The sequence below is a fragment of the Candidatus Pelagibacter sp. FZCC0015 genome (assembly GCF_007833635.1).
GTDB lineage: Bacteria > Pseudomonadota > Alphaproteobacteria > Pelagibacterales > Pelagibacteraceae > Pelagibacter.
Window position 1 is genome coordinate 1,035,114 of the sequence record NZ_CP031125.1, and the last position, 115,343, is coordinate 1,150,456.

Annotated in this window: 120 protein-coding genes and 6 tRNA genes (2 of these 126 cut by a window edge); 94 read left to right on the forward strand and 32 right to left on the reverse strand. The window is 29.0% G+C overall.

The features are described from left to right. The 4 genes from rseP to DT059_RS05465 all read left to right on the forward strand — a co-directional run. Positions 1-490, forward strand: partial view of an RIP metalloprotease RseP gene (gene rseP / locus DT059_RS05450; RefSeq protein ID WP_145597433.1) — the 3' portion only. It extends 623 nt beyond the left edge of the window; only the last 490 of its 1,113 coding nucleotides appear in the window; the start codon falls outside the window, past its left edge; its stop codon occupies positions 488-490. A 157-nt stretch (positions 491-647) separates the two neighbouring features. Beyond that, positions 648-923 (forward strand): HU family DNA-binding protein, encoded by a 276-nt coding sequence (locus tag DT059_RS05455; protein ID WP_023853992.1) that lies wholly within the window; start codon positions 648-650, stop codon positions 921-923. 145 nt (positions 924-1,068) lie between these two features. Further along, positions 1,069-2,370: an ammonium transporter gene (locus DT059_RS05460; protein ID WP_145597435.1), complete on the forward strand. Its 1,302-nt coding sequence runs from the start codon at positions 1,069-1,071 to the stop codon at positions 2,368-2,370. Between the two features lie 224 nt (positions 2,371-2,594). Continuing rightward, positions 2,595-3,887 (forward strand): ammonium transporter, encoded by a 1,293-nt coding sequence (locus tag DT059_RS05465; protein ID WP_145597437.1) that lies wholly within the window; start codon positions 2,595-2,597, stop codon positions 3,885-3,887. 49 nt (positions 3,888-3,936) lie between these two features. On the opposite strand, the gene bcp is transcribed toward DT059_RS05465, so the two are convergent. Beyond that, positions 3,937-4,407, reverse strand: a complete 471-nt coding sequence (gene bcp / locus DT059_RS05470) for a thioredoxin-dependent thiol peroxidase (RefSeq protein WP_145597438.1) — start codon at positions 4,405-4,407, stop codon at positions 3,937-3,939. Then, positions 4,400-5,377 carry a glycosyltransferase family 2 protein gene (locus DT059_RS05475; protein WP_145597440.1) on the reverse strand — a complete coding sequence of 326 codons (978 nt, stop codon included), beginning with the start codon at positions 5,375-5,377 and terminating at the stop codon, positions 4,400-4,402. Before DT059_RS05475 ends, bcp begins: the two co-directional genes overlap by 8 nt. Positions 5,378-5,402: 25 nt before the next feature. Here DT059_RS05475 and DT059_RS05480 point away from each other — a divergent pair, with 25 nt between their 5' ends. Next, complete coding sequence (locus DT059_RS05480) at positions 5,403-5,786, forward strand: rhodanese-like domain-containing protein (protein WP_145597441.1); 384 nt, start codon at positions 5,403-5,405, stop codon at positions 5,784-5,786. Here the strand turns inward: DT059_RS05480 and DT059_RS05485 are convergent. After that, complete coding sequence (locus DT059_RS05485) at positions 5,783-6,361, reverse strand: 2-hydroxychromene-2-carboxylate isomerase (RefSeq protein ID WP_145597444.1); 579 nt, start codon at positions 6,359-6,361, stop codon at positions 5,783-5,785. The genes DT059_RS05480 and DT059_RS05485 overlap by 4 nt on opposite strands. Then, positions 6,354-6,827: an ABA4-like family protein gene (locus DT059_RS05490; protein WP_075484617.1), complete on the reverse strand. Its 474-nt coding sequence runs from the start codon at positions 6,825-6,827 to the stop codon at positions 6,354-6,356. Before DT059_RS05490 ends, DT059_RS05485 begins: the two co-directional genes overlap by 8 nt. Before the next feature lie 26 nt (positions 6,828-6,853). Here DT059_RS05490 and DT059_RS05495 point away from each other — a divergent pair, with 26 nt between their 5' ends. Beyond that, entirely contained in the window at positions 6,854-7,417 is a 564-nt protein-coding gene (locus DT059_RS05495) for a regulatory protein RecX (RefSeq protein ID WP_075504786.1), read from the forward strand. On the opposite strand, the gene DT059_RS07310 is transcribed toward DT059_RS05495, so the two are convergent. From DT059_RS07310 to DT059_RS05505, 3 genes are read right to left on the reverse strand one after another with little or no spacing between them, the layout of a single operon-like run. Then, positions 7,409-7,552 (reverse strand): hypothetical protein, encoded by a 144-nt coding sequence (locus DT059_RS07310; RefSeq protein ID WP_168189261.1) that lies wholly within the window; start codon positions 7,550-7,552, stop codon positions 7,409-7,411. The genes DT059_RS05495 and DT059_RS07310 overlap by 9 nt on opposite strands. After that, on the reverse strand, positions 7,552-8,322 hold the full coding sequence (locus DT059_RS05500; RefSeq protein ID WP_145597446.1) for a 3'(2'),5'-bisphosphate nucleotidase CysQ family protein: 771 nt from the start codon (positions 8,320-8,322) through the stop codon (positions 7,552-7,554). The genes DT059_RS07310 and DT059_RS05500 overlap by 1 nt, the downstream gene beginning before the upstream one ends. Beyond that, the gene (locus DT059_RS05505; protein ID WP_075484623.1) at positions 8,319-8,489 is read right to left on the reverse strand and encodes a DUF3553 domain-containing protein; all 171 of its coding nucleotides are present in this window, start codon (positions 8,487-8,489) and stop codon (positions 8,319-8,321) included. The genes DT059_RS05500 and DT059_RS05505 overlap by 4 nt, the downstream gene beginning before the upstream one ends. Positions 8,490-8,530: 41 nt before the next feature. Here DT059_RS05505 and mnmA point away from each other — a divergent pair, with 41 nt between their 5' ends. The 13 genes from mnmA (at position 8,531) to DT059_RS05565 (ending at position 20,008) form a co-directional block, all read left to right on the forward strand. After that, positions 8,531-9,649: a tRNA 2-thiouridine(34) synthase MnmA gene (gene mnmA / locus DT059_RS05510; RefSeq protein WP_145597448.1), complete on the forward strand. Its 1,119-nt coding sequence runs from the start codon at positions 8,531-8,533 to the stop codon at positions 9,647-9,649. A gap of 164 nt (positions 9,650-9,813) precedes the next feature. Next, a complete protein-coding gene (locus DT059_RS05515; RefSeq protein ID WP_075504790.1) occupies positions 9,814-10,989 on the forward strand; it encodes a trans-sulfuration enzyme family protein in 1,176 nt (391 codons plus the stop codon). Then, complete coding sequence (locus tag DT059_RS05520) at positions 10,986-12,206, forward strand: MFS transporter (RefSeq protein ID WP_145597450.1); 1,221 nt, start codon at positions 10,986-10,988, stop codon at positions 12,204-12,206. Before DT059_RS05515 ends, DT059_RS05520 begins: the two co-directional genes overlap by 4 nt. After that, positions 12,184-13,398, forward strand: coding sequence for a chorismate-binding protein (locus tag DT059_RS05525; RefSeq protein ID WP_145597452.1), 1,215 nt, complete (start codon positions 12,184-12,186; stop codon positions 13,396-13,398). The genes DT059_RS05520 and DT059_RS05525 overlap by 23 nt, the downstream gene beginning before the upstream one ends. Then, entirely contained in the window at positions 13,395-13,952 is a 558-nt protein-coding gene (locus DT059_RS05530) for an aminodeoxychorismate/anthranilate synthase component II (protein WP_075504793.1), read from the forward strand. The genes DT059_RS05525 and DT059_RS05530 overlap by 4 nt, the downstream gene beginning before the upstream one ends. After that, positions 13,915-14,658: an aminotransferase class IV gene (locus DT059_RS05535; RefSeq protein ID WP_145597454.1), complete on the forward strand. Its 744-nt coding sequence runs from the start codon at positions 13,915-13,917 to the stop codon at positions 14,656-14,658. The genes DT059_RS05530 and DT059_RS05535 overlap by 38 nt, the downstream gene beginning before the upstream one ends. 2 nt (positions 14,659-14,660) lie before the next feature. Then, complete coding sequence (locus DT059_RS05540; protein ID WP_075504795.1) at positions 14,661-15,059, forward strand: HIT family protein; 399 nt, start codon at positions 14,661-14,663, stop codon at positions 15,057-15,059. Positions 15,060-15,164: 105 nt separating this feature from the next. After that, positions 15,165-15,965, forward strand: coding sequence for an adenylyl-sulfate reductase (locus tag DT059_RS05545; protein WP_075536161.1), 801 nt, complete (start codon positions 15,165-15,167; stop codon positions 15,963-15,965). Between the two features lie 33 nt (positions 15,966-15,998). Continuing rightward, a complete protein-coding gene (gene aprB, locus DT059_RS05550) occupies positions 15,999-16,469 on the forward strand; it encodes an adenylyl-sulfate reductase subunit beta (protein ID WP_023853969.1) in 471 nt (156 codons plus the stop codon). After that, positions 16,469-18,328, forward strand: a complete 1,860-nt coding sequence (gene aprA, locus DT059_RS05555; protein ID WP_075504797.1) for an adenylyl-sulfate reductase subunit alpha — start codon at positions 16,469-16,471, stop codon at positions 18,326-18,328. Before aprB ends, aprA begins: the two co-directional genes overlap by 1 nt. A 21-nt stretch (positions 18,329-18,349) precedes the next feature. Next, entirely contained in the window at positions 18,350-18,700 is a 351-nt protein-coding gene (locus DT059_RS05560; RefSeq protein WP_145597456.1) for a hypothetical protein, read from the forward strand. Positions 18,701-18,728: 28 nt separating this feature from the next. Then, on the forward strand, positions 18,729-18,899 hold the full coding sequence (locus DT059_RS07315; protein ID WP_168189246.1) for a hypothetical protein: 171 nt from the start codon (positions 18,729-18,731) through the stop codon (positions 18,897-18,899). Between the two features lie 29 nt (positions 18,900-18,928). Next, positions 18,929-20,008 carry a sulfite exporter TauE/SafE family protein gene (locus tag DT059_RS05565; RefSeq protein ID WP_145597458.1) on the forward strand — a complete coding sequence of 360 codons (1,080 nt, stop codon included), beginning with the start codon at positions 18,929-18,931 and terminating at the stop codon, positions 20,006-20,008. Here the strand turns inward: DT059_RS05565 and DT059_RS05570 are convergent. Genes DT059_RS05570 through DT059_RS05580 form a run of 3 tightly spaced genes read right to left on the reverse strand, consistent with a single transcriptional unit; the run spans position 20,005 to position 22,544 of the window. Then, complete coding sequence (locus tag DT059_RS05570) at positions 20,005-21,072, reverse strand: YeiH family protein (protein ID WP_145597460.1); 1,068 nt, start codon at positions 21,070-21,072, stop codon at positions 20,005-20,007. The genes DT059_RS05565 and DT059_RS05570 overlap by 4 nt on opposite strands. Before the next feature lie 16 nt (positions 21,073-21,088). After that, positions 21,089-22,255 carry a UxaA family hydrolase gene (locus DT059_RS05575; RefSeq protein ID WP_075485535.1) on the reverse strand — a complete coding sequence of 389 codons (1,167 nt, stop codon included), beginning with the start codon at positions 22,253-22,255 and terminating at the stop codon, positions 21,089-21,091. A gap of 4 nt (positions 22,256-22,259) precedes the next feature. Further along, on the reverse strand, positions 22,260-22,544 hold the full coding sequence (locus DT059_RS05580; RefSeq protein WP_075504801.1) for a UxaA family hydrolase: 285 nt from the start codon (positions 22,542-22,544) through the stop codon (positions 22,260-22,262). Between the two features lie 110 nt (positions 22,545-22,654). On the opposite strand from DT059_RS05580, the gene xsc reads away from it, so the two are divergent. The 3 genes from xsc to DT059_RS05595 all read left to right on the forward strand — a co-directional run bounded on the left by xsc (position 22,655) and on the right by DT059_RS05595 (position 27,435). Then, positions 22,655-24,436, forward strand: a complete 1,782-nt coding sequence (gene xsc, locus DT059_RS05585; protein WP_145597462.1) for a sulfoacetaldehyde acetyltransferase — start codon at positions 22,655-22,657, stop codon at positions 24,434-24,436. 612 nt (positions 24,437-25,048) lie between these two features. Beyond that, complete coding sequence (locus DT059_RS05590; protein ID WP_145597464.1) at positions 25,049-26,041, forward strand: hypothetical protein; 993 nt, start codon at positions 25,049-25,051, stop codon at positions 26,039-26,041. An 89-nt stretch (positions 26,042-26,130) separates the two neighbouring features. Further along, a complete protein-coding gene (locus tag DT059_RS05595; RefSeq protein ID WP_145597466.1) occupies positions 26,131-27,435 on the forward strand; it encodes an NAD(P)/FAD-dependent oxidoreductase in 1,305 nt (434 codons plus the stop codon). Between the two features lie 66 nt (positions 27,436-27,501). On the opposite strand, the gene DT059_RS05600 is transcribed toward DT059_RS05595, so the two are convergent. From DT059_RS05600 to DT059_RS05615, 4 genes are read right to left on the reverse strand one after another with little or no spacing between them, the layout of a single operon-like run. After that, positions 27,502-28,302 carry a M23 family metallopeptidase gene (locus DT059_RS05600; protein WP_145597468.1) on the reverse strand — a complete coding sequence of 267 codons (801 nt, stop codon included), beginning with the start codon at positions 28,300-28,302 and terminating at the stop codon, positions 27,502-27,504. Then, on the reverse strand, positions 28,287-29,045 hold the full coding sequence (locus DT059_RS05605) for an SDR family NAD(P)-dependent oxidoreductase (RefSeq protein WP_145597470.1): 759 nt from the start codon (positions 29,043-29,045) through the stop codon (positions 28,287-28,289). Before DT059_RS05605 ends, DT059_RS05600 begins: the two co-directional genes overlap by 16 nt. After that, positions 29,045-29,638: a TerC family protein gene (locus DT059_RS05610; protein WP_023853949.1), complete on the reverse strand. Its 594-nt coding sequence runs from the start codon at positions 29,636-29,638 to the stop codon at positions 29,045-29,047. Before DT059_RS05610 ends, DT059_RS05605 begins: the two co-directional genes overlap by 1 nt. Then, positions 29,638-31,233 (reverse strand): GMC family oxidoreductase, encoded by a 1,596-nt coding sequence (locus DT059_RS05615; RefSeq protein ID WP_145597472.1) that lies wholly within the window; start codon positions 31,231-31,233, stop codon positions 29,638-29,640. The genes DT059_RS05610 and DT059_RS05615 overlap by 1 nt, the downstream gene beginning before the upstream one ends. Before the next feature lie 139 nt (positions 31,234-31,372). Between DT059_RS05615 and DT059_RS05620 the strand changes: the two genes are divergently transcribed. From DT059_RS05620 to DT059_RS05640, 5 genes are all read left to right on the forward strand, one after another. Beyond that, the gene (locus DT059_RS05620; protein ID WP_075536171.1) at positions 31,373-32,467 is read left to right on the forward strand and encodes a TRAP transporter substrate-binding protein; all 1,095 of its coding nucleotides are present in this window, start codon (positions 31,373-31,375) and stop codon (positions 32,465-32,467) included. Between the two features lie 65 nt (positions 32,468-32,532). Further along, a complete protein-coding gene (locus DT059_RS05625; RefSeq protein ID WP_145597474.1) occupies positions 32,533-33,147 on the forward strand; it encodes a TRAP transporter small permease subunit in 615 nt (204 codons plus the stop codon). Beyond that, positions 33,144-34,478 carry a TRAP transporter large permease gene (locus DT059_RS05630; RefSeq protein WP_145597476.1) on the forward strand — a complete coding sequence of 445 codons (1,335 nt, stop codon included), beginning with the start codon at positions 33,144-33,146 and terminating at the stop codon, positions 34,476-34,478. The genes DT059_RS05625 and DT059_RS05630 overlap by 4 nt, the downstream gene beginning before the upstream one ends. A 25-nt stretch (positions 34,479-34,503) precedes the next feature. Continuing rightward, complete coding sequence (locus DT059_RS05635; protein WP_145597478.1) at positions 34,504-35,961, forward strand: cytosine permease; 1,458 nt, start codon at positions 34,504-34,506, stop codon at positions 35,959-35,961. A 1-nt stretch (position 35,962) separates the two neighbouring features. Further along, positions 35,963-36,967 carry an alcohol dehydrogenase catalytic domain-containing protein gene (locus tag DT059_RS05640; protein ID WP_145597480.1) on the forward strand — a complete coding sequence of 335 codons (1,005 nt, stop codon included), beginning with the start codon at positions 35,963-35,965 and terminating at the stop codon, positions 36,965-36,967. Here the strand turns inward: DT059_RS05640 and DT059_RS07320 are convergent. Beyond that, positions 36,951-37,091 carry a hypothetical protein gene (locus DT059_RS07320; RefSeq protein WP_168189262.1) on the reverse strand — a complete coding sequence of 47 codons (141 nt, stop codon included), beginning with the start codon at positions 37,089-37,091 and terminating at the stop codon, positions 36,951-36,953. The genes DT059_RS05640 and DT059_RS07320 overlap by 17 nt on opposite strands. An 89-nt stretch (positions 37,092-37,180) precedes the next feature. On the opposite strand from DT059_RS07320, the gene DT059_RS05645 reads away from it, so the two are divergent. Next, a complete protein-coding gene (locus DT059_RS05645; RefSeq protein ID WP_145597482.1) occupies positions 37,181-37,831 on the forward strand; it encodes a DUF3047 domain-containing protein in 651 nt (216 codons plus the stop codon). On the opposite strand, the gene DT059_RS07325 is transcribed toward DT059_RS05645, so the two are convergent. Then, entirely contained in the window at positions 37,832-37,972 is a 141-nt protein-coding gene (locus DT059_RS07325) for a hypothetical protein (RefSeq protein ID WP_168189263.1), read from the reverse strand. It abuts the gene before it with no gap. Positions 37,973-38,029: 57 nt separating this feature from the next. On the opposite strand from DT059_RS07325, the gene DT059_RS05650 reads away from it, so the two are divergent. Beyond that, positions 38,030-38,440, forward strand: coding sequence for a YbgC/FadM family acyl-CoA thioesterase (locus tag DT059_RS05650; protein ID WP_145597484.1), 411 nt, complete (start codon positions 38,030-38,032; stop codon positions 38,438-38,440). Here the strand turns inward: DT059_RS05650 and DT059_RS05655 are convergent. Continuing rightward, positions 38,433-39,113 (reverse strand): uracil-DNA glycosylase, encoded by a 681-nt coding sequence (locus DT059_RS05655; RefSeq protein WP_145597486.1) that lies wholly within the window; start codon positions 39,111-39,113, stop codon positions 38,433-38,435. The two genes, DT059_RS05650 and DT059_RS05655, sit on opposite strands and share 8 nt — an antisense overlap. Before the next feature lie 2 nt (positions 39,114-39,115). On the opposite strand from DT059_RS05655, the gene DT059_RS05660 reads away from it, so the two are divergent. Beyond that, a complete protein-coding gene (locus DT059_RS05660) occupies positions 39,116-39,673 on the forward strand; it encodes a histidine phosphatase family protein (RefSeq protein WP_145597488.1) in 558 nt (185 codons plus the stop codon). Between the two features lie 11 nt (positions 39,674-39,684). Continuing rightward, a complete protein-coding gene (locus DT059_RS07330; protein WP_023853936.1) occupies positions 39,685-39,822 on the forward strand; it encodes a hypothetical protein in 138 nt (45 codons plus the stop codon). On the opposite strand, the gene DT059_RS05665 is transcribed toward DT059_RS07330, so the two are convergent. Genes DT059_RS05665 through DT059_RS05670 form a run of 3 tightly spaced genes read right to left on the reverse strand, consistent with a single transcriptional unit; the run spans position 39,819 to position 40,651 of the window. After that, a complete protein-coding gene (locus DT059_RS05665) occupies positions 39,819-40,250 on the reverse strand; it encodes a hypothetical protein (RefSeq protein WP_145597490.1) in 432 nt (143 codons plus the stop codon). The genes DT059_RS07330 and DT059_RS05665 overlap by 4 nt on opposite strands. Further along, positions 40,237-40,407 (reverse strand): hypothetical protein, encoded by a 171-nt coding sequence (locus DT059_RS07335; protein ID WP_168189264.1) that lies wholly within the window; start codon positions 40,405-40,407, stop codon positions 40,237-40,239. Before DT059_RS07335 ends, DT059_RS05665 begins: the two co-directional genes overlap by 14 nt. Beyond that, positions 40,400-40,651 (reverse strand): DUF1289 domain-containing protein, encoded by a 252-nt coding sequence (locus DT059_RS05670; protein ID WP_145597492.1) that lies wholly within the window; start codon positions 40,649-40,651, stop codon positions 40,400-40,402. Before DT059_RS05670 ends, DT059_RS07335 begins: the two co-directional genes overlap by 8 nt. A gap of 101 nt (positions 40,652-40,752) precedes the next feature. Between DT059_RS05670 and DT059_RS05675 the strand changes: the two genes are divergently transcribed. From DT059_RS05675 to lpxB, 42 genes are all read left to right on the forward strand, one after another. Continuing rightward, positions 40,753-40,837: transfer RNA gene (locus tag DT059_RS05675), tRNA-Leu, on the forward strand. Positions 40,838-40,847: 10 nt separating this feature from the next. Then, the gene (tig, locus tag DT059_RS05680) at positions 40,848-42,290 is read left to right on the forward strand and encodes a trigger factor (RefSeq protein ID WP_145597494.1); all 1,443 of its coding nucleotides are present in this window, start codon (positions 40,848-40,850) and stop codon (positions 42,288-42,290) included. A 32-nt stretch (positions 42,291-42,322) separates the two neighbouring features. After that, positions 42,323-42,934 (forward strand): ATP-dependent Clp endopeptidase proteolytic subunit ClpP, encoded by a 612-nt coding sequence (clpP, locus tag DT059_RS05685; RefSeq protein ID WP_145597496.1) that lies wholly within the window; start codon positions 42,323-42,325, stop codon positions 42,932-42,934. Positions 42,935-43,026: 92 nt separating this feature from the next. Continuing rightward, entirely contained in the window at positions 43,027-44,295 is a 1,269-nt protein-coding gene (clpX, locus tag DT059_RS05690; RefSeq protein ID WP_075504097.1) for an ATP-dependent Clp protease ATP-binding subunit ClpX, read from the forward strand. A 60-nt stretch (positions 44,296-44,355) separates the two neighbouring features. Continuing rightward, the gene (gene lon / locus DT059_RS05695; protein ID WP_145597497.1) at positions 44,356-46,734 is read left to right on the forward strand and encodes an endopeptidase La; all 2,379 of its coding nucleotides are present in this window, start codon (positions 44,356-44,358) and stop codon (positions 46,732-46,734) included. Positions 46,735-46,783: 49 nt separating this feature from the next. After that, a tRNA-Val gene (locus tag DT059_RS05700) sits at positions 46,784-46,859 on the forward strand. Between the two features lie 12 nt (positions 46,860-46,871). Beyond that, positions 46,872-46,948 (forward strand) — tRNA-Asp (locus DT059_RS05705). A gap of 87 nt (positions 46,949-47,035) precedes the next feature. Continuing rightward, positions 47,036-47,404, forward strand: a complete 369-nt coding sequence (locus DT059_RS05710; protein ID WP_023853928.1) for an NADH-quinone oxidoreductase subunit A — start codon at positions 47,036-47,038, stop codon at positions 47,402-47,404. A gap of 15 nt (positions 47,405-47,419) precedes the next feature. Further along, a complete protein-coding gene (locus DT059_RS05715) occupies positions 47,420-47,935 on the forward strand; it encodes a NuoB/complex I 20 kDa subunit family protein (protein ID WP_023853927.1) in 516 nt (171 codons plus the stop codon). A 2-nt stretch (positions 47,936-47,937) separates the two neighbouring features. Continuing rightward, positions 47,938-48,543 (forward strand): NADH-quinone oxidoreductase subunit C, encoded by a 606-nt coding sequence (locus DT059_RS05720; RefSeq protein WP_145597499.1) that lies wholly within the window; start codon positions 47,938-47,940, stop codon positions 48,541-48,543. Further along, positions 48,527-49,702: an NADH-quinone oxidoreductase subunit D gene (locus DT059_RS05725; RefSeq protein ID WP_205713267.1), complete on the forward strand. Its 1,176-nt coding sequence runs from the start codon at positions 48,527-48,529 to the stop codon at positions 49,700-49,702. The genes DT059_RS05720 and DT059_RS05725 overlap by 17 nt, the downstream gene beginning before the upstream one ends. Beyond that, a complete protein-coding gene (gene nuoE / locus DT059_RS05730; protein ID WP_145597501.1) occupies positions 49,699-50,307 on the forward strand; it encodes an NADH-quinone oxidoreductase subunit NuoE in 609 nt (202 codons plus the stop codon). Before DT059_RS05725 ends, nuoE begins: the two co-directional genes overlap by 4 nt. Further along, entirely contained in the window at positions 50,300-51,631 is a 1,332-nt protein-coding gene (gene nuoF / locus DT059_RS05735) for an NADH-quinone oxidoreductase subunit NuoF (RefSeq protein ID WP_145597503.1), read from the forward strand. Before nuoE ends, nuoF begins: the two co-directional genes overlap by 8 nt. Beyond that, positions 51,624-53,651, forward strand: a complete 2,028-nt coding sequence (nuoG, locus tag DT059_RS05740; protein ID WP_145597505.1) for an NADH-quinone oxidoreductase subunit NuoG — start codon at positions 51,624-51,626, stop codon at positions 53,649-53,651. The genes nuoF and nuoG overlap by 8 nt, the downstream gene beginning before the upstream one ends. Position 53,652: 1 nt before the next feature. After that, positions 53,653-54,651 (forward strand): NADH-quinone oxidoreductase subunit NuoH, encoded by a 999-nt coding sequence (nuoH, locus tag DT059_RS05745; protein WP_145597507.1) that lies wholly within the window; start codon positions 53,653-53,655, stop codon positions 54,649-54,651. 2 nt (positions 54,652-54,653) lie between these two features. Next, positions 54,654-55,139, forward strand: coding sequence for an NADH-quinone oxidoreductase subunit NuoI (gene nuoI, locus DT059_RS05750; RefSeq protein WP_034390080.1), 486 nt, complete (start codon positions 54,654-54,656; stop codon positions 55,137-55,139). 2 nt (positions 55,140-55,141) lie between these two features. Then, on the forward strand, positions 55,142-55,774 hold the full coding sequence (locus DT059_RS05755; protein ID WP_072090497.1) for an NADH-quinone oxidoreductase subunit J: 633 nt from the start codon (positions 55,142-55,144) through the stop codon (positions 55,772-55,774). Beyond that, complete coding sequence (gene nuoK / locus DT059_RS05760; RefSeq protein ID WP_034390394.1) at positions 55,770-56,078, forward strand: NADH-quinone oxidoreductase subunit NuoK; 309 nt, start codon at positions 55,770-55,772, stop codon at positions 56,076-56,078. The genes DT059_RS05755 and nuoK overlap by 5 nt, the downstream gene beginning before the upstream one ends. A gap of 2 nt (positions 56,079-56,080) precedes the next feature. Further along, positions 56,081-57,991 (forward strand): NADH-quinone oxidoreductase subunit L, encoded by a 1,911-nt coding sequence (gene nuoL / locus DT059_RS05765; RefSeq protein WP_145597509.1) that lies wholly within the window; start codon positions 56,081-56,083, stop codon positions 57,989-57,991. Beyond that, on the forward strand, positions 57,991-59,472 hold the full coding sequence (locus tag DT059_RS05770) for an NADH-quinone oxidoreductase subunit M (protein WP_145597511.1): 1,482 nt from the start codon (positions 57,991-57,993) through the stop codon (positions 59,470-59,472). The genes nuoL and DT059_RS05770 overlap by 1 nt, the downstream gene beginning before the upstream one ends. A 1-nt stretch (position 59,473) precedes the next feature. Then, positions 59,474-60,892 carry an NADH-quinone oxidoreductase subunit NuoN gene (gene nuoN / locus DT059_RS05775; protein WP_145597514.1) on the forward strand — a complete coding sequence of 473 codons (1,419 nt, stop codon included), beginning with the start codon at positions 59,474-59,476 and terminating at the stop codon, positions 60,890-60,892. After that, a complete protein-coding gene (locus DT059_RS05780) occupies positions 60,892-61,425 on the forward strand; it encodes a biotin--[acetyl-CoA-carboxylase] ligase (protein WP_145597516.1) in 534 nt (177 codons plus the stop codon). Before nuoN ends, DT059_RS05780 begins: the two co-directional genes overlap by 1 nt. Before the next feature lie 2 nt (positions 61,426-61,427). Then, positions 61,428-62,171, forward strand: a complete 744-nt coding sequence (locus tag DT059_RS05785) for a type III pantothenate kinase (RefSeq protein ID WP_145597518.1) — start codon at positions 61,428-61,430, stop codon at positions 62,169-62,171. A 4-nt stretch (positions 62,172-62,175) separates the two neighbouring features. Continuing rightward, complete coding sequence (locus DT059_RS05790) at positions 62,176-63,834, forward strand: ribonuclease J (protein WP_145597520.1); 1,659 nt, start codon at positions 62,176-62,178, stop codon at positions 63,832-63,834. Further along, positions 63,834-64,079, forward strand: coding sequence for a DUF1467 family protein (locus DT059_RS05795; RefSeq protein ID WP_145597522.1), 246 nt, complete (start codon positions 63,834-63,836; stop codon positions 64,077-64,079). The genes DT059_RS05790 and DT059_RS05795 overlap by 1 nt, the downstream gene beginning before the upstream one ends. A 1-nt stretch (position 64,080) precedes the next feature. Beyond that, positions 64,081-65,415, forward strand: coding sequence for a proline--tRNA ligase (gene proS / locus DT059_RS05800; protein ID WP_145597525.1), 1,335 nt, complete (start codon positions 64,081-64,083; stop codon positions 65,413-65,415). Next, positions 65,412-66,623: an FtsX-like permease family protein gene (locus DT059_RS05805; protein ID WP_145597527.1), complete on the forward strand. Its 1,212-nt coding sequence runs from the start codon at positions 65,412-65,414 to the stop codon at positions 66,621-66,623. Before proS ends, DT059_RS05805 begins: the two co-directional genes overlap by 4 nt. Then, positions 66,616-67,293, forward strand: a complete 678-nt coding sequence (locus tag DT059_RS05810; protein ID WP_145597529.1) for an ABC transporter ATP-binding protein — start codon at positions 66,616-66,618, stop codon at positions 67,291-67,293. Before DT059_RS05805 ends, DT059_RS05810 begins: the two co-directional genes overlap by 8 nt. Then, positions 67,286-70,702, forward strand: a complete 3,417-nt coding sequence (gene dnaE / locus DT059_RS05815) for a DNA polymerase III subunit alpha (protein ID WP_145597531.1) — start codon at positions 67,286-67,288, stop codon at positions 70,700-70,702. The genes DT059_RS05810 and dnaE overlap by 8 nt, the downstream gene beginning before the upstream one ends. A 130-nt stretch (positions 70,703-70,832) precedes the next feature. Then, positions 70,833-71,651 carry a 30S ribosomal protein S2 gene (rpsB, locus tag DT059_RS05820; protein WP_145597533.1) on the forward strand — a complete coding sequence of 273 codons (819 nt, stop codon included), beginning with the start codon at positions 70,833-70,835 and terminating at the stop codon, positions 71,649-71,651. Next, positions 71,651-72,502 (forward strand): translation elongation factor Ts, encoded by an 852-nt coding sequence (tsf, locus tag DT059_RS05825; RefSeq protein WP_145597534.1) that lies wholly within the window; start codon positions 71,651-71,653, stop codon positions 72,500-72,502. The genes rpsB and tsf overlap by 1 nt, the downstream gene beginning before the upstream one ends. Then, entirely contained in the window at positions 72,503-73,054 is a 552-nt protein-coding gene (gene frr / locus DT059_RS05830; RefSeq protein WP_145597536.1) for a ribosome recycling factor, read from the forward strand. Continuing rightward, complete coding sequence (gene uppS / locus DT059_RS05835) at positions 73,051-73,725, forward strand: polyprenyl diphosphate synthase (RefSeq protein ID WP_145597538.1); 675 nt, start codon at positions 73,051-73,053, stop codon at positions 73,723-73,725. The genes frr and uppS overlap by 4 nt, the downstream gene beginning before the upstream one ends. 140 nt (positions 73,726-73,865) lie before the next feature. After that, entirely contained in the window at positions 73,866-74,390 is a 525-nt protein-coding gene (locus tag DT059_RS05840) for a phosphatidate cytidylyltransferase (protein WP_168189265.1), read from the forward strand. After that, on the forward strand, positions 74,390-75,553 hold the full coding sequence (locus tag DT059_RS05845) for a 1-deoxy-D-xylulose-5-phosphate reductoisomerase (protein ID WP_145597542.1): 1,164 nt from the start codon (positions 74,390-74,392) through the stop codon (positions 75,551-75,553). The genes DT059_RS05840 and DT059_RS05845 overlap by 1 nt, the downstream gene beginning before the upstream one ends. A gap of 16 nt (positions 75,554-75,569) precedes the next feature. Then, on the forward strand, positions 75,570-77,810 hold the full coding sequence (gene bamA / locus DT059_RS05850) for an outer membrane protein assembly factor BamA (RefSeq protein ID WP_205713268.1): 2,241 nt from the start codon (positions 75,570-75,572) through the stop codon (positions 77,808-77,810). Further along, positions 77,810-78,319 (forward strand): OmpH family outer membrane protein, encoded by a 510-nt coding sequence (locus tag DT059_RS05855; RefSeq protein ID WP_145597544.1) that lies wholly within the window; start codon positions 77,810-77,812, stop codon positions 78,317-78,319. Before bamA ends, DT059_RS05855 begins: the two co-directional genes overlap by 1 nt. Then, positions 78,319-78,768, forward strand: coding sequence for a 3-hydroxyacyl-ACP dehydratase FabZ (gene fabZ, locus DT059_RS05860; RefSeq protein ID WP_145597546.1), 450 nt, complete (start codon positions 78,319-78,321; stop codon positions 78,766-78,768). The genes DT059_RS05855 and fabZ overlap by 1 nt, the downstream gene beginning before the upstream one ends. Before the next feature lie 51 nt (positions 78,769-78,819). After that, the gene (gene lpxD / locus DT059_RS05865) at positions 78,820-79,800 is read left to right on the forward strand and encodes a UDP-3-O-(3-hydroxymyristoyl)glucosamine N-acyltransferase (protein ID WP_145597548.1); all 981 of its coding nucleotides are present in this window, start codon (positions 78,820-78,822) and stop codon (positions 79,798-79,800) included. Next, complete coding sequence (gene lpxA / locus DT059_RS05870; protein ID WP_145597550.1) at positions 79,797-80,579, forward strand: acyl-ACP--UDP-N-acetylglucosamine O-acyltransferase; 783 nt, start codon at positions 79,797-79,799, stop codon at positions 80,577-80,579. Before lpxD ends, lpxA begins: the two co-directional genes overlap by 4 nt. Position 80,580: 1 nt before the next feature. Continuing rightward, a complete protein-coding gene (gene lpxI, locus DT059_RS05875) occupies positions 80,581-81,366 on the forward strand; it encodes a UDP-2,3-diacylglucosamine diphosphatase LpxI domain-containing protein (protein ID WP_145597552.1) in 786 nt (261 codons plus the stop codon). Then, a complete protein-coding gene (lpxB, locus tag DT059_RS05880) occupies positions 81,363-82,496 on the forward strand; it encodes a lipid-A-disaccharide synthase (protein WP_145597554.1) in 1,134 nt (377 codons plus the stop codon). Before lpxI ends, lpxB begins: the two co-directional genes overlap by 4 nt. Here lpxB and gltX read toward each other — a convergent pair. The 7 genes from gltX to DT059_RS05915 form a co-directional block, all read right to left on the reverse strand. Then, on the reverse strand, positions 82,476-83,873 hold the full coding sequence (gltX, locus tag DT059_RS05885; RefSeq protein ID WP_145597556.1) for a glutamate--tRNA ligase: 1,398 nt from the start codon (positions 83,871-83,873) through the stop codon (positions 82,476-82,478). The two genes, lpxB and gltX, sit on opposite strands and share 21 nt — an antisense overlap. 22 nt (positions 83,874-83,895) lie before the next feature. Further along, entirely contained in the window at positions 83,896-84,573 is a 678-nt protein-coding gene (lexA, locus tag DT059_RS05890; RefSeq protein WP_145597559.1) for a transcriptional repressor LexA, read from the reverse strand. 89 nt (positions 84,574-84,662) lie between these two features. Then, entirely contained in the window at positions 84,663-85,454 is a 792-nt protein-coding gene (locus DT059_RS05895; protein WP_145597561.1) for an indole-3-glycerol phosphate synthase TrpC, read from the reverse strand. Next, the gene (trpD, locus tag DT059_RS05900) at positions 85,447-86,439 is read right to left on the reverse strand and encodes an anthranilate phosphoribosyltransferase (protein ID WP_145597563.1); all 993 of its coding nucleotides are present in this window, start codon (positions 86,437-86,439) and stop codon (positions 85,447-85,449) included. Before trpD ends, DT059_RS05895 begins: the two co-directional genes overlap by 8 nt. 4 nt (positions 86,440-86,443) lie before the next feature. Continuing rightward, positions 86,444-87,010: an anthranilate synthase component II gene (locus DT059_RS05905; RefSeq protein ID WP_145597565.1), complete on the reverse strand. Its 567-nt coding sequence runs from the start codon at positions 87,008-87,010 to the stop codon at positions 86,444-86,446. Continuing rightward, positions 87,010-88,467, reverse strand: a complete 1,458-nt coding sequence (trpE, locus tag DT059_RS05910) for an anthranilate synthase component I (RefSeq protein ID WP_145598058.1) — start codon at positions 88,465-88,467, stop codon at positions 87,010-87,012. The genes DT059_RS05905 and trpE overlap by 1 nt, the downstream gene beginning before the upstream one ends. Beyond that, entirely contained in the window at positions 88,467-89,885 is a 1,419-nt protein-coding gene (locus DT059_RS05915; RefSeq protein WP_145597567.1) for a SurA N-terminal domain-containing protein, read from the reverse strand. Before DT059_RS05915 ends, trpE begins: the two co-directional genes overlap by 1 nt. Before the next feature lie 56 nt (positions 89,886-89,941). On the opposite strand from DT059_RS05915, the gene tpiA reads away from it, so the two are divergent. Genes tpiA through DT059_RS05955 form a run of 8 tightly spaced genes read left to right on the forward strand, consistent with a single transcriptional unit; the run spans position 89,942 to position 96,393 of the window. Beyond that, on the forward strand, positions 89,942-90,682 hold the full coding sequence (gene tpiA / locus DT059_RS05920; protein WP_145597569.1) for a triose-phosphate isomerase: 741 nt from the start codon (positions 89,942-89,944) through the stop codon (positions 90,680-90,682). 6 nt (positions 90,683-90,688) lie between these two features. Next, positions 90,689-90,988 (forward strand): preprotein translocase subunit SecG, encoded by a 300-nt coding sequence (gene secG, locus DT059_RS05925; RefSeq protein WP_023853885.1) that lies wholly within the window; start codon positions 90,689-90,691, stop codon positions 90,986-90,988. Between the two features lie 44 nt (positions 90,989-91,032). Continuing rightward, positions 91,033-92,649, forward strand: a complete 1,617-nt coding sequence (locus DT059_RS05930) for a CTP synthase (protein ID WP_145597571.1) — start codon at positions 91,033-91,035, stop codon at positions 92,647-92,649. Beyond that, positions 92,646-93,470 (forward strand): 3-deoxy-8-phosphooctulonate synthase, encoded by an 825-nt coding sequence (kdsA, locus tag DT059_RS05935; RefSeq protein WP_145597573.1) that lies wholly within the window; start codon positions 92,646-92,648, stop codon positions 93,468-93,470. Before DT059_RS05930 ends, kdsA begins: the two co-directional genes overlap by 4 nt. Beyond that, the gene (gene eno / locus DT059_RS05940; RefSeq protein WP_145597575.1) at positions 93,470-94,726 is read left to right on the forward strand and encodes a phosphopyruvate hydratase; all 1,257 of its coding nucleotides are present in this window, start codon (positions 93,470-93,472) and stop codon (positions 94,724-94,726) included. The genes kdsA and eno overlap by 1 nt, the downstream gene beginning before the upstream one ends. After that, positions 94,726-95,028: an FtsB family cell division protein gene (locus DT059_RS05945; RefSeq protein WP_145597578.1), complete on the forward strand. Its 303-nt coding sequence runs from the start codon at positions 94,726-94,728 to the stop codon at positions 95,026-95,028. The genes eno and DT059_RS05945 overlap by 1 nt, the downstream gene beginning before the upstream one ends. After that, the gene (gene lipA / locus DT059_RS05950; protein WP_145597580.1) at positions 95,018-95,938 is read left to right on the forward strand and encodes a lipoyl synthase; all 921 of its coding nucleotides are present in this window, start codon (positions 95,018-95,020) and stop codon (positions 95,936-95,938) included. Before DT059_RS05945 ends, lipA begins: the two co-directional genes overlap by 11 nt. Beyond that, positions 95,938-96,393: a type II toxin-antitoxin system RatA family toxin gene (locus DT059_RS05955; protein WP_145597582.1), complete on the forward strand. Its 456-nt coding sequence runs from the start codon at positions 95,938-95,940 to the stop codon at positions 96,391-96,393. The genes lipA and DT059_RS05955 overlap by 1 nt, the downstream gene beginning before the upstream one ends. Here the strand turns inward: DT059_RS05955 and DT059_RS05960 are convergent. The 3 genes from DT059_RS05960 to ispF are packed head-to-tail and all read right to left on the reverse strand — an operon-like array spanning position 96,386 to position 98,438. Then, the gene (locus DT059_RS05960; protein ID WP_240704593.1) at positions 96,386-96,850 is read right to left on the reverse strand and encodes a CinA family protein; all 465 of its coding nucleotides are present in this window, start codon (positions 96,848-96,850) and stop codon (positions 96,386-96,388) included. The two genes, DT059_RS05955 and DT059_RS05960, sit on opposite strands and share 8 nt — an antisense overlap. Further along, positions 96,850-97,341 (reverse strand): phosphatidylglycerophosphatase A family protein, encoded by a 492-nt coding sequence (locus DT059_RS05965; protein ID WP_145597586.1) that lies wholly within the window; start codon positions 97,339-97,341, stop codon positions 96,850-96,852. The genes DT059_RS05960 and DT059_RS05965 overlap by 1 nt, the downstream gene beginning before the upstream one ends. Further along, complete coding sequence (gene ispF, locus DT059_RS05970; protein ID WP_145597588.1) at positions 97,338-98,438, reverse strand: 2-C-methyl-D-erythritol 2,4-cyclodiphosphate synthase; 1,101 nt, start codon at positions 98,436-98,438, stop codon at positions 97,338-97,340. Before ispF ends, DT059_RS05965 begins: the two co-directional genes overlap by 4 nt. A gap of 24 nt (positions 98,439-98,462) precedes the next feature. On the opposite strand from ispF, the gene DT059_RS05975 reads away from it, so the two are divergent. The 10 genes from DT059_RS05975 to DT059_RS06020 all read left to right on the forward strand — a co-directional run bounded on the left by DT059_RS05975 (position 98,463) and on the right by DT059_RS06020 (position 109,686). Further along, positions 98,463-100,244: a sensor histidine kinase NtrY-like gene (locus tag DT059_RS05975; RefSeq protein WP_145597590.1), complete on the forward strand. Its 1,782-nt coding sequence runs from the start codon at positions 98,463-98,465 to the stop codon at positions 100,242-100,244. Between the two features lie 2 nt (positions 100,245-100,246). Next, on the forward strand, positions 100,247-101,602 hold the full coding sequence (locus DT059_RS05980) for a sigma-54-dependent transcriptional regulator (RefSeq protein WP_145597592.1): 1,356 nt from the start codon (positions 100,247-100,249) through the stop codon (positions 101,600-101,602). Further along, a complete protein-coding gene (gene trkA / locus DT059_RS05985) occupies positions 101,603-102,994 on the forward strand; it encodes a Trk system potassium transporter TrkA (protein ID WP_145597593.1) in 1,392 nt (463 codons plus the stop codon). Between the two features lie 97 nt (positions 102,995-103,091). Then, entirely contained in the window at positions 103,092-104,405 is a 1,314-nt protein-coding gene (locus DT059_RS05990) for a TrkH family potassium uptake protein (protein ID WP_240704594.1), read from the forward strand. 28 nt (positions 104,406-104,433) lie between these two features. Beyond that, positions 104,434-104,510, forward strand: a tRNA-Arg gene (locus tag DT059_RS05995). Between the two features lie 177 nt (positions 104,511-104,687). Then, complete coding sequence (locus tag DT059_RS06000; protein WP_023853870.1) at positions 104,688-105,728, forward strand: amino acid ABC transporter substrate-binding protein; 1,041 nt, start codon at positions 104,688-104,690, stop codon at positions 105,726-105,728. A gap of 69 nt (positions 105,729-105,797) precedes the next feature. Further along, a complete protein-coding gene (locus tag DT059_RS06005; protein WP_145598060.1) occupies positions 105,798-106,943 on the forward strand; it encodes an ABC transporter permease subunit in 1,146 nt (381 codons plus the stop codon). Continuing rightward, on the forward strand, positions 106,944-108,386 hold the full coding sequence (locus DT059_RS06010) for an amino acid ABC transporter permease (RefSeq protein WP_145597596.1): 1,443 nt from the start codon (positions 106,944-106,946) through the stop codon (positions 108,384-108,386). 3 nt (positions 108,387-108,389) lie between these two features. Continuing rightward, a complete protein-coding gene (locus DT059_RS06015) occupies positions 108,390-109,124 on the forward strand; it encodes an amino acid ABC transporter ATP-binding protein (RefSeq protein ID WP_145597597.1) in 735 nt (244 codons plus the stop codon). Between the two features lie 190 nt (positions 109,125-109,314). Continuing rightward, positions 109,315-109,686, forward strand: coding sequence for a helix-turn-helix domain-containing protein (locus DT059_RS06020; RefSeq protein WP_075504160.1), 372 nt, complete (start codon positions 109,315-109,317; stop codon positions 109,684-109,686). Between the two features lie 66 nt (positions 109,687-109,752). Here DT059_RS06020 and DT059_RS06025 read toward each other — a convergent pair. Together DT059_RS06025 and DT059_RS06030 are read right to left on the reverse strand one after the other, a co-directional pair. Beyond that, a tRNA-Asn gene (locus DT059_RS06025) sits at positions 109,753-109,828 on the reverse strand. A gap of 50 nt (positions 109,829-109,878) precedes the next feature. Next, positions 109,879-109,952: transfer RNA gene (locus DT059_RS06030), tRNA-Cys, on the reverse strand. A 124-nt stretch (positions 109,953-110,076) separates the two neighbouring features. Between DT059_RS06030 and DT059_RS06035 the strand changes: the two genes are divergently transcribed. The 3 genes in view from DT059_RS06035 to DT059_RS06045 are tightly spaced (each overlapping or abutting the next) and all read left to right on the forward strand, a layout consistent with a single transcriptional unit that may run on beyond the window. Beyond that, positions 110,077-112,704, forward strand: a complete 2,628-nt coding sequence (locus tag DT059_RS06035) for a valine--tRNA ligase (RefSeq protein ID WP_145597598.1) — start codon at positions 110,077-110,079, stop codon at positions 112,702-112,704. Next, positions 112,704-114,422, forward strand: a complete 1,719-nt coding sequence (gene ilvD, locus DT059_RS06040; protein ID WP_145597600.1) for a dihydroxy-acid dehydratase — start codon at positions 112,704-112,706, stop codon at positions 114,420-114,422. The genes DT059_RS06035 and ilvD overlap by 1 nt, the downstream gene beginning before the upstream one ends. Beyond that, positions 114,422-115,343, forward strand: the 5' portion of a protein-coding gene (locus tag DT059_RS06045; RefSeq protein WP_145597601.1) for a sugar phosphate nucleotidyltransferase. Its footprint extends 284 nt past the window's final position; only the first 922 of its 1,206 coding nucleotides appear in the window; it begins with the start codon at positions 114,422-114,424; its stop codon lies beyond the right edge, outside the window. The genes ilvD and DT059_RS06045 overlap by 1 nt, the downstream gene beginning before the upstream one ends.

Genomic DNA, 115,343 nt, shown 5'->3' on the forward strand with positions numbered 1-115,343 from the left:
TGATGATGGATTGGGTAATAAAATAAACAAAAGAATGGTTGGCATTAAGCTTGGTGCTTATAATAATAAAGTTAACCATGTTAAATTAGGACCTGCTCAAGCTTTATATCATGCAGGTTATGAAGTTTATTTTGTAAGCGTTTCCTCATTAAAATACATCGGAGGAATGATTTTAGGTAAAGCAGATACTTCTCAATTAGGAGGCCCAATTAGAATTGCTAAAATTTCTGGACAAGTTGCAACCTTTGGAGTGTTGGCTTTCATTAGTATGATGGCTTATATTTCAATAAGTTTAGGACTTATTAATCTATTTCCAATACCAATGTTAGATGGAGGACACTTAATGTTTTATGCATTTGAGAAAGTTTTAGGCCGACCTTTATCTCAAAAAACTCAAGAGGGTTTTTTTCGAATCGGATTGTTTTTGTTGCTATCATTAATGTTTTTCACCACATTTAATGATCTAAAAGACCTAGGTTTATTTAGATAATTCACATTCTAAAACGTTTAAAAAAGTCAATAAACTCAACATTTATTTAAGTTTTTACAAGATATTGTGTGTTTTAAAAAATTTAACACTAAAAAAAAGCTTGATTTATCAACGTTTATGACAAGTATAAATATTAACCAACAAAACCGGAGCTAAAATGAACAAAAAACAACTAATTGCTAAGCTTTCTGGCTCATTAAATTTGAGCAAAGCAGATGCTGAGCGAACTTTTGATACAATTACCAACACTATTTTAGATGCTCTAAAAGGTGATGATTCAGTAAAAATTGCTGGATTTGGTACGTACAAAGTTGCTAAGAGAAAAGCAAGAGTTGGAAGAAACCCTAGAACGGGTGAGCAGATTCAAATTGCTGCTTCTCAAAAGGTAAAATTCTTACCAGCTAAAGCTTTAAAAGAAGTATTCAACAGATAATATTTTTTTTTAACAGCCCTAACGTTTTCAAAACACGTTCAGGGCTGTTACTATATGCAAAAACTGCATACCCAATTTTCCTAATCAGCGTTAGTTTAAAAAATTAATAAAACTATAAGACACCACTTAAACAAGTGGAGGTCTAATGACTAAAATAATAAAAAAAATATCAGCACCGCTTCTTAGTTTAATATTTTTATTAAACATGAGTAGTGCAGGTATGGCAGAGACAACTGTCTCTGGAGAAGTTCAAGCGATATTTAACTCGCTTCTATTTTTAATTTGCGGTTTCCTTGTCATGTTCATGGCAGCGGGTTTTGCGATGCTAGAATCTGGTATGGTAACTTCAAAAAGTGTATCAGTAATTTGTGCTAAAAATATAGGTCTATATTCAATTGCCGGAATTATGTTTTGGCTTTTTGGTTATAATTTAGCTTATGGAATTCCTGAAGGAGGATACATTGGAACATTTACACCTTGGTCAGATGCAAGTGCAGTTGACACAGGTTATGCTGATGGATCAGACTGGTTCTTCCAAATGGTATTCTGTGCAACAACAGTTTCAATTTGTTCAGGTGCTATGGCTGAAAGAATTAAGTTATGGCCGTTTTTCTTATTTGCAGCTATTTTAGCTGGAGTAATTTATCCAATCGTTATGGGTTGGCAATGGGGTGGAGGCTGGTTAGCAGAACTAGGCTTCTCTGATTTTGCTGGTTCGACACTAGTACACTCAACAGGTGGTGCAGCTGCTTTGGCAGGTATCATGTTGTTAGGTGCTAGATATGGAAGATTTGATAGCAAAGGTGAGGCGAAAGCAATTAAACCTTTTGCTGCTTCTTCAATTCCATTAGTAACTGTTGGAGTATTTATATTATGGTTAGGTTGGTTTGGATTCAATGGTGGATCTCAACTAGCTATTGGAACATTTGATGATGCAGTTGCTGTATCAAGTATATTTATCAATACTAATCTTGCTGCTTGTGGTGGTGTTATGGCTGCTGCAATAATCACAAGATTAATGTTTGGTAAAACAGATGTAATTCAAATGTTAAACGGAGCAATTGGTGGTCTTGTAGCTGTTACAGCTGAACCATTAGCGCCAACACCTTTAGCAGCAATTTTCATTGGAGCTGTAGGTGGATTGATCGTAGTATTTGGAACTAAATTATTATTCAGTTTCAAACTTGACGATGTTGTAGGTGCAATTCCAGCTCACATGTTTGCTGGTATTTGGGGAACATTAGCAGTGCCATTAACAAACGCTGATGCAACGTTTAGTGCACAATTAATAGGTGTACTTTCAATTAACATTTTTGTGTTTGCTGTGTCTTACGTAATCTGGTCAATAATGAAAGCTACGTTTGGAATTAGACTAAGTAAAGAAGCTGAAACCAAAGGTACTGACGTTACAGAAACAGGAGTAATAGCATACGCAATACGTGACTAATTGCATGCAATATAGAGGCTCTTCGATCTCCATGTCGTTATCTCATTGAAGAGCCTCTAATAAAAAGAATTAACTAAAATCTCTCTCTCTAGTTAGTTAAGCAAAGGCCCCAGAAATGGGGCCTTTTATTTTACACATGCTTAAATAGCATAACTCTTTTGTCCTATGAGCAATTCATTATTTAAAAAACTTTTATAAAAGACCCTACTTAACAAGGAGAGATAATGACTAAATATTTAAAAACATTTATTATAGGTTTAATATCATTATTAAGCTTTTCTAACTTTGCTTCAGCAGAAACAACAATGTCAGCTGAAGGACAATATATTTTTAATTCACTTGGATTTTATTTAGGTGGTGTATTAGTGGCTTTTATGGCCGCAGGTTTCTGTATGCTTGAAAGCGGATTAGTAACAACAAAAAGTGTATCAACGATTGCAGCTAAAAATATTGGTAAATTTGCAATTTGTTCATTAATATTTTTTCTATGTGGCTATAATTTAGCTTACGGTATTCCAGAAGGTGGTTTTATAGGATCTTTCTCTATGTGGAGCGATTCTTCTGAACTAGCTACGGGTTATTCAGATTACTCAGATTGGTTCTTTCAAACTATGTTTGTTTGTGCAACTGCTTCTATTGTTTCTGGAGCTGTAGCTGAAAGGATTAAAATTTGGCCATTCTTTATTTTTGCAGCAATCATGGCTGGAATTATTTATCCAATTTCAATGGGTTGGCAGTGGGGTGGAGGATGGTTAGCAACTTCAGGCTTTTCTGACTTTGCCGGTTCAACTTTAGTTCATGCTTGTGGTGGTGCTGCTGCTTTAGCAGGAGTTATTGTATTAGGTGCAAGAGAAGGAAGATTTACTAAATCAGGAGAAACTAAATCTCTAGTACCATTTGCTGCATCATCAATTCCACTAGTAACGCTAGGAACATTTTTACTTTGGTTTGGCTGGTTTGGTTTTAATGGTTTCAGTCAATTAGCTATGGGAACTTTTGATGATGTTAATGCAATTAGTAAAATTGCAGTTAACACTCATTTAGCAGGTGCAGCTGGAACAGTTGCTGCTGCCGTGGTTACAAGATTACTTGGCGGAAAAACTGATATCGTTATGATGTTAAATGGTGCATTAGCTGGATTAGTAGCAATTACAGCTGAACCTTTAACTCCAAGTCCTGTATTAGCAATTGTAATTGGAGCTATTGGATCATTGATTATGTACTTTGGTACAAAATTTTTAGAAAGTAAAAAAATTGATGATGTAGTAGGTGCAATCCCTGTTCATATGTTTGCAGGAATATTTGGAACTTTAGTTGTTCCAATAAGCAATCCAGATACAAATTTTGGAACTCAGTTAACAGGTGTAATTGCAGTATGTTTGTTTAGCTTCATACTTTCTTACATTACTTTTAGAGCTCTTAAACAAACTATTGGTCTTAGAATTAGTGCTCAAGCTGAAAAACTTGGTACTGATGTTGCTGAAGTAGGTGTGAAAGCTTATGCAATAAGAGACTAAAATATCTCTCTATATATATTAAAGGCTCCTTAGAAATAAGGGGCCTTTTTTATTTTTTAACAATATTTTGAAGAGTTTCTAATACTTCTTTAGCGTGGTCTTTTACTTTAACATTGTTCCAAATTTTGATTATTCTACCTTTTTTATCGATTAAAAAAGTAGTTCTAACTATTCCCATAAACTCTCGTCCCATGAATTTTTTTTTAGCCCAAACTTTGTATTTTTTTAAAACTTTTATTTCTTCATCAGCCAATAAATCAAACTTGATTTTGTATTTATCTCTGAATTTATCATGACTTTTTAAATTATCTTTAGAAATACCCAAAATTTCACAATTTAATTTTTTAAATTTTGGAAGTAACTTATTAAAATCATTGGTTTCAATTGTACACCCTGGAGTATCATCTTTAGGGTAAAAATAAATAATTACATAATTTCCTATTGAGTCTTTTAGAGAGTATTCTTTTTTATTTGTAGATGGTAGTTTAAAAATTGGTGCTTTTGTATTTTCTTTAATCATTTATTTCGTTCTCCTCCCAAAGTTTTTTGTAATCAATTAACGGTGACAAGCCGTAACTTGAATTAATATTTGTTAGATGTAGTGATAAACTTTTTAATGGAGAAATACAGATTTCTTTTGAATATATTTCATTTAAATATTTTTCAAATGGATCGTGTCTATCTAGACAATTTTTATAAAAGTTATCCCAATATTTATCTAATAAGTTTTTAGTTGTCAGGAAGGTACATAGTGTTTTATCTACAGTTCTCCAATGACGTTTATTTCCAATCAAAACATTTGTTTTTTCATTATTCATGTAAAGATAAGGATAATCAGATGGACACATAAAAATATCCTTATTTATTTGGGATGCAATTCTTTCATAAGAAACCACCATTTCTTCCAACATTGGTTCAAAATGTAAATAATCATCCTCTATAAAGTAAATTAAATCTTCACCAGTATCTTTTCCAATTTCAAAACTTTGAAGTAAACTAGCAAGGTTTGCAAAAGTTTCTTTGTTTTTTTGTTCTGATATTTCCTTTTTATATTTTGAGTAATCTAAATTGATTATCTCTATATTATTTCCATCAATTATTTTTTTAATTATATTAAGGTTTTCAGTACTTGAATTATCATCAACAATTATTGTTTTAACATTTACAGTCGGGTGTTTATTTTTTAAAAAATTAATTGATCTAATAAGCGAATTTAATGATCTTTTAGTATATTCAATTTTTGGATACTCAAATAACCTTCTTCTATTTTGATCCCAAATCTCAATATCTGTATTCATTCTTAGAACAATTAGTAATGAGTTAACTTTTTTTGTAATTTTGACTTCACCCAAAGGTAAAACTATAGATTTTTCATTCAAAATCGATAGTTCTTCATTTAATTTCTTTCCTAATGTTGGGGACGAAAAATTATTTTGATCTAAAATTTCGTATCCTAAAAATTTACAGATTTTGATAAAAAATTTTTTCATAATGTGTTATAGGTTTTATAATATTATGGTCATTAAATCATTACAAACTCTAGTTGGTGAAACTTTAAAAGAGATTAAAACAATTAATGCAGATGAAGCTTATCAAATGTTCCATGATAAAAATTGTAATCTAATCGACATAAGAGAAAGTAATGAGTTAGAAAACACAGGTAGTGTTGAAGGTGCAAGTCATATTCCAAGAGGAATGCTTGAAGTATATTTAGATCCTAATAGCCCAGTATTTCAAAATGGACAAATAGACCAAAATAAAGAATTTGTTTTATTTTGTGCAGGAGGCGTAAGATCAGCTTTAGCTGTAAAGTCTTTAAAAGATATGGGGTATCAAAAAGTATCACACATTGATGGTGGGTTTGGTTCTATAGCTAGTAGCAAATTTAAAATAATTTAATTAGCACTAAATTCTTCTAAAGCATATTCAAGTCTATCTTGTCCCCAAAAAATTTTATTATTTACTATAAAGGTAGGAGTTCCAAAAACTTCTTTTTGAAAAGCATCTGTAGTTAATTTAATTAATTTATCTTTAACTGATTGTTCTTTTATAGATTGAAAAAATTCTTCACTATCAATATTTAAATCTCTTATTAATTTAGAAATATTCTCAACATTTGATAAGTCATAATTATCTTTCCAATAAGCATCAAAAAAACAATTCAAGTAATCGTTTTGCTTATCCTTACTAACACTAATATATCCTCTCATAATATTTAAAGAATTTATTGGAAAATTAGAATTCCATTTGAATTCAATACTATTTTTCTCGGACACTAGGTTGCAATCATTTATATTGTTCCTCAATTTATATTTATTAAATGCAGGAGAATCAATTCCAGCTAGTTTATGAAGACCACCTAAATAAATTGGTTTGTAATTAAATACGATATTTTTATGTTTAAGAATTTTTTTGTGTGCGATGTATGCATATGGGCTAATTATATCGAAATAAAAATCTATATGATTACTCATATAAACTAATTCTTTTTGCGTAAAAGATTCTAATTATCCAATATAAAAATAAACCTATAGGTCCAATTAAATAAGTCACAATTAATGGCACAGCCATCAAAACTTTATTTATAGAAAACTTTTGAGAATCTTTAACAATCCAGCCACCAATAAATAAGTTTATTGCTATGAAATGAGTCCAAAATATCATTATGTATAAATGGTCTTCAAACAATCTAGATAATTCACTAAGACCAAGATAAAGAGAGAAATTTCCATCAAAATCATAACCAATTAAATAAGATTTATATAAAATGAAGATATACACACCACTTAATATGAAAAATGGAAAAATTGATGTTACAAAAATTCTACTTAAATGTGATTGAGGAAACACTATTAAGATAAACCAAAAAGGTAGAACTCCAAGGTTGATCCACATATAAAGGGTCTCAATTGTGAAATAAGTATAAATTTGTTCAATCATTTAGATATATTATATTAAATCTAACAATGATTCCTATAAGAAATAGAAAAAAAACACTTCAAGTAACTGTTGATGAGATGCGTAATTTCGCCTTTGCTTATGTTGAAAAGTATGCCCCTTCAAAACAACAACTTAAAACTTATTTATTAAAAAAATACATGAAACTATCAGCGTCTGATGTAAGAAAAAAAGATGTAAATAAACTGATTGATATTGTTTTGTCGGATTTAGAAAAAAACAGATTTATAAATGATCAATTTTATTCTGAAAGCAAAGCCAAAAGCATGATCCAAAGAGGAAACTCAATTAATAAGATTAGAAATTATTTAATTGGAAAAGGAATTAATGAAACATTTATTAAGGATACAGTTGAAAAAATAAAAGAAGATAATTCTGATCAAGATTTTTTTTCAGCAATAAAATTATGTAAAAAGAAAAGAATTGGTCCAGCTAGAGCAGAGGATAATAGAACTTTATTTTATAAAAAAGATATATCGTTACTTGCAAGAAATGGATTTGATTTTGAAACATCAAAAAAAGTAATGGATATAGAAAAAGATGAATATCTAAAAATAATAAATCTACTTTAACTTTTTATCTTTTTCTTCTTTTACAAGCTGATTTATTTTATTTCTTATATAATTTTTTACGAAAACGAACACCAATAATCCAAAAATTGAAACAGATACAATAATTATTAGTATTATTCTTAATTGTTCATCCATTATAAAATATTTTTATTTTTCAAAATTATACTTGGATTTTTTAAATCTTTTTTACCGTACAAAATTTCATTTCCTTCAAAATCAGTTACAGATCCACCCGCATGTTCTAAAATTGCATGACCAGCTGCTATATCCCATTCATATGCTCTAGGTTCAGCAACATAACCATCATATTCACCAGCAGCAACGACACAGAATTTCAAAGAACTTTTCATTCTAGTATTTTCTTTTACTCCCAAATCATCATAAATTTTTTGAATTTCAGGCTTTATTTTAGTTGAGTATGAAATAAATTTTAAATTTTCTTTTTTCTTAGCAGGTAAATTGCTTAAGTTTGTTTTTTTACCGTTGCTCAACTCAAAAGCATTACCTTTTTCATATGAATAAAACATTCTTTTTTTTGCAGGAGCATTTATTAATCCTGCAACAGGCTTGTTGTTTATGATTAAACCAGCGTTAATGGTAAATTCTTTTAAATTATTAATATAATCATAAGTTCCATCAATAGGGTCAACAAGCCAGAAATCTTTTAAATTTAGGTTATCTTTATTATCAGAGGTCTCCTCTGAAATGATAGGTAAATTAGGAGTAACCTCAGAAATTTTTTTTGATATAAATTTGTTTACTTCCAAATCACCATTACTTACTGGTGTATTGTCTGATTTTATTTTTTTTACCAAACCTTTTTCTCTTAATTGAATAGCTAAATCTCCAGCCTCTAAAAAATTATCAATTAAATTTTCAACAATTTCTTTTAAGTTTAACTTCATTTTCCAAGTTTTTTTAACTCAACATTTTTTGCGTTTATTACTTTTTTTCCAGCATTTTCAAAATTAACTGTCACTTTATCGTTAATTATAGATTGCACTTGCCCAATTCCCCATTCTTTTTTTTGAGGATTAGTGACTTTGTCACCTGGTTCATAATCTAAAATCATTTAATTTAACTTATATTGTAAATAAGTATAAATACCACCTTATGAATAAAGATTTAAATTCTATTGGTTTAGATAAAAAACCTTCAGATACTACCGTAGTTGTTGCAATGTCGGGTGGAGTAGATTCTTCCACTGTAGCAGGCATTATGAAAAAGGAAGGATATAATGTAATTGGAATAACTTTAAAACTTTATGACGATGGTAAAGAAGTAGCAGCATCAAAACAATGTTGTTCAGGTCAAGATATAATGGACGCCAAACGTGTTGCACACAAATTAGGTATAGAGCATAAAATTTTATATTACCAAGATAAGTTTAAACAAGGTGTTATAGATAATTTTGTTGAGAGTTATTTAAAGGGCGAAACTCCAATTCCATGTGTTCAGTGTAATCAAACTGTTAAATTTAAAGATTTATTTGAAGTTTCAAAAGAACTAAAAGCTGATGCTTTAGTTACTGGTCATTATGTTAAAAGTATTACCGAAAATAAAACTACCAACATGTATAGAGCCATAGATGAAAACAGAGATCAAAGTTATTTTTTATTTAATACAACAAGAGAACAACTAGATTATTTAAGATTTCCATTAGGTGGAATGTTAAAAGACAAAACCAGAGAAATTGCAAAAAATTTAGACTTAAATGTTGCTGACAAACCTGATAGTCAAGACATCTGTTTTGTTCCGAATGGCGATTATGCTTCAGTAATACAAAAGTTTAGACCAGACTCTTTTCATAAAGGAAATATAAAAAATTTAGATGGTGAGGTAATTGGTGTTCATGATGGAATTATAAATTTTACAATTGGACAACGTAAAGGCATTAAAGTTTCAGATAAAGAAGCCCTTTACGTGTTAAAGATAAATTCTGATAAAAATGAAATAATAGTTGGTCCTAAAGAAAAACTTGGAAAAAAAACAATTTCTTTAAAGAAAATAAATTTACTAACTAACAAAGAGGATTTAGATCAAAATTTATTTGTTAAAGTTAGATCTACCGGAAGTCTTTTAGAGGCAAAAGTTGATTTAATAGATAATAATAATGCAAAAGTTAATTTAGCAATTCCTGAAGATGGTATTTCACCTGGTCAGGCATGTGTTTTTTATCGTAAAGACCAGTTTGGTCACAAAGTACTTGGTGGTGGTTGGATTAAAGAATAGCAGAAGAATTATTTCTTCTTATTTTTTCTTTTAGCTCTTCTTTTTTTAGACCCTTGTTTTCTTCGGCCTCTATGTTTCTTTGGGTAACTCATTTAGTCCTATTTTAATTTTATTGACGTTTTTCAAGGGATATAGCATTGTCTTAATAACATATCAAATTTATTATGGTTAATTCTTTCAAAACTTTCCTGAAACATACAGCTAAGGATTTTCACAATCAGTCAGTAAATCCTCCAGTAGTTAGAGCTTCTACAATTATCTTTAAGTCAATGAAAGATATTAGAAAAACTCAAGCTAAGGCAATTAAAAATCCAACGGGAGGACACTATGATTATGGAAGACAAGGCACATCAACAACTTATATATTACAAAAAATTTTAACTAAGCTTGAAGAAAGTTATCATGTTTTTACTACACCAACAGGTTTTGGTGCAGTTTTTTTAGCTATATTCAGTGTGACTAGACCAGGTGACGAAATTATTGCTGCAGATCCTGTTTATAGTCCAACAAGATTATTAACTGAAAATTTTTTAAAAGAATTTAATATCAAAACGTCTTTTTATAATCCACATGATTTAAAAACATTAGAAAAAAGTATTACAAAAAAAACAAAGTTAATTTTTGTTGAGAATCCAGGTAGTAACTCTTTTGATTTTCAAGATATTGGAAAAATTCTATCAATTGCAAAAAAACACAAAGTTTTAACAGCAATAGACAACACTTGGGGAACACCTTACTTCTTAAAACCTATTAAATTGGGCTTTGATATGTCTATCGTATCTGCAACAAAATATTACTCAGGTCATTCGGATGTAATGGGTGGTTCATTAGCTGTTAATAAAAAAGTATTTCCAAAAGTTAAAGCTGCTGAGAGGATTACAGGTTTAAGATTAGGACCTGATGATGCCTATTTAATTACAAGAGGTTTAAGGACTTTAGATGTTAGATTAGATAGACACAGAGAAAATGCAAAAAAAGTTGCTGAGTTTTTATCTAAATTCAAAAATATAAAACTACTATATCCATATAAAAAAGATTCCTACAATTTTAGAATGTGGAAAAAATATTACTCAGGAGCATCTGGGCTAATGGGTTTAAAGATAAAATGCAAAAATATTAATTCTGTAAGAAAATTTGTTAATTCATTAAAATTATTTGGGTACGGTTACAGTTGGGGAGGTTTTGAAAGTTTAGCTTTACATCAAGAATATAGAGAGACAGGTAATAGAAAATTTTTAAAATTAGCAAAAGATGAGCATCTTGTGAGATTACATATTGGCTTAGAAGATCCCAAAGACCTAATAGCTGATTTAAAAAAGGCTCTAAAGTTTATTAAATGAGCTCAGAAAATTTTACCATAAGCAAGAAAGCGTTAATTACATTAATTGCTGCATCTATAGTTGTAATTATTTCTTTAGGAATAAGACAGACGTTTGGATTATTTTATTTTGATTTTAATGCTGACTTAGATATTTCCATTTCTCATTTTGGATTTGTTATGGGATTACAGTTATTACTCTGGGGAGTATTTAGTCCTTTGTTTGGTGTAATTACTGACAAGTATGGAGGAGCAGTTGCAATATTTATTGGTTTTGTTTTTTATTTGATAGGGGTTTTATTTTTTTATTCTGGATTTAATAGTGGAGGCTATTTCACTTTAACCATAGGAGTAATGATAGGAATTGGCTTAGGTTCTACTGCAATAGGTATCCCGGTATCAGTTGTAGCCAAACATTTTCCAGCATCAAACAGAACTATTGCTACAGGAATTGTTACATGCGCAGGATCTTTTGGATATTTTGTTTCACCTTTACTTGTAAGATATTCTTTAGTTGAAACAGGTTGGGAAAATACACTTTTGTATTTTTGTCTTCTTTTAGGAGTTGGATTGGTGGTATCACTATTTGTCAGTACTCCAAAAATACCTGTAGGAGTTAATCAAGACAATAACCAAACAGCAAGGGAAGCGCTAAAAGAAGCATTTGCAAATAAAAGTTTTATTTATCTTACTTTGGGTTTTTTTGTTTGTGGTTGGCATATTGCTCTAGTAGCAACACACATTCCAACTTATATGGCAGATAAAGGTTTGCCTGATTGGACACCTGCAATGGTTTTAGCTTTGATTGGCGTATTTAATATGGCAGGTACTATTACAAGCGGTTATTTAGCAACAAGGTATAGTAAGAAAAAAATTTTAAGTGCTATTTATCTTTTAAGAGGAGTTTCCATAATTTATTTTATTTTCTTACCACCAAGTATTTTTAACTCTGTAGTTTTTGGAGTTACTTTTGGTTTTTTATGGCTATCCACAGTTCCTCCAACAAATGGAATAGTTGCCCATATATTTGGCACAAAATACGTTGGACTTTTATATGGAATAGTATTTGTGAGTCATCAAATAGGATCTTTCTTGGGTGCGTATCTTGGTGGTGTATTTTATGAATTAAATGGAAATTTTGATTATGCATGGTACGGATCTATCGCATTATCAATTTTTGCAGGTTTGATACATTTACCTATAGTAGAGAAAGCAATTGAAAGAACTCAACCAGCATAAATTTAAATTTAACCCATATTTAGAGGATCTGTATCAATCAGATAAGCCTTTAATAATTTACAAAGTAGATGATGGGTATAATATTTATACAGATTTTTCAAAAAAGATCATTTTAACAAAAAAAAATATACATAAATTTCTTAATTCGTTAGAGAAAAAAAAATATAAAAAAGAAACAGATTTATATCTTGGATTTTTTGGTTATGAAATTTTATGTAATTTGATTGGTATTAATTTAAAAAATAAAAAGAGGATAAACTTTTATAAAGGAATTTTTTATAAACCTGAGACTATAATTAAAATTAGAAAAGATATTAAAGTTATATCTAATATAAAAAAGCATACATTCAATTATCAATTCAACAAAACTCAAATACTTAGTCCTTTCAAGGTAAATATTTCTTATACAAAATATAAAAAAATATTTGAATTATTTTCAAAAAAAATAAGAGAAGGCGAGACTTATCAAATTAAAATTTGTACAAAATATAAGAATGAATCATTAATTAATCCTATTAATTTTTTTTGGAAATTAATGCGTGTTAACTCATCTCCTGAGTCATTTATGATAAAAGATAAGGATTACTCTATAGTAAGTTGCTCTCCTGAAACATTAATTGATAAGAAAAAAAATAAAATTATAACAAAACCAATAGCGGGCACATTTAAGAAAAAAATACTATCCAATAAAAATATAGCTCTAAAATATTTTAAAAATAACGAAAAAGAAACTAAAGAACACAACATGATAGTTGATATGGAAAGAAGCGATTTATCCAAAATTTGTAAACCCGGAAGTGTCAAAATACTCAAAAAAAAATATGTAGAGGAATACAAGCACCTTTTTCATTATGTGACTTCAATTGGTGGAATATTAAAAAAAAATACAAAATTGATTGATATCATTAAGGCAATGATGCCGGGAGGATCCGTAATTGGCTGTCCCAAGATAAGAACATTAGAACTTTTAAACAATCAAGAAAAAGAAAGTAGAAATATTTTTACAGGAAGTTTTGGACTTATTAAATTTAATCAAGATATGAAGTTTAATATTATAATTAGATCTATATTAAATTATAAAAATCAATCAGAGATCTCTGCTGCGTCTGGAGTAGTATTAGATAGTTCCCCTAAGAAAGAATTTAATGAAAATTATATTAAAGCAAAATCTTTATTGGAGTTATTTAAATGATTTACATTATAGATCATCAAGATTCTTTTACTTGGAATGTTGTTCATCAATTTGCAAAATTTGATAAAGTTTTTTGTTCAAATTATTATGAGTTAAATAACAAATTACTTGATAAAAGTGATGTGATCGTTTTATCACCAGGACCTGGATCACCAAAGGATTATCCTACTACTTCAAATATTTATAAAAAATACAAAGGAAGGAAAAAAATTATTGGCATTTGTCTTGGTTATCAAATGATTTTACATAATGAAGGAGGCAAAATAATACAGCAAAAAAAAATTTATCATGGTTTTCAATCCAAAATAAAAACAAATAATCAAAGTAAAATTTTTAAAAACAATCAACAGTTTAAAGTTGGAAGATATCATTCATTAAAATTAATGGAGCCATTTAAATCGAATTCAATTAAAATAACTATGAGATGTAGTAAAACAAAAATACCTATGGGCCTTGAGGACAATCAAAATAAAATATATGGGTTTCAATTTCATCCAGAATCTTTTTTAACAGAAAATGGCAACACTATTATTAAAAAAATCTTATCAGCTTAGCAATCTTAAAGAAGTTACTTTCAAGGATCTTTGGGGATCTAGAGGTGTATTCACCACAATGCGAATGGTTGGAAAACCTCTTAAGCTAATACTTTTAAAACCGCATTTAGAGAACTTAATAAAATCTACAAAAAAATATGGAATAAGAAAAAAAAATTTAAAAAACATAATTAAATATTTAATTAACAAAAACACTATATACAAAGGTCCTGATAATTTATTTCGTATAGCGTTAAATAAAAAACTGATATCAGTCTCAATTAGAAAAAGACCAAAACCAAAAAGTAATTTTAATCTCTTATTGTTTAAATATAAACGTGTAGAACCAAATTACAAAAATCTCTATTATAAAAAAATATTAGCAAAATTAAGCAAAGTTGATTCAACTAAATTTGATATTGCTCTAGTCGCAAATGATAAAATTTTAGAAACTGGTACTTCAAATTTAGTTTTTGTGAAAAATGGAAAGATTTTTTCACCTAAAAAAAATTGTTATTTTGGAAATACAATTAAATTTATAAGTAAGAAAATTAAAATTAATTTTAAAGATATTTCCATTAAATCAATTAATGATTATGATGAAATAATACTTATCGGATCTGGCAAAGGAGTAACATCAGTTTCAAAAATAAATGACCTTAAATGGAGGAGAAGAAAGAGTAATTGCTTCAATAAATTAAATAAAATATATAATTCTCTTTTTTAAATATGAAAGATCCAAACAACCCTTGTATATTTTGCAAAATCAGAAAAGAAGAGCTCCAGTTTGAAAACCAATTAGCTTATTCATCTAAGGATAGCTATCCTGTCTCAGAACTTCATAGTCTTATAGTTCCTAAAAGACATGTAGAGACATATTTTGATCTTACCAAAGAGGAAATTCAGGCATGCAATGAGTTAATTTTAAAAACTAAAGAAAGAATTTTAAAACAAGATTCTAGTGTTAAAGGTTTTAATCTAGGTACAAATGCAGGAAAATCTGCAGGCCAATCAATTATGCATTGCCATATTCATTTAATTCCAAGAAGAGAAGGGGATGTAGACAATCCTCAGGGTGGTGTTAGGTCAGTGATTCCCAATAAACAACACTACAAACGTAAACCCTGAGTTGTTATTAAAGACAAATTGACCAATACTTTTGGTTGAACTCTATAAATATCTAGAATAGAAAACCTTAAATTAATTCAATTTTATTTTACAAGGATATTCAAAATGTTTGCAACAAATCCTTTTTCAATTTTAGCCGAGACAGTTCCATCTGTAGTTATGCAAGGTTTTGTGGTGTTAATGATTTTATTGATTGTTGCAGGTACTCTTTTAGACATAATTCATAAAAAGAATGTTAAGTATTTTTTTGAAAATGCTAAAAAAGCAAAAAAAAATGCAACTAAAGAATTAACAACTGGTGAAAGAATAGCTGTTGTTTCAAAAACAATTGCATACGACATTGGTACAACATCAGAACTAGGTGCTGGTAAAAGAAGAGTAGCACACCTTCTAGGAATGTATGGAACTATATTGTTTTGGATTGGGTCTGTTGTGATGATATTTTGTTATTCATCAGCAAATGCGGAAACGCCAACTATTTGGCCAATGATCTGGCATGTAGGTGCTTTAATGACTATCTTAGGTGGTTCGTGGTTTTGGTTCTTCTTAAGGGTTGATGTTTATTCTGAAGCTCAACCTTGGTACAGAATTATTAAAGCAGATTTATTTGTATTAGCTCTGATTGCAACTTCCTTAACTGGATTTATTTGGTCATATCTTCAAAGTTTAAATTTAGAGGGAAGATGGGATGCAAATTTATTTTTAGTATTATTTATAGTTTCAAACCTAGTTTTATTCGGAGGAGTTTATTGGTCTAAGTTTGCACATATGTTTTACAAACCTGGTGCAGCAATACAAAAAAATTTAGCAGAAGCAGATGGTTCTAGAGATAATTTACCTCCACCTGCAGATGCACCTGAACAATTTGGTTTAGGTATTAAAAGAGAACAACCTAAACATTATTAATTATGATAAAATTAAAAAAGGAGAGAGAATAATATGTCAACATTTGTTTATATGACAAGATGTGATGGCTGTGGTCATTGCGTAGATATTTGCCCATCAGATATAATGCACATTGATGAAAATATTAGACGTGCAAAAAATATTGAACCTAACTTTTGTTGGGAATGTTATTCTTGTGTCAAAGCTTGTCCTAACCACGCTATTGATGTTAGAGGATATGCAGATTTTGCTCCAATGGGACATAGCGTTAGAGTAAGAAGGGAAGAAGAAAAAGGAACAATCTCTTGGAAAATTAAATTTAGAAATGGAACTGAAAAAAACTTTGTATCTCCAATCACAACTAAGCCTTGGGGAAAATTTATTCCTAAATTAGCTGATGGGGACAAACCTAATCAAGGTGAGATAAATTCACAAAGATTATACACTGAACCAGAAGGGCTAAATATAGATGGAGAGCTTCCAACTGTACCCAAAGAGTCGTTCAAAAAAGGAGTTTACTATTAATGGCTAGTCATAAAACACATTACGAAGATTGCGATATATTAGTTGTAGGTGGAGGAATGGCTGGAACTGGTGCTACTTTTGAAGCAAGACACTGGGGTAGAGACATGAAAATTGTTTGTGTTGAAAAAGCTAACATTGATAGAAGTGGAGCTGTTGCTCAAGGACTTTATGCAATTAACTGCTACATGGGAATGCAATGGGGTGAAAACCAACCAGAGGATCACGTTAGATATGCAAGAAATGATTTGATGGGAATGGTAAGAGAGGATTTAGGTTATGACATGGCTCGTCATGTAGACTCTACAGTTCACATGTTTGATGAATGGGGTCTGCCTATGATGAAGAATGAAGAAACTGGAAGATACTTAAGAGAAGGTAAATGGCAGATTATGATCCATGGTGAAAGTTACAAACCTATTGTTGCTGAGGCAGCAAAAAAATCTGCAGATAAAATTTATAACAGAATAATGATTACTCATCTTTTAATGGACGAGTCTCAAGATAACAGAATTGGCGGAGCAGTTGGCTTTAATATGAGAACTGGTGATTTCCACGTATTTAGAGCAAAAGCAGTAATTGTTGCTGCTGGTGGAGCTTCACACATCTTTAAACCAAGAGCGGTTGGAGAAGGAATGGGAAGAACTTGGTATGCACCATGGAGTAATGGATCTGCATATGCATTACCTATTGCAGCAGGTGCGAAGATGACTCAAATGGAAAACAGAATTGTATTATGTAGATTTAAAGACGGTTATGGTCCAGTTGGAGCGTATTTCCTTCATTTAAAAACATACACACAAAATGCTAATGGTGAAAATTATGAGAAAAAATGGTATGACCAAACTAAAGAGTTAGTTGGAGAATATATTGATCATCATCCAACTCCAACTTGCTTGAGAAACCATGCTTTTATTCAAGAGGTAGCTGCAGGCGGTGGACCAATCCACATGGTAACTACTGAAGCTTTTCAAGACCCGCATTTAGAAACAGTGGGTTGGGAAAATTTCTTAGGAATGACTGTTGGGCAAGCTGTTGTTTGGGCATCTCAAAACATTGATCCAAAATATACAAATCCCGAATTAACTACATCTGAACCTTATGTAATGGGTTCTCATGCTACTTGTTCTGGTGCATGGGTAAGTGGCCCTGAGGATTTATCACCTCCAGAATATTTCTGGGGTTATAACAGAATGTTAACTATTGATGGTTTATTTGGTGCAGGAGATACAGTTGGTGGAAGCGCCCATAAGTTTTCATCTGGATCTTTTACAGAAGGAAGATTAGCTGCAAAAGCTGCTGTTAAATACATTGAAGATAAAAAAGCTGAAGGTGTAAAAGTTTCAGATAAACAGTGTGAGGATTTCAAGACTGCAGTTTATAAACCACTAGAAAACTACACAGTTGCTAGAAATGAGATAACTGGTGGAACAGTTTCTCCTAGCTATATATCTCCAATTCAAGGTCTTCAAAGATTACAGAAAATCATGGATGAATATGTTGGTGGAATTACCTCAAATTACATGACCAATGGTAATATGCTTAAAAGAGGACTTGAGTTGTTAGATTGGCTACAGGAAGACTTAGAGCACGTTGGAGCTGAAGATTATCACCAACTTATGAGAGCTTGGGAGTTAAAACATAGAGCTTTGACTTCTCAGTGTGTAACAGAACATACTTTATTTAGAGAAGAGACTAGATGGCCAGGGTACTATTATAGAGGCGATCATATGAAACTTGATGATGAAAATTGGCATTGTTTAACAGTTTCTAGAAGAGATCCTAAAACTGGTAAATTTAGTATGGAGAAAGTTCCTGTCTACCATATAGTGGATGAGAACGAGAAGAAAAAAGCTTCGTAGTAAATAATTTAATTAAATCAAATGGATATTTTATCTAAATCAGATGATGAAATATATGAATTGGCCAAACCTATTTGGGATAATTTAGTTAAATCATCTAATCTTAAAGATTATGGCGGGTTTACTAGAGATTTCTCTACTCAAATGCTTTTTGGCGCTAACGAAGTGGAACTAGGTAAACAGTGGGCTAATAACAAGCTAATCACCAATCTTAAAGAGACTTTTGAACCTTTCGGTTGCCTTAGAAGAGGAGATCACATAACCGTGTTGATCAAGCAAACAAATAAAGAGATCCCAGGAGAGTTTCTTGGGAGGTTGGTCCTAGGGGTCGAGGACGACACGGTTAAGGTTTTTGGAGCAACGATCTATTAAAAAAAAATTACCTACCTTAAATAATTGTTTGACAAATTTCGTTGTGGGTGTAATGACGGATTTAATGTTACTTTCTAACGTAAAAATTATTAATAAACTCTCAAATTTTAAAACTATATTTATTAAAGCAGGAATTATAGCAAGCTTAACAGCTTACTGGGGAGTGATTTTAGTTGGAACTTTTATCACTTTTAACTAAGTTGTTTTTTAACAACTTTTAAATTTTTTATGGAAGTATTTTTACCGATAGCTCAAGTTTTTGTTAACCCTATCGAAATACTTTTATTAAGCGCAATAGTAGGTGTGCTTTCAGGTTTATTTGGTGTTGGTGGTGGGTTTTTGATGACACCGTTTTTAATTTTTTTAGGAATACCTCCTGCATACGCTGTTGCTAATGAAGCAAATAATATTTTAGCTACTTCAGTTTCTGGATCTACCACGCATTATTTAAAAAATACTTTAGATTATAAAATGGGTTCAATGATTGTAATTGGAGGTGTAATTGGAACTTCTTTAGGAATTTACACTTTTACTTATTTTAAAGGTATTGGAAAAATTGATACAGTTATCTCTCTTGCCTACATGTATATCTTAGCAATAATCGGAACTTTAATGCTTGTTGAAAGTTTGGGTGAAATAGATAAAGCAAAAAGAAACGTCTTAGTTAAAAAAAAATTACATGTTCATTATTGGATACATGGTCTTCCATTAAGAATGAGATTTCCAAAATCAAAATTATATGAGAGTATTTTTACTCCAATTATAATTGGTCTATTAGTTGGATTTATTGCAGCTATTATGGGAATTGGAGGTGCATTTATTTTAGTTCCAGCAATGATTTATATAATTAAAATGCCTACTAAATTAGTTCCTGGCACATCTTTATTTGTAACAATTTTTGTAAGTGTGGTTGTTACTTTTCTTCATTCATTTAATTATGGATCTATAGATTTATTTTTAGTTACCATGTTAGTTGTGGGATCCATCATAGGAGTGCAGGTTGGACAAAAATTAGGAGAAAGAATTGATAGTTCTGGTTTAAGAGCTTTATTGGCAATTTTATTATTAATAGTGGGTATAGCGATAGCATACGATACTTTTTTCGCAGAAAAAGTTATTAATGGATCTGCTAAAGGAATTAGTTCAGATTTAAACTTCTTTTCTAAATTTATAATTGATTTTTCTAAAGAGATGCCTTTCTTTTATGGACTATTTACAATTATGTTTGCAATTATTCTAGGTGTAGGAGCAGCTTTTATAAGACGATTTATTTCAAACTTTAGAAAAAAATTATTAGCTAAATCTTAATTAAAATAATTTAGATATAATTCTATAGTCGTAATACTAACCAACCCAACAGTTGCCATCCCTATAAATCCAACAACAAATGGTTTGTAGCCCATATTTTTAAGTTCTTTTAAGTTTGTTGAAAGTCCTATTGCTGCCATCGCCATTGTTAAAAATATCTTCGAAGATAATTTAATACCTTCAATTGTAACCAACCATTTGTAATTATTTGAATACATTAGATCTCCTAAATTTCTAATTATTATCATGGCTACAAAACCCAATACAAAGTAAGGAAAAATATCTATTATTGAGTATTTTTTTTCTGTGGTTTTTCCTCGATTATAAAGAAACGCAAATAAAGGAATCATGATAATTAAAAAGGTATTCCTTATTAATTTTGTAACTGTTGCAATATTTAAAGTTTCGGGACTATTAAATTGCTGGTCATAAATTAATCCCGCAGCTGCAACTTGAGAGGTTTCATGGATAGAGGTTCCCAGAAATAATCCAACTAACAAAGGTTCACTTTCGAAATAAAAATTAGCAAAATATGGATAAATAAGCATAGAAAGTATTCCAAACAATGTAATATTAGCAATTGCATAGGATACTTCGTTTTTTTTTGCACCAATAACTGGAGCAGTAGCCATTATTGCAGTAGTACCACAAACAGTGCTGCCTATTGATATTAAGTAAGCCATTCTTGTTGGTATTTTTAATTTTTTAATAAGAAGTTTAATTACTATTAGTACACTAATTATACAGATTATAATTAATGGAATTGCTATTGCTCCAAATTCTAAAAATTCAAATGGTTTCAATTGAATACCTAAGCAAATAATTCCAAGTTTTAGAATATACTTTTGTGTAAAATCTAATCCTTTTAAAAAACTTTCTCTAATTTGAAAAACGTTTCCAAAAAACATCCCCAATAAAATAGCGATCATTGCAGTAGATATTGGGCTTTTTTCATAGCCTAATAACTCAATACCAAGAATATTATTGAAACCTTGAGATAAAGTGTAAAGAACGAATGCCAATATAATACCTGGTAATACAACCAGGTATCTCTTAAATTTCATGAAAGACTAAAGTTAATTAAGCACTTCTGTAAAGTTTAGTCATAACAAATTCTCTATGACCTAAAGCTTCAGCGCAAGTTAATCTACCGTTTGCAACTCTAAGTGTTGTTTTAATTAATTCATCACCTGCTTCAGACAAATTCATTTCTCTTGAAAGAATTTTTGAAACATCACAATCAATGTGCTCTCCCATACCTTTTACAGTTAATGGATTAGCTGTTAATTTAACAACAGGTTCAATTGGATTTCCAACGATATTTCCTTGTCCAGTTGGAAATAAATGAATATTAAAACCAGCAGCAGCTTGAAGAGTCACACATTCTGCAGCAGCAGATGATGTGTCCATAAAATATAAACCTTTTCCTTTAGTTGGTTCTTCAGCTGGTTCAAGAACATCAATAAATTTACAATTTCCAATTTTTTGAAAATTACCAAAAGCTTTTTCTTCAATTGTTGTAAGTCCCCCAGCAATATTTCCTGCTGTTGGTTGACTTTCAGAAAGATCATCTGTCGCCTCTTTTAAAATAAAATCATTATAAGAGCTCCAGGTTTTCATAAATTTTTCAGATGCTTCTTTAGTAGCTCCTCTAGTTGCACAAACTTGTTCTGCACCAGTTAATTCAGATGTTTCACCGAAACACAAATGAACACCTAATGGCTCAAGTTTATCCATTAAATTTCCAACAGTTGGGTTTGCAGCTAGTCCTGAAGTAGTATCAGATTCTCCACACTTAACTGAAATCCATAAATCACTTAAAGGACACTCTTCTCTTTGTTTTTCTGAAGCCCACATCACAAATTCTTGTGCTTTTTTTGATGCTTTCATTGTCGTACCAATGTCACCTGTACGCTCAATATGAAATCCTTCAACTGGTTTTCCAGTTTTAGCAATTCCATCTACAATTTTTTTTGTCCATTTCGGTTCAATACCAATCACAATTACTGCTGCAACGTTCGGATTACATCCAGTTCCTATCATTGTTCTAAAATGAAGTTCTAAATCTGCACCAAACTGAAGTCTTCCGTAAGAATGAGGAAGAGCGATTGTGCCTTTAATATTATTAGCAACTGCCTCTGCACATGCGTTCGAAATGTCATCAACTGGCAAAATAATTACATGATTTCTTGTTCCGGCTCTGCCGTTTTCTCTTTTATAACCTAAAAAGCTCTTTGGGATTTCCATACTATTACCACTTCTTTGTTTTTACATTGTGAACATGCACATGTTCACCTTTTTTGATTGATTTAACAACTTTACCAATATCGTGACCATACTTTAAAATAGTATCACCCTCTTTAAGGTCAACCATTGCAATTTTATGACCTAAAGGTATTTCATCTACGGATTGAATATTTGTTGAACTGTCATCTTCCATTATCCAGCAAGCACAGTCTTGTTTAGGAGTGATTTTTTCAATAACAACTACTCCCACGTTGTCTTTTTTATCATGTATGATTATATCTGTTGCCATATCGTGTCGATTTGTTTGTTTGAAATTTCTAAAATCTTATATATTAATCGCAAAAATTAACAAACGAATTTTATAAATAGTATATTACACTTTAGAGAGGTTCTAGTTTTATGACAAAAATGACAACAGAAGAAGCTTTTGTAAAAGTTTTACAAATGCACGGTATCGAACATGCATTCGGAATTATTGGTTCAGCCTTTATGCCAATTTCAGATATTTTTCCAGATGCAGGTATAACTTTCTGGGATGTTGCTCATGAAACAAACGGTGGTTTGATTGCTGATGGTTACACACGAGCTACTGGTAAAATGTCAATGGTTATTGCACAGAACGGACCTGGAATTACTGGATTAGTTACACCAATCAAAACAGCTTATTGGAATCATACTCCTCTTTTATTAGTTACACCTCAAGCAGCGAACAAAACAATGGGGCAAGGTGGATTTCAAGAAGTAGAGCAAATGAATTTATTCAAAGACATGGTTTGTTATCAAGAAGAAGTAAGAGATCCATCAAGAATGGCTGAAGTACTAAATAGAGTTATAGAAAAAGCTATAAGAGGATCTGCACCTGCACAAATAAATGTTCCAAGAGATTATTGGACACAAGTAATTGATATTGATCTTCCACCAATTGTAAGATTGGAGAGACAAGCAGGTGGAGTAGATGCAATCAAAAAAGCTGCAGACTTATTATCAAAAGCAAAATTTCCAGTTATATTATCTGGAGCTGGTGTTGTAATCGGTGGAGCTATTGAAGATTGTAAAAAACTTGCAGAAAAATTAGATGCACCAGTGTGTTCAGGTTATCAGCATAATGATAGTTTTCCAGGAAGCCACCCTTTAGCTGCTGGTCCGCTAGGATATAATGGTTCAAAAGCTGGAATGGAATTAATAAAACAAGCAGACGTCGTTTTAGCTTTAGGCACAAGATTAAATCCATTCTCCACATTACCTGGTTATGGGATGGACTATTGGCCAAAAGATGCAAGTATTATTCAAGTGGACATGAATTCTGATCGAATTGGTCTTACAAAGAAAGTTACAGTTGGAATTTGTGGTGATGCAAAATTAGTTGCACAACAATTACTAGCACAACTTTCACCAACTGCTGGTGATACAGATAGACAGAAAAGAAAAGACATAATTCATCAAACAAAATCTGCATGGTTACAAAAATTATCAAGTCTAGATCATGAAGAAGATGACGAAGGTACAGTGTGGAATGAGGAAGCTAGAAAAAGAGATGCAGATAGAATGTCTCCTAGACAAGCATGGAGAGCAATTCAAGCAGGTATGCCAGATGACGTCATTATATCAAGTGACATAGGAAATAACTGTGCAATTGGTAATGCTTATCCTACTTTTGAAAAAGGTAGAAAATATTTGGCACCTGGTTTATTTGGTCCATGCGGATATGGTTTTCCATCTATATTAGGAGCAAAAATTGGATGTCCAGACACTCCAGTAATAGGTTTTGCAGGTGACGGTGCTTTTGGTATTAGCATGAATGAGATGAGTTCTTGTGCTAGAGAAGAATGGCCAGCAATTTCGATGGTGATTTTTAGAAATTATCAATGGGGTGCAGAGAAAAGAAATACGACTCTTTGGTTTGATGATAATTTTGTTGGTACTGAGTTAGATCCAGAATTAAGTTACGCTAAAGTTGCTGATGCTTGTGGTTTAAAAGGTGTAACAGTTAGAACAATGGAAGAAACCACAAATGCAATTAAGCAATCTTGTGAGGATCAAAAGAAAGGAATTACAACGTTTATTGAGGTAATTCTTAACCAAGAGCTTGGGGAACCATTTAGAAGAGATGCAATGAAAAAACCTGTTAGAGTAGCAGGTATAAAAAAAGAAGATATGAGACCACAAAAAACAATAATTTAAAAAATTGTGACTGTAGTTTTTTTTAAAGCTATATTATTTTTCATTCTAAGTTTAATTTACTTTTATTCTGTCTCAGGTTATGGAAAAATTTTATTAAATACTTTTAATTATAAAAATATTACTAATAATTTTTTTGAATTATTTATATATGGAATAATATTTAAATTAATCTTTGGTTTTTTTATATATATATCAATAGGTAATAATGAATATTTTAATTTATTTATTTTAGTTTTTGGTTTGTATTTTTATTTTTTTTATAAAAAAAAATTAAATATATTTAGTTTTAAATACTTATCATTTTTTCTTTTAACAACTTTTACTGTCCTTTTGATTTCCAAAACACACGAAGATTTTGGTTTTTACCATTATTTTTCTATAGATGAAATTTTTAATAATAAATTAAGAATTGGTACTTACTTAATAAATCAAAATTTTTTTTATTCATCACTACTCGTTCATGTCCAGTCATTAATTGTTTTACCATTTTTGGAATATAAATTAATTCATTTTCCAATTTTTTTTATTTATTTTAGTGTAATAGGGTATTTTATTTTTCTCATTTTTAACTCAATAAATAAAACAGAACGTTTTTTTTCTTTAATGATTGTAATGATTTTATTAATAAAATTTAACAGACTTACTGAATTTGGGTTTGATTATATTTCTCAATTTTTACTTTTAGTAGTTTTTCATAAAATTTATTTTTATAAAAATAATAAAATAGAGCTCATGATGGCTTTACATATTTTTACTTTCTGTATTTTAATTAAAACCAATAGTTTGCTGTTTTCACCAATTCTTCTATACATGCTTTATTCAAACAAACTAAGATTTATAATTAGCTTAATTACTTATAAAAATTTTATTTTTTATTTAATGATTTTTATTTTATTAACTTCTAGCTTCTTTAGATCTGGATGTGTATTTTATCCTATAAATAAAACCTGCTTTGAAAAAGAAAAAATTTTTTGGTCTGAAAAAAAAAATATAAAAGAATTTTCTGAATTTGTTAGCTTGTGGGCAAAAGCATATCATGCACATATAAAAAAAGGATCCAAATATGATTTGATAACGGATCAAAAAGAATATAACAAAAAATTCAATTGGTTTAAATTTTGGGTAGAGCATCATTTTTTCTATAAAGTTTTTGAATTTTTACTAATAATATCTTCAATAATTTTGATAATTCATTTCTATTTAATAAGAGAAAAACCTAATATTAAAAAGTTTTCTATTGAAAATAATATCTTATTTATTTTGTCAAGTAGCAGCATTTTCTTGTGGCTTATAACAATTCCACAATTTAGATTTGGATTTTCTACAATTATTATATTTTTTTTTAGTTTCTTTAATTATTTTCTAAAACTAGAAGTTAATATTAACAAAAAAAAGATATTAATTTTAATACTATTATCTCTATTTATTTTGAATTTAAAAAATATACATAGAATTAAAGATAGATTCGAAAGAGATGATTTGTGGAAATTTACAAATTTTCCATTCTACAATACAGAAAATGTTGATAAGAGAAAATTAAAAGAGAAACATTTATTAAAAGAAAAATTCTTTCATATAGAAATTTTAAAACCTAATCCAAACTAAATAAACAAACATACCTATTTTTTAAATTAAACTTTAAAGTTTATTAATTAAAATCTTTAAAAATTTATCAATTATCGTAGAGTCATTTTATGACAATCATTAATGATAGTAGTTGTAGTTGGATAAATGATCTCAGTCCAAGAATAAATATTAACTCTATACGTAGAGATGAAGATTGTGATTGGTTAGTGATTGGAGCAGGTTACACCGGATTGTCTGCAGCAAGAAAATTAGGTCAACTTTATCCTAAGCAAAAAATATCATTAGTTGATGCTCAGCTGGCAGGAGAGGGGGCAAGTGCTAGAAACTCAGGTTATCTGGTCGATACAACATTAAATGATGGTTTTACCTCTAATAAAGAATTAGATAATTATAAAAAAAAAACAGACATTTATAAACTAGGAATAGAGACCGTTAAAAGATTTATTAAAGAATACCAAGTAGATTGTGATTGGAATGAATGTGGAAAATATTTTGCATCATCAAAGAATGAAGATAGAAAAATATTAGAAAATTTTTCTGATACCTTATCAAAATTAGGTTTTGAACATAATTTATTATTTAACGAGGAGCTTAAAACAAGACTAGGAACTAATTTTTACAATATAGCTCTTCATACAAAGGGGGGAATTTTATTACATCCGGGAAAATTAGTTAGAGCTATGATTGACACCTTGCCCAAAAATATAAATCTTTATGAAAATTCTTTGTTATTAAATTGGAAGAAGGCTAAAGACACAGTTATTTGTAAATTTAAAAATGGTTTAATTAAAACTAAAAAAATTATTTTTGCTACAAACGGATTTCTGAAGTCTTTAGGTATAAAATCTAACTATAATTTTCCTATTACATTGACAGCTAGTATGACAAGATCTTTATCAGATGAGGAGTTTATATCTCTTGGTGAGCCTAAAGAGTGGGGAGTTTTGCCTGTAAGACCAATGGGGGCCACTATAAGAATGACTAAAGATAGAAGAATTTTAATTAGAAATACTGCAGAAGTTTATAATCCTTATCAAATGTCTAAATCTGAATTAACCAAAAGATCATTAAAACAAAAAATAGGTATTAAAAAAAGATTTCCTGAATTACCGGATGATATTATCCAATCTTCTTGGTCAGGCATTGTTTCAAGAACAAGAAATAGTTCTCAAATTTTTGAAAAAATAGATGATAATATATTTGTTGCAGGTTGTTATAATGGCTCTGGTATTGGAGTTGGTACTTTATTTGGAGAACAAATAGCAATCAAGGCAAGTAACGAAAACTCAAAAGAGATAGAAACTATTGAAGCAAGAAATAAACCCACATGGTTACCTCCTGATCCTTTTCTAGGTTTGGGTGTAAAAACGAGATTAATTTATGAACGTATTAGAGCCAGGTCTGATATATAATTAAAATGTGGCGGCAATTCCAATTCTTTATAGATTGGCCTGATTGTAATTTAACCCCAACATTATTTAATTTATTACCGACATTGGATCAAGTCGTGTTTGAAACCAATTCACTCTAAAATCCAAATGTGGTCCTGTTGATCTTCCTGTTGATCCTACAGTTCCTATTATATCGCCTTGATTAATTTGATCACCAACTGATACCAAAACATTTTCTAAATGAGAATATATTGTGGATATCCCATGACCATGATCCATTATAACTGTACCACCAGTATAGTATAAATCATCTTCAGCCATAGTAACTACACCGGAACCAGAAGATTTAATCATCGTTCCTTGTTTAGCTGCAATATCTATACCGTAGTGAGGCCATCTTGGTTTACCATTTAAAATTCTTTGACTACCATAAACACCGCTAATTATACCTTCAACTGGCATAATAAATTTTTCCTTAAAAAATTGCAGATCAGAATTTATTGCTCTTGCTTCTCCAATTGCATTATTTTCTTTTTTAATTCTTTTATAAACAGACTCAGGTGGGGTTACTTTACTTTCTGCCAAACCATCTATTCTTTGTATATTGTATTTACGCTTTAAAACTTTTTTTGTAATTATTGATTTTTTTCCATCAATAATTTTTGTAAAAGTTAGGTCGTATTTTTGATCTCGATCTATACCAAAAACAAAAAAACCATCTTTTGATACTTTAACCTCTTTTTTTCCAACCAAAATTTTAGCATGAGGGTCAGTTTTACCTAAAATAAAATGACCTTGTAGAAATTTACCTTGGAATTCAATAGCTTTAACTGGAGATATAAAAATTAAAAAAACAAAAAAAAGTCTATAAATTATTGAGCTGTCCATCCACCATCTATAATTATTGATGTTCCTGTAATCATTGAAGATGCAGATGACGCCAAAAAACAAACAGTTGTGGCAACATCACTTTCAGTAGCTGCTTTACCCATAGGAATATTTCCAAGAGCTAATTTTTTAAATTTTTTGTTTTTAAAAAAATTTTTAACCATAGGTGTTTCAACAAAAGTAGGCGCTACCGTGTTAACTCTGATATTTTTTTTAGCCAACTCTACCCCCATTCCTTTAGTTAGTCCCTCAATACCAAATTTTGTCATGTTATATACATTTCTTCCTCCCATACCCACATGACCGAGCTGTGATGACATATTTATGATTGAACCAGGTCTTTTTTTATTTTTAAGCATTTTTTTTACAACAAGTTGTGCCACGTTAAATGCTGCTTTTAGATTTAAATCTACAAGATAATTCATACTTTTTTGTTTAATTTTTTCAAATGGTTCTGGAATGTTAGTTCCTGCATTATTTACCAATACATCAATTATTTTAATTTTATCTAATTTTTGTTTTAAATCTTCATAGTTCATTACATCGCATGAAACTTTAATAATTTTACCTTTAATTTTTTTGATATCCTTTTCTAATTTATTTAAATCTGAAGGAGTTCTACTTAAAGCTATAACTGTTGCTCCTGCTTCAGCTAATGCAATTGAACATGCTCTTCCCAATCCTTTACCTGCACCAGTAACTAAAGCGTATTTGTTTTTTAGATTTATTTTTTGAAGATACATTAAAAGAATATTATTTTAATATCTGTGTAAATCAACTCTACAGCCACTATTAATATTGCTAGTAAACCAACCCAAGCAATCCATTTATATTTTTTAATCCATCCAGATATTAATGTTGCTGCAGTTGCCATTAAAACGATTGATAACACCAATCCAAATACAAGTAGTCCATAATGATCGCCTGCTGCACCAGCAACACCTAAAACATTATCTAAACTCATTGTAAAATCTGCTAGTAAAACTGTCCAAATAGCCTTTAAAAAACTGGAATTGTCTACTTTAACATTCTCTTCTGTTTCGGAACCTTTGATTACATCTACGTAAAGTTTGTAAACAATATAAAGTAATAACAATCCCCCAATTAATCTTAAACCAGTTATTTGTAGCAGATAAGCTGTAAGCAAAGTTAGTATTATTCTTAAAATTACAGCACCACCAATTCCCCAGAAGATAACTTTTTTTCTTTGTTCCACCGGAAATTTAGATGCAACCATCCCAATTATAATTGCATTATCTCCTGCTAAAACTAGATCAATAAAAATGATTTGAGTTAATATAGCTATTTGTTCAGGTGTAAAAAATTCTGCAAACATTATTGTTTTAGTATCATGTCAGCACCTTTTTCTGCAATCATTATTGTTGGTGCATTTGTATTTCCTGATGTGATGTTTGGCATTATTGATGCATCTATAACTCTTAAATTATTAACACCTTTAACCTTAAGTTTTTCATCTACTACAGACATTTCATCTTGACCCATTTTACAGGTTCCCACTGGATGAAAAATAGTTTGAGCATAATTAGAAGCTTCTTTAACTAACTCCTCATCATCATTTAAATGAATGCCAGGTCTGTATTCCTCTGGGGTATATTTTTTAAAAGTTTCAGATTCCATTATAATTTTTCTGGTTAATTTAAGTCCTTTAGCTGCAATCATTCTATCGTGATCAGTTGATAGATAGTTTTGTTTTATTTTTGCATAAGTTCTAGAGTCTTTATCAACGATACTGACATGTCCTCTACTTGTTGGTCTGATATTTGAAACAGTAGGGGTGAATGCATGAAAATCATGATTTTTTGTTGCTGCCAAAGTGTCCATACTCATAGGCTGAACATGCCATTGTAAGTCTGGTAATTCTAAAGAAGGGTCACTCTTTGCAAACATACAAAGTTGACTAGCACCCATAGTCATTGGGCCGCTTCTTTTAAAAATGTATTCTAAGCCAATCATTAAATTTCCAAATAAACTATTTATTTTTTTATTTAAGGATTTTAATCCATTAATTTTATAGATTGGTCTAAGCATTAAATGATCATGTAAGTTTTCTCCAACTCCATTTAAATTTTGAACCATATCAATCCCAAGATTTTTTAATTTTTCAGGATTTCCTATTCCAGAAACTTGTAAAATTTGAGGAGAGCCAATAGCCCCTGATGAAATTATAATTTCTTTATTTGCTTGTACTTTTTTTAATTCATTTCCTTCCCAATACTCAATTTCTTTAGCAGTTTTGTTTTCAAAATTAATTTTTTTTACATGTGAATGAGTTAAAATTTTTAAATTTTTCCTGCTCTTGATTGGGTTTAAATATCCAACAGCTGTACTACATCTAAAGCCATCTTTTTCAGTTACTTGGAAATAACCACAGCCATGATTATCACCAGTATTAAAATCTTTTGTTTTAGGAATACCAAATTCCTCAGCAGCATTTTGAAATTCATCTAAAAGAGGTAGATGTATTCTTTGATCTGAAACAGATAAAGGGCCTCCAACTCCATGGAACTCATCCTTTCCTCTTTCTTGGTTTTCTGCTTTGATAAAATAAGGCAAAACATCATCCCATCCCCAACCAGTATTACCTAATTGTCTCCAAATATCATAGTCTCTGTGTTGACCTCTAATATAAAGCAGACCATTAATAGAAGAACTGCCTCCTAATGTTTTTCCTCTAGGATACCTGATAGAAATATTATTCATGCTCTCATCAGGCTCTGTTTTGTAGCACCAATCAGTCTTTGGGTTGTGCATTGTTTTGAAATAACCAACTGGAATATGTATCCAAGGATAATTATCCTTGCCTCCTGCTTCAATTAACAATACTTTATTTTCAGGATTTTCAGATAATCTATTTGCAAGCACACATCCAGCAGATCCAGCACCAAGAATTATAAAATCAAAATTTTCCATTAATTAGAACTCTTATAAATTAAAAAAAAAAATTTACTAATAATTCAGTAAAAAAATTCAAAATATTCAATATTAACACTTGTTTTAGAATTCATTCTTTGACAAGGTTTCATTTTTAAAAATAAAGAGAGGGAAACAAATGAAAAAAATCATTTCAATGTTATTTGCAGTTGCGATGGTATTCGGATTTATTTCAAATGCTAATGCTGCAAAAACACTAAAATGTCAGACAGTTCTAAACACTAAGGCTGATGAAGTTAAAATGTTAAAAGACTTTACTGACACTGTTACAACTTTGACAGGTGGATCTCTTAAGTTTGAAATTATGCCTGCAGGAGCAGTTGTTGGTGTAAAAGAAACTTTAGATGCTGTTGATAAAGGACTTATCGATTGTGGATTTGCTTGGACACACTATTGGTCAGGTGATCACCCTGCCGCTATGTTATTTGGTTCGCCAGTAGCAGGTGGTGGTGTTGGTATTGACAACATCGCATTTTTATCATGGTTTCAGTATGGTGGAGGAAAAGAGCTATACGACAGACTATGGAAAGAAATGGGAAGAGATATTAAAGGATTTATGATTCAACCAGTTGGTCCTGAAGCTTTAGGTTGGTTTCCAAAACCAATTAAAGATATGGCTGACTTTAGAAAATATAAGTTCAGAACTCCTCCGGGAATTCCAGGACAAACATATAAAGACATCGGTATAGCATCTGTTGCTATGGGTGGTGGAGATATTCTACCAGCTTTAGAAGCAGGAACTATTGATGCTGCTGAATGGTGTTGTCCAAAGCCAGACTTAACGTTTGGTTTTCAAAAAGTATTAAAGCACTACTACTTACAAGGTTTACACCAAGTAGTCGTAAATGCTGACTTTTATATTACTGGAAAAACATATGAAGCTATGAGTGCTCATGAGAAGAAGTCTCTAGAAGTTGCAGCAAATGCATCTCTAGCGAAATCTCTAAGTTACAGAATCTATGAAAACGGAAAAGCTTTAAAAGAGCTTACTGAAGTTCATGGTGTAAAATTAGAAGATACTCCTTCTGATTACTTCACTGAATACATGGCAGCTGCTAAGAAAAGTTTGGAAACAAACGCAGCTAAAAATGCATTCTTTGCTGAAGTTTGGGACTCTATGAAAGAATTTGCTGATATCGCAGTTCCTTTCTGGAGTGGTGCTCAAATGTCTAATGCGAAGCTAGGAATGGCTCACGCAGCAACGTTAAAGTAATCATTAAATAATCTTTACATTAGAGCGGACTTAATAGTCCGCTCTAATTATTTATATAAAATTTTATGGCAGACGAACCAGGTAAACTAGATATATCGGATGAAATGATTGCCGAAAGGCGAGGTGGTTCAGGAAAAATGCCAAGTGATATGCCGTCATGGATGGCAAGCTCAATTGTAAATATCGATAAATTTAGCAAATGGGTTGGTAACGTTGTTTGTTGGATATTAATGCCATTAATTCTTGCAATGACTTATGAAGTTCTTGCTAGAAAATTATTTCATGCCCCAACAATATGGGCCTATGACATCAGTCGATTTTTATATGGTGCACTTTTTATGTTGGGAGCTGGTTATGCACTTTCTAAAGGTGTTCATATAAGAGCTGATTTTTTATACAGAAATTTTAAAACTAAGAATCAAGGCACAATTGATTTTTGGTTATATATTTTATTTTATTTTCCAGGCCTAATTGTTTTCCTTTATATGACTATTGGATATGTAGGAGAGTCTATCCAAAGAGGTGAGAGAGGAATGGATACTACTTGGATGCCATATATGTGGCCAATAAAAACTTGTTTATTAGTTGGTATAGTATTTTTACTTATCCAAGGTATTTCAGAATTATTAAAAAGTTATTGGGCTGCTACAAGAGGGAAGTGGCCAGGAGAAGATGAATGATAGCTGAATTTATAGATCCAGCATACTTAGGTTTTATTTTAGTTGGAGTAATGTTATTTGCTATCTTTGTTGGATTTCCTATTTCATTCACATTAATTTTCTTAGGTTTTGTATTTGGTTATTTAGGATTTGGAAAATTAGTCTTTTATTTAATGACCCTCCAGTTCTCGATGGTCATGACCGAACAAACTCTTGCCGCCGTCCCGCTCTTTGTCTTTATGGGTATTATGATGGAGCAGGCAGGACTGATGGAAAGATTGTTCTCATCATTTCAAATGATGCTGGCTAGAGTAAGGGGTGCATTGTATTATGCTGTTTTATTTGTTTCAGTTATATTCGCAGCTGCAACTGGAATTGTTGGTGCCTCAGTAACTATTCTTGGAATAATGGCTGCAAAATCAATGAATAGATCTGGTTATGATGTAAGACTTGCAGCTGGTACAATTACTGCTGGTGGAACCTTAGGAATTTTAATTCCACCAAGTATTATGCTTGTTGTGATGGGCCCAATTATGGAAATCCCTGTAATTGATTTATTTGCTGCAGCTATAATTCCTGGAATTCTTCTTGCAAGTTTATACGCTGGCTACACAACAATAAGATGCATGATAAATCCTAAATTAGGACCTGTAATTCCTGAGGAAATGAGAGCAGCAAGCATGAAAGAGGTTTGGATAGAATTCTTTTTAGGCTTAGTTCCTCCTGCAGCTCTAGTCTTTGCTGCATTGGGAAGTATTTTATTTGGTTTTGCAACACCAACAGAGGCTGCAGGTTGTGGTGCAATGGGTGCATTGTTACTTTCATTAGCATATAAAAAATTAACTCTATCTAAACTCCAAGAAGCACTAGTTAAAACTTTAGAGATTACTGCTTTAATAATGGTCTTAGTTGCTGCATCAAACTTTTTTGGTGCTGTATTTGCAAGACTTGGTACTCCAACATTGTTGACTGAATTTTTGTTAGGTTTAGAGATGAACAAATATTTTATTTTAGCAATTGTAATGGTTGCTATATTTTTATTAGGTTGGCCATTGGAATGGGTTCCAATTGTGATGATCATTGTACCAATTATTTTACCATTAATTGAAGCTTTGGGCTTTAATTTAACCTGGTTTGCAATATTGGTTGCTGTCAATCTCCAGACCGCCTGGCTATCTCCACCTGTAGCTTTGTCTGCCTATTTCTTAAAAGGTGTAGTTCCTGAATGGGATTTAAAAGATATTTATTATGGAATGATGCAATTTATGGTTCTACAAATTATAGGCTTAGTTTTAATTATCATATTTCCTAAAATTGCCTTATGGTTACCAACTCTCTTATATGGACAGTAGAATTTATTAGTTTAAAATAAATTTAGTGAATCAGCCAAAAGTAAAATACTCTCTCTCTAATTGGGACTTGGTCACAGTTAATCCAAATTATAAAACTTGGAATTGGAAAGATTTATTTTGTTTTTGGGGTGCTAATGTACAAAGTGTAATTGGTTTTTCTTTAATATCCTCTTTATACTTAATGTATAGTTTAAATATTTTTATAGTTTTTTTTGGAATTATATTAGGATCTTTTTTTGTTTATTTATTTTCAAACATTATCGGAAAACCTTCCCAAAAATTTGGTTTACCATTTGCAGTATTATTAAGATCATCATTAGGATTTAACGGAGCTAAATTTTTTGGATTTATAAGAAGTTTAGTTGGGATTTTTTTATTTGGAATTCAAACTTATTTTTTATCTAAAATATTAGTTTATTTAATTAGAATAATAATTTTTTCTATAGATAATTCTTTATTACAACAGGAAATATTTATTTTTTATTATTTTGGAATGAACATTATTGATTGGTCTGCAATAATAATTACAATTATTTTACAGACTGTATTTTTTACTGTTGGTATGCAGTACAATAAGAAAATAATTAATTTTTCAGCAATGACAGTCTATACTGGTTTGCTGATTTTTTTCTTTGTTGTTTTATTAAGTGATGTAAAAATAACTACCGAAGCTTTTTCAAATATTTTTAATCTTAATAATTTTTTAGACGTTAATAATTTAGCACCTCTATTAACAGTTGCCGGAACAATATTTGCTTATTTTTCAATTTTAATCATTAGTTTTGGTGATTTTTCTAGGTATGTTAAAAATGAAAAAGAATTAAAAAAAGGAAACTTAAGTTTAATTTTAAATTTAATCATTTTTTCTTTTTTATCTGTTTTTATTGTTACAGGTTCTGATGTTTTTTTAAATCAAAAATATTCAGATATAGAAAGAATTTTTACTAACCCCACAGATATAATCGGAAAGTTTGACAATATTCAGATAACTATAGTAGTTTTGTTTTTTATTATAATAGCTTCAGCTTCTACAAATTTAGTTGCCAATTTCATCCCATCTCAATACTCTCTAATAAATTTTGCTCCATCAATTTTAAGTTTAAAAAGCGCTAGTTATTTAATTGCTTTTTTTGGTTTGTTGATCGCAATCTTCTGGTTGACTATATTGAGCCAAATAGGAATTTTATCATTTGTTGATACTTTTGGTGCTTTCTTTGGTCCTTTATTTGGAGTGATGGCAGCTGACTATTATTTAATTAAAAATCAAGAATTAAGTAATAAAGATTTATATTCTATAGATAAAGAGAGTGCTTATTATTATTCAGGTGGTTGGCATATAAAAGGTGTTTATTCTTTAATTATTGGATTTATATTTTCAGCGTCTACAATTTGGAACACTAATTTAATGTTTTTACAGTCCTACGCTTGGATAATAGGTGCATTTGTTGCTTGGATAACATATTACTTATTAGCAAAAAAGTAACATGAAAGCTCTAGTATACACAGGTACCCAGGAATTAGTTTTTAGAGATGAGCCAAATCCAATTGAGGTTTCAGGAGAAAGTATTTTAAAGATACACGCTTCAGGAATTTGTGGTTCTGATATGCACGCATATCATGGACATGATGAAAGAAGAGTGCCACCATTAATATTGGGACATGAGGTAAGTGGAGAAGTTCAGAATGGAAAATTCAAAGGAAAAGATGTTGTTTTAAATCCTTTAATCACTTGTGGCAAATGTGAATATTGCACAAGTGGAAGAGAGCATCTTTGTCCAAAAAGAATAATTTTGGGTATGAATAAACCTATTGAAAGGCAAGGTGTTTTTGCAGAATTTGTATCAACACCCGACCAAAACATTTATGAAATTCCAGATGGTCTAGATAAAAATGAGGCTCCAGTAGCAGAGCCAACCGCTGTTTCTTTGCATGCAGTGTTAATGGGTGAACAAGCATTGAGCAAACCTTTATCTGAATGCAAAACCTTAATTCAAGGTGGTGGTGCGATTGGTTTGTTATGTGGTCTAATATTATCTAAAATTAAAGGCAACAAGAATATAATTCTATCTGATCCAAATAAATTGAGACTTAAAGAATGTTCTAAATATTTAGATGCCAAATATGTAGCTCCAAATGACAAAGAAATAACTAGCAATAACTTTGATATAGTTTTTGATACTGTTGGACTAGAAATCTCAAGACAACAAGCAATTGAAGTAGTAAAACCAGGTGGAACTATTATTCACATAGGTTTAACTCAGCCTGCTGGAACCTTTAATTTTAGAAAAATGACTTTACAAGAAGTGACAGTTATTGGTACTTATTGCTATACAAATAAAGATTTTGAGCAAACTTTAAAAATTTTAGCAAACAAGGATATTGGGTCACTAGATTGGATTGAATATAGAGAATTAAAAAGTGGTGGTGATGCTTTTAAGCAAATCCATGACGGTACATGTGTTGCCCCAAAAATTATCCTTTTACCTTAGAAATTAAGTCTATTTTTGAGTTAATAACTCTTGATCCGCCCGATTTAATCTCCTCAGATACTACCGGTGCAGATATCATAAACGACCAATAAATCAAAAGTAAAAAAACAAATATAATTTTCATATTATTCATTTAACAATCAATCTTGAATTTAGAATGTTTAAATTGTGACTGAATATTGAATTTATAAATAATCTATCTATAAGAAGATCATGTTTAAATTTTTTTATATTTTTATTACATCATTAATTTTACTTAACTCTGCACTCGCTGAAAACATGAATATTTTTAAATTTACAGAGCAAGAGCTTTCAGAACTTGATGTTCGTAAGGTGAGAGGAGCGGATAATAAAACAGTTTATTCTGTTGGATCAAATGAGAATGGTAATTTTTTAAAAGCCGTAGCAGATAATGCTGCTTCTGGTCTTGGAAAAGAGGTTAAAATTGACCTAAACAAGACACCATTTATCAACATAACATGGAAAATTGAAAAAGATTTGCAAGGTATTAATGAAAAATCCAAAAAAGGTCATGATTTTGCAGCTAGAGTTTTTGCAGTAAAAAAAACAGGAGCAACACCACTTTCAAATAGAGCGATTAATTACGTTTTTTCAAGTAATAGTACAGTCGGACAGAGTTGGCCAAGCCCTTATACAAAAAAATCAATAGATAATGTATTAGCAACTACAAAAGATAATCTGAATGTTTGGGTAACAGTGAAAGCTAATGTTAAAGAAGATTTTAAAAAATTTCATGATCTAGATGTGAATGAATTAGATGGCTTAGCTATAATGGCAGATACTGATAATTCTAAAATGAAATCAATTTCTTATTTTCAGAATATTTATTTTTCAGCAGATTAATTAATATTTTAGATACTTTTTTAATCCAATACTTAAAAACGATAATAAAATAGCTGCGATAACATCAGCGATTGGAATTGCATTTGGAAATCCAAAGTTCCACAAAAATACTCCAATTAACCAAATTACATAAATTTTCATCTAAGATATTATATCTTAGTTTCTATTAAATTTTTATTTATTTGATATTATTAATTTATGCATAAAAACTTTACTCATAATGTTAAAGTGTATTATGAAGATACAGATGCTGGTGGTGTTGTGTATTATGCAAATTATTTAAAATATTTAGAAAGAGCTAGAACTGAAGCGTTATCAACTATTGGATTAAGCAATACAAAAATAAAAAATGATTTTGGTGCTCTTATAATTGTTAAATCGTGTAATATTGAATATAAAAAATCTGCATATTTAGAAGATGATTTACAAATTAAATCTTTTGTAGACTCTACTTCAAAAACTTCTTTTTTAATGAATCAATCAATATTTAAAGATCAGGAATTGATCGTAGAAGCTAAAATTCATCTAGTATTTATAAATGAAAAATTCAAGCCAGTAAAAATTCCAGAAAAAATCTTATTAGACTTTAAACCCTATACTTCTAGTTGATAGATATTTTCCTAGCTTTTTTAAATAAATCTACAATCATTCTTTCAGATACAAGCTTAGTGTTTACATTTCTAGGGCTAGGGTGATAACAGGCAATTAGTTTAATATTTCCTGGTAGTAAATAGGATTTTCCATGAATAAATTTTATCTTTTGATTAAAAGTATATTTTTTTTTATAAAATTTAACACAATTATCAAATGCCACTTTTCCTAATGCGACAATAGTTTTTAATTTTTTTAAATTATAAATCTCACTATCAAAATATTTTGAACAATTATTTAGCTCTTCTATTTTAGGTTTGTCTCCTGGAGGAACACATTTTAAAATATTAGTAATATATGTTGATTTTAATTTAAGACCATCATTTAGGTTTTCTGAATTTGGTTGGTTTGATATTTTTGCTTTAAATAAACATTTAAATAAAAAATCTCCAGATTTATCACCTGTAAAAGCTCTTCCAGTTCTTGTTCCCCCATGTGCTGCGGGGGCCAATCCTATTATTAAAATTTTTGCATCAATTGCACCAAAACCTGCAACTGGTTTTCCCCAGTAAATTTCATTTATATTCTGCTTTCTTTTTTCTGTTGAAATTTTTTTTATAAAATTAACAAGTCTTGGGCATTTTTTACATTTAAGAATTGTTTTATTTAAATTATCTATTCTAATATTCATAAATGAAAATTTTAAGTTATTTAATTATAATATTTATATGCATTAATCCCTCAGTTAAAGCAGATTCAAAACAAACTTTAATCAATGAATTACAAAAGGGTGGAAAATTAATTTTCATAAGACATGCTTATGCTCCTGGTGGTGGTGATCCAGATAATTTTGATATTAATGATTGTGCTACCCAAAGAAATTTAAGTGATGCTGGTAGAGTTCAATCACAAAAAATTGGTAATTTTTTTGAGGAAAATAAAATTCCAATAGGAATAGTCTATTCTAGTGAATGGTGCAGATGCAAAGAAACGGCATCTATTGCTTTTAAAAAATATGAAACTAAAAATTTTCTGAATTCATTTTTTAGTGCAAAATTTGCCAATAATAGAAAAAAGCAAATTATTGATTTTGATAAATTTATAAGCACTTGGAATAAAGATCAAAACTTAGTTTTTGTTACTCATTATGTAGTAATTTCTGAAATTTTAAATTACGCACCTTCATCTGGAGAGATTGTTATTTCAGATAAAAGTTTAAAAGTTATTGATACTTTAGAAATTGAATATTAAATTAAATTATTATGTCATCTAAAAGAGCAATGAGACAAGCGCAAAAGCAAGCATATGCAAAGCATCGTTCAAATATTACAAATAGCAGGTTTGAACTTAAAAAAAAATTTCTAGCAAAAAATAAGGAAGAAAAAAAAAGTAAAAATTAACTTTGTTGATCAAATTTCTCTATTTTTTTACAAGTAGAGATTTTGGATAAACTTTCAACATCATTTAAAACAGCCTTAACAAATATTTCTGGTTTATCTTTTTCAAATAAAATTTGAGTATAAAACTGTGGATATCCGTGTTTTAAGGTAAGTATTTTACCATTTTCTTCATAAATATTTCTCACATAGGAATTTTTTTTTTTAACACTTAAATCAGTGATCTTGTATTTTTGATAAGTTTTTTCATTATAAACATAATTACGCGTCATAATTAATTCATTCAGATTTAATATGTATTCGTTTTTTAAAAAACCATCTTCTTTGTGATCACATTTACTAAGTATTATAATTTCTGAATATGATTTAGAGATTGGAGCTAGAATGAAGAAAATAAATAAAAAAAAAACAAGATTATTATTTTTTTTCATTTTTTTCTGCAAAAAATAAGCCTATCAAAAATAATGCTGTCCATCCTATACCCAGTAATGCTTTTGGACTTGTTTCAGCACTCCACATGTCCAATACAAGTGCACCAAAAATAAGACCAATTATATAAATAATTATAACTATTGATGATCTACTCATTTTTTAAATTCTTTTTGAATAGAGATATACCATTATTAATTTTATGATCATAAGACTCATTAAAACTATCAAGTTGCCAGCCAGAAAGCCTTTTTCTAATTATTTCTAAGTTATTATTTTTCCACTCTTCAGTTGTTTCTTCAAGTTTCCAAATTCTTTTTTCTTCATTGCTTCTCCCACAACCATAACAATAGCCTGTAGATGGATCAGTTTTACAAATGCTTATGCAAGGTGAAACAATCATTTTTTTTAAATTAGTATAAATTTTAGTAGATAAATAGATAATTTTTTAACAATTGTCATTGGACAAATAGTTTCAATAATATATAAAACCTCGTAATTTGTGGGGCGATGGCGGAATTGGTAGACGCGTTGGTCTTAGGAACCAATATGGCAACATGTGAAGGTTCGAGTCCTTTTCGCCCTACCATTAAAATATTATGAAAGTTACAGTAGAAAATAAAAAAGGATTAAATAAAGACCTTAAAGTTTTTATCGATAAAGAGACTATGAACTCTTATATGGATGAAAAATATGAAGAGATCAAAGGTAGTGTAAATCTTAAAGGATTTAGACCAGGCAAAGTTCCAAAAGAAATTTTAAAAAGACAATTTGGTAAAGCAGTTTTTGGAGAAGTCTTAGATAAAGTTTTAAAAGAAACATCTACAAAAGCATTAGAAGAAAATAAAATTAAGCCAGCCGGTCAACCAAAGCTTGACTTAAAGACTTACGGTGAAGATAAAGATCTTGAGTATGTTTTATCAGTCACAGAGCTACCAAAAGTAGAAATTAAATCTTTAGAAAATATTAAATTTGACGAATACACTGTAAAAATTGATGATAGTGAAACAGATAAAAGAATTAAAGAAATTGCCAAAAACCAACCAAATTTTAAAGAAGTAAGCGCTGATACAAAAGCTAAAAAAGGTGATTTAGTTTCTTTAGATTATAAAGCAACAGTTGATGGTAATGATTTTAAAGGAAGTGAAGGAAAAAATACTCAATTGACCTTAGGTAAAGATTTATTTTTAAAAGGTTTCGATGAGCAATTAATTGGAGTTAAAAAAGATGATGAAAAAGTTGTAGAAGCAACTTTGCCAGAAAATTTTCCAGAAAAAGAATTGGTAAATAAAAAAGCTAAATTTAATTGTAAAATTTTAAGTGTTAAGCAATCAGAAGAAGTAAAAATTGACGATGATTTTGCAAAAAATTTAGGAGCAAAAGATTTAAAAGATTTAAAAACTTTAATCTCAAAACAAATTAATGATGAATATAAAAACTCTCTAGATCAATTATCTAAAAATCAAATTTTAAAAGAAATAGAGAAAATTAAAGTAGATGAAGTTCCTGAAAATTTAGTTGAAGAAGAAGTAAAAATTCTTTCACAAGGTATGTCTGATGAAGAAGCAAAAAAAAATAAAAAAAACTTTGAAGAAAAAGCAAAAACAAGAATTAAAACCGGATTAATTCTAAATGAGTTTGGTGAAAAAAATGAAATTAAAGTAACAGAACAAGAAATTCAGGCTGAAGTGCAAAAACAACTAAGAATGATGCCCGGACAAGAAAAAATGGTTATGGATTTTTATCAAAAAAATCCATCTGCATTAGCGAGTTTAAGAGGTACCGTATATGAAGAAAAAATTTTAAATTTACTTAAAGAAAAAGGTAAAGCAAATAAGAAAGAAATTACAAAAGAAGAAGCTGAAAAGATTTTAAAAGAAGCTCATAAGCATGACCATGACCATGACCATAGTCATGGAGAAGAAAAAAAAGAAACTAAGAAAAAATCAACCTCAACATCTGCTAAAGAAAAAAAACCTACAACTAAAAAGGCAAAATCAAAGCCAGCAGCAAAAAAGACAAAAAAAGTTAGCAAAAAGTAATCTCAAGTTGTATAAGTAGAACGAATCAACTTATGACAACAAAATTATCAGAACATATGAGCAATCTTGTGCCTATGGTTGTTGAACAATCAAGTAAAGGTGAAAGAGCTTATGATATTTATTCAAGATTATTAAAAGAAAGAATTATTTTTTTAACAGGTCAAATTAATGACAACGTTGCATCATTAGTTACTGCTCAATTATTATTTTTAGAGGCAGAGGATCCAAAAAAAGAAATTTATTTATACATAAATAGCCCAGGAGGTTTGGTTACAGCTGGTCTTGGTATCTATGATACAATGCAATATGTTAAACCAGATATTTCTACTTTATGTATTGGTCAAGCAGCTTCGATGGGTTCCTTTTTACTTGCAGCAGGCACTAAAGGAAAAAGATTTTCTTTACCTAATTCAAGAATAATGGTTCATCAACCATCTGCAGGTTTTCAAGGTCAGGCAACTGATATTGAAATTCATGCTAATGAAGTTTTGTCTTTAAAAAAAAGACTTAATGAAATTTACTCAAAACATACTGGAAAAAGTGTTGAAGAAATAAAGTCTGCTCTCGAAAGAGATAATTTCATGACATCAGATGTCGCACAATCTTTTGGTCTTATTGACGAAGTAGTAGAAAAAAGATCTTAATACACAATATATTGAGTCATCATTAATCGTAACTTGATTAGTGTGAGTCTTCTATAATAAAGTAATTAAATTGATTCGTTATAAAAATTAATATGACAACAAATAACAAAAATATTCTTTACTGTTCTTTCTGTGGCAAGAGCCAACATGAGGTAAGAAAGTTGATTGCTGGTCCAACTGTTTTCATCTGCGATGAATGTGTTGAGCTCTGTATGGACATTATTAAAGAAGAGAGCAAAGATACTTTTGTAAAACATCAAGATGGTCTACCATCTCCTAAGGAAATTTGTTCAGTATTAGATGATTATGTAATCGGTCAAGCTCATGCGAAGAAAGTATTATCTGTTGCAGTACACAATCATTACAAAAGATTAAATTATGAAAGCAAAACAAGTAAAAATGTTGAGCTTTCAAAATCTAACATACTTTTAGTGGGTCCTACAGGTTGTGGAAAAACATTGCTTGCACAAACCCTTGCTAGAATTCTTGACGTTCCATTCACTATGGCTGATGCAACAACTCTAACAGAAGCAGGTTATGTTGGAGAAGATGTTGAAAATATTATTTTGAAATTGTTACAAGCATCTGACTATAATGTTGAAAAAGCTCAAAGGGGTATAGTTTATATTGATGAAGTAGATAAAATTAGTAGAAAATCTGAAAATCCATCAATCACTAGAGATGTATCTGGAGAAGGAGTTCAACAAGCTCTCCTTAAAATAATGGAAGGAACAGTTGCAAGTGTTCCACCTCAAGGAGGTAGAAAACATCCACAACAAGAATTTTTACAAGTAGATACTACAAATATTTTATTTATTTGTGGTGGTGCTTTTGCAGGTCTTGATAAAATTATTTCTCAAAGAGACAAGGGTACATCAATTGGTTTTGGTGCAGATGTAAAAAATACACAAGATAAGAAAACTGGTGAATGGATGAAAGGTTTAGAGCCAGAAGATTTATTAAAATTTGGATTGATTCCAGAATTTATTGGAAGACTACCAATGATAGCAACACTTGAGGATTTAGATGAAAAATCTTTAATAAAAATATTACAAGAACCTAAAAATTCTTTAACAAAGCAATATCAGGAATTATTTAAATTAGATGGTGCTAAACTAACATTTAAAGAAAATGCTCTTAAAGAAATAGCACAAAAAGCTATTAGCAAAAAAACTGGAGCAAGAGGTTTGAGATCAATTCTAGAAAATATTTTGTTGAAAACAATGTACGATCTTCCGAGTCAAGATAATATTGAAGAGGTTATTGTTGATGCTGGTGCTGCAAAAGGACAATCACAACCAATCTTAGTTCATGCTAAAGGTGACAATAAATCCAAGTCAAATAAGACCACAGCGGCTTAATACTCTTAATAAGTAACAAATACCTATTGCATTATAAAATATAATATCCATATTGTTTGTATGGATGTCAAAATTTCACTGCCGTTACTACCATTGAGAGACATTGTAGTCTTTCCAAGTATGGTAATCCCTCTGTTTGTAGGAAGAGATAAATCTATTTCAGCACTTAATGAAGTAATGAAAAAAGATAAAAAAATTATTTTAGTAACTCAAAAAAATTCAGAAATTGATGACCCTAAAAAAACAGATGTATTTATGTATGGTTGTGAAGGAAGCATCTTACAACTATTAAAGCTACCTGACGGAACTGTTAAAGTTTTAGTTGAGGGTATTAAAAGAGTAAAAATTTTAGACTTTAAGGATAATGAAAAGTTTATAATATGTGATTACACACACTATAACGATGTTTCACCTAAAGATGAGGATTTATTTCCTTTAGCTGCTACAGCTTTAAGAAGATTAGAAAAATTAACTTCTATAAATAAAAAAATTTCTAATGAAACCATAAACACAATTAAACAATTAAAAGACCCTTCACAAATTGCAGATAATATTGCATCTCATATAACAGCTACTATTTCTGAAAAACAACAAATATTTGAAACCGTTGATGTAAAGAAAAGGTTAAACGCCATTATTAAAATAATGGAAAATGAAACAAGTATTATTGGTGTTGAAAAAAGAATTAGGGGCAGAGTAAAAACCCAGATGGAAAAAACACAAAGAGAGTATTATTTAAATGAGCAACTAAAAGCTATTCAAAAAGAACTTGGTGAAATTGAAGATGGTAAAGATGAAACAACTAGTTTGAATAAAGCAATTACAAAAGCGAAGATGCCAAAAGAGGTAGAAAAAAAATGCTTACAAGAACTAAAAAAATTAAAAAATATGAGTCCAATGTCAGCAGAGGCAACAGTTGTAAGAAATTATTTAGATTGGATGATAGAACTTCCTTGGCATAAAAAAAGTGAGGTAGATATAGATTTAAAGAAAGCATTAGATATTCTTGATAAAGACCACTTTGGATTAGAAAAAGTTAAAGAGAGAATAATAGAATTTTTAGCGGTTCAAAAAAGAATGGAAAAAATTAAAGGACCAATTTTATGTTTAGTTGGACCTCCAGGTGTTGGAAAAACTTCTTTAGGAAAATCAATTGCAAAAGCTACAAATAGGGAATTTGTTAGGATGTCAGTTGGTGGAATGAGAGATGAAGCAGAAATACGTGGACACAGAAGAACATATATCGGATCTCTTCCAGGTAAAATTATTCAAATGATGAAAAAAGCAGGCACTAAAAATCCATTAATTTTGTTAGATGAAATAGATAAAATAGGAAATGATTATAGAGGTGATCCATCTTCAGCATTATTAGAAGCTTTAGATCCTGAACAGAACACAACATTTAATGATCATTATTTAGAAGTTGATTATGATTTATCTGATGTGATGTTTGTAACTACTGCTAATACCTTAAACATTTTACCTCCTTTACTAGATAGAATGGAAGTAATTAGATTAGCGGGTTACACTGAGGATGAAAAAATTAGTATCGCAAACAAGTATTTATTACCAAAACAAATTAAAGATAACGGTGTCAAAGAAAAAGAAATGAAGCTGGATGATGATATTATAAAAGAAGTCATTAGAGGATATACAAAAGAGTCTGGTGTAAGAAATCTTGAAAGGGAAATTTCTAAACTTGCAAGAAAAGTTGTTAAAAAAATTGTTGCTGGTGAAGAAAAAGAAGTTGGAATAAATAATAAAAATCTATCTGAATTTTTAGGTGTCCCTAAGTTTAAGTTTGGAGAATTAGAGTCTGAAAATAGAGTAGGTATAGTAACAGGACTTGCTTGGACTGAGTATGGCGGAGAAATTTTAAAAATTGAAACTGTTACAATGCCTGGTAAAGGGAGAATGCAAATCACTGGTAAATTAGGAGACGTAATGCAAGAGTCAGTTAAAGCTGCAAAATCTTTTGTAAGGTCAAAATGTTTAGAGTATGGAATTATTCCTCCTATTTTTGAAAAAAAAGATTTTCATATCCATGTTCCTGAAGGAGCTACACCAAAAGATGGTCCATCAGCTGGTATTGGAATGGTAACGTCGATAGTCTCGTCAATTACAAACATTCCTGTAAGAAGAGATGTTGCTATGACTGGTGAAGTTACTTTAACAGGTCAAGTATTACCAATTGGTGGTTTGAAAGAAAAATTATTAGCCGCTCATAGAGCTGGAATAAAAGAAGTTTTAATTCCTAAAGAAAACGAAAAAGATCTAGTAGATATGCCTAAGAAAATTATAGATGATATTAAGATCACTCCAGTTGAATATGCTGATCAGGTTATAAAGATAGCCCTTACAAAAGAACTTAAACCAACCGAGTGGGTTGAGGTCGATATATCTAAAAAAGACGATAAATCTCAAGCTAGTATTCAATAATAATTAATTTACATTATTTAAGTGTTGATGTAATAAGTAGCCTTGTTTTGGGCGGTTAGCTCAGTTGGTAGAGCATCTCGTTTACACCGAGGGGGTCAAAGGTTCGAGTCCTTTACTGCCCACCAAAACAACATAGTGGGGGTGTAGCTCAGTTGGTTAGAGCGATCGCCTGTCACGCGATAGGTCGAGGGTTCGAGTCCCTTCACTCCCGCCACTTTTTCGCATTTTTCAATGTTAATATTAATAAAAATGTGACGTATCAGCCCTTCAACAACAGATAAAAACTGATATATAGATTTTCATGTTATCTGATTTTTTAAAAGATTACCTACCAATAATAATATTTTTAGTTTTAGCTCTTGGGTTAAGTTGTGCTTTTGTGGTTGTAAACTTTATTCTATCACCTAAAAAACCTGATCCTGAAAAACTTTCAGCTTATGAGTGTGGTTTTGAACCTTTCGAGGATTCAAGAATGGAATTTGATGTGAGATTTTATTTAGTTGCAATTCTATTTATTATTTTTGATTTAGAGATAGCATTTTTATTTCCATGGGCAATATCTCTTGGAAATATTGGATTATTAGGTTTTTCATCAATGATGATTTTTTTGTTCATTCTTACAATAGGTTTTATTTATGAATGGAAAAAAGGTGCTTTAGACTGGGAATAAAAATTATAAACCACAATGAATAATAAAATAGATCAAGTTCCTGAGGAATTTAAACAACTTGCAGAAGATTTTAGTAAGAATGGTTTTATAACTACATCACTTGATAATTTAATTAACTGGTCAAGATCAGGATCACTTCATTGGATGACTTTTGGATTAGCTTGTTGTGCCGTGGAAATGATGCAAACAGCTATGCCTAGATATGATTTAGAAAGATTTGGAGCAGCTCCAAGGGGTTCCCCTAGACAATCAGATGTTATGATAGTTGCAGGAACTTTAACAAATAAAATGGCGCCTGCTTTAAGAAAAGTTTACGACCAGATGCCTGAACCAAGATATGTGATTTCAATGGGTAGTTGCGCAAATGGAGGTGGATATTATCATTATTCATATTCAGTTGTTAGAGGTTGTGATCGAATTGTTCCTGTAGATGTTTATGTGCCAGGATGTCCTCCTTCAGCAGAGGCACTGTTATATGGAATTCTGCAACTACAAAAAAAAATTAGAAAAAAAGGATCTTTTATTAGATAGTTATGAAAAGTTTAGAAGATCTAGAAAAAAAAATTAATTCTGAGTTAACTACCAAAATTAACAATACAGAAATTAAACATAACCAAATTTATATTGAAACAGATAAGGAAGACATTATTGATGTCGCTATTTTTTTAAAAACAAATCAAGATACTAAATTTAGACAACTAATAGATATAACAGTTGTTGATTACCCAGAACAAAATCAAAGGTTTGAAGTAGTATACTTGTTTTTAAGTCATGAATTTAATCAAAGATTGATTGTAAAATATTCAATTGCTGAAAATGAAGTCATTCCATCATTAACTAGCATTTTTCCATCAGCAAACTGGATGGAGAGAGAGGTTTTTGATATGTATGGTGTATCTTTCAAGGATCACCCAGATCTAAGAAGAATACTAACTGACTATGAATTTGAAGGCCACCCATTAAGAAAAGATTTTCCATTAACTGGTCACACAGAAGTTAGATATAGCGAAGATCAAAAAAAAGTGATTAGCGAACCTGTAAAACTTGAACAAAATTATAGAAATTTCGATTACGAAAGTCCTTGGGAAGGAACAAAATACATTAAAGAAGAAATTGAGAATAATGACAAAAAAAATTAAAAATTTAAATTTAAATTTTGGCCCTCAGCATCCTGCAGCTCATGGTGTTCTTAGATTAATTTTAGAGCTTGATGGAGAGGTGGTAGAGAAGGCTGATCCTCACATCGGTTTACTTCATAGAGGAACAGAAAAACTCATAGAAAACAAAACTTATATGCAGGCAGTTCCTTATTTTGATCGATTAGATTATGTCGCTCCAATGAATCAGGAACATGCTTTCGCACTAGCTGTCGAAAAAATACTTAAAATAGATGTACCAATTAGAGCGCAATACATAAGAGTTATATTTTGTGAGATTGGGAGAATTTTAAGTCATATTTTAAACGTTACAACTCAAGCTCTTGATGTAGGAGCATTAACACCTTCTCTTTGGGGCTTCGAGGAAAGGGAAACTCTAATGACATTTTATGAGAGAGCTTCAGGGTCAAGACTTCATGCAAATTATTTTAGAGCAGGAGGTGTTCATCAAGATTTGCCAAAAGGTTTAGAAGAAGATATTAAAAAATTTTGTGAAACGTTTCCAAAAATAATTAATGATTTAGAAAGTTTGTTAACTGATAATAGAATTTTTAAACAAAGAAATGTAGATATAGGAGTGGTCACAAAAGAAGATGCCTTAGATTATTCTTTTTCAGGAGTTATGATTAGAGGCTCAGGTGTTCCGTGGGATTTAAGAAAATCTCAACCTTACGACTGCTATGAAAGTTTAGACTTTAAAATTCCAGTTGGAAAAAATGGAGATTGTTACGACAGATATCTATGTAGAATTGAAGAAATGAAAGAAAGTGTTTCAATTATCAAACAATGTTTAGCTAAAATGGAAAAGGGTCCTATTAAATCATTAGACGGCAAGATTAGCCCTCCACCTAAGGCAGAAATTAAACAATCAATGGAAGCTTTAATTCATCATTTTAAACTTTTCACAGAAGGATACAGAGTTCCAAAAGATGAAATTTATACAGCTGTTGAGGCACCAAAAGGAGAATTTGGTGTTTACTTAATATCTGATGGATCAAGCAAACCTTACAAATGTAAAATAAGAGCACCAGGATTTTCACATTTACAATCGATGGATTATTTAATTAAAGGTCATATGTTAGCAGATGTTCCTGCGGTATTAGGTTCTTTAGATATTGTTTTTGGCGAGGTAGACAGATGAGTTTAAGAAGACCCGCTAAAGATCAACCAGAAAGTTTTGAATTTAATGCGTCATCATTAGAAGCAGCAAAAGTTATTGTTGCAAAATATCCCGAAGGTAAACAGCAAAGTGCTGTAATGGCTTTACTTTATATTGCTCAAAAACAAAATAATAACTGGATACCACTAGCTGCAATGAAGTACATCGCTAAGTTTTTAGATATGCCGTATATTAAAGTTTATGAAGTAGCTACTTTTTATACAATGTATAATTTAGCTCCTGTAGGCAAATACTTTGTTCAAGTATGCACCACAACACCATGTATGATAAGAGGTGCAAATAAATTAGTTGAGGCATGTAAGGAAAAAATTTCTGAAAACGAATGTGAATTATCAAATGATAAAAGCTGTTCTTGGATGGAAGTTGAATGTTTGGGTGCATGTGTCAATGCTCCAATGATGCAAATTAATGATGACTATTATGAAGATTTAGATAAACAAAAAACTTTAGATATTTTAGATAAAATTTTAAATGGAGAAACTCCAAAACCTGGTTCATATAGAGGAAGAGTAAATAATGAACCAGAAAATAACAGGAAAACTTTAATGGATTTAAAAAATGCTTAAAGATCAAGATAGAATTTTTCAAAATTTATATAATGATAAAGGCTCAGATGTAACCTCGTCACAAGAGAGAGGTGATTGGGTAAATACAAAAGAAATTACTGATAAAGGAAGAGATTGGATAATTAATGAAATTAAAGAATCTCAATTAAGGGGTCGAGGAGGAGCAGGATTTCCAACTGGTTTAAAATGGTCATTTGCGCCAAAAGAAGTTGGATCTAGACCACATTACCTAGTTATTAATGGCGATGAGTCTGAACCAGGAACTTGTAAAGATAGAGATATTTTAAGATTTGAACCCCACAAGTTAATAGAAGGTTGTTTGATTGCTTCTTATGCAGTTCAAGCACATGTCTGTTACATTTATATAAGAGGTGAATATTTTGTTGATGGTCAAAAACTTCAAGCAGCAATTGATGAAGCTTATGAAAAAAAACTATTAGGTAAAAATGCAGCTGGTACAGGATGGGATTTAGATATTTATATTCATTACGGAGCTGGTGCATATATTTGTGGTGAAGAGACTGCACTGCTTGAAAGTTTAGAAGGTAAAAAAGGCCAACCTAGATTAAAACCACCTTTCCCAGCTTTGATAGGTCTATATGGATGTCCTACAATAATTAATAATGTTGAAACAATTGCAGTGGTTCCAACTATTTTAAGAAGAGGAGCTAAATGGTTTGCTTCTTTAGGAAGAGAAAAAAATACTGGAACTAAGATTTTCTGCATTTCTGGAAATGTAAACAATCCTTGTAACGTTGAAGAAGAAATGAGTATTCCTTTAAAAGAATTAATTGAAGTTCATGCTGGTGGCGTAATTGGTGGATGGGAAAATTTACAGGCTGTAATACCTGGAGGTTCTTCAATGCCATTAATACCTAAAGAAAGATGTGAAACTTTAAAAATGGACTTTGATGCTTGTGTTGAAGAAAAAAGCGGACTTGGTACAGCAGGTATTGTGGTTATTAACAAAGATCAGGACATAATTAAATGTATGGCAAGGATAGCAAGATTTTACAAACATGAGAGTTGTGGCCAATGTACACCTTGTAGAGAAGGTTCTGGTTGGATGTGGAGAATGCTTGAGAGAATGGCAAAAGGGGATGCAACGAAGGATGAAGTAGATATGTTAGGTGATGTTACAAATCAAATTGCAGGACATACTATTTGTGCTTTTGGAGAAGGTTCATCATGGCCAGTTCAAGGATTGCTTAGACACTTTAAAAAAGAAATTGAGAAAAGAAACAATTTGGATCCTATTGTTCAAAAGAAAAATAATATTCCATATTTAGTAGATCAACATTTATTGGATAAAAAAAATGCTTAAATTAAAAGTAAATGAAATCGAAGTTGAAGTTGAAGAAGGTTTAACTGTTCTTCAAGCTTGCGAAAAAGCTGGAGTAGAAATTCCAAGATTTTGTTACCATGAAAAATTATCGATAGCAGGTAACTGCAGAATGTGTTTAGTTGAAATGGAAAAATCTCCTAAACCAATTGCTTCATGTGCTATGCCAGCTGCTGATGGTATGAATATTAAAACAAATACAGCTCTTGTTGAAAAAGCTCGTAAGGGAGTGATGGAATTTTTGTTAGCTAACCATCCCTTAGATTGTCCAGTATGTGATCAAGGAGGTGAATGTGATCTTCAAGATCAATCAATGTACTATGGCGTAGACAAATCAAGATTTAAAGAAAACAAAAGAGCAGTTCCTGAAAAAAACATGGGACCATTGATTAAAACTCAAATGACAAGATGTATTCACTGTACAAGATGTGTGAGATTTGCAACGGAAGTTGCTGGAGTTCCTGAGCTTGGTGCTATTGGAAGAGGTGAAGATATGCAAATTACAACTTACCTAGAGCAATCAATGCAATCTGAATTGTCTGCAAACGTTGTAGATTTATGTCCAGTAGGAGCCCTAACATCTAAACCTTACGTATTTGAAGCTAGACCATGGGAACTAAAGAAAACAGAAACAATTGATGTAATGGATGCAATTGGATCAAATATAAGAGTAGATACATATGATTGGGAAGTCAAAAGAGTACTTCCGATTATTAATGAAGATATCAATGAGGAATGGATCTCAGACAAAACAAGATATGCTTGTGATGGTCTTCTACATCAAAGATTAGATACTCCATTTATCAAATACAACGGCAAATTTGAAAAGGCCTCATGGGATGAAGTGTATAAAATAATTAAATCAAAATTTGAAAACACATCAAAAGAAAAAATATGTGGTTTTGTTGGTGATTTAACCAATATGGAGACTAGTTATATTTTTAAAGAATTTTTTGATCGAACAATTGATACTAAAAATTACGATTCAAGATCTGATAATAGATTTATAAACAATTCAAAAAGAGAAAACTATTTATTTAATTCCTCTATAAATGGCATTGAAGAAGCAGATTTAATTTTGATAGTAGGTGCAAACCCAAGATATGAGGCAACTATTTTAAATGCTAGAATTAGAAAAGCTTATTTAAACAATAATACAAAAATTATTTCACTTAATGATGTTGGTGATTTAACTTATCCTTATCAAAGTTTAGATGGTCAAACACAAACTTTAAATAATATTCTTGAAGGAAATCATGACATATCTAAAGAAATTATAAATTCAAAAAAACCAATAATCATTATTGGTGAATCTCTACTTAGATTAAAGTCTTCAGAATTTTTGTTTAATAAAACAAAAGAATTTTTATCAAAAAATAATAAAATTTCAGATGAATGGAACTCTTTAAATATTTTATCAACTGATGCAGCAACTGTAGGAAATATTGATCTTGGAATAATTAATAATGAAAATAATTTAATAAGTGACTTAAAAGAACATAAATTTGATATTGTTTATCTTGTAGGTCAAGACAATTTAGAATTTGATAAAAAAGATGAATTCATAATTTACCAAGGTAGCCATGGTGATAAAGGTGCTGAGTCTGCTGATATTATTTTACCAGGCGCCGCTTACACTGAACAAGATGGATACTTCACTAATTTAGAAGGAAAAATTCAAAAAGCTTATAAAGCATCGTATCCACCAGGTGATGCAAAAGAAGATTGGCAAATAATTAATGAACTGGCTGAATTTATGAATAATAGAAAATTATTTAATGACAAAGATGAATTGGAAAGCAGCATGATTAATTATTTAAATTTACAAAAAGAAAAACAAGTGGATGACCAAAATAATTCTACTAATGAGTTTCAAAATGAAAATTTAATAATTAATGTAAAAGACTATTATTTTTCAAATGTAATTGCTAGATCATCAAAAACGATGGTTGAATGTAATAACTCTAAATTAAATTTAAAATCAACAGGTACAGAAGGCTAATATGGAATACTTGAGCATAGTTTTTCAAGAAGTTTATAAGATTTTATTCTTACTAGTGCCTGTTCTTGTTTCTGTAGCAATGATAGTTTGGCTTGATAGAAGAGTTTGGGCTTTTGTTCAAAAAAGGCAAGGACCTAATGTTGTTGGTCCGTTCGGTTTATTACAATCTTTAGCTGATGCTTTAAAATATATATTCAAAGAAATCATTATTCCATCCAGTTCAAATAAAGTGATTTTTATACTAGCCCCTATAGTCACGATGACTTTAGCTTTGATCGCGTGGGCTGTAATTCCATTTAGCGCAACTCAGGTTTTGGCAGATATCAATGTTGGAATTCTTTACTTATTTGCTGTTTCTTCACTAGGTGTTTATGGAATAATAATGGGAGGCTGGGCATCCAATTCTAAATATCCTTTTCTAGGAGCAATTCGTTCTGCTGCTCAAATGGTATCTTATGAAGTTTCAATTGGGGTAATAATAATCAATGTTTTACTTTGTGTTGGTTCATTAAATTTAAACGACATCGTTATTGCTCAACAAAATATGTGGTTTGTAATCCCATTATTTCCAATGTTTGTAATATTCTTTATTTCTGCTTTAGCTGAAACTAACAGACCCCCTTTTGACTTACCAGAGGCAGAAGCAGAGTTGGTTGCTGGTTACCAAACAGAATATTCAGGAATGATGTATGCAATGTTTTGGTTAGGTGAATATGCAAATATTTTATTGATGTGTGCAATGGGAGCAATATTATTTTTAGGTGGTTGGATGTCCCCAATTGATGTTTATCCATTTACATTAGTTCCAGGTGCAATATGGTTAATATTAAAAATTTTTCTTTTGTTTATCCTTTTTGCTTTAGTTAAGGCCATAGTACCTAGATACAGATATGATCAATTAATGAGACTAGGTTGGAAAGTTTTCCTTCCTCTTTCTTTAACTTGGGTAGTATTAACAGCTAGCTATTTATTTTATTTTAACCTTTTACCAGTGAATTAATTATGAAGATTTCAAGATTCTTTAAAACAATATTAATGACTGATTTTATTGGTGGTTTATTTATTGCTATTAAAGAATTATTTAAATCAAAAAAAACAATTAATTACCCTTTTGAAAAAGGTAAAATAAGTCCTCGTTTTAGAGGAGAGCATGCTTTGAGAAGATATCCAAATGGAGAAGAAAGATGTATTGCTTGCAAATTATGTGAAGCAGTGTGCCCAGCTCAGGCAATAACGATCGAGTCAGCAGAAAGAGAAGACGGAAGTAGAAAAACAACTCGTTATGACATCGATATGATGAAGTGCATTTATTGTGGTTTGTGTGAGGAGGCTTGTCCGGTAGATGCAATAGTTCAAGGTCCAAATTTTGAATTTTCTACAGAAACAAGAGAAGAACTTTATTATACAAAAGAAAAATTATTAGATAATGGAGATAGATGGGAGAATGTTTTGGAGGCAAATATTAAAGCTGACAATATCCATAGATAAAAATGATTGCACACGCTATTTTCTTTTATACATTTTCAATAATTGCTGTTGTTTCAGCTATAATGGTAACCGCTTCTAAAAATACTGTTCACTCAGTATTTTTCTTAATTCTTGATTTCATAAGTATCTCTTGTCTTTTCATAATGATTGGCGCTGAATTTTTGGGAATGATAATGTTAATTGTTTATGTTGGTGCTGTAGCAGTTTTATTTTTGTTTGTTGTTATGATGTTAAACGTAGCCCAACAAAAAAATCAATGGTTTGCAGGTCAAGCTACCTCTAAACATATCCCAGTTGGTTTAATTATAAGTACTTTAATTTTCTTTGAAATTATAATTGTGATAGGTGGCTGGAAATATAAACCAGAAATTTTTGATATTAACAATTCACTTGCTAATACAAGTGTAAGCAACACTCATTCATTGGGCCAAATTTTATACACTGATTATATTCATGTGTTTCAAATAAGTGGAATGATCCTACTAGTAGCTATGGTTGGGGCTATTGTATTAACATTTAGACAAAGATCAGGTCTTAAAAGACAAAGTTATATCAAGCAAATTTCTAGAGAAAGAACTGAAGGTGTTGAGGTGCTAGAAGTTCAGAGCAATAAAGGAGTTAAAATAGATGATTGATATAGGTTTAGGACATTATTTGACTTTAGGTGCTGTTATTTTTTCAATTGGAGTAATTGGTATTTTTCTTAATAGAAAGAACATCATTGTTATATTAATGAGTATTGAATTGATATTGCTTGCTGTAAATATCAATTTAGTAGCTTTTTCTATTTATTTGGGAGATTTGGCAGGACAAGTTTTTACTTTATTTATCCTTACAGTTGCAGCAGCAGAAGCAGCCATAGGATTAGCAATAATAGTTGTTTATTTCAGAAACTCTGGAACGATACGTGTTGAAGAAATAGATAAGTTGAAAGGATAATCATGGAACTATCGATTATATTTCTTCCACTTATTGCATCAATTATATCAGGCTTTTTTGGTAGATATATCGGTGATAGAAACTCTGAAATAGTAACAAGTGCTCTAGTTTCAATTTCTGCACTCTTATCAATTCATGTTCTTTATCAAGTAATTGTAAATCAATACGAAGAAAATATAGTTATAGCTACCTGGATAAGCTCGGGTTCACTTGATGTAAATTGGTCAATGTTAATTGATCCTTTATCAGCAGTAATGTTAGTAGTTGTAACTTCCGTATCTGCTTTAGTGCATATCTATTCAATTGGTTACATGTCCCATGATCCTCATAAACCAAGGTTTATGGCTTATTTATCATTATTCACATTTGCAATGTTGATGCTTGTAACATCAGACAATTTCATTCAACTATTTTTTGGTTGGGAAGGTGTTGGTCTTTGTTCTTACTTTCTAATTGGTTTTTGGTTTAAAAAAGAAAGTGCAAATGCTGCCGCCATAAAAGCATTTGTTGTAAACAGAGTAGGTGACTTTGGTTTTGCTTTAGGAATATTTTTAATATTTTATTTATTTGGAACTGTTAATTACTCGGAAGTTTTTCAACAAATTCCAACAGTTGTAGATAAAAATTTATCATTTTTAGGTTTTGAAGTTAAAGCAATAGACTTAGTTTGTTTACTTTTGTTTATTGGAGCAATGGGTAAATCTGCTCAGATATTACTTCATACATGGTTGCCTGATGCTATGGAAGGTCCAACCCCAGTTTCTGCGTTAATTCACGCAGCAACGATGGTAACAGCTGGTGTTTTCTTAGTAGTAAGATGCTCTCCAATTTACGAATATTCACCATTAATACTAAATTTTATAACTATCGTTGGAATGACTACAGCATTCTTTGCGGCAACGGTTGCTCTGGTTCAAACAGATATAAAAAAAATTATTGCTTACTCTACTTGTAGCCAACTTGGCTATATGTTTTTTGCAGCTGGAGTAGGTGCATATAATGTTGCTATGTTTCACTTATTTACTCATGCATTTTTTAAAGCCTTATTATTTTTAGGATCTGGTTCGGTAATCCACGCATTTAAGGATGAGCAAAATATTAACAACATGGGAGGTGTGTGGAAAAAGCTACCATATACCTATGCTTTAATGATAATAGGAACACTTGCTTTAACTGGTTTTCCATTTTTATCAGGATTTTATTCTAAAGACGCAATTATAGAATTTGCATATTTAAAAGGTAATACGACTGGTTATTATGCAGCTGGGATTGGAATAATTACAGCATTTTTAACATCTATTTATTCATGGAGATTGATATTTAAAACTTTCCATGGAGAGTACAATAATAAAGAGATTAAGATAGAGGAAACACACGAGTCTCCATTAGTTATGCTTATTCCATTATTTATTCTTTCAATAGGAGCTGTGTTTGCTGGTTTTCTATTTAAAGGACTATTTATTGGTCATGGTGAGAATTTATTCTGGGCAGAATCTATTAAGTTTTTAGAGCCTTTGAGTACTGAGCATCCACCTTTATGGTTTTTGCTTTTAACACCGTGTTTGGTTTTATTATCTATTCCAATCGCCTATTACTTGTTTGTTAAGAACAAGGAATTACCTAATTCAATAGCTTCAATGAATCAACCTTTGTATAATTTTTTGGTTAACAAATGGTACTTCGATGAGTTGTATGATGTTTTGTTTATTAAATCTTCAAAAAAACTAGGCTTATTTTTATGGAAGTTTTGTGATGGAACTATAATCGATGGTTTTGGTCCTGATGGAATTTCCTCTTTTATAAAAAAATGTTCAATTAAAGCAACTAAATTTCAAAGTGGTTATATCTACCAATATGCATTTGTAATGTTGTTAGGTTTCTCTGCTTTACTAACCTTTTTAATAGTTAAATAATGAATTTTCCTATTCTTTCATCTTTAATATTATTACCAACAGTTGGCGCTTTATTTTTATTTTTTACTAAAGATAAAGAAGGAAATAATTCAACTGCTAAATATGTTGCTTTATTCACGACCATAGTAAATTTTTTAATTTCGATTTATCTGTGGATTTCTTTCGACCAATCAACTTCTAATTTTCAATTTATAGAAGATAGAACGTGGATTGAAGGTTTTATTAATTATAAAGTTGGTGTTGATGGTATTTCAATTTTATTTATTATTTTAACTACATTCATAACTCCGTTATGCATTATATCTGTAAATAATTCCGTCAAAAATAGATTAAGAGATTTTTTAATTGCAATCCTAATCATGGAAAGTTTCATGATTGGTGTTTTTTGTGCACTTGATTTAGTTGTATTCTATTTATTTTTTGAAGCAGGATTAATTCCAATGTTTTTAATTATCGGAATTTGGGGTGGTCCAAAAAGAGTTTATTCAGCTTTTAAATTCTTTTTATATACATTACTAGGTTCTGTTTTAATGTTAGTTGCAATAATTTCTATTTATTGGATTACAGGGACAACAGATGTTATTCAGCTTTATGAACTTGGTATAGATGCTAAATATCAAAATCTTTTATGGTTAGCATTCTTCAGCTCTTTTGCAGTTAAAACTCCTATGTGGCCAGTACATACTTGGTTACCAGATGCTCACGTTGAAGCTCCAACTGCAGGATCTGTATTGTTAGCAGCGATCTTATTAAAGATGGCAGGTTATGGTTTTATCAGATTTTCTCTAGGCTTATTTCCTGTTGCTTCAGAAGTTTTTACACCCTTAATTTATACTTTGAGTGTTATAGCAATCATATTCACTTCTTTCATTGCTCTAATGCAGGAAGATATGAAAAAGTTAATAGCTTATTCTTCTGTTGCTCACATGGGATTTGTGACATTAGGAATATTTACTCTTCAGCAACAAGGAATTGAAGGGAGTATTATTCAAATGATTAGTCATGGTTTAGTTTCAGCTGCACTTTTCTTATGTGTTGGTGTTGTCTACGATCGGATGCATTCAAGGATGATCAATTCGTATGGAGGAATAGTTACAATAATACCTAAATATTCAATTTTATTTATGTTGTTTACATTGGCAGCATTGGGATTACCGGGGACAAGTGGATTTATAGGAGAATTTTTAATTTTAATGGGTGCTTTTAAGGATAATTTCCTAGTAGCTGTAATTGCTAGTTTAGGAGTAATACTTGGAGCAGCATATATGCTTTGGTTGTACAAAAGAGTTGTTTTTGGAAAGCTAGTTAACGAAGACCTTAAGAAGATGTTTGATTTAAATAGATCGGAATATCTGATTTTATCTTTTCTAGCAGTTCCAACTTTATTCTTCGGATTTTATCCAGATCCGTTGATAAATACTATAGAAGTTTCTGTGACTGATCTAATTAATATGCATAACTCAAATATAGCTAGTAAATAATATGGAAAATTTAAATTTAGTATTACCTGAAATATTTATTTCACTTTCAATAATGTTTTTACTTGTATTGGGTGTTTTTAAAAAAAATAGTTCAAAAATAATTTTCAATCTATCTTTGTTTGCAATTTTAATTACAGCAATAATAACAATAAACGAAACATTCTCGGTTAGTAGGGAAACTTTGTTTAATGAAAGTGTTGTGATTGACACCATGTCCTCACTAATGAAAATTATAACTTTAATTGGGGGTTTTTTAGTTTTAGTTATTTCATCAAGCTATTTAAAAACATTTAAAATATACAATATCGAATACCCAGTTCTTATTTTGAGCTCTATTCTCGGTATGATGGTAATGATTAGTTCAAATGATTTAATTGTTTTTTATATGGGTTTAGAATTACAATCACTAGCTCTTTACGTACTAGCAACATATAATAGAGATCAACTAAAATCATCCGAAGCTGGTTTGAAATATTTTGTTTTGAGTGCACTATCTTCAGGATTGTTATTATATGGATGTTCTTTAGTTTATGGTTTTTCAGGCTCAACTAATTTTGATGTAATATCAAATCAATTAAATTCTAATGAATATGTTTTAACATTTGGAATCGTATTTATCTTAGTTGGTTTAGCATTTAAAATTTCTGCAGTTCCATTTCATATGTGGGCACCTGATGTTTACGAAGGGTCACCAACAACTGTAACTTTATTTTTTACAATGGTTCCAAAGATCGCTGCTTTAACTGTATTTATAAGATTTTTATATGTTCCTTTCCTAAATTTAATTGATCAATGGCAAATGATTATAATTTTCTTGTCAATTGCTTCTATGGTTTTTGGAGCTGTTGCAGCAATAGGGCAAACTAATATTAAAAGACTAATTGCTTATAGTTCTATTGGACATATTGGTTACACATTGGCAGGACTAGCCACAGCTTCGAACGAAGGAATTCAAAGTTCTATAATTTATATTTCAATATACGTAGTTATGAATTTAGCTCTTTTCTCTTGTCTATTGATGTTAAGAAGAAAGGATCAATATTATGAGAATATTGAGGATCTCTCAGGATTATCAAAAAACCATCCACTTTTATCTTTATGCTTGCTTGTAATACTCTTTTCTTTAGCAGGTATTCCGCCTCTAGCAGGTTTCTTTGCTAAGTTCTATGTTTTTAAAGCTGTATTAGAACAATCAATGTTTTTCTTAGCTATAGTAGGATTGTTATCTACAGTAGTTGCAGCTTTTTATTATTTAAGAATTATAAAAATAATTTACTTTGATAAAGAAAAAGATAAATACGATACGGACCATAGCATATGGTTAAAATTTTCACTTACAGTTTCAACGATATTAATTCTTTTATACTTCATATTCCCAAGTCAGTTAATAGAAGTTGTTTCAAGAATTAATATTATTTGATGAAATTAAAAAAATTTAAATTTAAAAAAGTTAAAAGCACAAATAATACTGCAATAAGAATTATCAAAGGAACTAAATACAACTTAGGTATGGTTGTTGCTGAAACACAAGTAAATGGTAGAGGACAGTATGGAAGAAAATGGATATCATTAAAAGGAAATTTATTTATCTCTTTTTTTAATGAACTAAATAAAACGAAACTATCGATTAATGAGATAACAAAAATCAATTGTCTTTTAGTTAAAAAATTACTTTCGTTGTTTACAAGTAAAAAAATTTTATTTAAAAAACCGAACGACTTATTAATTGATAAAAAAAAAATTAGTGGCATTTTACAAGAAGTTATATTTGTAAGAGATAAAAAATTTTTAATTACTGGTATAGGCATAAATATTAAAAAAAATCCAATTATAAGGAATTATCCTGCCACAAACTTGCAAGAGGTAACTAAAAAAAGTATTAGTAAATTAATTGTAGAAAATAAACTAAAACAACTTTTTGAAAAAAATTTATCAAAAATGTATAAAATTTAATAATGTATATTCTTGGTGATATTGGTAATACGGAAACAAAATTATGTATTGTTTCTAAAAATAATAAAATTTCAAAAAAAATTACTTTTTTATCAAAATCTTTAAACAACAAACAGCTTAACAGTTTATTTAAAAAAAATAAAATTCAATTAAATAAAATTGAAAAAATATTATTTTGTAGTGTTGTTCCAAAAACATTTTCTATAATAAAAAAATTTTTATCGAAAAAAGTTAAACTAAAATGTTATGAGGTTAAAAAATTAAACTTAAAATCACTTATAAAAATCAAAGTAGATTATAAACAGGTAGGCTCAGATAGAATTACCAACGCCATAAGTGTAATGAACAATAAAAATAATTTTATAATTTTAGACTTTGGTACAGCAACAACTTTCGATGTACTAATTAAAAATACTTATTATGGAGGAATTATTGCCCCAGGTGTAAGATTATCTCTTAACACCTTGTCTGACAAAGCAACTTTGATTCCGAAAATAGATTTAAAAAAGATTAATAAAGTCATTGGCAACAATACAATCTCAGCTGTTAGATCCGGCTTTTTTTGGGGTTATGCGGGTTTAATTGACAATATTATTAATTTAATTAAGAAAGAGACTAGAAAATCTTTTGAAGTAATTATTACTGGTGGATTTTCAAATTTATTTAAAAACTCAATAAATACGAAAGTAAGTCACAACCAAGATATTACAATTAAAGGCTTAATAAAGATTTTAAAATTAATTTAATAACATGAAAGATGAATTATTATTTTGTCCCTTAGGCGGATCAGGTGAAATAGGCATGAACATGAATTTGTTCGGCTATGGAAAGCCTAGTGATCATAAATGGATTATGGTCGACATAGGGGTAACATTTGCAGATGATACTATTCCAGGTGTTGATTTAATTTATCCAGATCCTGGGTTTATAGTAGAAAGAAAAGATAATTTATTAGGAATAGTTTTAACACATGCACACGAGGATCACATTGGTGCAATTGCTCATCTATGGCCAAAATTACAATGTAAAATTTTTGCAACTCCTTTTACAGCTGTATTAATTCGAGAAAAATTTAGAGAAAAACAAATCGATATAACTAATGATTTGCAGATTGTTGAGTTAAATGGAAAGATTTCTCTGGATCCATTTGAAATTGAATACATTACTTTAACACATTCTATATTAGAACCAAACGGACTTAGAATAAAAACTCCTGCAGGAGTTATTTTGCATACCGGAGATTGGAAGGTAGATCCAAACCCTTTGATTGGAGACAATATAAACGAAAAAAGATTAAAGGAAATTGGTGAAGAAGGTGTGCTAGCAATGATTTGTGACTCAACAAATGTTTTTAGCGCTGGTAGATCAGGTTCAGAGTTAGATGTAAGAAAAAATATGTTAAAAGTTATGTCTCGATTAAAAAAAAGAATTATCATAACATCATTTGCTTCTAACGTAGCCAGAATGGAGACAGCTTTTTATTGTGCAGAACAAACAGGAAGACAAATCTCTTTAGTTGGAAGATCAATGCATCGTATTTATAAAGCTGCACGCCAATGTGGATATTTAAAAAATACAATTGAGCCAATTGATCCAAGAGAAACAAAAAATTTTTCAAGAGAAAAAATCGTGTATTTATGTACTGGAAGCCAGGGAGAACCAATGGGTGCAATGATGAGAATTTCTAGCTATGTTCATCCAGATGTTTTTATTGAAAAAGGCGATGCTGTCATTTTTTCTTCAAAAATCATACCTGGTAATGAAAAAAAACTTTATAAACTTCATAATCAACTTGTTAAGGATGGAATAGAAGTAATATCTGAAGAAACCGAATTTGTTCATGTTTCTGGGCATCCAAATAGAGAAGATCTTAAGGAGATGTATCAATGGGTAAAACCTAGATGTGTAATACCTGTACACGGCGAACATAGGCACATGATAGAACACATTAATTTTGCAAAAGAAATGCAAGTGCCACATCCAGTTCAAGTCGAAAATGGTGATATTGTTAAGTTATATCCAGGTGAAAAACCTGAAGTATATGACAAGGCCCCGAGTGGCAGACTTTATTTGGATGGTACTGTAAGCGTTGATCCAGACTCACAATCAATAAAAGATCGGAAAAATTTAAGTGCTAATGGATATCTTGAGGTAACAATAATGATTACACCTAAAGGAAATATTCATAATAACCCTATACTTTCATTTCGTGGTTTACCTGTAGATGATCGAGACGATTTTGTTTATGGATTAGAAGAGGAAATAGAGAAAACTTCTAGAACTTTTAAAATTGGAAGTAAACAGCAAGAGCATAATCTTATTGATGCATTAAAAATAGCCTGTAGAAAATTTTCTAAGGAGAGAACAGGAAAAAAACCTTTTACCAATATAAATTTAGTTAGAATTTAATGAGTGCAACGGGCTTAGCTATTATCTATATAATTATATGGTGGATAGTTTTTTTTGGTATTTTACCAATTGATGTGAATCGAACAAAGACTGTAAAAATTGATGGTGAGGATCCAGGCTCACCTGAAAATCCAAAAATGTTGAAAAAATTCCTTTATTGCACTGGAATTACTACTGTCATTTTCATAATAATTTACTTATTAATTAAATTTGAATATTTAAATTTAAGAAATATGATTAATTAAGATGCTTTTATCAAATTCATTTATACCAATATTAAAAAATAATCCTTCAGAAGCAAAAATTAAATCTCATCAATTGATGTTGAGAGTGGGCATGATTAAGCAAGCCTCTGCAGGAATTTATTCATGGTTACCTTTAGGTTTTAAGGTAATGAAAAAAATAGAAGACATTGTCAGACAAGAACAAAACAAAATTGGAGCTCAAGAAATATTAATGCCAACTATTCAATCCAGCGAAATTTGGAAAGAAAGTGGTCGTTATGACGATTATGGTGAAGAGATGTTAAGAATAACCGATCGTCAAAATAGAGAAATGTTATATGGACCTACTAATGAGGAGCAAGTTACTGAAATTTTTAGATCTTCAATAAAATCTTATAAATCACTCCCACAACTTATGTATCATATTCAATGGAAGTTCAGAGATGAAATTAGACCTAGATTTGGAATTATGCGTGGTAGAGAGTTTTATATGAAAGACGCCTACTCATTTGATGTATCAGATGAAGAAGCTTTTTATTCTTATAATAAATTCTTTCTTTCATATTTGAGAACTTTTAAAAGATTATCTTTGACAGCAATACCAATGGCTGCTGACACAGGACCTATCGGTGGAAATTTATCTCATGAATTTATTATTCTTGCAGATACAGGTGAAAGTAAAATTTTCACAGATAAAAGAATATTCGATCTTGATAGTGATGATACTCAACTAGAAAAGGCATCATTGGAAAGTATGAGAAAAAAATATGAACAGTTTTATGCTGTAACTGATGAAAAGTTTAATAAAGAAGAGTTTGAAAAAATTGTTTCCAAGGAAAATCAATTGGTTACAAAAGGTATCGAGGTAGGTCATATATTTTATTTTGGTGATAAGTATTCAAAACCAATGGGAGCATCAGTTGATTTGCCAGGAGGAAAAAAGGATTTTGTTAAAATGGGCTCTTATGGAATTGGTGTATCAAGGCTAGTAGGAGCTATAATTGAAGCAAAATATGATGACAAAAATGAAATCATGAAATGGCCATTGTCTGTTGCTCCTTATGATATTGCTTTAATACCTATGATAAATAAAAATGACACCTCAGCTTTAGATAAAGCAAATAATATCAATTTAGAATTAATTAAAAATAATATTGATGCAATCATTGATGATACAGATGAGAATTTCTCATCAAAAATTAAAAAAATGAATTTAATTGGTGCCCCATATCAAATTATTATTGGTAAGAAAAGTGAAGGTGATTTATTAGAGTTCAAGGAAACCGGTGGTGAAACTCAAAATTTACCATTAAGTAAAATTATTGAAATTATAACTAAACAAAAAAATTCAATTTGATTTCTACTTTAGAAAAAGAAATTACTTTTAGATTTTTAAAAGCCAGAAAAAAAGATGGCTTTTTGAATGTTATATCTATTTTTTCTTTTATTGGAATAAGTCTTGGAGTTGCGGTTCTTATAATTGTAATGTCTGTCATGAATGGATTTAGAACTGATTTAATTGACAAGATAGTTGGCTTTAATGCACATGCAGTCGTCAAACCTTACGATAAACCACTTGTTTTCATGTCAGACAAAGATTTTGCTAAAGGCATATTATCAAATGACGGAGAAGCAGTTATTTTTCATAAAAATGTTACAAAGGGAGTTTTATTAAAAGGGTATTTGGAAAATGATTTTAAAGATCTAGAAATTTCGAATAATGATAGTTTTTTTGGTTCTAAAAATTTAAATGAAAATACAATTTCTATTGGTCGAGATTTAAGTAATATTTTAGGACTTGATATTGGAGATGAGGTTTCAATTACCTCACCATCAGGTGTTCAAACATTAGTTGGGTCTTTACCAAAGCAAAATTTATTTCTTATAAATTCAATATTTGAAAGTGGATTATCAGAATATGATGAAAATATTGCTTATATAAATTTAAATACTTTAGAAGATTTTTTTGACAAAAACAAAAATGATAGATTTACCGAGTATTATTTTAAAGATCCAAAAAATATTGAATATCATAAAGAAAATTTGATAAAATTATACCCTGAAGCATTTGTATATACATGGGCTGATATGAATAGTTCATTATTTTCAGCACTTAAAGTCGAGAGAAATGTAATGTTTATTATTTTATCTTTAATTATTATTGTTGCTGCCTTTAATATAATTTCAGGATTAACAATTTTAGTTAAAAATAAAACTCGAGATATTGCAATTTTAAAATCTATTGGAGTTTTAAATAAATCAATTGTAAAAATATTTTTTCTTGTTGGGGTATCAATAGGAACATCAGCAACAATCTTTGGAACACTGTTAGGTGTAACATTCTCAATTTATGTAGAAAACATTAGACAATTTTTAAGCTCTACTTTTAATATTAGTTTATTTCCAGAAGAAATATATTTTTTAAGCAAGATGCCCTCAGAAATAAATATTAAATCTATAGCAATTATAACAACCTGTTCAATATTAATAACAATAGTAGTTTCTATATTTCCAGCGCTTAAAGCTGCAAATATGGATCCTATTAAATCACTGAAGTATGAATAATTTTTTAGAATTAATTAATTTACAAAAAAGTTTTACTACTGAGAAAAAAATTAATGTATTAAGAGGTCTATCTAGAAAATTTAGGTTAGGTAAAACTTACTCAATAATGGGACCCTCTGGATCTGGAAAATCAACTTTACTTAATCTAATTTCATTAATTGATAAACCAACATCTGGTACCATTAAGTTTGATAATCATGAGATAAATTTTAGTCAAAATGAAAAAAATGATTTGTTTAGATCTAAAAGAATAGGTATTGTTTACCAAGAAAATAATCTTCTTTCTGATTTTACAGCATTGGAAAATGTTTATTTTGCATCTTTATCTCTTAATAATGATAAAAAATTAGCATTATCTAAGGCAGAAAAATTATTAAAAAAAATTGGACTTTCAAACAGATTAAATCATTTTCCCTCGCAACTTTCTGGAGGTGAAGCTCAAAGAGTTGCAATAGCAAGAGCAATTATTAATGATCCTCAAATTATTTTAGCTGATGAACCAACTGGTAGTTTAGACATGAATACGGCTAAAGTTATTTTTAAACTTTTAAACAATCAAAAAAGATCAGACAGGATAATTATATTTGCAACTCATAATAGATTTTTTGCAAAAAAAGCAGATTATCTATTGGAGATGAGAGATGGTAGTATAAAATCGTCTAATGTCTGAATCTGTCTCACAAAATTTTAATCATTTAAAAATTCATACCCAATATTCAATTTGCGAAGGAGCTGCTAGAATTGATGATTTGCAAGAATATTCTAAGAAAAATAAAATTAAATCGTTAGGTTTATGTGATACCTCAAATTTATGTGGTGCACTAGAATTTGCTGAAAAGATCTCAAAATCTGGTACTCAACCAGTTATCGGAACTCAAATTAATTTTAAAATCGGAGAAACAACAGGTTTACTCCCTTTGTTTGCTTTAAATGAAGCTGGATATAAAAATATAATAGAACTTTCATCTTTATCGTATTTGGAAAACGATGAATTGTCAGATCCACATGTAGATTTTGAATTATTATTAAGCAATTCCAAAGGTGTAGCTGTATTTTCAGGAACTGTTTTTGGTTTATTTGGTAAATTATTTGATAAAGGAAAGTTTAGTGAAATTGATGAGCTTTATAATAAAATTAAAAATGCTTTTGATGACAGATTTTACTTAGAGATTCAAAGACATAATGATCAAAATGAAATTGGATTTGAAAAATTTAATTTAAAAAAATCCTTAGATTTGAAAATACCTATTATTGCAACTAATGAAGTTTTTTATATAGATAAAGAAATGCATGAAGCTCATGATGCTTTAATTTGTATTGGTAACAAGACATATGTAAATGAAAAAAACAGATTAAGATTTACTGACCAACATTATTTAAAAACTAACTCAGAGATGTCCGAATTATTTGCTGATTTACCTGAAGCTTTAGAAAATAATTATAATTTTCCACTAAGATGTAGTTATAGACCGTTATTTTCTGAACCAATATTGCCTAATATTAGTAGTGATAAAGATGGAAATGCAGATGAAATTTTAAAAAAAGATTCCATAGATGGATTAAAAGTCAAATTCAATAAGATCTTTAATTTAATTGATGAGGATTTAGAAAATAACAATTCTTATAGAGAATATAAGAACAGACTTAATCACGAACTTTCTATTATTACAGAAATGAAATATTCTAGTTATTTTCTCATAGTTGCTGACTATATTAAATGGGCTAAAAATAATGATATCCCTGTAGGTCCTGGAAGAGGCTCAGGTGCTGGCTCCTTAGTAGCTTGGTGTTTATCAATTACAGACGTCGATCCAATAAAATTTAATCTTATTTTTGAAAGATTTTTAAATCCAGATAGAATTTCAATGCCAGACTTTGATATAGATTTTTGCGAGGATAAAAGAGATCAAGTTTTTGAGTATCTAACTACAAAATATAAAGACTGTGTAGCTCACATTATAACATTTGGTAAATTAAAAGCACGAATGGTAATAAGAGACGTTGGAAGAGTTTTGGGATTAGCATATGGATTTGTTGACAGCATATCTAAGATGATACCTTTTGATCCATCTAGACCACAAAATTTAACTCAGTGCATTGCAGGAGAACCACGATTACAAAAAATCATAAATGATGATCCAAGGGTAAAAAAACTTACTGATCTCTCTCTAAAATTAGAAGGTCTAAATAGAAATGTTGCCACACATGCCGCTGGAGTAGTAATAGCAGATAAAAAACTCACTGAAGTCGTACCATTGTATAAAGATGTTTCTGCAGATTTATTATTACCATCCACACAATTTGATATGTATTCAGCTGAAAATGCTGGTTTAGTAAAATTTGATTTTTTAGGCTTAAAAACGCTCACAGTAATTAATAACACACAAAAACTTGTAAGAAAAAAAATTAAAGATTTTGATATAGAAAAAATTAGTTACGATGATCAAAAAGTTTTTAATCTAATGTCTACAGGTAAAACAGTTGGTTTATTCCAAATAGAAAGTGCTGGTATGAGAGAAGCTCTAACACAAATGAAGCCAAATCATATTGAAGATATTATTGCATTAGTTGCACTCTATAGACCTGGACCAATGAGCAATATTCCAACTTATAATGATTGCAAACATGGAAACCAAAAACCTGATTACTTGCACCCACTTCTAGAAGATATTTTAAAACCGACTTATGGAGTAATTATTTATCAAGAACAAGTAATGCAAATTGCACAAAAATTATCAGGATTTACAGCAGGACAAGCTGATCTTTTGAGGAGAGCAATGGGTAAAAAGAAAAGAGCAGAACTTGAAAAACAGAAACAAGGATTTATTGCTGGAGCTGTTAAAAATGGAATAGCAAAAGATGTTGCTGCAGGAATTTTTTTAAAAATAGAACCATTTGCTGAATATGGCTTTAATAAAAGTCATGCTGCAGCTTATGCAATTATTTCTTACCAAACTGCATTTTTAAAAACATATTATCCAAAAGAGTTCATTGCAGCATCAATGACCATGGATATATCTAATCAAAATAAATTAAGTGAGTTTTATGAAGAGTTAAAAAGACTAAATGTTGAAGTTATCCGTCCAGATATAAACGAATGTTTTGCTGATTTTAGAACAATTGGTAATAAATTTTATTATGCTTTAGGAGGCATTAAAGCTGTGGGTTATGAGGCAATATCAAATATAGTCAAAGAAAGAATTTTAAATGGAAAATTTGTGTCAATTCATGATTTTTTAAATAGAGTAAATCCAAAGGATATAAATAAACTTCAATTAGAAGGTTTAGTTAAAGCAGGTGCTTTTGATAAATTTAGCACAAATAGACATGCGTTGTATGACTCAATTCCAGCTATGATAGCTAAAAATAAAAATATATTTGATAATAAATCTGTTAATCAAATTGATTTATTCTCAGAGGACGAAAGTTCTCAGGATGATATTTTAATTAAAACTGATGATTGGAAATTTGAGGAAAGATTATCAAAAGAATTTGAGGCAGTAGGTTTCTTTATTTCAGACCATCCATTAAATCAATTTACAGAAATTTTTAATGATTATAAAATAACAGATTATTCAAGTTTTATTTCAAAAGAAGATTTAAAAGACTCTAACATAGCTGCAACATTGTTAAAGGTTCAAGAAAGAAAAACTGCTAAAGGAAATTCTTATGCAGTTTTAAAATTAACTGACTTATCTAGCATATTCGAACTATTTATTTTCTCAGATGTTTTAGAGTTAAATAGAGAAATTTTAAAAGAAGGCACCTCTCTTATTTTGACATTATTTAAAAACATTTCTAATGATGAAAATAGGTTGACTAGAATTAATGTCCAAAAAATAGCTTCACTTAAAGATTTATTTAATAGTCCTATTAACGAGGTTTCATTTAAGCTAAATTCTAAAAAACAGATTGAAAAAATATCTACAGTTTTAAGTGATAAAGGCAAAACTGTTGTAAATATTGATTTAATTACTAAAGATAATGTTCTTAAATTTAGATTAAAAAATACACGTAAATTAGACAGAAAAGCTCTAAATCTCCTAAGAAATGAAGAAATTCAGGCAATAATTAACTAAATAATCACTTGTTAAATAAGGTAAATATTTGTAAATAATCCATAAATTAAATTAACACGCACACAGTTGTTGGTTTTATACCTCCGGTCCTTAATTGGAAATTACTGTGGTGGCTTAACCGGGAATAAATATGAAAATACCTAACGTAACAATACAACAATTATTAGAAGCAGGTGTTCATCTTGGACATAAAACTTTGAGATGGAACCCAAAGATGAAAAAATACATCTTTGGAAAAAGAGACTCAATTCACATTATAGATTTGACCCAAACACTTGAGTTAACCAAAGTAGCTTTAGAAAAAGTTTATGAAACTATCGCAAATAATGGAAAAATTTTATTTGTATCAACAAAAAAACAAGCATCCGAGGCTATTGCTGAAGTAGCAAAAGAAACTGATCAGTATTTTGTTAATTATAGATGGCTAGGAGGCATGCTAACTAATTGGGGAACAATTTCAAATTCAATTAAAAAATTAAAGAAATTGGAAAATGATTTAACAGCAGAAAATAGAGGTTTTACCAAAAAAGAGCTTTTAAAAATGAGTGTTAAAAAAGATAAGCTTCAAAGATCTTTAGGTGGAATAGCAGAAATGAAAAAAGTTCCTGATTTAGTATTCATAATAGACACAAATTATGAGTCTCTAGCTATTGCTGAGTCAGCTAAATTAGGAATTCCAATTATAGCTATTTTAGATAGTAACTCAAATCCAGATAATATTGAATATCCAATTCCAGGAAATGATGATGCAAGAAGAGCTATCGATCTTTATTGTAATTTAATAAAAGAGACAATTATTAGTGCTAAAAGTTCTGCACCAACTGTTGAGTCAAAAAAGGATAATACTAAAGATACAAAAAATCAGGATAAAACAAAAACTATACAGGAATTAGATAGAGAGAAACTAGAGAAAAAATTTTCTAAAGAAGATAAGGAGAAACTTAATTAATGAGTGACTTAGAAAAAGTAAAAAAACTTAGGGAAGCAACTGGAGCAGGTTTTAAAGATTGTAACTTAGCTATTAAAGAGTCAAACGGTGACTTAGATAAAGCAATTGAAATTTTAAGAGTTAAGGGTATTTCAAAAGCCTCAAAAAAAATGTCTAGAGATGCTAAGGAAGGAGTTGTTGTAATTAGTGGAGATGATACAAAAACCTCAGTAATAGAAGTAAATTGTGAAACAGATTTTGTTGCAAAAAATGATGATTTTATATCTTTTGTTAAAGAATTAAGCGATTTGAATCATATAAATAATTCAAATATTGAAGAACTAAAAATTGCAAAAATGAAAAATGGTCAAACAGTTGATGATAATTTAGTTGCCTTAATTGCAAAAATTGGTGAAAAAATTACAATCGGTAAATCAAAAACAATTCAAAATTCTGATGGAATAAATAATCATTATCTTCATACAGTTGTAAAAGACAATGTAGCAAAATTAGCAGTTATGGTTTCATTAGACACAAAAGATACTTCAGAGGTTGTTAAAAATTTTAGTAAACAATTATCAATGCATATTGCTGCATCAAATCCATTAGCATTAGAGTCTAACTCAATAGATCAATCAATTATTGATAAAGAACAAGAATTAGTTAAAGAAGAGCTAAAAAATTCTGGAAAACCAGATGATATTGCAAAAAAAATAAGCTTAGGTAAAATGAACAAATTTAAAGAGGAAAATGCACTTTTAACACAAGCTTGGGTAATGGAACCAAAGAAAAAGGTACAAGATGTATTAAAAGAACTTTCTATACCTGACTTAAAAATTAAAGAGTTTTACAGAATAAAGATTGGAGAATAAATGTTTGATGAGAAATCATACAGCCTTAAAATGGATAAAACCATTGAGGTTTTCTCAAAAGAACTATCTTCTTTAAGAACAGGTAGAGCCAATGCATCAATGTTAGATCTAGTTAAAGTTGATGTTTATGGTCAGCAGATGCCAATCAATCAAATAGGAAGCATAACAATACCAGAGCCAAGAATGATAAATATTCAAATCTGGGATATTAATAATGTTCAACTTGTTGACGCTGCTATAAAAAAATCTGATTTAGGATTAAATCCTCAAATTGATGGACAGTTAATAAGATTGCCTGTTCCTGAACTAAATGAAGAAAGAAGAACAGAGCTTAAAAAATTAATAAAATCAATTGGAGAAAAGTGTAAAGTTTCAATAAGAAATATCCGAAGAGAAGCCAATGAAGATTTAAAAAAACTTCTCAAATCTAAAGATATAGGTGAGGATGAGGAAAAATCTCATGAAAAAAAAGTCCAAACAATTACAGATGACCATATCAAATCAGTTGATGAAAAAGTTTCTTCAAAAGAAAAAGAAATAATGACAATATGAACCCTTTAAATCATGTAGCCATTATCATGGATGGTAATGGAAGATGGGGTATAAAATATAAAAATTCAAGAAATGCAGGACATAAAGCTGGATTAAATACTGTTGAAAAAATAATTAAAGAAACAATTAAAAATAAAATTAAATTTTTAACTCTATTTGCTTTTTCAACTGAAAATTGGAAAAGACCTAAAAAAGAAATCAATTATCTATTTAATTTATTAGAAAATTTTTTATCAAACAAAATTAACGAACTTCATAAACAAAATATTAAATTAAAAATATTGGGGTCCAAAAAGTTCTCTCCTAAACTAAACAAACTACTTAATAAATCAGAAAAAAAAACATCAAAAAACAATAAATTACAAATTAATCTTGCATTAAATTATGGATCTAAATCTGAACTGATAAGTGCATTTAAAAAAATTAAGTTGAGAAAAAACATTATAAGTGAAAAAAATGTGGCTAAAAATTTACAAACAAAAAATATACCTGATCCAGATTTATTAATTAGAACAGGCAATACGAAAAGATTAAGTAATTTTTTATTGTGGCAACTAGCTTATGCAGAAATTTTTTTTGAAAAAAAATTATGGCCAGCTTTTAATGAAAAAGACTATAATAGAATAATTAAGGAATATAAGAGTATAAAACGAAATTTTGGTAAAATATGATATCTAAAGAATTACAAAAAAGAATATTAAGTTCGTTAATCTTAATTCCGATATCAATTTTTTTTATTTTTCAAGAAAAATTATCTTTTGTATTATTTCTAATCCTTTCTTTTCTGGCTACTTCTTATGAATGGGTTAAAATGAATAAAGTAGATTTTATTAAAATTGCCGGAATATGTTATCTTTTTTTTTCATTTCTCTTAGCATATTTCTTAAGAGAAAACTTTTCAGTTGGATTATTTTTATTAGTATTAATTATTTGTATTTTTACAGATCTTGGAGGCTATATTTTTGGTAAAATTTTTAAAGGCCCTAAATTAATTAAAATAAGTCCAAAAAAAACCTATGCCGGTGCTATCGGTGGATTTGTTTTATCTTTAGTTGCAGCTTTAGTTTATTCAAAATATACAGCTATAGGAACTAGCACATATTTGAATTTATCTATGTGGACAGACATGAATCTAAGTAAAATTTATTTTTTATTCGTTATAATTATTTCTTTTACAAGTCAAGTTGGTGATTTGATTATTTCTTATTTTAAAAGATTAGAAAAAGTTAAAGACACTGGAAATTTATTACCAGGACACGGCGGTTTATTGGATAGACTTGATGGAATTATTTTTGCAATACCAATTTCATATTTGTTACTTTCATATTTAATATAATGAAAAAAAAAATTGCAATACTTGGTTCAACTGGATCTATAGGTAGAACTTTATTAAAAATAATTCAAAAAGATAAAAAAAATTTTGAAATTAAACTGCTTACAGCAAATAAAAATTATAAATTACTTTTATCTCAAGCAAAAAATTTTAAAGTAAAAAATATAATCATAACTGATTTTAATTGTTATTTAAAATTAAAAAAATTAAATAAAAATAAAAATATTAATATTTATAAAAATTTTAATAATCTTGATAAAATTTTAAATAAAAAGATTGATTATACCATGTCATCAATTGTAGGTTTGGATGGTTTACTTCCAACAATTAAAATTATTAAGTTTACAAAAAGTATTGCTGTAGCTAATAAAGAGGCAATTATATGTGGATGGAACTTAATCAAAAATGAACTTATCAAAAATAAAACAACATTTTTACCAGTAGACTCTGAGCATTATTCTATATGGGAAATTTTAAACTTAAAATATTTTACAGAAGTAGAAAAAATTTATATAACTGCCTCTGGCGGGCCATTTCTAAAAACAAAATATAATGAAATTAAAAAAGTTAAAATTCATCAGGCTCTTAAACATCCAAATTGGAAAATGGGAAAAAAAATTTCTATTGATTCTGCTACCATGATGAATAAAGTTTTTGAAGTCATTGAAACAAAAAATATTTTTAATATACCATATAAGAGAATTTCTATTTTAGTCCACCCAATATCTTACGTTCATGCAATGATAAAATTTAAAAATGGAATTATCAAAATTCTTGCTCATGAAACATCAATGAGAATACCTATTTTTAATACATTATATCATAAAATGAATCAAAAAATTAATTCTCAAATAATTGATATAAAAAAATTAAATAATTTGGAGCTAGAAACTATAAATAAAAAAAAATTTCCCATGATTGAAATTTTAAATCTATTACCATTAAATTCATCTTTATTTGAAACTATTCTTGTTGTGTCAAATGATTTTTTTGTTAACTTATTTTTAAATAAAAAAATTAAATTTTATCAAATCCCTATATTGCTTCTAAAATTTCTTAAAATTAAAGAATTTCAAAAATATAAAAGTATAAAACCTAAAAAAATTCAAGATATAATTGAATTAAGTAATTATGTACGTTTAAAATTAAAAAGTTTAAGTATATAAATCCATGTCTGTATATATGAATACAATCTATAAAATTTTTATTTTAATTTTTTTTATTGGCATTAGCAACGTTTCATATGCAAAAAATATTGAGAATATAATCATTAATGGCAATGAAAGGGTATCTGACGACACCATAATAATGTTTTCTGAGGTAAATATAGGAGACGATTTATTAGAAATTGATTTAAATTCTGTACTTAAGAATATTTATAAATCAAACTTTTTTGAAAATGTTACAGTTGAGATAGAGGATAAAAATTTAAATATTAATGTTGTTGAATATCCTATAATTCAAAATGTAGAAATAAAAGGTATAAAAGCTAAAAAAAATTTAGAATTAGTTAAAAAAAACTTAATACTTAAACCTAGATCATCATTAAATAATTATTTAATAAATCAAGAAAAGCAATCAATTATCTCATTATTAAGAAGTAAAGGGTATTATTTTGCTGAAGTTCAAATGTTTTCAGAAACTTTAGATAATAATATGGTTAATTTAATATATGAAATTGAATTAGGTAATAAAGGAAAAATTAAAAAAATTAATTTTTTAGGCAACAAAATTTTTAAAGAAAATAAATTAAAAAGTGTAATTATTAGTGAAGAATATAAACCATGGAAATTTATTTCTGGCAGAAAATATCTAAATCAAGAAACTATATCACTAGATAAAAGATTATTAAAAAATTTTTTTTTAAATAAAGGATTTTACAATGTGGAAATAAATTCCTCTTTTGCTAAATTAGTTAAGGATGATGAATTCGAACTAACTTTTAATATTAACGCTGGTGAGAAAATTTTTTTTAACAATCTAATGATTTCTTTACCTGCAGATTTTCAAAGAAGTGGATATGCAAATTTGGAAAAACTTTTTTTAAATATAAAAGGCGAACCTTATTCAATAAATTTAGTTGAAAAAATACTAGATAAAATTGATCTAATTACTTTAAATGAGGAATTTAAATCAATAAATGCTGAAGTAGAAGAAGATTTAATTGACAATAAGCTTGATTTAAATTTTGTAATTAAAGAGACCGAAAAGTATTTCGTAGAAAAGATAAATATATTTGGAAACAATGTTACAAGAGAAAGCGTAATTAGAAATAGATTAAATTTGGATGAGGGAGATCCTTATAACGAAATATTGAGAAAAAAATCTGAAAATAATATAAAAAGCTTAAATTTTTTTAGAACTGTTAAAACAGAAGTAGCGGAAGGTAAAACTAAAGACTCTAAAGTTATAAATATATTTATAGAAGAAAAACCTACTGGTGAAATATTTGCTGGTGCAGGAGCGGGTACTGACGGCGCTACTATCACTGCAGGTGTAAAAGAAAATAATTATTTAGGCAAAGGACTAAGAGTTGAAGCTAATGGTACACTTACTGAGGAAACATTTAAAGGAAAATTTGCAGTTACAAATCCAAATTTTAACAACTCTAATAAATCTGTCTTTGCAAATATTCAAGCATTAGAAATAGATCAAATGAAAAATTATGGTTACAAGACCAATAAAACCGGTTTTGAGTTAGGAACTGGATTTGAATACTTAGAAGATTTTAGGTTAGGTTTATCTACGAGATCCTTTTTTGAAAAAATTGAAACAGATTCCACCGCTTCTGCTAGGCAAAAAAGTCAAGCTGGAAATTATTGGGATACGTTTATCAAAATAAATTTTGATTATGATAAGAGAAATCAAAAATTTAAACCTAGCGATGGATTTAGATCGTTCTATAGCTTAGATATTCCAGTTATAAGTGACAATAATACTTTGACTAATACTTATGACTATAAATTTTACACAGAACTTTATGAAAATAATATATCAAGTTTATCTATTCTGTTAAAAAGTGCAAATTCAATAACTGGTGATGATGTAAAGTTAACTGAAAGACTTATAGTTCCGTATTCTAGATTGAGAGGATTTGAAAAAGGAAAAATTGGACCAAAAGATGGTGATGATTTTATTGGTGGAAATTATGTAACTGCACTAAATTTAAGTTCTAATGTACCATTTATTTTTCCAAATATTCAAAATTTAGATGCAGCAATTTTTTTTGATGCAGCTAATGTTTGGGGGGTAGATTATGATTCAACGCTCGGCAATGGTGATAAATTAAGAAGCTCAATAGGTTTTGGTATTGATTGGTTTACTGTTATTGGACCTATGAGTTTTACTTTTAGTGAAGCAATAACAAAAGATAGTAGTGATATTGAGGAAACATTTAGATTTAATATAGGAACAACTTTTTAATGAAAAAAAAATTTTTTTTTTTTCATTTAATTTTATTTTTTTTTTATCTAACTTCATATTCAAATAGTGGAGAAAAAGTTGCATTCATTGATTTAGATTATATAGTAAAAAATTCTAATTTAGGAAGAGAGGTTCTTAAAGAAATAGATGAATTAAATAAGAAAAATTTAGATAATCTTAATAAAAAACAAGAAGAATTAAAAAATTTAGAATTAGAATTAAATAAAAAAAAAAATATACTATCAACTGATGAATTAAATAAAGAAATTGGATTACTTAAAAATAAAATTAATAAATATAATGAAGAAAAAAATTTGTTAGTATCACAATTTACTAAATTTAAAAATTCAGAATTAGATAAACTTATGAATAAAATAAATCCAATCGTTCAAGATTATATGAAAGAAAATTCAATAGAAATTCTTTTTGATAGAAAAAATATCTATATAGGAGATGTTAATTCTGATTTAACTAAAATTATAATTAATGAATTAAATAAAATAAACTAATGATAACAAAATTAAATAAAAACCAGATACGTGATTTGTTGCCTCATCGTGAGCCTATGCTTTTAATTGATGAGCTTTATGATATTCAAAAATTATCTTCAGCAACAGCTATTGTGAATGTAAAAAAAGATAGTTTTTTTGTTCAAGGACATTTTCCTGACAATCCAGTTATGCCTGGTGTATTAATAGTTGAGTCATTTGGTCAAGCCGCTGCAGCACTTACAGCTCATGGATTGGATAGATCAACATATGAAGATAAATTAGTTTTTTTAATGGGTGTTGAAAAAGCTAGATTTAGAAATCCAGTTATACCAGACTGTAAACTTGTGCTTAAAATAGAAGCTATAAGGTCTCATGGTAGAGTTTGGAAATACAAAGGTGAGGCTTTTGTTGACGAAAAAAAAATGGCTGATGCTATATGGTCAGCAACTATTGTTGACAAGAAATAAATAGCAATAATTATTGATAACTTATTTAAAATTGCTTTGATAAAAGCAATTATGCTAAACCCATTCTTTAAAAATTATGGACCGTTAAAAATTTCTCAAATAATTAAACATTTAAAACTTAATACTAATATTTTAAATGAAGATTGTGAAATACAAGATATTAAGGATTTGTTAAGTTCAACACAGTATGATTTAACCTTTTTTCACTCTAAAAAGTACAAAGATATCGCAAAAAATACTAAAGCCTCATTTTGTTTAACTACTCAAGCACTTAAAAATGAATTACCACTAACTTGTAAGGCTATAGTTGTTGATAATGTTTTGGTTTCAATATCAAAAATTACATCTATTTTTTACCCTGATGCGGTAAACGATGATTTTGATGATAAAGCTATATATTCAGATAAAACTGAATTTAAGGATAAGGTTAAATTTGGTACGAATATTTTAATTGGAAAAAATGTTTCAATTGGCAATAATTGTAAGATTGGACATAACACAATAATAGAAAAAAATGTAATCATTGGAGATGATTGTTCTATTGGATCTAATAATATTATTAGGAATGCTATATTAAAAAATAATGTAAAAATTTTAGACAATTGTGTAATCGGTAAACATGGTTTTGGTTTTTTTCCATCTAAAGAAAAAAATGTGCGATATCCTCATATAGGTATAGTTTTAATTAATGAAAATTGTGAAATAGGATGTGGTGCCACTATAGATAGGGGTTCGATGTCAAATACAGTCATTGGTAGAAATACTTATTTAGATAATCAGATACATATTGCACATAATGTTAAAATTGGTGAAAATTCAATTATTGCAGGACAAGTAGGTATAGCTGGAAGCTCGATAATTGGTGATAATGTTAAAATTGGTGGTCAAGCAGGAATATCTGGGCATCTAAAAATTGGTAATAATGTTGAAATCGGTGGAGGCTCAGGTGTAATTAGAGATGTTCCTGACAATACTAAGGTAATGGGGTATCCAGCAAAAAATATTAGAGAATTTTTAAGGGAAAATAAATGATTCATAAAACAGCTATAGTTGACGCGAATGCTAAAATTTCTAAAAATGTAAAAATTGGCCCTTATTCAGTTGTAGGTCCAAATGTTGAAATAGATGAAAAAACAGAAATTTATTCACATGTTAATATTACAGGTAATACAAAAATTGGAAAAAATAATAAAATTTATCCATTTGCCTCAATAGGGAATGATCCACAGGATTTAAAATTCCAAGGTGAAGAAACAAAATTAGTGATTGGTAATAATAATAAAATTAGAGAATATGTTACTATTAATCCAGGTACAAAAGGAGGTGGAGGGTTAACAAAAGTTGGAGATAATTGCTTATTCATGGTTTCAGCACACATAGCTCATGATTGTTTTGTTGGTAATAATGTTATTCTAGCTAACAATGTGCCATTAGGAGGCCATGCATTTATAGATGATGGAGCTATTATAGGTGGTAATTCAGCTGTTCAGCAATTTACGCGAGTAGGTAAATCAGCAATGATTGGCGGTATGTGCGGTGTGGTAAGAGATATTATTCCTTATGGTATAGCACATGGAAACAGAAGTGTTTTAAAAGGATTAAATTTAATTGGTTTGAGAAGAAAAAATATACCAAATAAAGACATAATATTACTCAATGAAGCTTATAAAGAGATTTTTAAAAATGAAAATTTAACAGAGAATTTAAGTAACTTATCCAAGGAATTTAAGAATAATGAATTAGTTGTAGAAGTCATTAATTTTATAGAAAAGGATAAGAAAAGACCAATTTGTACTCCGTTTTCAAAATAAGATGATAGGCTTATTTTTAGGTGACACTGATTTCTCAGATATAGTTCTCAGTAAAATAAAGAGATTAAAAAAAAAATATTTTATAATTGACTTTTCAAAAAATAATAAATTTCAAAAAGATGAAAATTCTTTCAGAATTAGTATTGGAAAATTTGGATCAATTATTAACTTAATTAAAAAAAAAAAATGCAAAAAAGTTTTGTTTGCAGGAAAGATTTCTAAGCCTAATTTTTCTTCTTTAAGATTAGATTTAAAGGGAATTTATTATATGCCAAGTGTAATTAGAGCAGCTAAAATAGGCGATGCTGCTATAATCAAATCAATAATAAAAATCTTAAAAAATGAAGAAATTAGAGTTATTAGCTCGATATTTTTTAATCCTGAGCTTTCATTAAAAAAAGGAAATTTCACTAAACTAAAACCCAATAAACAAGACCTTATTTCTATAAAAAAAGCCAAAGCTTATTTTAATAAAACAAAAAGTTTAGACCATGTCCAGGCCCTAGTTGTTAAAGAAGGTAAAATTTTAGCTAAAGAGGGAAGAGAGGGAACAAAAAAAATGCTATCAAAATTAAAGAAAAATTCAGATGGAATTTTAATAAAACTACCAAAAAAGAAACAAGATTTAAGAATGGATCTACCAACAATTGGACTAGAGACTTTTATTGATATTAAAAAATATGGATTACGAGGTGTTGTTTTACAATCTAAAAAAAATATTTTTTTAGATAAAATTGAATGCATTAAATTTGCTAATAAAAACAAGATTTTTATTAATATTATATGAAAAAAATATTTATACTAACTGGTGAACCTTCTGGAGACAAATTAGCTTCAACAGTTATTGCAAAGTTAAAATCTCAAAATCCCGATATTGAATATTTATCTGTAGGTGGAAATCACTTAAAAAAACTAGGAATCAGTACTATTTTTAATTTAAGTGAAATAACTTATCTAGGTTTTACCAGTATTTTACTCAATATATTTAAAATCAGAAATAAAATTAATCAAACTGTTAATGAAATTATTAAATTTAATCCTGATATACTGTTTTCCGTTGACAGCCCTGATTTTACTATGCGAGTAGCCGAAAGAGTAAAAAAAATTAATAATAACATTAAAATAATTCACTATGTAGCTCCTCAAGTTTGGATATGGAGAAAAAATAGAGTTAAAAAAATTAAAAAATATATTGATCATATTCTTCTTTTATTTGACTTTGAAAAAAAATATTTTGATGAAGAAAATATTAAAAATACTTTTGTAGGACACCCGTTAATTGAGAATAATCAAGATAATAAAAAAATTATTGAAAATATAATTCCTAAAGATAAAAAAATTATATCAATTTTCCCTGGAAGTAGAAAATCAGAAACAGACGCATTATTAAATATTTTAATTGATTTTATAAAACTAATGAACAAAAGACACAATGATTTTTATTTCTACTTTCACGCAACCGATGAAAATAAAAATTTAATTTTGTCTGAAATTAAAAAATTTAATATTGAAAATGTAGATGTGGTTTCAGACGAAAGTATTAAATCTAAAATTTTATCTAATTCAGTTTTTGCTGTATCTAAATCTGGCACAGTTTCACTGCAAATTTCTAGCTCAAATATACCTTCTATAATTATTTATAAACTCAGTTTTATAAATTTTATGATATTTAAAATGTTAGTTAATGTTAAATTTGCAAATATAATTAATATTATCAATAATCGTGAGGTTATTCCTGAATTGTTACAAAATGAATGCAATGCTGATGAAATCTATAAATCTGTAATTTATCTTTTAAAAAACCCTGACCTTATAAAAAAACAATTATCTGATTGTTCAAAAACATTAGAAGGAATTAGATCTAAAACTTCTTCTTCTGAAGAGGCTTGTTTAGTTTTAATAAATTACCTTACCTAGCCTCTTTAATACCTCCTCTTTGCCAAGAGCTATAACCATATCATATAAACCAGGACCAAATTTTGATCCTGTCAAAGCAATCCGTATAGGCTGACCAACACCTTTAAAATTTGTATTATTTGTTTTAATCAAATTATTTACTACAGGCTCTAAATCCTCTTTATTTATATTTGATATAGATGATAATTTTTTAATAAATTCAGAAATTATTTTTTTTGCTTTATCATCAATCAATTTAAAATCATCCTCATTGAAGTTAACTTCATCATTGATAATAAACTTTGAATTATTATATATGTCTTCCAAGGTTTTGGCCTTATTTTTCAAAAAAGATAATGAGGATTTAATTTTCGTTTCCTTGTCCTTTTTAATTTCTTTTTTATAAATTTTGCAATACTCAAATAGGTTTTGATAAAGATCGTTTTCGTTGATTGTTTTTATATAGTGCTCATTCATTGATAATATTCTACTCATATCTAGTTTTGATGGTGATTTGCCAATACCTTCTAAATTAAAGTATTCAATGCTCTCATTCAGAGTAAATATTTCTTTGTCTTGATATGACCATCCAAGTCTAAGTAAATAATTTCTTAATGCATCAGGCATTATACCTATTTTCGAGTAATCATCCAAAGTCGAGGCATTATCTCTTTTTGACAGTTTTTTACCTTCAATTGTATGAATTAATGGAATGTGAGCAAATTCAGGAACATCCCAACCCATTGCTTGATATATTTGTATTTGTTTAAAAGTATTTATTTTATGATCATCTCCTCTGATTATGTGAGTCATTCCCATTTGATGATCGTCAACAGTTGCAGATAAGTTGTAAGTTGGTGTTCCATCATTTCTTAAAATTATAAAGTCTTCTATTGTATTATTTACAATCTCAACATCTCCTTGAACTAGATCTTTAAGTTTAGAATTTCCTTCTATTTTGCTTTTAAATCTAATTACAGGTTTAATGTCTTTAGGAGCTTCTTTTTCATCGGCATCTCGCCATTTTCTATTATAAATATATGGCATCTTTTTTTGCCTAGCTCTTTTTTTTTGCTCCTCTATCTCTTCAGCAGAGCAGTAACATTTATATGCATTACCTTTTTGTAATAATTCATTAGCAATTTTAATGTGATCTTCTATTTTTTGCGACTGAATATATTCATCACCATCATGCTCAATGCCTATCCACTTTAATGATTTAATAATTTGTATTTTGTGTTCCTCTTTGGATCTTTCTTTATCAGTATCTTCTATTCTTAGGTGAAAAGTTCCTTTTTGATTTTTAGAGAACAACCAATTAAATAATGCAGTTCTAACCCCACCAATATGAAGAGCTCCAGTAGGGGAAGGCGCAAAACGTGTTGCTACTTTAGACATCAATGTTGTTTAGACTATTTTTTTAGAAGTTTCTATATAAAGATACTAAAACTCCTTGAACTTTTACTCTATCAGGACCAAAAATCTTAGTTTCATAGTTTCTATTAGCACTTTCAAGGGCTACAACTTTACCTTTTTTTCGAATTCTTTTTAACATTGCCTCATGCTCATCTATTAAAGCAACGACAATTTTACCGTTATCAGCAGTATCAGTTCTTTTAATAATAACAGTATCACCCTCATGAATGCCCGCATCTATCATAGAGTCACCTTGAACTTTTAATCCAAAGTAATCACCATTTTTTTCTAAATTATTTGGTAGAGGAATTCTAGAAACTTCATTTTGTATAGCTTCAACAGGTGTTCCTGCAGCAATTTTTCCAAGTACTGGCACTTCTACTTCGTCAGAAGTAGTTTGTTCTTCATCTAAACCACCTTTAATTACACTTGGTGAAAAGCTATTATAAATATCATTTGCAGAAGCTGTTTCTGGTAATTTAATTACCTCCAAAGCTCTTGCTTTGTGAGCTAATCTTTTAATAAAACCTCTTTCCTCTAAAGCACTAATTAATCTGTGAATTCCTGATTTAGATTTTAAATTAAGAGATTGTTTCATCTCCTCATAAGAAGGAGATACACCTGAACTTCTCAACTTCTTGTTGATAAATAAAAGTAGGTTTTTTTGTTTTTTTGTTAGCATAAGAACAAATATCGTACAAACAATGTTCTATAAAAGTTCTTTTAAATTAACAATACTAAAAAAAACTAGTAAAATTGGGCTTTATTTGACTATAAAACTGAAAAGATAGAATTTTTATCTAAGTTTTTTAAAAGTGATTCACCAATTAAAAAAGTGTTAATTGATGTTTTGTTGTTTAGTTCTAGTAGTTCCTCTTTATTCTTTATTCCACTTTCAGATATTAAAGGACCATTGTGACTTTTTACAACATCATAAATATCATAAGTTGTATTTATATCAGTTTTAAGTGTTTTTAAATTTCTATTGTTTATTCCAATTAATGCATCTTTAAAATTTAATGCTTTTTTTGCTTCTTCCACTGTATGAACTTCAACTATAACAGACATATTATATTTCAAAGCCTCATCATATAATTCAGACGCAAGATCATCTGAAACCCCAGCCAAAATAATTAAAATAGCATCTGCACCATAACTTTTTGCTAAAGGTATTTGAAATTTATCGATAAAAAAATCCTTACACAATACAGGTAAATTTATTTTATCTTTTATTTTGCTTATGTGAATTAAATTTCCTAAAAAATAATCTTCTTCAGTTAAAACCGAAAGACAAGTTGCTTTATTATTTAAATAAATCTGAGCAATATCTACAGGATTATAATCATCAATTATTATACCCGCTGAAGGACTTGCTTTTTTAATTTCAGCAATAATTGAAGTTTTATTATTTTTTATATTATTTTCTATTTTCTCTTTAAAATTAATATAGCTGTTGTTATTATTAATTAATTCATCCAAAGTTTTAAGATCTAAGGATTTTTTTAATTTATCAACTTTTTCAATTTTTTTTTGAATGATATTTTGAAGTATATTTTCAGACATTTTGAATTTTTTCTAGATGTAAAAAGCTTTTACCAGAAAGGATAAATTCTCTTGTGTAATTATATGCTTCAGAAAAGTCCGAAAATTTTTCTCCAACAATTAACCCCGCTGCAGCATTTAAACAAACTGCTTTTGAAAAATCATTATCTTCACCTTTAAATATTTCAATCATCTTATCAGCATTAAATTTTGCATCATCACCCACTAGATTTTTAAAATTATCTGCATTAACCCCTAAAGCATTTGGATCTATTTTTATTTCAGATATTTGATCATCTTTTAATTGAATAACATTAGTGATTGCATATGGAGATATTTCATCTAATCCATCCTCGCTATTTACTATCCAAGCAAATTTTAAATTTAAATTTTTAAGTCCTTCTGCAAAAATTTTTAATAACTTTTTATCAAAAACTCCTACAACTTGCCTTTCAACAAGTGCTGGATTACTTAATGGACCAATCATATTAAAAATGGTTCTTTTTCCAATTTTCTTTCTTACGGGTCCTACAAATCTCATCGCACTATGATAATTTGGTGCAAACATAAAACCAAAATTGTTGGTATTAATTTCTTTTTCTATGTCCTCAGGTTCTAAATCAATTTTAATTTTAAGAGCTTCTAAAACATCACCGGACCCACATTTCGAGGAAACAGCTTTATTGCCATGCTTAGCAACTTTTGTACCCATACTAGCTAAAAGTAGGGCAGAAGCAGTTGAAATATTGAGGGTATTCATACCATCACCGCCAGTACCACAAGTATCAATACAATCACTTACATTTACTCGTTTTGATTTTTCTCTCAGAACAAAAACTCCACCAGCTATTTCATCTGAAACTTCACCTTTTTCAGACAGCAAAGTTAAAAAGTCAAAAATTTCATTATCACTGGCTTTTCCTGTCATTAATATTTCAAAAGCAGTTTTACTTTCTTCAAAAGTTAAATCTTGTTTATTTTTAAGTTTTTCTAAAATTTGATCCATAAATTTAATTGTTAATAAAGTTTTTAAGAATTTTCATTCCAAACTTAGTTTTAATACTTTCAGGATGGAATTGTACACCATGAATATTAAATTTTTTATGTTGTACACCCATTATAATCCCATCTTCTGTCTCTGCTGTAATCTCTAGATCTTTTGATAAGGTTTTTTTATCAATTACCAAACTATGGTATCTGGTAGCTTCAAATATATTTGGGAGGTTTTTTAAAATACCGATTTTTTTGGATTTAATTTTGCTTGTTTTGCCATGCATTAACTTTCTTGCTTGAACAATTTTTGATCCAAAAACTTGTCCAATTATCTGATGACCTAAACATACTCCTAAAAAAGGTAATTCTTTGTATAATGAATTCAATATTTTAATACAATTGCCAGATTGATTTGGGTTGCCTGGTCCTGGTGAAATAACAATTTTATCATATTTCTTTTTAATGATTTCTTTAGAATTAATTTTATCATTTCTAACTACATCAACTTTAACATTTAATGAGGAGATATAGTGATACAAATTAAAAGTAAAACTATCATAATTATCTATTAACAATACTTTCATTATCTTAAAGCATTAATTAAAGCTTTCGCTTTATTAACTGTTTCCTCGTATTCATTTTTAGGTTTACTGTCTGCAACTATACCCGCACCTGCTTGTACATAAAATTTTTTATTTTTAGCAACTGCAGTTCTTAAAGCTATGCATGTATCAAATTCCCCATTTGCAGAAAAATATCCAATTCCACCAGCATAAACTTTTCTTTTTGTTGTTTCTAATTCATCTATAATTTCCATAGCTCTAATTTTTGGAGCCCCAGAAACAGTACCTGCTGGAAAACCAGCTAAGAGCGATTTAAATTTTGAAAATTTTTTATTATATTCCCCAATTACATTTGAAACTATATGCATAACATGAGAATATCTTTCAATAATGAAGCTTTCTGTAACTTTTACCGAATTTATCTTTGAGACTTTACCAGCATCATTTCTACCCAAATCAAGTAACATCAAATGCTCTGAAAGTTCTTTTTTATCTTTAAGAAGGTCTTTTTCATAAAACAGATCTTCTTTTTTAGTTTTGCCCCTTGGTCTAGTTCCTGCAATTGGTCTTACAGTAATTTTATTATCCCTAAGTCTCACAAGTATTTCAGGACTTGCGCCTATTATTTGAAAATCGTTAAAATTGAAGAAAAACATAAAAGGAGAAGGGTTCGTTACTCTTAGTTTTTTATAAATATCTAATGGTTTCTTTGTTAATTTTGCCTCAAATCTTTGGCTTAAAACAACCTGAAAAATATCTCCTAATTTAATATATTTTTTTGCCTTATTAACCATTGATAAAAATTTATTTTTTGAGGTGTTAGATTTCACTTTTATATTTTTTGATTTTTGGATTATTTTTTTATCAATATTTTTGATTGATGACTGAATGAGTAATTTAAATAAATCAGATTTAATTTCTTCATATTTATTTTTATAATTTTTAATTTTTTCATCTTTAAAAATATTAGATATGTAAAAAATTTCTTTTTTTAAATTATCATGAATGACTAAAGTTCTTGGACGTAGAAGCCTTACATCTGGCAAATTAAGATCGTTTTTACAATTATTTGGAATTTTTTCTATGTATCTGATTGAATCATAAGAAAAATATCCAGAGATTAATGAGCAAATGTTAGGTAAATTTTTGGGAGTTTCAAATTTGAAATCTTCAATGATTTTTTCAATTAATTTATTTGGCTTATCATTTAATTTCCTTTTTTTATTTGTTTGAATTAGATAAGAATTATTATTATTAAATTCCCAAATTTTATCGGGATTTTTACCAAATATTGTATATCTACCTTTGATTTTACCTTTTTCTACTGACTCAAATATAAAACTATTTTTTTCCTCTAGGAAATTATCTATTAGGTTTAATACTTCCTCATCATTTTTTACTTTCTTTTTAGTAAAGATAATTTGATTTTTTTTGCTTCTGTGTCGAAACTTAAATTCTTTGAAGCTTCGATTAATAATCATTTGAAATAATTTTTAACTCTATCAATAGTTTTTTGATTTAATTGAACTTGATACTTATCATTAAGTAATTGATCATACGATTGTAAGATGGTTTTTCTATTATTTGTATTTTGGCTATTTACAAATTTAAGATATTTTTCATCTGCTTTGTTAAATGAATTTTTATTTGTTCCAGTAATTTTTACTAAAAAAATTTTATCTTCTTTATTTACTAGAGCAAAAGAGTTTACAGGTAACGCATAAAGCATTTTTACTGAATTAATATCAATGAGTTTGTCATCTTCTATAGAATTAATAGAAGAATATTCCTTATTTGAACCTGCAAGTTCTTCAAATTTTGAATTATCAAATTCCTTTTTTTGAATTTCTTCTATAATTTCTCTATTGTAATCAAATTTACCTTTTTGATATATTAACTCAACTATTTCTCCTTTAATTATTTCATCATTTAAATCTGGAGCTCGATCATATTGATTATCAATATTATAAAGTAAAAAGTTATCACCACTTTCTATCAAGTCTATTTTAGATGCTTTCTTAGAATAAATTAGATCTTCATTAATCTGTTTACTAGAGCTAGGTGCAAACTCATTTACCTCAATAGTGTCAACATTTATATCTTCTAATATAGTGTCAAATGCACTTCCTTGAGAAATTTTGTTTTCAATTGAGTCTATTTCATCAAAAAACTCTTGGTTAAATTCTTCTATACCAATTAGATTTTTTGGATTTAAAATCACATACTTAAAATCTATATATTCTCTTTTTAATTGATCCTTATTTTCATCAATAAATACTTCAATTTCATTTGCTGTGTAATCATTTTTTGTTTTATATAGATTTTCCATATCAAAATACTCGATGTCTAAAGATTTATTATTTTCTTCAAACTTTTTTTCTATCAAAAAATTTGGTGTTATTGTTCCAGCACCAATAAAATCAAATAAGTGTTTCTGTAATTCTCTATTTTTTAATTGCAATTCAAACATTGGAGCTGACAAGTTGTTGGAGAGCAAAAATTTTTCATATTTAATTCTTTGAAAAGCACCATTTTCATCTTGGAAATTTTTATTTTCTTTAATGTTTTTAAGTATGGTTCTTTCGTTAATTGAAAGATCAAAGTCTTTAATTTCTAAATCAATCAATGTAGTTGAAATTAATCCTGATAATAATTCCTCAATAATATTGTTGTCTAAATTATCCCGAATAGCTTCTTGTGAAATTCCACTTTGATTCACATAATCAATAAAATCTTGGGTTGTTACATTTGTTTTATTTATTTTTGCAATATTGTTTTGATTGTTTGTACTAAACCCACCACCAAAACCCCCAAAACCAAAAGCGATGATGATTATGACAATTAACACCAATCCACCAAGTTGTTTCCAGCCTAAGTTTTTTAATTTTTCAATCATAGCGTTATAAATTTATTGATCTGTAAAAAACAAATCTATAGATTAAAAAGTCAATTATGACAAATAAATATATGTATTTTGTAGCTAATTGGAAAATGTTTGGTGATTTAAGATCTCTAAATTCACTTGATAAAGTAATAAAGTTTTCAAAAAATAATAAAAAAAATAAGATAAAAATAGTTTATTGCCCACCAAATACATTAATTCGTCCATTATCGAGAAGACTTAAAAAAACAAAAATAGAGGTTGGTGCCCAAAACTGTCATCACAGCTATGACTACGGTGCGCACACTGGCCAAGTAAATTCTAATATGCTTAAAAATGTTGGAGCAAAGTATGTTATTTTGGGACATTCAGAAAATAGACAACTAGGTGAGACAGATAATTTGATTAATTTAAAAATAAAAAGTGCAGTTAAATCAGGTCTCAAAATTATATTTTGTATTGGCGAAACCTTGAAAGAAAGAAGACAAAAAAAAACTAATCAAATTTTGAAAAGACAAATTGAAAAAGGATTAAAATCGATAAAAAATAAATCCAAAATTATTATAGCCTACGAACCGGTATGGTCTATTGGTACAGGTGTAATTCCAAAAGAAGCTGATTTAAACAAAACTATTTCATTTATTAAAAGTAGATTTATTAAAAATTATCCAAAAATTTTATATGGTGGATCTGTAAACACTAATAACGTAAGTATATTAAAAAAAATTCCCAACATTGATGGTTTTTTGATTGGAGGCGCATCACAAATTTCAAAGAAATTTATTGATATAATTCAAAAAACCATTAATTAGACCCACATGGAAACTTTATTATTAGTAATCAACATCATACTTGCAGTTATTTTAGTTCTTTTGGTTTTATTGCAAAAATCAGAGGGAGGTGCTCTTGGTATTGGAGTTTCCCAAGAAAATTTTATGTTATCTAGATCAGCAGGCAGCTTCATGACAAAAGCCACTGCAATTGTAGCAACACTTTTTATTATTTGTAGTCTGGCTCTAACAATAATTTCTAGAGCAGAACTTACTCCTACGGGGTCAGTATTGGATACAGTTGAGGAAAAAACTGAAGACACGCCTTCAATTCCGGAAAACAATTAATTAATCCTTTTCAATTCATTTTTTATTCGCTATAAGATACTTCCATGGCGCGATATATATTTGTCACTGGCGGCGTGGTTTCCTCCCTTGGTAAAGGTCTATCTTCTGCATCCCTTGCTTATTTATTACAATCAAGAGGTTACAAAGTTCGTTTAAGAAAATTAGACCCATATCTAAATGTCGATCCAGGAACAATGAGTCCATTTCAACATGGTGAAGTTTTTGTAACAGACGATGGTGCTGAAACAGATTTAGATCTAGGGCACTATGAAAGATTTTCTGGCGTTACTGCAAAGAAAACCGATAACATCACAACTGGAAAAATTTATAGCGATGTTCTTAAAAAAGAAAGAAAAGGTCAGTATTTAGGTAAAACTGTTCAAGTAATTCCTCATATCACAGATAGAATTAAAGAATTTATAAAACACGATACATCTAAAGAAGATTTTGTAATTTGTGAAATAGGAGGAATAGTAGGTGATATAGAAAGTTTACCGTTTGTAGAAGCGATAAGACAATTTTCCAATGATATTGGTAAAAAAAATGCATTATTTATTCATTTAACTTTAGTTCCTTATTTAAAAGCATCGGATGAAATAAAAACAAAACCAACACAACACTCAGTTAAAGAATTAAGAAGCATTGGTATTCAACCTGATATTATTATTTGTAGATCAGAAAGACCTATACCTTTAGACCATAGAAAAAAAATATCTTTGTTTTGTAATGTTGATATTAAAAATGTAATTGAAACTGTTGATGTTAAAACTATTTATGAGGCTCCGATTAGTTTTTTCAATCAAAAATTAGATATTCAAGTTTTAAATTATTTTAAATTAAAAACAAAAAAACCTGCAAATTTGAATCCTTGGAAAAAAATAACTAAAATTACTCTTAATACTAAAAGACATGTTAACATTGCAATTATTGGAAAATATGTTGAATTAAAAGATGCTTATAAATCTTTAGATGAAGCACTTACTCATGGAGGAATATCCAATAATCTTAAAGTTAATTTGGTTAGAATAGATTCTGAAAAATTAAAAGTTTCAGAAATAAAAAATAAACTTAAAAATGTTTCAGGAATTCTAATTCCAGGTGGGTTTGGTAAAAGGGGAACTGAGGGTAAAATTGAGGCGATAAGATATGCAAGAATAAATAAAATTCCATTCCTTGGAATTTGTTATGGAATGCAAATGGCAATAATTGAATTTGCTAGAAATCAATTAAAGATTAAAAAAGCAACTTCTTCTGAGTTTGATAAAGGCGGTGTCCATATTATTGGCTTGATGCATGAATGGGAAAAAAGTGGAAGAAAAGTTAAAGGAACAGATAAAGACTTAGGAGGCACCATGAGACTTGGTTCTTATGATGCAATTTTAAAAGATAAATCTAAAATTAGAGATATTTATAAATCTAGATTAATCAAAGAGAGACATAGACATAGATATGAAGTGGATATTTCATATAAAGAAAAATTTGAGAAGAAAGGATTAATATTTTCAGGTTTATCTCCAGATCATAAGCTTCCAGAGATAGTAGAACTTAAAAATCATCCTTGGTTTATAGGAGTTCAGTTCCATCCTGAATTTAAATCTAGACCTTTGAACCCACATCCTTTATTCTCTTCTTTTATCAAAGCAGCAAAAAATCATAGATGAGTGCGATTAGAGTAAATTGTGAAAATATAGAAATTTCAAACAATAATAAGATTTGTATTATTGCAGGTCCATGTCAGTTAGAGACAGAACAGCATGCAATGGATATGGCTGGAAAAATTAAGGAAATTACTTCAAAATTTGGCCTTGGATTTATTTACAAAACCTCATTTGATAAAGCGAACAGAACTAGTTTAAAAGGCAAAAGGGGAGCAGGGTTAGATGCATCACTTCCTGTATTTGATAAAATTAAAAAGGAATTGAATGTCCCTATTTTAACAGACATTCATAATGCCGAACAATGTGAAATTGTTTCAAAACATGTTGATGTTTTACAAATCCCAGCTTTTCTATGTCGACAAACAGACTTATTAATTGCTGCGGCTAAAACAAATAAAATTATTAATGTAAAAAAAGGTCAGTTCCTAGCACCTTGGGATATGGTGAATGTAACTAAAAAAATTTCAGACTCAGGAAATAAAAATATCCTAGTCACAGAAAGAGGTGCAAGTTTTGGATACAACACTTTAGTCTCAGACATGAGATCATTACCTATAATGGCAAAGAATGGTTATCCAGTAATTTTCGATGCAACTCATTCTGTTCAACAACCAGGTGGCCAAGGTGAATCCTCTGGTGGTCAAAGAGAATTTGTTGAATATTTAGCAAGAGCTGCAGTTGCGGTTGGAGTTGCAGGTGTATTTATTGAAACACATCAAGATCCTGATAATGCTCCATCAGACGGACCAAACATGGTACCATTGAATAAATTAGAGAATCTATTAAAACAATTACACGATATAGATAATCTAATTAAAAAATAGTGAGTAAAATTTTAAAAGTAAAAGCACGTCAAGTTTTTGATAGTAGAGGAAATCCAACAGTAGAGGCAGAGGTTTATATTAAAAATAATAGCGCATCCGCTATTTGTCCCTCAGGTGCTTCCACAGGAACTTTTGAAGCCTTTGAAAAAAGAGATAAAAATAATAAACGGTATTTAGGAAAAAGTGTTTTAAGTGCAGTTAACCTGGTTAACACAAAGATTTCAAAAAAATTAAAAGGACAAAGTATCCATAATCAAGAAAGAATTGATGCTTTGTTAATTAATTTAGATGGTACAAGACAAAAAACTAACTTAGGAGCTAATGCAATGTTAGCAGTTTCAATGGCTGTTAAAAAGCTGTCTGCAAAAGCAAAAAAATTACCCTTGTATAAAACTTTTTCTCAAAAAAATAACTTTCAATTACCTTATCCATTAATGAATATTATTAATGGTGGAGCGCATGCAAATAATGGTCTTAGAATTCAAGAGTTTATGATCAGACCGGATCGAGCAAAAAGTTTTTCTGAGGCAATGCGCATTTGTTTTGTTGTTATTAAAAACTTAAGTAAATTAATTAAAGACAAAGGTTTATCAACTTCAGTAGGTGATGAAGGTGGTTTTGCGCCCATGATCAGTAGTAATAATCAAGCTTTAGATTTAATTGTGAGTGCAATTAAAAAATCAGGATTTATTAATGGTAAAGATGTTTCTATTTGTCTAGATGTGGCTGCTAATGAATTATATAAAAAGAAAAAATATTCTATTCATTCCAAAAGTTATATTTCAGTAGATAAATCCATCAAAGAATATCAAAAAATTATAAAAAAATATAAAATTAAGTCTATTGAAGATCCATTTGCTGAAAATGATTGGTTGGCATGGAATAAATTAATGAAATCAATAAAAAAAGTTCAGATCGTTGGAGATGATTTGTATGTAACAAATCTTGAAAGATTAAAGAAAGGTTTCTTAAATATTTCCTCTAATTCTATCTTAATAAAACTAAATCAAATTGGTACCGTTTCAGAAACCTTAGATGTAATTAAATTTGCTCAAACCATCGGATATAAAACAATTATATCTCACCGATCAGGTGATAGTGAGGATACGTTTATTGCTGATTTAGCAGTAGGCACTAATTCAAATCAGATTAAAACTGGATCCTTAGCTAGATCAGAAAGGGTTGCAAAATATAATCAATTAATCCGTATTGAAGAAGAACTTGGAAAAAAAGCGAGGATGAATAAGATCAATTAATGCTTCGATTAATAAAAAGAAATTATTTTTTATTAATATCTGTTTTTCTTATTTTTTATTTTGGTTTTAATTTAGTGTCTGGAGAAAGAGGCCTTTTTTCATATATAGAAAAGAAGGAACTTTTGTCTAACTTGAAAAAAGAAGAATTAACCCTAACTAATAAAATAGAAGATATGGATCATAAAAATTCACTTCTAAGTACTAATTTGGATCTTGATTATATTGAGACTTTAATTAGAGAACGATTTTTATTTGGTAAAAAAAATGAGACAATTTATATAATTAAAAAAGATGAAAAGTAGACATCCAGAAAAAGAAAACAAACCAGTTAATCCAATTAAAAAAAAACCTGAATGGATTAGATCTAAACTTACAAATAGTAAGGAATTCTTTTTAACCAAAACAATAGTAAATAATAATAATCTTGTAACTGTTTGTCAGGAAGCAAACTGCCCAAATATAACTGAGTGTTGGAGTAAGCGACATGCAACTTTTATGATTATGGGTGATACCTGTACAAGAGCTTGTGCTTTTTGTGATGTTAAAACTGGTGTACCAGGAAAATTAGATCAACTTGAACCTTTTAAAATTGCAGAAGCTGTAAAAAAATTAAATTTAAAACATGTTGTGATTACTTCAGTGGATAGAGATGATTTAGATGATGGTGGATCAGAACATTTCTTTGAAGTTATTAATCAAACTAGAAAATCAAATCCAAATACCACTATTGAAGTTCTTACACCTGATTTTTTAAGAAAAGGAGATGCATATAAAAAAGTTTTAGATGCTAAACCTGATGTTTTTAATCATAATATTGAAACTGTCCCTAGTCTTTATTTAAAAGTAAGACCAGGTTCAAGATATTTTGCATCTTTGGAACTTTTGAAAAATGCAAAAAAAGTTAATAAAAATATTTTTACTAAATCTGGAGTAATGGTTGGCTTAGGTGAGACAAGAGATGAAATTTTACAAGTCATGGATGATTTAAGAGCTGCAGATGTTGATTTCATAACGATTGGTCAATATTTGCAACCTTCAACTAAACATTATCCATTAGACCGATATTATGCACCAAAAGAATTTGAAGATTTAGGAACAATTGCAAAAGCTAAAGGATTTTTGTTAGTATCTTCATCCCCTTTAACTAGATCTTCATATCATGCGGATGAAGATTTTGAGAAACTTCAACAAAATAGATTAAAAAATAATTAATGCCAAAAGCATCAGTTAAGCGATTAATTGATAACAGAAAAGATAAACTAATTGAGTTTGTTTTAGATATTGAAAAATACCCAGAATTTATTCCTTTCTGCGATAATTCAAAAGTTTATGAGAGAACTGATAAAGGTGATACAATAAATATTGTTGCAGATCTTACAATAGGTAAGGGACCGTTTAAGGACACATTTAAAAGTGACGTTAAATTAAATAAAAAAAATGATCATATTCATGTTGTGAATTTAGGTGGACCATTAAATCACTTAGAAAATAATTGGAAATTTATTGAGATAGGAAATGATACTGACGGTTACAAGACAGAAGTTCTATTTGACATTGATTTTGAAATTGAAAATAAATTTTTAAATATTTTAATGACTAAATCTTTTCAATTTGGTTTGGAAAAGATAGCAGATGCGTTTCAAAAAAGAGCTGAAAGTATTAAATAATTTTACTGATTATCTTAATCACATTACGAACCGTTGATTTTTGAATCGAATTACGGTTTTGAGATTTAAATTTATTTTCTTTAATAAGCAAAGTTTTACCTTTTTTGATGCCAATATAAACAAGACCAACCGGTTTTTCTTTTGATCCACCTCCTGGTCCAGCAATTCCTGTTATGGAAACATTGATTTTACTCTTTGAAATTTTAGATAAATTCTGAACCATTGCCTTACAACACTCATGACTTACCGCACCATATTTTTTAATAATATTTTTATTAACCTTTAATATCTTTATTTTAGCTTGATTAGAGTAAGTGGTTAGACCCATTTGAAAGTATCTTGATGAATTGGCTAATTTAGTTAAATTATTAGACATTAATCCACCTGTACAAGATTCAGCTATAGATATAGTTAATTTTTTTTTTATTAATTTTTTATGAAGTAATTGAATACTCATTAGAATTTTAAGCTCATAAAATATATTAATATCATAGAATATAACCCTGCCATTATATCATCCATAATTATTCCAAAATAGTTCTTATGGTTTTTATCAAAATAGCTTACTGGAAAAGGTTTTAGGATGTCAAAAAATCTAAAAAAAACAAAAGATAAAATGTAATAAATTTCAATTGAAATACTTATTTGATTAGTTTGATTTAAATATAATAGTAAAATTAAAGGCATTGATTGCCCTAAAACTTCATCAATTACTATTTGCCGTGGATCTTTATTTTTAAATTCAGACTCAGAGTCTTTTACAGCATAAAATGAATAAAAGAATAAAAGTATAAAAAAAATAATTGAAAATTTAAGATCTGTGTAACCTAAAATTTCGTAAGCAATATAAATAAAAACAGTTGTTACAGCAGAGGTTACCGTGCCAGGAATTTTGGTTAAATACCCATAACCAAAAAAAGTAGATAACAGAACATTTATTTTTTTCATTGTGTAATTGAGCAAATTACTTCGCAAGCTATTGCTTTTTCCTTTCCAATTAATCCAAGTTTTTCTACTGTTTTACCTTTTAGGTTAATTAATTCTTTATCAATATTTAATAAATTAGATAGAGATTTGATTATTTTATCACGATACTTTGAAACTTTTGGTTGTTCACATATTAAATTTATATCTAAATTATTAATATAAAAGTCATTATTATTTAATATTTCGATAATAGGTTTGAGCATTTTAGGGGATCTAATATTTTTATATTTTTTTTGATTATCCGGAAAAAAAGTACCAATATCTTTTTTTCTCATAGCTCCAAGAAGAGAGTCTATTATTGAATGAATAATTACATCTCCATCAGAATGTCCTTTAAGTCCTGAGTGATAAGGGATTTTTATTCCACCTAAAAAAAGTTTTTTGCCTTTTATTAATCTATGAATGTCAAAACCAATACCAAAATAAATTTTATTAGTTTCAATATCTTCTTTAAATGTAATTTTATTATTTAAATTTTCTCCTTTAATAAACTTAATTCTAAGATTGTTTTCAATAAATAATGTTGCTTCATCAGTAATTTTATTTTTTTGTTTATTTGAAAGACTATATAAATCTTTAAATTTAAAAGCTTGAGGGGTTTGAGTTAAAATTGAATTATTTCGATTTAAGTTAAACAGTTGTTTTTTTACTTTGTATTTAATGGAGTCTTTTGAATATATGTAAGGTATTACTGCTTTATTGTTTTTAAGTGATTTAATTAGATTTTTTAAAAGCTTGATAGTGAAGTTTGGTCTGGCAGCATCGTGAATTAGAACATTATTAGGTTTAAATTTTTTTATATATTTTAAAGCTATTAAAGAAGAATCAGATCTTTCTTTACCACCTTTAATGATTGATACATTTTTAGGAAATTTTTCTTTAATACTTTTTTTATTAGTTACTACCAATACAATTTTTTTAAATAGCTTTGATTTCATTGCTTTTTCTAAAGAATGTTTAAAAAGAGCCTTGTTTTTATAAATATTGAATTGCTTTGGTTTATTTGAATTAAATCTTTTGCTTTGTCCTGATGCTAGTATTATAAAATAATTATTCATTTATATGGTAGTTTTTATATTCAAATGTACGAATTTATTAAAAAAAATATATATCTAATAATATTATTTATTATCACATTATCGATAGGTTTTTTAACCTTTTTAACTTTTATTGATAAAGGATTTATTGAATTATCAGATCAAAATTTACAAATATTATTAGTTCTAAATATTTTTCTTTTAATTGCACTTTTTGTTTTTATTTTTATTGAGATTAAGAGCGCAATTAAAAATGATATCGATAAAGATGGTTTAAAATCAAATAAAAAATATATTACATATTTTGGTTTATTTACTTTAATTCCATCAGTTTTAATTTCAATATTTTCACTCTTTTTATTTTCATTTGCTTTAGAGAAGTATTTTGACAAAAAAGTTACTACAGTTGTTAATAATTCTTATGAGTTAGCAAGAAATTATGTTGAGGAAATTAGAAATAAAATTCAATCAGATATAGTTTTAATTGCCTTTGATACAAATAAAAGTAAAAAATTTCTTAATGATAATCAAAATGAATATAGGAGATTTTTAAATACACAAAAATTGATAAGAGATGTTGATGAGGTGCATATTATAGATATTAATAAAAAACTTTTATTTTCAACTTTAAATGATGATCAACCATATGTTCCTCCAGTAGATAGAGCTTTAAACTTAGTTTTGGATGATGATCGTCCTTTAAAGATTATTAATGCACCTGAAAATATTTCTGCTGCAATAATGAGACTACAAAATTTCGAAGATAGATTTCTATATGTTGTTAAATATTTAGATAAAGATATTTCAAAATATTTAACAGAGTCTGAAGAAGCCATTAATTTTTATTATACAGTTGAGGAAAAAAGCACTGGTATTAAAATCTCTTTTGCAATTATTTATATTATAGTTGTTAGTGTTTTATTATTTGTCTCTATATCTATTGCGATCAGATTTTCATCTAGATTTTTTAGGTCTATCAATAATTTAATTCTTGCATCAACATCTATCGGGCAAGGAAATTTTAATGCAAAAGTCCCTGAAGTCAAAACAGATAAAGATTTAGAAACATTGAATAAAAATTTCAATTTGATGATAGATAGGCTGAAAAGCCAACAAGAGAAGTTAATAATCAATGAAAGACATGAGGCTTGGGAAAGTTTAGCTAGAAAACTTGCTCATGAAATTAAAAATCCACTTACACCAATTCAATTAACTATAGATAGATTAAAAAATAAATATTCAAAACAATTAAACGAAAATGAAACTGAAAATTTTAAAGATAATTTAAAAGTTATAAATAACCAAATAAAACAAATTGAAAAATTAGTTAATGAATTTTCTGACTTTGCTAGAATGCCAAAACCAATATTTAAAGAAAATAACTTAGTAGACATTATTCAGGAAAATATAAATTTGCTCAAAGAATTAGACAATTCTATTGATATTAATTTTAAAAAAGATTTAAATAAAATTACGTTAGAGAGTGATAAAGAACAAATAAGCAGAGTATTTTTAAATTTGATTAAAAATTCTATAGAAAGTATCAATCAAAAAGCTCAAAACAACAACAATTTCAGCAAAAAAATTGCTATTGAACTTACAGAAGATGATAGCCACATAAAAGTAACTTTAGAAGACAATGGTGTTGGTTTTAGTGAATTAAAAAAAAATATTAAAGATATACTTAATCCATATTTCACAACTAAGAAAAATGGAACAGGTTTAGGATTATCAATAGTTAATAAAATAATTAATGACCACAATGGAAAAATAGACTTTATACCAATTCAAAATGGTGCAAAAATAAATATTACATTTTTAAAATAATAATGAGTGAAGAAATTTTAATTGTAGACGATAACGCTGATATCAGAAATATAATTAATGAATTAATTATAGATGCTGGTTATAAAACCAGATTAGCTGCAAATTATAATCAAGCACTTGCAGAAATAGATAAAAAATTACCTGATGTTGCAATTCTTGATGTTAAATTAGATAAGGGAGATAACGATGGTATTGAGCTTCTATCACATATTAAATCTAAAAATAAAGATACTCCTGTCATAATTATTTCTGGTCATGCGAACATTGAAATGGCTGTCAAATCATTGCAGCATGGAGCATTTGAGTTTATAGAAAAACCATTTGATCAAGAAAGATTACTTAACTTTGTTAAAAGAGCAGTTGAAAACTTTAATTTAAAAAAACAAAATAAAGAATATGAAAGTAAATTATTTTCATCTTATGAGTTAATAGGAAATAGCAAAAATACAATAAATATAATTGATCAAATTAAAAAAATTTCAGTTACTGAAAGTAGAGTTTTTATAAGTGGTCCTTCAGGTTCAGGAAAAGAATTAATTGCTAGAAAAATCCACAAAGCATCTGCTAGAAGCAAAAATCCATTTATTGTCCTAAATGGTGCTTTACTAGATTTCAATAAGTATGAATTAGAATTATTTGGGGAAGAAAAAGAAAATGGCTCTATCTCATACGGTGCGCTTGAAAAAGCTAATAAAGGAACACTTTTAATCGATCAAGTTTCAGAAATACCATTAGACATACAGTCTAAAATACTAAGAGTTTTGACTGATCAAAAATTTAAGAGAGTTAATGGAATTAATGACGTTAGTGTGGATGTAAGATTAATTTGTTCATCAAGTAAAGATTTAAAAAAAGAAATAGAAATTGGAAATTTTAGAGAAGATTTATTTCATAGAATAAATGTTTTTGAGATAAATATTGAACCTTTAAATCAAAGAATTTCAGATATTCCTTTATTAATCAAATATTTTTCCAAAAAAATATCTGAAAATTACAAAATTAGAGAATTAGACATAGATGAAAATAATAGTTATGTTCTCAATCATAATTGGCACGGTAACGTAAGAGAGTTAAGAAATTTAATAGAGAGAATTGCAATATTACAACCAGACTCAAAAGATAAAATTTCAAATATTATCAAGGAATCTTTAAAAAATTCAAATTTTGATGATCAATTGGCTGAAAATAGCCTTTCTGTGCCATTAAAAGAAGCTAGAGAAAAATTCGAAAAAGAGTATTTAACTATTCAACTAAAAAAATTTAATGGAAATATTTCTAAGACAGCTAACTTTGTTGGAATGGAAAGAAGTGCATTACATAGAAAATTAAAAGGTTTGGGCATCAAAGAATTTAATTAAATGAATATAATCATTTGTGGAGCTGGAAGAGTAGGGTTTACTATAGCTAAACAGCTAAGTGAGCAAGGTCATTCTATAACTGTTATTGACCCTTCTAGTGAAGATATTCAAAAAATTGATGATGCTTTGGACGTTAAAGCTATAGTAGGAAAGGGTACCTATCCTTCAATATTAGAAAAAGCCAACGCAGCAGAGACTGACATGATTATAGCAGTCACTAGAAACGATGAAATTAACATGCTTATTTGCCAAATAGCTTTTTCAATTTTTAAAATTCCAAAAAAAATAGCTAGAATAAGATCTCAAGATTATCTAAATCCAAAATTTACCAGAGTTTATAACAAAGAAAATTTACCAATAGATGTAATTATTTCACCTGAGATTGAAATTGCTAAATCAATACAAAGAAAACTTGAGGCACCTGGAGCACTTGATAGTGTTCCATTTGCTGATAATAAAATTAGATTATTAGAAATTTTAATTAATGAAAATTGTAAATTAATTAATATCAAACTTAATGATTTAACTAAAAAACATCCTAATTTAGATGCAAATATTATTGGAATAATAAGAGATGAAAAATTTTTAATTCCAAAGAAAAATGACGATGTTAAAAAAAATGATAAAATTTACGTAATAATCAATTCTTCACAAATGTCTGATACTTTAGAAGCTTTTGGACATGAAGAAAAAATATCTAAAAATATCTTAATTGTAGGTGGTGGTAACATAGGTTTTAACTTGGCTAAAAACATTGAAGAAACTTTGGATTCAGCAAGAGTTAAAATTATTGAAAAAAATAAAGAAAGAGCCGAATTTCTTGCTAGTGAGTTAAACAATACTATTGTCATCAATGGTGATGCTTTAGATGAAGAGGTTCTAGTAGAGGCTAATTTACAAGAAGCAGAAACAGTCCTTGCTTTAACAAATGATGATGAAGATAATTTAATGGTAAGTGTTCTTGTTGAAAAATTTGCAAAAGATGAAAAAGATATTGATGACAAAAGAACAATGGCTTTAATTAATAAGCCAAATTATTCTTTGTTACAAAGTTCTTTAAAAATTGATGATCTTATAGATCCTCGAATGAATACTGTCTCTAGTATTTTAAAACATATTCACAAAGGTACAATTGAAACAGCTTATACAATTATGAATGGTGAATATGAGGTAATTGAAGCGGAAATTATAGAAACGTCAGAACTTATTAATAGAGAATTAAAAAATTCTAACTTGCCTGAGGAAATAAGAATAGGTGCTGTATTAAGAGAAAATAAAGTTATTATACCTAGGTCAAATTTTGTTTTTCAAAAAGAGGATAAAGTTGTTTTTTTAGCTAAGAAAGATTCTATTTCAGTTGTGGAAAATATATTTAGAATAAGTTCTATTTAATTTAATGTCATTTTTTAGAGTAAAGTATTTAAGTTTCTTTTTTATATTAATATCTATTTTTTCTTTTATTAATATTATTTATTCTTATTATTTTAATTTGTATCTAAATTTAAATGTATATTATTTTAGCTTAGTTATTTCTGCTATCATTGGAATAATTTTTTATAAAATTAAAACTAATCAAAAAAAACCTACAATATTTGAAAAAATATTAACTGTTTTGTTGGGATATTTTTTAATGCCATTGATTTTGTCAACACCTTTTTATTTAAGTATTTATAATTTATCTTTTTTAAATTCTTTATTTGAAGCTGTTTCAGGATTTACTTCAACAGGTTTTACTGTGTTTGAAAATATAAAACATATCGATCAAGGCTTAATTCTATGGAGATCATCAATACAGTGGATTGGAGGGTTGTATTTTTTATATTCTATAATTTTCTTAATTGATATCTATGATGAAAGTTTAAAAAAATCTTTAACTAATTTTTTATCTTTTAATTCTGCCGAAATTTTAAAACAATCAATTAAAATTCTTTTATTATACTCAGGATTAACTATATCAATTTTTATCATTCTAAACATTCTTGGAATTAGATCGTTTAATTCACTTAATTTAGCAATGACGTTAATTTCCTCAGGCGGATTTCTACCTGAGAATGAACTTTCGTCAATTTTAATAAATGATTTTCAAATAATTATATTTTGCTTTTTAATGTTGATCTCTTTTTTTAGTATTTTTTTTACATACAATTTAATTTTTTTAAGAAATAAAAACTTAAATTTTTTTTATGAAGATATACATTTATTTTTATATTTTGTTGTAGTTGTAAGTATATTTTTTGTTTTCTTTAGTTATGATACTAATTTCACATTTAGTTTTTTATCTTTAGTGAGTAGTATTTCTAATATTGGTATTTCTCTTAATGTTGATCAAGCTAATTTAAACTTTATATATATCTTGCTTGTAATTATTGGTGGATCTTTTTTTTCTACGAGCTCAGGTTTAAGGTTTTTAAAAATATATTCTCTAACAAAATATTCTATCAATCAAATTCTTTCTTTTAGTAGGCCAAAAAATGTATTTATGAATAAACTAGTTTTTTCTAAAATTAATTTTGACACAAAAGATATAAATAAATATTTTTTAACAATTGTAATTTTTGTTATTTCCCTTTTTTCTTTAACCACCTTGTTATCTTTGTCTAATATTCAATTTGAATATTCTTTCAAATTAGCTGTATTAACCTTAATGAATACTGTTAATTCATCTGCCTATGGTATCTCTGACTTCAATTTTCAAAATTTACACTTTTTAACCAAATATTTTCTTATATTTTTTATGATTATCGGAAGGGTTGAACTGTTATCTTTGTTGTTAATTGCTAAAAAATTCCTTTTTAAAAATTAATTTAGTATTATATATATCAATAAATTTTGCGCCCTTAGCTCAGCTGGATAGAGCATCGGTTTTCTAAACCGAGGGTCGTAGGTTCGAATCCTTCAGGGCGCGCCATTTCTTTGATTTTAACGCATTAATCATATATAATTTTGCTTGACTAGAATTTTAGTCAAATCCATTTAATATATTATTTTTTCTTGAACACTATTTTCTTACATGCTTAAATTAAGAATATTCAAAAGTAATTTTGAATTATTTGTTAACAAATAAAAATAACGTAAAGGAAGAATAATGTTTAAATACTTAAAACAATTAACTTCTTTAGTTGCTATGGTTGCAGTGTTGTTTACTTTTACAACAGAAACTATGGCTGCTAAAAAATCTAAAACACTTAAAAACACTCAAAAGAAGGGTTTTGTAAGATGTGGAGTATCTCAAGGTCTTCCAGGATTTTCTAATGCTGATGCTGCAGGAAATTGGACTGGTATCGATGTTGATGTATGTAGAGCGGTAGCTGCTGCAGTACTAGGTGATGCAAACAAAGTTAAGTTTACACCATTAAGTGCTAAAGAAAGATTTACAGCTTTAACTTCTGGTGAGATTGATATCTTATCAAGAAACACAACTTGGACTCTTTCTAGGGATGCTGATATCGGACTTACTTTCGTTGGAGTAAACTTCTACGATGGTCAAGGTTTCATGGTTAGAAAAAGTTCTGGTATTACTTCAACAAGCCAATTCAAAGATGGTATCTCAGCTTGTACAAACATTGGTACAACAACTGAGTTAAACATGAGAGACTTCTTTAACTCTAAAGGTATTTCTTATGAGCCAGTTGCTTTCGAAAAAGCTGATGAAGTCGTAGCTGCTTATGATGCAGGTAGATGTGACACTTACACTACTGATAAATCAGGTTTAGCTGCACAAAGAACTAAAATGTCTAACCCAGATGATCACATTGTATTACCTGAAACTGTTTCTAAAGAGCCTTTAGGGCCAGTTGTAAGACAAGGTGACTCTGTTTGGGAAGATATCGTTAGATGGTCTTTAAATGCTATGATCGAAGCAGAGGAGTATGGAATTACTTCTGCAAATGCAGACTCAATGAAAACTTCAGATAACCCAGCTGTAAAAAGATTAGTTGGTGCTGAAGGTGAATTAGGTGCTGCTTTTGGTCTAGACAATGAGTGGAGCTTAAGAATTATTAAGCAAGTTGGTAACTATGGTGAAAGCTATAAAAGAAATATAGCTGACACAGGAATTTTACCTGACAGAGGTCCAAATGAGTTATGGACTAAAGGTGGAATTCTTTATGTACCACCTGCAAGATAATTGCATATTTAACTAATTAAAAAGGGCTAGATTTTTCTAGCCCTTTTTTTTATAAGCGTTCAAATGGACCTGAAATTACAAAAAATCATTCCTCAATTAATTACCGTTTTAGTTGTAGTATTAGTTTTTGGATTTTTTACATATAATGCACAAATCAATATGGAGAATAGAGGTATTGATTTTGGATATGGGTTTCTTTCTCAAGAATCTTCATTTGATGTACAGTTTTCACTTATTGAATATGATGGATCCCATTCTTATTTCCGAGCATATCTAGTTGGTTTACTTAATACTATTTTAGTCTCTATAATTGGAATTATTTTTGCAACAATTTTAGGTGTAATCGTTGGTGTAGCAAGATTATCTCCAAATTATTTAATAAATCAATTTGCTGCTTTTTATGTAGAATTTTTTAGAAATATCCCATTACTTTTACAAATATTTTTTTGGTATTTTGCTGCCTTAAGGGCTTTACCTCTGCCACAAGATGCAGATGCAATGTTGGGTGTTTTTTTCTTAACTATTAAAGGTTTATATGTCCCAGCATTCATCTGGGAAAATCTTAATGTATTTTTATATTCAATAATCGCAGCAATAATTGCAATAGTTGTAATTAGAATCCATGCAAGAAAAGTACAAGAAACGCAAGGTAAGCAGCTACCAGTTTTTTGGATATCAGTAGGTTTAATTTTTATATTACCTTTGCTAAGCTTTTTAATAGGAGGTGTAAGTTTATCTTTTGAAATACCTCAATTAAAACAATTGGCTACAACATCATTTATTTACGAAGGCGGGTTAAGTTTACCTCCTGAGCTAATCGCTTTAACTTTATCATTAGCTTTATATACAGCAACTTTCATTGCTGAATGTGTTAGAGCAGGAATACAAGGTGTAGGTAAAGGTCAAAAAGAAGCTGCTGCATCTATTGGATTAAATCCTAACCAAGTTTTAAAATTAGTTGTAATGCCCCAAGCATTAAGAATTATTATTCCACCAACAACAAACCAATATTTAAATCTAACAAAAAATTCATCTTTAGCAGCTGCTATTGCCTATCCTGACCTAGTGCTAGTTTTTGCCGGAACAGCATTGATGCAAACTGGTAAAGCAATTGAAATAGTTTCAATAACAATGCTTACATACTTAAGTTTAAGTATTTCAATTTCAATTCTCATGAATTGGTACAACAAAAAAATTGCGATTAAGGAAAAATAAATGTCAAAAATTAATTTTTTAAAACCAGATAAGGAAAATTTAAATACCTTTTTGTATTTAGGTTCATTTTTATTTGTTATTAGTGTTATTGATGTATTTCTTAATTCATTTTTTAGTTTAAATATCACTGGATTTTTACCTTCATCATTAAGCTTTATAATCCCAATTATATTAGGATTTATAGGTTTGCATTTTATAAGAATTGAACAAAGCGGTTATAAGTTTTTAGATCAAGTTAATAAAAATATTAATACAAATAATTTTAATGCAATCTTATCTTTATTAATTATTTTTATAATCATTAAGGCAACACCACCAATTTTAAGTTGGTTTGTAGTTGATGCAAGTTTTGCTGGAGATAGTAAGGACGTGTGTTCAGGCACTGGCGCTTGTTGGACCTATATTAAAGTATGGTTTAGAAGATTTATGTATGGAATGTATCCTAATGCTGAGCAATGGAGAATAAATTTATCTTTCATAGCGTTAGCTCTCTTAGGTTCTGTTGGGTATTTTGCTACGGAAAAATTTAAAAAATATTTAACTCTATATTATGTTGTAATTTATCCATTTATAGCTTTCCTATTTATTTTCTTTTTCATATCAGGTGGTCCAGTATTTTTTGACTTTTCTTATGGAATAATTGCTGCTGTAATTTCAATTATTATTGGTTTCTTTATTCCAGGTAGATTTAAATTTTATTATTTTATTTTTGTTCCAATAACGCTCTATATAGCTCTTAAATATTTTATTTTTTATGAAGAATTAATTGAGTTAGGCAAACTTGATGGATTAAATTGGGTTGAAACAGGAGCTTGGGGAGGATTATCACTTACATTTATAATTTCATTTTTCTGTTTAATTTTCTGTTTTCCTATTGGAATGGCTTTTGCACTAGGTAGAAGATCTGATTTTCCTTTAATAAGATATATATCAATCGGATTTATAGAGTTTTGGAGAGGAGTTCCTTTAATTACAGTGTTGTTCATGTCAGCTGTGATGTTTCCAATGTTTTTACCTGAAGATTTTTTTATTGATAAATTAGTTAGAGCAATCATAGCAATTTCTTTATTTGAAGCTGCATATGTTGCAGAAGTTATTAGAGGTGGTTTACAAGCATTACCACGTGGTCAATATGAGGCTGCAAAATCACTTGGAATGGGATATTGGAAAATGCATATTTTTGTAATTCTTCCACAAGCTTTAAAGTTAGTAATACCTGGAATTGCTAATACATTTTTGGCTTTAGTTAAAGATACTCCTCTAATTTTTGTAGTTGGCTTACTTGAAATAGTAGGAATGTTAAATTTAGCAAAAACTAATCCAGAGTGGTTAGGTTTTGCTATGGAAGGCTATGTATTTGCTGCAATAATTTTCTGGATTATTTGTTATGCAATGAGTAAGTATAGCTATAATCTAGAACAGAAATATAAAACAGAGCGATAAACTATGTCTGACAGTATTATTCAAATAAGAAATGTAAATAAATGGTTTGGGGATTTTCAAGTTTTAAAAGATATTAATTTAGAAGTTAAACCAAAAGAGAAAATTGTTGTTTGTGGTCCATCAGGTTCAGGTAAATCAACATTAATCAGATGTATAAATAGATTAGAAGAGCATCAGCAAGGAGATATTATTGTAGATGGAAATACTCTAACAGAAGATACCAAAAATATTGAACAAATCAGAGCAGAAGTTGGAATGGTATTTCAACAGTTTAATTTGTTTCCTCATTTATCGATTGTAGATAATTGTACACTTGCACCAATTTGGGTAAAAAAAATGCCAAAAAAAGAAGCTGAAGAATTAGCTTTAAAGCATTTAGAAAGAGTTCAAATTCTTGATCAAGCACAAAAATTTCCAGGTCAATTATCAGGTGGTCAACAACAAAGGGTTGCTATAGCTAGAGCTCTTTGTATGGAGCCAAAAATTATGTTGTTTGATGAACCTACATCAGCTCTTGATCCAGAAATGATTAAAGAAGTTTTAGACGTAATGGTAAATCTAGCAAATCAAGGTATGACAATGATAGTTGTTACTCATGAGATGGGATTTGCTAAGGAAGTTGCCGATAAAATGATCTTTATGGACGAAGGAATGATAGTAGAAAAAGCTGATACAAAAGAGTTTTTTGCCAATCCAAAGAGCGATAGAACTAAGCTGTTTTTAAGTCAGATACTGTAAAAAATATATAATTTTAAAGCAATAAATTTACATTAAATCAATCTAAATATGTTCATTTTGCATTCAACTAATGCTTGACAGTATTTTAATTATTTTAAATTTCTTACAAAAAAAAATAAATTTTTCTATTGCAGTAACTTTAATAAATAGGTTCAATAGTAATTATATAATTTAATTAAGAGGGGTCTTAATGGAAGATAATTTCAATAAACACTTAGGTAACAAGCTTAAGTTAAGAAGATTAGCTTTAGGTTTAACACAGACTAAAGTAGCAAAAGCAATCAATGTAACATTTCAACAAATTCAAAAATACGAAAAAGGAACAAACGGTGTAAGTTCGATAAGATTACTTCAACTTGCAAATTATTTAAAAGTACCGATTAATTATTTCTTTGAAGATTTTTCAGAATATTTAGTGAATTTAGAAAAATCACAAGAAGGTCACATGAATGTTAATTATAATTTTTTAGTAAAATTATATTCAGAGCTAAATGCTGATCAAAAATTAAAATTTAATAAATCTTTACAAATTTCAGGATCAGGAATTTCAAAAGCAGTTTAATTAAATTTTTAATTAAGACCCTAGTTTTTTATTTAAGAGATATTCTTTTGTATAATTTTGATTTTTTGGCTCCTCGGGCAGGACTCGAACCTGCGACCAATTGATTAACAGTCAACTGCTCTACCAACTGAGCTACCGAGGAATGTAAAAAAGCCAACTTACTTTTTTTTGTAATTAAAACAAGATTTTTTTTGGAGGCAACGCCCGGAATCGAACCGGGATACAAGGATTTGCAATCCTCTGCGTAACCATTCCGCCACGTTGCCATCTTATTTTTAGCTAATAGCTACAGATGCCTTTTTATATTAAATTTTTTCTATTAGTCTATTAAATAACGATCCAAATTGATTATTGTTAATTTAGATTATTAAATTATAAACTTTAACATCAATGAGTAGCGATAAATATATACATTCTGATGTAGAAAATAGAATTTATTCTTATTGGGAAAAAAATGGTCTTTTTAAACCTAAAGAAAATTCAAAAAAATTCTCAATTGTAATTCCACCACCAAATGTGACTGGTAGTTTGCATATGGGACATGCGCTTAACAATTCTATTCAAGATTTATTAGTTCGTTATCATAGGATGAATAATTTTGAAACTTTATGGCAACCAGGTACAGACCATGCAGGTATTGCTACACAAGCATTAGTAGAGAAAAAATTGACCTCTGAAAAAATTGATAAAAATGAAATTGGTAGAGAAAAATTCATCGAAAAAGTTTGGGAATGGAAAGAGCAATATGGAGACATAATAATTAACCAATTAAAAAAACTTGGTTGCTCTTGTGATTGGTCAAGAAATGCCTTCACCATGGATGAGAATTTATCTAAATCAGTAATTAAGGTTTTTGTAGACCTTTATAATAAAGGTCTAATCTATAAAGATAAGAAATTAGTTAACTGGGATACAGTTTTAAAAACAGCTATTTCAGACCTAGAAGTAGATCAAAGAGAGGTAAATTCTAAAATTTATTACATCAGATATCCAATAGATGGGACTGAAGAATTTATTACAATTGCAACAACAAGACCCGAAACAATGCTTGGTGATACAGCTATAGCAGTAAATCCAAGAGATGAACGATTTAAATCCTTTGTTGGAAAAACAGTTACCATTCCAATTGTTGGAAGAAAAATAAAAATCATTGAAGATGATTACGCAGATCCTGAGCAAGGAACAGGAGCATTAAAAATAACTCCTGCACATGATTTTAATGACTATGATGTTGGTCAAAGAAACAATCTTGAAATAATTAATATTTTTACAGAAGCAGGTAAAATAAATGAAAACGCTCCTCAACATTTTATAGGTCTTGATAGATTTGAAGCTAGAAAAAGAATTTTAAAAGAACTTAAAGAAAAAGAATTTTTTGTAAAAGAAGAAAATATTAAAAACAAAGTTCCTTATGGAGATAGATCTAATTCAATAATTGAACCTTTCTTAACAGAACAATGGTTTGCTGATGCTGGTAAATTATCTGTTAAAGCTAAGGAAGTAGTTAATTCAAAGAAAACAAATTTCTTTCCTGAGAATTGGTCAAAAACTTATTTCCAATGGATGAATAATATTGAACCATGGTGTATTTCAAGACAGCTTTGGTGGGGCCATCAAATACCTGCTTGGTATGGTCCTGATGAAAAAATTTTTGTTGCTGAAAATGAAGATGATGCAAAACAACAAGCTAAAAAACATTATGGTAAAGATGTTGAATTAAATCGTGATCCAGATGTTTTAGATACTTGGTTCTCATCTGGCTTATGGCCTTTTGCAACACTTGGTTGGCCGGATGATAATAAATATGTCGATAAATTTTACCCAACGTCAGTATTGGTTACAGGTTTTGACATTATATTTTTCTGGGTAGCTAGAATGATTATGTTTGGTACTGAGTTTTTAAATAAAGAACCATTTAAAGATATTTACGTTCATGCATTGGTTAGAGATGAGAAGGGACAAAAGATGTCTAAGTCTAAAGGTAATGTAATTGATCCTTTAGATTTAATTGAAAAATATAGTGCAGATGCACTTAGATTTACTTTGTTATCTATGGCCTCACCAGGTACAGACGTTAAGCTCTCTGAGGATAGGGTTAAAGGTTATAGAAATTTTTTAAATAAATTATGGAATGCAAATAATTTTTTAATCACTAATGAATGTGATTTTAAAGATATAGATAAAGTTCCTAGTTTGAATGTAAATATTAACAAATGGATTTATTCAGAACTTGTTGAAACTAAAAATAAGATAGAAAAAAACCTTGAGGATTACAGATTTGATGAAGCAGCTAAAAACGCTTATCAATTTGCATGGCATTCGTATTGTGATTGGTATTTAGAACTATCTAAAACAATACTATTTTCAGAAGATGAAAAAGCTAAAGCAGAGGTTAAAAAAGTATCATCTTTTGTATTTAAACAAATTTTGATTTTGCTACATCCTTTTATTCCGTTTGTTACTGAAGAAATTTGGCTCAAAAACAAATTTGATAATGATGGTAGCGATTATTTAATGCTTAAAAACTGGTTATCTGGTGAAATAAACAAGGATAGTAGCACCGAACAAGTTGAAAATATCATCAACATTATTTCAGAGATTAGATCATTTAAAAACGAGTTAAATGTAAGTCCAGGCTCATTTATTGATGTATCAATAAGCAATATTAATAAAAATCAAAAAGACTTTATTAATACAAATGAAATTATTCTAAAAAAACTAGGAAGAATAAATAGTATATTAGATAAGGATTTAGATAAACCAGCTGCGACAATGGTTGTTTCTGGTGATTTGTTTAAGATTTATTTTGATAAAGACGTTGATTTAAAATTAATAAAAGAAAATTTAACAAATAAACAAAGTAGATTAGAGCAAGAGATGAATAAAATATCTCAAAGATTAGAGAATAAAAGTTTTGTAGACCGTGCTCCAAAAGAGATTGTTGAACAAGAAAAAAATAATTATAATAATTTAAAGAATGATATTGAGAAAATATCAGTAACAATAAAGGGTATATAATGGCTAAATTCAATAAAAAGAAACTTCCAAGTAGACATACATCATTAGGGGCAGATAGAGCTCCACATAGATCGTTTTATTATGCTATGGGAGAAACTGAGAAAGATGTAGCAAAACCCTTTGTTGGCGTCGTTTCCACATGGAATGAGGCAGCTCCTTGTAATATTGCCCTAATGAGACAAGCTCAGTCAGTTAAAAAAGGAGTTAGAGCTAATGGTGGAACTCCAAGAGAATTTTGTACAATCACTGTAACAGATGGTATCGCAATGGGTCATGAAGGAATGAAATCTTCATTGATATCTAGAGAAGTAATCGCTGACTCAGCTGAACTTACAGTAAGAGGTCATTGTTATGATGCATTAGTAGGTATTGCTGGATGTGATAAATCCTTACCAGGTCTAATGATGTCTATGGTTAGGTTAAATGTACCAAGTGTATTTATATATGGTGGATCAATTCTTCCAGGTAGATACAAAGGAAAAGACGTAACAGTGGTAGATGTATTTGAAGCAGTTGGAAAACATTCATCTGGTCAAATGTCAGCTGCAGAACTTAGAAAATTAGAATTAGTTGCTTGTCCAAGTTCAGGTGCTTGTGGTGGACAATTTACTGCAAACACAATGGCATGTGTATCTGAAGCTATAGGACTAGCTTTACCTTATTCAGCCGGAACACCAGCTCCATATGAAGAAAGAGATAAATACGCAAAAGCTAGTGGTAAAATGGTTATGAACCTTTTGAAAAAAGGAATTAAACCAAGAGACATTGTAACTAAAAAAGCTTTAGAAAATGCTGCAACAGTTGTTGCTGCAACTGGTGGTTCTACAAATGCAGGATTACATTTACCAGCAATTGCAAATGAAGCAGGAATTAAATTTGATTTAATGGATGTAGCTAAAATATTTAAAAGAACACCTTATCTTGCAGATTTAAAACCTGGTGGAAAATATGTTGCAAAAGATATGTGGTTAGCAGGCGGTGTTCCAATGTTATTAAAAACTTTATATGAAGGTGGATACATTCATGGTGATTGCATGACGGTTACAGGAAAAACTATGAAAGAAAATTTAAAAGGAATTAAATTTAATCCAAAACAAAAAGTAATGAGATCTTATAAAAATCCATTATCACCAACAGGAGGGGTTGTTGGATTAAAAGGAAATTTAGCACCTGAAGGTGCAATCGTTAAAGTTGCCGGACTTAAAAAATTACAATTTACTGGAAAAGCAAGATGCTTTGATAATGAAGAAAGTGCAATGAAAGCTGTTCAAAGCAGAAAGTATAATGATGGTGATGTAATTATAATAAGATACGAAGGACCCGTTGGAGGTCCTGGTATGAGAGAAATGTTATCTACAACAGGTGCAATCTACGGACAGGGAAAAGGTGAGAAAGTTGCCCTTATTACTGATGGTAGGTTCTCTGGGGCTACAAGAGGCTTTTGTGTGGGTCACGTGGGCCCTGAGGCCGCTCTAGGGGGTCCTATAGGCCTTTTACGTACAGGAGACATCATTGATATCGATGCCAAAAAAGGAACAATCAATGTAAGGCTTTCTAAAAAAGAAATGGCTGCAAGAAAAAGAAAATGGAAAGCTAGAAAATCAGATTTTGGATCTGGTACTTTATGGAAATACGCACAAACAGTTGGACCTGCGTATTTAGGCGCGCCAACACATCCAGGTAAGAAAAAAGAAGTTAAGGATTATTCAGAGATTTAATGAAAATTCGTCCAGTTATTTTATGTGGAGGCGCTGGAACTCGACTTTGGCTAAATTCTAAAAATCATCAAGCAAAACAATTTATTGATTTTGGTAATTGGACTTTACTTGGAAAAACACTTGAGAGGACAAAAGTATCAATTTACGACTCTCCAATTATTAGCACAAATAAGAAATACTTAAGCAAAGTAAAACAGCATTTAAGAAAAAACAAAATAAGCAAATATAAAATAGTTGTAGAGCCAGCAAAAAGAAACACAGCACCAGCTATATTAAGTACTGCTTTAATTAAAGATATTCCAGACAATCAACCTTTAATGTTTTTTACAGCGGATCATTTGATTGAAAAAATGAGTATTTTTAATAAGGCGATAAATAAAAATAAATCAAATCTAAATGAAGAAAATATATTTGTTTTTGGAATTAAACCTAAATCTCCAACTAGTGATTATGGTTATTTTTTAACTAAAAAAATTAAAGGTAATATCAATAAAGTAACTAGATTTATTGAAAAACCAAAAGAAGCTAAAGCAAAACAAATTATAAAGAAAAAAGGTTATTGGAATTCAGGAATGTTTTATCTTCGAAAAGATTCCATTATTAATAACTTTAAAAAATATCAGCCTAAAACTTATAGAAATTGTTTAAATGCAGTTAATAAAGCAAAATATAAAGCTAATACTTATTACTTAAATAAAGCTTCATTTATAAAAGCGACCGCTAAATCTTTTGATTATGCAATTTTAGAAAAAACCAAACAAATTAACGCTATCAAATTAGACATTCCTTGGTCAGATCTTGGTAGTTGGAAAGAAATTTTGAAGATGTATGACAAAAATAAAAACAAATATATTAAGAAAAAAAATGTGTATTACCGTCCATGGGGTAGATACACGAATTTATTTGAAGGAAAAGAGTTTT

Bases quoted from the DNA above. Each gene is read 5' to 3' on its own strand.
- DT059_RS05455 (WP_023853992.1), top strand. From the start codon at position 648: ATGAACAAAAAACAACTAATTGCTAAGCTTTCTGGCTCATTAAATTTG.
- DT059_RS05460 (WP_145597435.1), top strand. From the start codon at position 1,069: ATGACTAAAATAATAAAAAAAATATCAGCACCGCTTCTTAGTTTAATA.
- DT059_RS05465 (WP_145597437.1), top strand. From the start codon at position 2,595: ATGACTAAATATTTAAAAACATTTATTATAGGTTTAATATCATTATTA.
- bcp (WP_145597438.1), bottom strand. From the start codon at position 4,407: ATGATTAAAGAAAATACAAAAGCACCAATTTTTAAACTACCATCTACA.
- DT059_RS05475 (WP_145597440.1), bottom strand. From the start codon at position 5,377: ATGAAAAAATTTTTTATCAAAATCTGTAAATTTTTAGGATACGAAATT.
- DT059_RS05480 (WP_145597441.1), top strand. From the start codon at position 5,403: ATGGTCATTAAATCATTACAAACTCTAGTTGGTGAAACTTTAAAAGAG.
- DT059_RS05485 (WP_145597444.1), bottom strand. From the start codon at position 6,361: ATGAGTAATCATATAGATTTTTATTTCGATATAATTAGCCCATATGCA.
- DT059_RS05490 (WP_075484617.1), bottom strand. From the start codon at position 6,827: ATGATTGAACAAATTTATACTTATTTCACAATTGAGACCCTTTATATG.
- DT059_RS05495 (WP_075504786.1), top strand. From the start codon at position 6,854: ATGATTCCTATAAGAAATAGAAAAAAAACACTTCAAGTAACTGTTGAT.
- DT059_RS07310 (WP_168189261.1), bottom strand. From the start codon at position 7,552: ATGGATGAACAATTAAGAATAATACTAATAATTATTGTATCTGTTTCA.
- DT059_RS05500 (WP_145597446.1), bottom strand. From the start codon at position 8,322: ATGAAGTTAAACTTAAAAGAAATTGTTGAAAATTTAATTGATAATTTT.
- DT059_RS05505 (WP_075484623.1), bottom strand. From the start codon at position 8,489: ATGATTTTAGATTATGAACCAGGTGACAAAGTCACTAATCCTCAAAAA.
- mnmA (WP_145597448.1), top strand. From the start codon at position 8,531: ATGAATAAAGATTTAAATTCTATTGGTTTAGATAAAAAACCTTCAGAT.
- DT059_RS05515 (WP_075504790.1), top strand. From the start codon at position 9,814: ATGGTTAATTCTTTCAAAACTTTCCTGAAACATACAGCTAAGGATTTT.
- DT059_RS05520 (WP_145597450.1), top strand. From the start codon at position 10,986: ATGAGCTCAGAAAATTTTACCATAAGCAAGAAAGCGTTAATTACATTA.
- DT059_RS05530 (WP_075504793.1), top strand. From the start codon at position 13,395: ATGATTTACATTATAGATCATCAAGATTCTTTTACTTGGAATGTTGTT.
- DT059_RS05535 (WP_145597454.1), top strand. From the start codon at position 13,915: ATGGCAACACTATTATTAAAAAAATCTTATCAGCTTAGCAATCTTAAA.
- DT059_RS05540 (WP_075504795.1), top strand. From the start codon at position 14,661: ATGAAAGATCCAAACAACCCTTGTATATTTTGCAAAATCAGAAAAGAA.
- DT059_RS05545 (WP_075536161.1), top strand. From the start codon at position 15,165: ATGTTTGCAACAAATCCTTTTTCAATTTTAGCCGAGACAGTTCCATCT.
- aprB (WP_023853969.1), top strand. From the start codon at position 15,999: ATGTCAACATTTGTTTATATGACAAGATGTGATGGCTGTGGTCATTGC.
- aprA (WP_075504797.1), top strand. From the start codon at position 16,469: ATGGCTAGTCATAAAACACATTACGAAGATTGCGATATATTAGTTGTA.
- DT059_RS05560 (WP_145597456.1), top strand. From the start codon at position 18,350: ATGGATATTTTATCTAAATCAGATGATGAAATATATGAATTGGCCAAA.
- DT059_RS05565 (WP_145597458.1), top strand. From the start codon at position 18,929: ATGGAAGTATTTTTACCGATAGCTCAAGTTTTTGTTAACCCTATCGAA.
- DT059_RS05570 (WP_145597460.1), bottom strand. From the start codon at position 21,072: ATGAAATTTAAGAGATACCTGGTTGTATTACCAGGTATTATATTGGCA.
- DT059_RS05575 (WP_075485535.1), bottom strand. From the start codon at position 22,255: ATGGAAATCCCAAAGAGCTTTTTAGGTTATAAAAGAGAAAACGGCAGA.
- DT059_RS05580 (WP_075504801.1), bottom strand. From the start codon at position 22,544: ATGGCAACAGATATAATCATACATGATAAAAAAGACAACGTGGGAGTA.
- xsc (WP_145597462.1), top strand. From the start codon at position 22,655: ATGACAAAAATGACAACAGAAGAAGCTTTTGTAAAAGTTTTACAAATG.
- DT059_RS05590 (WP_145597464.1), top strand. From the start codon at position 25,049: ATGATTTTATTAATAAAATTTAACAGACTTACTGAATTTGGGTTTGAT.
- DT059_RS05595 (WP_145597466.1), top strand. From the start codon at position 26,131: ATGACAATCATTAATGATAGTAGTTGTAGTTGGATAAATGATCTCAGT.
- DT059_RS05600 (WP_145597468.1), bottom strand. From the start codon at position 28,302: ATGGACAGCTCAATAATTTATAGACTTTTTTTTGTTTTTTTAATTTTT.
- DT059_RS05605 (WP_145597470.1), bottom strand. From the start codon at position 29,045: ATGTATCTTCAAAAAATAAATCTAAAAAACAAATACGCTTTAGTTACT.
- DT059_RS05610 (WP_023853949.1), bottom strand. From the start codon at position 29,638: ATGTTTGCAGAATTTTTTACACCTGAACAAATAGCTATATTAACTCAA.
- DT059_RS05615 (WP_145597472.1), bottom strand. From the start codon at position 31,233: ATGGAAAATTTTGATTTTATAATTCTTGGTGCTGGATCTGCTGGATGT.
- DT059_RS05620 (WP_075536171.1), top strand. From the start codon at position 31,373: ATGAAAAAAATCATTTCAATGTTATTTGCAGTTGCGATGGTATTCGGA.
- DT059_RS05625 (WP_145597474.1), top strand. From the start codon at position 32,533: ATGGCAGACGAACCAGGTAAACTAGATATATCGGATGAAATGATTGCC.
- DT059_RS05630 (WP_145597476.1), top strand. From the start codon at position 33,144: ATGATAGCTGAATTTATAGATCCAGCATACTTAGGTTTTATTTTAGTT.
- DT059_RS05640 (WP_145597480.1), top strand. From the start codon at position 35,963: ATGAAAGCTCTAGTATACACAGGTACCCAGGAATTAGTTTTTAGAGAT.
- DT059_RS07320 (WP_168189262.1), bottom strand. From the start codon at position 37,091: ATGAAAATTATATTTGTTTTTTTACTTTTGATTTATTGGTCGTTTATG.
- DT059_RS05645 (WP_145597482.1), top strand. From the start codon at position 37,181: ATGTTTAAATTTTTTTATATTTTTATTACATCATTAATTTTACTTAAC.
- DT059_RS07325 (WP_168189263.1), bottom strand. From the start codon at position 37,972: ATGAAAATTTATGTAATTTGGTTAATTGGAGTATTTTTGTGGAACTTT.
- DT059_RS05650 (WP_145597484.1), top strand. From the start codon at position 38,030: ATGCATAAAAACTTTACTCATAATGTTAAAGTGTATTATGAAGATACA.
- DT059_RS05655 (WP_145597486.1), bottom strand. From the start codon at position 39,113: ATGAATATTAGAATAGATAATTTAAATAAAACAATTCTTAAATGTAAA.
- DT059_RS05660 (WP_145597488.1), top strand. From the start codon at position 39,116: ATGAAAATTTTAAGTTATTTAATTATAATATTTATATGCATTAATCCC.
- DT059_RS07330 (WP_023853936.1), top strand. From the start codon at position 39,685: ATGTCATCTAAAAGAGCAATGAGACAAGCGCAAAAGCAAGCATATGCA.
- DT059_RS05665 (WP_145597490.1), bottom strand. From the start codon at position 40,250: ATGAAAAAAAATAATAATCTTGTTTTTTTTTTATTTATTTTCTTCATT.
- DT059_RS07335 (WP_168189264.1), bottom strand. From the start codon at position 40,407: ATGAGTAGATCATCAATAGTTATAATTATTTATATAATTGGTCTTATT.
- DT059_RS05670 (WP_145597492.1), bottom strand. From the start codon at position 40,651: ATGATTGTTTCACCTTGCATAAGCATTTGTAAAACTGATCCATCTACA.
- tig (WP_145597494.1), top strand. From the start codon at position 40,848: ATGAAAGTTACAGTAGAAAATAAAAAAGGATTAAATAAAGACCTTAAA.
- clpP (WP_145597496.1), top strand. From the start codon at position 42,323: ATGACAACAAAATTATCAGAACATATGAGCAATCTTGTGCCTATGGTT.
- clpX (WP_075504097.1), top strand. From the start codon at position 43,027: ATGACAACAAATAACAAAAATATTCTTTACTGTTCTTTCTGTGGCAAG.
- lon (WP_145597497.1), top strand. From the start codon at position 44,356: ATGGATGTCAAAATTTCACTGCCGTTACTACCATTGAGAGACATTGTA.
- DT059_RS05710 (WP_023853928.1), top strand. From the start codon at position 47,036: ATGTTATCTGATTTTTTAAAAGATTACCTACCAATAATAATATTTTTA.
- DT059_RS05715 (WP_023853927.1), top strand. From the start codon at position 47,420: ATGAATAATAAAATAGATCAAGTTCCTGAGGAATTTAAACAACTTGCA.
- DT059_RS05720 (WP_145597499.1), top strand. From the start codon at position 47,938: ATGAAAAGTTTAGAAGATCTAGAAAAAAAAATTAATTCTGAGTTAACT.
- DT059_RS05725 (WP_205713267.1), top strand. From the start codon at position 48,527: ATGACAAAAAAAATTAAAAATTTAAATTTAAATTTTGGCCCTCAGCAT.
- nuoE (WP_145597501.1), top strand. From the start codon at position 49,699: ATGAGTTTAAGAAGACCCGCTAAAGATCAACCAGAAAGTTTTGAATTT.
- nuoF (WP_145597503.1), top strand. From the start codon at position 50,300: ATGCTTAAAGATCAAGATAGAATTTTTCAAAATTTATATAATGATAAA.
- nuoG (WP_145597505.1), top strand. From the start codon at position 51,624: ATGCTTAAATTAAAAGTAAATGAAATCGAAGTTGAAGTTGAAGAAGGT.
- nuoH (WP_145597507.1), top strand. From the start codon at position 53,653: ATGGAATACTTGAGCATAGTTTTTCAAGAAGTTTATAAGATTTTATTC.
- nuoI (WP_034390080.1), top strand. From the start codon at position 54,654: ATGAAGATTTCAAGATTCTTTAAAACAATATTAATGACTGATTTTATT.
- DT059_RS05755 (WP_072090497.1), top strand. From the start codon at position 55,142: ATGATTGCACACGCTATTTTCTTTTATACATTTTCAATAATTGCTGTT.
- nuoL (WP_145597509.1), top strand. From the start codon at position 56,081: ATGGAACTATCGATTATATTTCTTCCACTTATTGCATCAATTATATCA.
- DT059_RS05770 (WP_145597511.1), top strand. From the start codon at position 57,991: ATGAATTTTCCTATTCTTTCATCTTTAATATTATTACCAACAGTTGGC.
- nuoN (WP_145597514.1), top strand. From the start codon at position 59,474: ATGGAAAATTTAAATTTAGTATTACCTGAAATATTTATTTCACTTTCA.
- DT059_RS05780 (WP_145597516.1), top strand. From the start codon at position 60,892: ATGAAATTAAAAAAATTTAAATTTAAAAAAGTTAAAAGCACAAATAAT.
- DT059_RS05785 (WP_145597518.1), top strand. From the start codon at position 61,428: ATGTATATTCTTGGTGATATTGGTAATACGGAAACAAAATTATGTATT.
- DT059_RS05790 (WP_145597520.1), top strand. From the start codon at position 62,176: ATGAAAGATGAATTATTATTTTGTCCCTTAGGCGGATCAGGTGAAATA.
- DT059_RS05795 (WP_145597522.1), top strand. From the start codon at position 63,834: ATGAGTGCAACGGGCTTAGCTATTATCTATATAATTATATGGTGGATA.
- proS (WP_145597525.1), top strand. From the start codon at position 64,081: ATGCTTTTATCAAATTCATTTATACCAATATTAAAAAATAATCCTTCA.
- DT059_RS05810 (WP_145597529.1), top strand. From the start codon at position 66,616: ATGAATAATTTTTTAGAATTAATTAATTTACAAAAAAGTTTTACTACT.
- dnaE (WP_145597531.1), top strand. From the start codon at position 67,286: ATGTCTGAATCTGTCTCACAAAATTTTAATCATTTAAAAATTCATACC.
- rpsB (WP_145597533.1), top strand. From the start codon at position 70,833: ATGAAAATACCTAACGTAACAATACAACAATTATTAGAAGCAGGTGTT.
- tsf (WP_145597534.1), top strand. From the start codon at position 71,651: ATGAGTGACTTAGAAAAAGTAAAAAAACTTAGGGAAGCAACTGGAGCA.
- frr (WP_145597536.1), top strand. From the start codon at position 72,503: ATGTTTGATGAGAAATCATACAGCCTTAAAATGGATAAAACCATTGAG.
- uppS (WP_145597538.1), top strand. From the start codon at position 73,051: ATGAACCCTTTAAATCATGTAGCCATTATCATGGATGGTAATGGAAGA.
- DT059_RS05840 (WP_168189265.1), top strand. From the start codon at position 73,866: ATGAATAAAGTAGATTTTATTAAAATTGCCGGAATATGTTATCTTTTT.
- DT059_RS05845 (WP_145597542.1), top strand. From the start codon at position 74,390: ATGAAAAAAAAAATTGCAATACTTGGTTCAACTGGATCTATAGGTAGA.
- bamA (WP_205713268.1), top strand. From the start codon at position 75,570: ATGAATACAATCTATAAAATTTTTATTTTAATTTTTTTTATTGGCATT.
- DT059_RS05855 (WP_145597544.1), top strand. From the start codon at position 77,810: ATGAAAAAAAAATTTTTTTTTTTTCATTTAATTTTATTTTTTTTTTAT.
- fabZ (WP_145597546.1), top strand. From the start codon at position 78,319: ATGATAACAAAATTAAATAAAAACCAGATACGTGATTTGTTGCCTCAT.
- lpxD (WP_145597548.1), top strand. From the start codon at position 78,820: ATGCTAAACCCATTCTTTAAAAATTATGGACCGTTAAAAATTTCTCAA.
- lpxA (WP_145597550.1), top strand. From the start codon at position 79,797: ATGATTCATAAAACAGCTATAGTTGACGCGAATGCTAAAATTTCTAAA.
- lpxI (WP_145597552.1), top strand. From the start codon at position 80,581: ATGATAGGCTTATTTTTAGGTGACACTGATTTCTCAGATATAGTTCTC.
- lpxB (WP_145597554.1), top strand. From the start codon at position 81,363: ATGAAAAAAATATTTATACTAACTGGTGAACCTTCTGGAGACAAATTA.
- gltX (WP_145597556.1), bottom strand. From the start codon at position 83,873: ATGTCTAAAGTAGCAACACGTTTTGCGCCTTCCCCTACTGGAGCTCTT.
- lexA (WP_145597559.1), bottom strand. From the start codon at position 84,573: ATGCTAACAAAAAAACAAAAAAACCTACTTTTATTTATCAACAAGAAG.
- DT059_RS05895 (WP_145597561.1), bottom strand. From the start codon at position 85,454: ATGTCTGAAAATATACTTCAAAATATCATTCAAAAAAAAATTGAAAAA.
- trpD (WP_145597563.1), bottom strand. From the start codon at position 86,439: ATGGATCAAATTTTAGAAAAACTTAAAAATAAACAAGATTTAACTTTT.
- DT059_RS05905 (WP_145597565.1), bottom strand. From the start codon at position 87,010: ATGAAAGTATTGTTAATAGATAATTATGATAGTTTTACTTTTAATTTG.
- DT059_RS05915 (WP_145597567.1), bottom strand. From the start codon at position 89,885: ATGATTGAAAAATTAAAAAACTTAGGCTGGAAACAACTTGGTGGATTG.
- tpiA (WP_145597569.1), top strand. From the start codon at position 89,942: ATGACAAATAAATATATGTATTTTGTAGCTAATTGGAAAATGTTTGGT.
- secG (WP_023853885.1), top strand. From the start codon at position 90,689: ATGGAAACTTTATTATTAGTAATCAACATCATACTTGCAGTTATTTTA.
- DT059_RS05930 (WP_145597571.1), top strand. From the start codon at position 91,033: ATGGCGCGATATATATTTGTCACTGGCGGCGTGGTTTCCTCCCTTGGT.
- kdsA (WP_145597573.1), top strand. From the start codon at position 92,646: ATGAGTGCGATTAGAGTAAATTGTGAAAATATAGAAATTTCAAACAAT.
- DT059_RS05945 (WP_145597578.1), top strand. From the start codon at position 94,726: ATGCTTCGATTAATAAAAAGAAATTATTTTTTATTAATATCTGTTTTT.
- lipA (WP_145597580.1), top strand. From the start codon at position 95,018: ATGAAAAGTAGACATCCAGAAAAAGAAAACAAACCAGTTAATCCAATT.
- DT059_RS05955 (WP_145597582.1), top strand. From the start codon at position 95,938: ATGCCAAAAGCATCAGTTAAGCGATTAATTGATAACAGAAAAGATAAA.
- DT059_RS05960 (WP_240704593.1), bottom strand. From the start codon at position 96,850: ATGAGTATTCAATTACTTCATAAAAAATTAATAAAAAAAAAATTAACT.
- DT059_RS05965 (WP_145597586.1), bottom strand. From the start codon at position 97,341: ATGAAAAAAATAAATGTTCTGTTATCTACTTTTTTTGGTTATGGGTAT.
- ispF (WP_145597588.1), bottom strand. From the start codon at position 98,438: ATGAATAATTATTTTATAATACTAGCATCAGGACAAAGCAAAAGATTT.
- DT059_RS05975 (WP_145597590.1), top strand. From the start codon at position 98,463: ATGTACGAATTTATTAAAAAAAATATATATCTAATAATATTATTTATT.
- DT059_RS05980 (WP_145597592.1), top strand. From the start codon at position 100,247: ATGAGTGAAGAAATTTTAATTGTAGACGATAACGCTGATATCAGAAAT.
- trkA (WP_145597593.1), top strand. From the start codon at position 101,603: ATGAATATAATCATTTGTGGAGCTGGAAGAGTAGGGTTTACTATAGCT.
- DT059_RS06000 (WP_023853870.1), top strand. From the start codon at position 104,688: ATGTTTAAATACTTAAAACAATTAACTTCTTTAGTTGCTATGGTTGCA.
- DT059_RS06010 (WP_145597596.1), top strand. From the start codon at position 106,944: ATGTCAAAAATTAATTTTTTAAAACCAGATAAGGAAAATTTAAATACC.
- DT059_RS06015 (WP_145597597.1), top strand. From the start codon at position 108,390: ATGTCTGACAGTATTATTCAAATAAGAAATGTAAATAAATGGTTTGGG.
- DT059_RS06020 (WP_075504160.1), top strand. From the start codon at position 109,315: ATGGAAGATAATTTCAATAAACACTTAGGTAACAAGCTTAAGTTAAGA.
- DT059_RS06035 (WP_145597598.1), top strand. From the start codon at position 110,077: ATGAGTAGCGATAAATATATACATTCTGATGTAGAAAATAGAATTTAT.
- ilvD (WP_145597600.1), top strand. From the start codon at position 112,704: ATGGCTAAATTCAATAAAAAGAAACTTCCAAGTAGACATACATCATTA.